106 protein-coding genes and 8 pseudogenes (1 of these 114 cut by a window edge) are annotated in these 113,551 nt (G+C 60.5%); 46 read left to right on the top strand and 68 right to left on the bottom strand.

Annotated elements, in window-relative coordinates; translation table 11 throughout:
- Positions 1-205: 205 nt before the first annotated feature.
- On the top strand, positions 206-1,219 hold the full coding sequence (locus AABM54_RS05170; RefSeq protein WP_347904238.1) for a sel1 repeat family protein: 1,014 nt from the start codon (positions 206-208) through the stop codon (positions 1,217-1,219).
- Positions 1,220-1,873: 654 nt separating this feature from the next.
- Positions 1,874-2,248 (top strand): DUF6124 family protein, encoded by a 375-nt coding sequence (locus tag AABM54_RS05165; protein ID WP_347904237.1) that lies wholly within the window; start codon positions 1,874-1,876, stop codon positions 2,246-2,248.
- 284 nt (positions 2,249-2,532) lie between these two features.
- Here the strand turns inward: AABM54_RS05165 and AABM54_RS05160 are convergent, their stop codons facing one another.
- From AABM54_RS05160 to AABM54_RS05140, 5 genes are all read right to left on the bottom strand, one after another.
- Positions 2,533-3,279, bottom strand: coding sequence for a hypothetical protein (locus tag AABM54_RS05160; protein ID WP_347904236.1), 747 nt, complete (start codon positions 3,277-3,279; stop codon positions 2,533-2,535).
- A 196-nt stretch (positions 3,280-3,475) separates the two neighbouring features.
- Positions 3,476-4,330: an HlyD family secretion protein gene (locus AABM54_RS05155; RefSeq protein WP_347904235.1), complete on the bottom strand. Its 855-nt coding sequence runs from the start codon at positions 4,328-4,330 to the stop codon at positions 3,476-3,478.
- 10 nt (positions 4,331-4,340) lie between these two features.
- Complete coding sequence (locus AABM54_RS05150; protein ID WP_347904234.1) at positions 4,341-4,541, bottom strand: DUF1656 domain-containing protein; 201 nt, start codon at positions 4,539-4,541, stop codon at positions 4,341-4,343.
- Complete coding sequence (locus AABM54_RS05145; RefSeq protein WP_347904233.1) at positions 4,531-6,717, bottom strand: FUSC family protein; 2,187 nt, start codon at positions 6,715-6,717, stop codon at positions 4,531-4,533. The genes AABM54_RS05150 and AABM54_RS05145 overlap by 11 nt, the downstream gene beginning before the upstream one ends.
- A 183-nt stretch (positions 6,718-6,900) precedes the next feature.
- Positions 6,901-8,400, bottom strand: a complete 1,500-nt coding sequence (locus AABM54_RS05140; protein ID WP_347904232.1) for an efflux transporter outer membrane subunit — start codon at positions 8,398-8,400, stop codon at positions 6,901-6,903.
- Positions 8,401-8,724: 324 nt separating this feature from the next.
- On the opposite strand from AABM54_RS05140, the gene AABM54_RS05135 reads away from it, so the two are divergent.
- A complete protein-coding gene (locus tag AABM54_RS05135) occupies positions 8,725-9,693 on the top strand; it encodes a LysR family transcriptional regulator (RefSeq protein WP_347904231.1) in 969 nt (322 codons plus the stop codon).
- Between the two features lie 98 nt (positions 9,694-9,791).
- Positions 9,792-10,766: a D-glycerate dehydrogenase gene (locus AABM54_RS05130; protein ID WP_347904230.1), complete on the top strand. Its 975-nt coding sequence runs from the start codon at positions 9,792-9,794 to the stop codon at positions 10,764-10,766.
- Between the two features lie 46 nt (positions 10,767-10,812).
- On the opposite strand, the gene AABM54_RS05125 is transcribed toward AABM54_RS05130, so the two are convergent.
- Positions 10,813-11,217 (bottom strand): hypothetical protein, encoded by a 405-nt coding sequence (locus AABM54_RS05125; RefSeq protein WP_347904229.1) that lies wholly within the window; start codon positions 11,215-11,217, stop codon positions 10,813-10,815.
- Between AABM54_RS05125 and AABM54_RS05120 the strand changes: the two genes are divergently transcribed.
- A complete protein-coding gene (locus tag AABM54_RS05120) occupies positions 11,144-11,965 on the top strand; it encodes a DUF2165 domain-containing protein (RefSeq protein WP_347904228.1) in 822 nt (273 codons plus the stop codon). The two genes, AABM54_RS05125 and AABM54_RS05120, sit on opposite strands and share 74 nt — an antisense overlap.
- A 14-nt stretch (positions 11,966-11,979) precedes the next feature.
- Here AABM54_RS05120 and AABM54_RS05115 read toward each other — a convergent pair.
- Positions 11,980-12,883, bottom strand: a pseudogene (locus tag AABM54_RS05115) (DMT family transporter).
- 137 nt (positions 12,884-13,020) lie between these two features.
- Here AABM54_RS05115 and AABM54_RS05110 point away from each other — a divergent pair.
- Positions 13,021-13,896, top strand: a complete 876-nt coding sequence (locus tag AABM54_RS05110; RefSeq protein WP_347904227.1) for an AraC family transcriptional regulator — start codon at positions 13,021-13,023, stop codon at positions 13,894-13,896.
- Positions 13,897-13,899: 3 nt separating this feature from the next.
- Here the strand turns inward: AABM54_RS05110 and AABM54_RS05105 are convergent, their stop codons facing one another.
- The 11 genes from AABM54_RS05105 to AABM54_RS05055 all read right to left on the bottom strand — a co-directional run bounded on the left by AABM54_RS05105 (position 13,900) and on the right by AABM54_RS05055 (position 26,426).
- Positions 13,900-16,341, bottom strand: a complete 2,442-nt coding sequence (locus AABM54_RS05105; RefSeq protein WP_347904226.1) for a TonB-dependent receptor — start codon at positions 16,339-16,341, stop codon at positions 13,900-13,902.
- A 184-nt stretch (positions 16,342-16,525) separates the two neighbouring features.
- Positions 16,526-18,229 (bottom strand): bifunctional metallophosphatase/5'-nucleotidase, encoded by a 1,704-nt coding sequence (locus tag AABM54_RS05100; RefSeq protein WP_347904224.1) that lies wholly within the window; start codon positions 18,227-18,229, stop codon positions 16,526-16,528.
- 122 nt (positions 18,230-18,351) lie between these two features.
- Positions 18,352-18,996 carry a MotA/TolQ/ExbB proton channel family protein gene (locus AABM54_RS05095; RefSeq protein WP_347904223.1) on the bottom strand — a complete coding sequence of 215 codons (645 nt, stop codon included), beginning with the start codon at positions 18,994-18,996 and terminating at the stop codon, positions 18,352-18,354.
- A gap of 36 nt (positions 18,997-19,032) precedes the next feature.
- Positions 19,033-21,276 (bottom strand): TonB-dependent receptor, encoded by a 2,244-nt coding sequence (locus AABM54_RS05090; protein WP_347904221.1) that lies wholly within the window; start codon positions 21,274-21,276, stop codon positions 19,033-19,035.
- 57 nt (positions 21,277-21,333) lie between these two features.
- Positions 21,334-22,059 (bottom strand): TonB family protein, encoded by a 726-nt coding sequence (locus tag AABM54_RS05085; protein WP_347904219.1) that lies wholly within the window; start codon positions 22,057-22,059, stop codon positions 21,334-21,336.
- A 4-nt stretch (positions 22,060-22,063) separates the two neighbouring features.
- A complete protein-coding gene (locus tag AABM54_RS05080; protein WP_347904217.1) occupies positions 22,064-22,471 on the bottom strand; it encodes a biopolymer transporter ExbD in 408 nt (135 codons plus the stop codon).
- Between the two features lie 165 nt (positions 22,472-22,636).
- On the bottom strand, positions 22,637-23,626 hold the full coding sequence (locus AABM54_RS05075) for a FecR family protein (RefSeq protein ID WP_347904215.1): 990 nt from the start codon (positions 23,624-23,626) through the stop codon (positions 22,637-22,639).
- Positions 23,623-24,195, bottom strand: a complete 573-nt coding sequence (locus AABM54_RS05070) for an RNA polymerase sigma factor (RefSeq protein ID WP_347904214.1) — start codon at positions 24,193-24,195, stop codon at positions 23,623-23,625. The genes AABM54_RS05075 and AABM54_RS05070 overlap by 4 nt, the downstream gene beginning before the upstream one ends.
- A gap of 15 nt (positions 24,196-24,210) precedes the next feature.
- Complete coding sequence (locus tag AABM54_RS05065) at positions 24,211-24,537, bottom strand: DUF3325 domain-containing protein (RefSeq protein ID WP_347904212.1); 327 nt, start codon at positions 24,535-24,537, stop codon at positions 24,211-24,213.
- Positions 24,538-26,124: a PepSY-associated TM helix domain-containing protein gene (locus AABM54_RS05060; protein WP_347904210.1), complete on the bottom strand. Its 1,587-nt coding sequence runs from the start codon at positions 26,122-26,124 to the stop codon at positions 24,538-24,540. It abuts the gene before it with no gap.
- Positions 26,121-26,426 carry a DUF3649 domain-containing protein gene (locus tag AABM54_RS05055; RefSeq protein WP_347904209.1) on the bottom strand — a complete coding sequence of 102 codons (306 nt, stop codon included), beginning with the start codon at positions 26,424-26,426 and terminating at the stop codon, positions 26,121-26,123. The genes AABM54_RS05060 and AABM54_RS05055 overlap by 4 nt, the downstream gene beginning before the upstream one ends.
- A gap of 166 nt (positions 26,427-26,592) precedes the next feature.
- Between AABM54_RS05055 and AABM54_RS05050 the strand changes: the two genes are divergently transcribed.
- The 3 genes from AABM54_RS05050 to fecA all read left to right on the top strand — a co-directional run bounded on the left by AABM54_RS05050 (position 26,593) and on the right by fecA (position 30,596).
- Positions 26,593-27,129: a sigma-70 family RNA polymerase sigma factor gene (locus tag AABM54_RS05050; RefSeq protein WP_347904207.1), complete on the top strand. Its 537-nt coding sequence runs from the start codon at positions 26,593-26,595 to the stop codon at positions 27,127-27,129.
- On the top strand, positions 27,126-28,088 hold the full coding sequence (locus tag AABM54_RS05045; protein ID WP_347904205.1) for a FecR family protein: 963 nt from the start codon (positions 27,126-27,128) through the stop codon (positions 28,086-28,088). The genes AABM54_RS05050 and AABM54_RS05045 overlap by 4 nt, the downstream gene beginning before the upstream one ends.
- A 165-nt stretch (positions 28,089-28,253) precedes the next feature.
- On the top strand, positions 28,254-30,596 hold the full coding sequence (fecA, locus tag AABM54_RS05040) for a TonB-dependent Fe(3+) dicitrate receptor FecA (RefSeq protein WP_347904203.1): 2,343 nt from the start codon (positions 28,254-28,256) through the stop codon (positions 30,594-30,596).
- Between the two features lie 248 nt (positions 30,597-30,844).
- Here fecA and AABM54_RS05035 read toward each other — a convergent pair whose 3' ends face one another.
- The 3 genes from AABM54_RS05035 to AABM54_RS05025 form a co-directional block, all read right to left on the bottom strand.
- A complete protein-coding gene (locus AABM54_RS05035; protein ID WP_347904201.1) occupies positions 30,845-32,482 on the bottom strand; it encodes an amidase in 1,638 nt (545 codons plus the stop codon).
- 212 nt (positions 32,483-32,694) lie between these two features.
- Positions 32,695-33,102 carry an HPF/RaiA family ribosome-associated protein gene (locus AABM54_RS05030; RefSeq protein ID WP_347904199.1) on the bottom strand — a complete coding sequence of 136 codons (408 nt, stop codon included), beginning with the start codon at positions 33,100-33,102 and terminating at the stop codon, positions 32,695-32,697.
- Positions 33,103-33,314: 212 nt separating this feature from the next.
- Positions 33,315-34,262 carry a LysR substrate-binding domain-containing protein gene (locus AABM54_RS05025; RefSeq protein WP_347904197.1) on the bottom strand — a complete coding sequence of 316 codons (948 nt, stop codon included), beginning with the start codon at positions 34,260-34,262 and terminating at the stop codon, positions 33,315-33,317.
- Positions 34,263-34,397: 135 nt separating this feature from the next.
- Here AABM54_RS05025 and AABM54_RS05020 point away from each other — a divergent pair, with 135 nt between their 5' ends.
- The 3 genes from AABM54_RS05020 (at position 34,398) to AABM54_RS05010 (ending at position 37,813) form a co-directional block, all read left to right on the top strand.
- Positions 34,398-35,774, top strand: a complete 1,377-nt coding sequence (locus tag AABM54_RS05020) for an L-serine ammonia-lyase (RefSeq protein ID WP_347904195.1) — start codon at positions 34,398-34,400, stop codon at positions 35,772-35,774.
- 207 nt (positions 35,775-35,981) lie between these two features.
- Entirely contained in the window at positions 35,982-37,274 is a 1,293-nt protein-coding gene (locus AABM54_RS05015; RefSeq protein ID WP_347904194.1) for a serine/threonine transporter, read from the top strand.
- A 221-nt stretch (positions 37,275-37,495) separates the two neighbouring features.
- Positions 37,496-37,813 carry a DUF3509 domain-containing protein gene (locus AABM54_RS05010; RefSeq protein ID WP_347904193.1) on the top strand — a complete coding sequence of 106 codons (318 nt, stop codon included), beginning with the start codon at positions 37,496-37,498 and terminating at the stop codon, positions 37,811-37,813.
- On the opposite strand, the gene AABM54_RS05005 is transcribed toward AABM54_RS05010, so the two are convergent.
- Complete coding sequence (locus tag AABM54_RS05005; RefSeq protein ID WP_347904191.1) at positions 37,810-38,310, bottom strand: phosphate-starvation-inducible PsiE family protein; 501 nt, start codon at positions 38,308-38,310, stop codon at positions 37,810-37,812. The two genes, AABM54_RS05010 and AABM54_RS05005, sit on opposite strands and share 4 nt — an antisense overlap.
- 286 nt (positions 38,311-38,596) lie before the next feature.
- Here AABM54_RS05005 and AABM54_RS05000 point away from each other — a divergent pair.
- Positions 38,597-38,836 (top strand): annotated as a pseudogene (locus AABM54_RS05000) (YebG family protein); the annotation flags it as partial.
- Between the two features lie 154 nt (positions 38,837-38,990).
- On the opposite strand, the gene AABM54_RS04995 reads toward AABM54_RS05000, so the two are convergent.
- From AABM54_RS04995 to AABM54_RS04980, 4 genes are all read right to left on the bottom strand, one after another.
- Positions 38,991-40,100: a dihydrolipoamide acetyltransferase family protein gene (locus AABM54_RS04995; RefSeq protein ID WP_347904189.1), complete on the bottom strand. Its 1,110-nt coding sequence runs from the start codon at positions 40,098-40,100 to the stop codon at positions 38,991-38,993.
- 28 nt (positions 40,101-40,128) lie between these two features.
- Positions 40,129-41,118 (bottom strand): alpha-ketoacid dehydrogenase subunit beta, encoded by a 990-nt coding sequence (locus AABM54_RS04990; RefSeq protein WP_347904188.1) that lies wholly within the window; start codon positions 41,116-41,118, stop codon positions 40,129-40,131.
- Positions 41,111-42,208, bottom strand: a complete 1,098-nt coding sequence (gene pdhA / locus AABM54_RS04985) for a pyruvate dehydrogenase (acetyl-transferring) E1 component subunit alpha (protein WP_347904187.1) — start codon at positions 42,206-42,208, stop codon at positions 41,111-41,113. Before pdhA ends, AABM54_RS04990 begins: the two co-directional genes overlap by 8 nt.
- Positions 42,209-42,308: 100 nt before the next feature.
- On the bottom strand, positions 42,309-43,328 hold the full coding sequence (locus AABM54_RS04980) for a Glu/Leu/Phe/Val dehydrogenase dimerization domain-containing protein (protein ID WP_347904186.1): 1,020 nt from the start codon (positions 43,326-43,328) through the stop codon (positions 42,309-42,311).
- Between the two features lie 183 nt (positions 43,329-43,511).
- Here AABM54_RS04980 and AABM54_RS04975 point away from each other — a divergent pair, with 183 nt between their 5' ends.
- Both AABM54_RS04975 and AABM54_RS04970 read left to right on the top strand, forming a co-directional pair.
- On the top strand, positions 43,512-44,315 hold the full coding sequence (locus AABM54_RS04975; protein WP_347904185.1) for a transglutaminase family protein: 804 nt from the start codon (positions 43,512-43,514) through the stop codon (positions 44,313-44,315).
- A gap of 56 nt (positions 44,316-44,371) precedes the next feature.
- Positions 44,372-45,196, top strand: a complete 825-nt coding sequence (locus AABM54_RS04970) for a class I SAM-dependent methyltransferase (protein WP_347904183.1) — start codon at positions 44,372-44,374, stop codon at positions 45,194-45,196.
- A gap of 21 nt (positions 45,197-45,217) precedes the next feature.
- Here AABM54_RS04970 and AABM54_RS04965 read toward each other — a convergent pair whose 3' ends face one another.
- The 4 genes from AABM54_RS04965 to hmgA form a co-directional block, all read right to left on the bottom strand.
- Positions 45,218-46,588, bottom strand: coding sequence for an aromatic acid/H+ symport family MFS transporter (locus AABM54_RS04965; RefSeq protein WP_347904181.1), 1,371 nt, complete (start codon positions 46,586-46,588; stop codon positions 45,218-45,220).
- A gap of 193 nt (positions 46,589-46,781) precedes the next feature.
- Positions 46,782-47,417 carry a maleylacetoacetate isomerase gene (gene maiA, locus AABM54_RS04960; protein WP_347904179.1) on the bottom strand — a complete coding sequence of 212 codons (636 nt, stop codon included), beginning with the start codon at positions 47,415-47,417 and terminating at the stop codon, positions 46,782-46,784.
- Between the two features lie 12 nt (positions 47,418-47,429).
- Entirely contained in the window at positions 47,430-48,734 is a 1,305-nt protein-coding gene (fahA, locus tag AABM54_RS04955; RefSeq protein ID WP_347904177.1) for a fumarylacetoacetase, read from the bottom strand.
- 3 nt (positions 48,735-48,737) lie between these two features.
- Complete coding sequence (hmgA, locus tag AABM54_RS04950; protein WP_347904176.1) at positions 48,738-50,042, bottom strand: homogentisate 1,2-dioxygenase; 1,305 nt, start codon at positions 50,040-50,042, stop codon at positions 48,738-48,740.
- Between the two features lie 163 nt (positions 50,043-50,205).
- Between hmgA and AABM54_RS04945 the strand changes: the two genes are divergently transcribed.
- The gene (locus tag AABM54_RS04945) at positions 50,206-51,000 is read left to right on the top strand and encodes an IclR family transcriptional regulator (protein WP_347904175.1); all 795 of its coding nucleotides are present in this window, start codon (positions 50,206-50,208) and stop codon (positions 50,998-51,000) included.
- Positions 51,001-51,496: 496 nt separating this feature from the next.
- Here AABM54_RS04945 and AABM54_RS04940 read toward each other — a convergent pair whose 3' ends face one another.
- The 5 genes from AABM54_RS04940 to AABM54_RS04920 all read right to left on the bottom strand — a co-directional run bounded on the left by AABM54_RS04940 (position 51,497) and on the right by AABM54_RS04920 (position 55,418).
- The gene (locus tag AABM54_RS04940; RefSeq protein ID WP_347904173.1) at positions 51,497-52,408 is read right to left on the bottom strand and encodes an SDR family oxidoreductase; all 912 of its coding nucleotides are present in this window, start codon (positions 52,406-52,408) and stop codon (positions 51,497-51,499) included.
- A gap of 132 nt (positions 52,409-52,540) precedes the next feature.
- Positions 52,541-53,443, bottom strand: a complete 903-nt coding sequence (locus tag AABM54_RS04935; RefSeq protein ID WP_347904171.1) for an alpha/beta fold hydrolase — start codon at positions 53,441-53,443, stop codon at positions 52,541-52,543.
- Positions 53,443-54,225, bottom strand: coding sequence for a class II aldolase/adducin family protein (locus tag AABM54_RS04930; protein WP_347904169.1), 783 nt, complete (start codon positions 54,223-54,225; stop codon positions 53,443-53,445). Before AABM54_RS04930 ends, AABM54_RS04935 begins: the two co-directional genes overlap by 1 nt.
- Positions 54,226-54,355: 130 nt before the next feature.
- Positions 54,356-55,042, bottom strand: a complete 687-nt coding sequence (locus AABM54_RS04925; protein ID WP_347904167.1) for an LrgB family protein — start codon at positions 55,040-55,042, stop codon at positions 54,356-54,358.
- The gene (locus tag AABM54_RS04920) at positions 55,032-55,418 is read right to left on the bottom strand and encodes a CidA/LrgA family protein (protein ID WP_347904165.1); all 387 of its coding nucleotides are present in this window, start codon (positions 55,416-55,418) and stop codon (positions 55,032-55,034) included. Before AABM54_RS04920 ends, AABM54_RS04925 begins: the two co-directional genes overlap by 11 nt.
- Positions 55,419-55,514: 96 nt before the next feature.
- Between AABM54_RS04920 and AABM54_RS04915 the strand changes: the two genes are divergently transcribed.
- Positions 55,515-56,411: a LysR family transcriptional regulator gene (locus AABM54_RS04915; protein ID WP_347904164.1), complete on the top strand. Its 897-nt coding sequence runs from the start codon at positions 55,515-55,517 to the stop codon at positions 56,409-56,411.
- On the opposite strand, the pseudogene AABM54_RS04910 reads toward AABM54_RS04915, so the two are convergent.
- A pseudogene (locus AABM54_RS04910) lies at positions 56,392-56,848 on the bottom strand (flavodoxin). The gene AABM54_RS04915 and the pseudogene AABM54_RS04910 overlap by 20 nt on opposite strands.
- Before the next feature lie 169 nt (positions 56,849-57,017).
- On the opposite strand from AABM54_RS04910, the gene AABM54_RS04905 reads away from it, so the two are divergent.
- Entirely contained in the window at positions 57,018-57,491 is a 474-nt protein-coding gene (locus AABM54_RS04905) for a PAS domain-containing protein (RefSeq protein ID WP_347904162.1), read from the top strand.
- Positions 57,492-57,545: 54 nt separating this feature from the next.
- Positions 57,546-58,151: a hypothetical protein gene (locus tag AABM54_RS04900; protein ID WP_347904160.1), complete on the top strand. Its 606-nt coding sequence runs from the start codon at positions 57,546-57,548 to the stop codon at positions 58,149-58,151.
- Between the two features lie 3 nt (positions 58,152-58,154).
- Here AABM54_RS04900 and AABM54_RS04895 read toward each other — a convergent pair whose 3' ends face one another.
- On the bottom strand, positions 58,155-59,114 hold the full coding sequence (locus AABM54_RS04895) for a MerR family transcriptional regulator (RefSeq protein ID WP_347904159.1): 960 nt from the start codon (positions 59,112-59,114) through the stop codon (positions 58,155-58,157).
- 211 nt (positions 59,115-59,325) lie between these two features.
- Here AABM54_RS04895 and AABM54_RS04890 point away from each other — a divergent pair, with 211 nt between their 5' ends.
- From AABM54_RS04890 to AABM54_RS04865, 6 genes are all read left to right on the top strand, one after another.
- Positions 59,326-59,895 (top strand): antibiotic biosynthesis monooxygenase, encoded by a 570-nt coding sequence (locus AABM54_RS04890; RefSeq protein ID WP_347904157.1) that lies wholly within the window; start codon positions 59,326-59,328, stop codon positions 59,893-59,895.
- 80 nt (positions 59,896-59,975) lie between these two features.
- Positions 59,976-60,686, top strand: a complete 711-nt coding sequence (gene folM / locus AABM54_RS04885; RefSeq protein ID WP_347904156.1) for a dihydromonapterin reductase — start codon at positions 59,976-59,978, stop codon at positions 60,684-60,686.
- Between the two features lie 21 nt (positions 60,687-60,707).
- Complete coding sequence (gene folE / locus AABM54_RS04880) at positions 60,708-61,280, top strand: GTP cyclohydrolase I FolE (RefSeq protein ID WP_347904155.1); 573 nt, start codon at positions 60,708-60,710, stop codon at positions 61,278-61,280.
- Positions 61,281-61,282: 2 nt separating this feature from the next.
- Positions 61,283-61,654 carry a dihydroneopterin triphosphate 2'-epimerase gene (folX, locus tag AABM54_RS04875; RefSeq protein ID WP_347904153.1) on the top strand — a complete coding sequence of 124 codons (372 nt, stop codon included), beginning with the start codon at positions 61,283-61,285 and terminating at the stop codon, positions 61,652-61,654.
- 68 nt (positions 61,655-61,722) lie between these two features.
- Positions 61,723-62,019, top strand: coding sequence for a DUF1244 domain-containing protein (locus AABM54_RS04870; RefSeq protein ID WP_347904152.1), 297 nt, complete (start codon positions 61,723-61,725; stop codon positions 62,017-62,019).
- Positions 62,012-62,350 carry a HopJ type III effector protein gene (locus AABM54_RS04865; protein WP_347904151.1) on the top strand — a complete coding sequence of 113 codons (339 nt, stop codon included), beginning with the start codon at positions 62,012-62,014 and terminating at the stop codon, positions 62,348-62,350. Before AABM54_RS04870 ends, AABM54_RS04865 begins: the two co-directional genes overlap by 8 nt.
- Before the next feature lie 173 nt (positions 62,351-62,523).
- Here the strand turns inward: AABM54_RS04865 and trxB are convergent, their stop codons facing one another.
- Positions 62,524-63,480: a thioredoxin-disulfide reductase gene (gene trxB / locus AABM54_RS04860; RefSeq protein ID WP_347904150.1), complete on the bottom strand. Its 957-nt coding sequence runs from the start codon at positions 63,478-63,480 to the stop codon at positions 62,524-62,526.
- Between the two features lie 314 nt (positions 63,481-63,794).
- Here trxB and cysZ point away from each other — a divergent pair, with 314 nt between their 5' ends.
- Positions 63,795-64,550, top strand: a complete 756-nt coding sequence (gene cysZ, locus AABM54_RS04855) for a sulfate transporter CysZ (protein ID WP_347904148.1) — start codon at positions 63,795-63,797, stop codon at positions 64,548-64,550.
- A 41-nt stretch (positions 64,551-64,591) separates the two neighbouring features.
- Positions 64,592-65,791 carry a glycosyltransferase family 1 protein gene (locus AABM54_RS04850; protein ID WP_347904147.1) on the top strand — a complete coding sequence of 400 codons (1,200 nt, stop codon included), beginning with the start codon at positions 64,592-64,594 and terminating at the stop codon, positions 65,789-65,791.
- Positions 65,792-65,916: 125 nt separating this feature from the next.
- On the opposite strand, the gene AABM54_RS04845 is transcribed toward AABM54_RS04850, so the two are convergent.
- The 3 genes from AABM54_RS04845 to AABM54_RS04835 all read right to left on the bottom strand — a co-directional run bounded on the left by AABM54_RS04845 (position 65,917) and on the right by AABM54_RS04835 (position 68,283).
- Positions 65,917-67,020, bottom strand: coding sequence for an NADH:flavin oxidoreductase (locus AABM54_RS04845; protein WP_347904146.1), 1,104 nt, complete (start codon positions 67,018-67,020; stop codon positions 65,917-65,919).
- 159 nt (positions 67,021-67,179) lie between these two features.
- A complete protein-coding gene (locus tag AABM54_RS04840) occupies positions 67,180-67,662 on the bottom strand; it encodes a glutathione peroxidase (protein WP_347904145.1) in 483 nt (160 codons plus the stop codon).
- Positions 67,663-67,797: 135 nt separating this feature from the next.
- Positions 67,798-68,283 (bottom strand): peptidylprolyl isomerase, encoded by a 486-nt coding sequence (locus tag AABM54_RS04835; RefSeq protein ID WP_095169371.1) that lies wholly within the window; start codon positions 68,281-68,283, stop codon positions 67,798-67,800.
- On the opposite strand from AABM54_RS04835, the gene AABM54_RS04830 reads away from it, so the two are divergent.
- The 3 genes and pseudogenes from AABM54_RS04830 (at position 68,252) to AABM54_RS04820 (ending at position 71,657) form a co-directional block, all read left to right on the top strand.
- Positions 68,252-68,590 carry a DUF3565 domain-containing protein gene (locus AABM54_RS04830; protein ID WP_347904144.1) on the top strand — a complete coding sequence of 113 codons (339 nt, stop codon included), beginning with the start codon at positions 68,252-68,254 and terminating at the stop codon, positions 68,588-68,590. The two genes, AABM54_RS04835 and AABM54_RS04830, sit on opposite strands and share 32 nt — an antisense overlap.
- Before the next feature lie 60 nt (positions 68,591-68,650).
- Positions 68,651-70,751: pseudogene (gene pta, locus AABM54_RS04825) on the top strand (phosphate acetyltransferase).
- Positions 70,752-71,657, top strand: coding sequence for an acyltransferase (locus tag AABM54_RS04820; protein ID WP_347904142.1), 906 nt, complete (start codon positions 70,752-70,754; stop codon positions 71,655-71,657).
- A 182-nt stretch (positions 71,658-71,839) separates the two neighbouring features.
- On the opposite strand, the gene cysN is transcribed toward AABM54_RS04820, so the two are convergent.
- The 3 genes from cysN to AABM54_RS04805 all read right to left on the bottom strand — a co-directional run bounded on the left by cysN (position 71,840) and on the right by AABM54_RS04805 (position 75,671).
- Entirely contained in the window at positions 71,840-73,738 is a 1,899-nt protein-coding gene (cysN, locus tag AABM54_RS04815) for a sulfate adenylyltransferase subunit CysN (RefSeq protein ID WP_347904140.1), read from the bottom strand.
- 9 nt (positions 73,739-73,747) lie between these two features.
- On the bottom strand, positions 73,748-74,665 hold the full coding sequence (gene cysD, locus AABM54_RS04810; RefSeq protein ID WP_347904139.1) for a sulfate adenylyltransferase subunit CysD: 918 nt from the start codon (positions 74,663-74,665) through the stop codon (positions 73,748-73,750).
- Between the two features lie 247 nt (positions 74,666-74,912).
- Positions 74,913-75,671, bottom strand: coding sequence for a Nif3-like dinuclear metal center hexameric protein (locus tag AABM54_RS04805; protein WP_347904138.1), 759 nt, complete (start codon positions 75,669-75,671; stop codon positions 74,913-74,915).
- A 102-nt stretch (positions 75,672-75,773) separates the two neighbouring features.
- Here AABM54_RS04805 and algW point away from each other — a divergent pair, with 102 nt between their 5' ends.
- The 3 genes and pseudogenes from algW (at position 75,774) to AABM54_RS04790 (ending at position 79,862) form a co-directional block, all read left to right on the top strand.
- Positions 75,774-76,928, top strand: a complete 1,155-nt coding sequence (algW, locus tag AABM54_RS04800) for a Do family serine endopeptidase AlgW (RefSeq protein WP_347904137.1) — start codon at positions 75,774-75,776, stop codon at positions 76,926-76,928.
- Positions 76,929-77,014: 86 nt separating this feature from the next.
- Positions 77,015-79,121, top strand: a pseudogene (locus tag AABM54_RS04795) (TonB-dependent siderophore receptor).
- Positions 79,122-79,133: 12 nt separating this feature from the next.
- Complete coding sequence (locus AABM54_RS04790; RefSeq protein WP_347904136.1) at positions 79,134-79,862, top strand: DUF4198 domain-containing protein; 729 nt, start codon at positions 79,134-79,136, stop codon at positions 79,860-79,862.
- 122 nt (positions 79,863-79,984) lie between these two features.
- Here AABM54_RS04790 and hisC read toward each other — a convergent pair whose 3' ends face one another.
- From hisC to AABM54_RS04740, 10 genes are all read right to left on the bottom strand, one after another.
- Positions 79,985-81,037 carry a histidinol-phosphate transaminase gene (gene hisC / locus AABM54_RS04785; protein ID WP_347904134.1) on the bottom strand — a complete coding sequence of 351 codons (1,053 nt, stop codon included), beginning with the start codon at positions 81,035-81,037 and terminating at the stop codon, positions 79,985-79,987.
- Between the two features lie 2 nt (positions 81,038-81,039).
- The gene (gene hisD / locus AABM54_RS04780; protein WP_347904133.1) at positions 81,040-82,377 is read right to left on the bottom strand and encodes a histidinol dehydrogenase; all 1,338 of its coding nucleotides are present in this window, start codon (positions 82,375-82,377) and stop codon (positions 81,040-81,042) included.
- A 123-nt stretch (positions 82,378-82,500) separates the two neighbouring features.
- On the bottom strand, positions 82,501-83,136 hold the full coding sequence (hisG, locus tag AABM54_RS04775) for an ATP phosphoribosyltransferase (RefSeq protein ID WP_095144983.1): 636 nt from the start codon (positions 83,134-83,136) through the stop codon (positions 82,501-82,503).
- Between the two features lie 168 nt (positions 83,137-83,304).
- The gene (gene murA / locus AABM54_RS04770; RefSeq protein ID WP_347904132.1) at positions 83,305-84,570 is read right to left on the bottom strand and encodes a UDP-N-acetylglucosamine 1-carboxyvinyltransferase; all 1,266 of its coding nucleotides are present in this window, start codon (positions 84,568-84,570) and stop codon (positions 83,305-83,307) included.
- Positions 84,571-84,592: 22 nt separating this feature from the next.
- Positions 84,593-84,844: a BolA family protein gene (locus AABM54_RS04765; protein WP_347904131.1), complete on the bottom strand. Its 252-nt coding sequence runs from the start codon at positions 84,842-84,844 to the stop codon at positions 84,593-84,595.
- 114 nt (positions 84,845-84,958) lie between these two features.
- A complete protein-coding gene (locus tag AABM54_RS04760) occupies positions 84,959-85,264 on the bottom strand; it encodes an STAS domain-containing protein (protein WP_347904130.1) in 306 nt (101 codons plus the stop codon).
- The gene (locus AABM54_RS04755) at positions 85,261-85,914 is read right to left on the bottom strand and encodes an ABC transporter substrate-binding protein (RefSeq protein ID WP_347904128.1); all 654 of its coding nucleotides are present in this window, start codon (positions 85,912-85,914) and stop codon (positions 85,261-85,263) included. The genes AABM54_RS04760 and AABM54_RS04755 overlap by 4 nt, the downstream gene beginning before the upstream one ends.
- An 11-nt stretch (positions 85,915-85,925) precedes the next feature.
- Positions 85,926-86,393, bottom strand: a complete 468-nt coding sequence (mlaD, locus tag AABM54_RS04750) for an outer membrane lipid asymmetry maintenance protein MlaD (RefSeq protein WP_347904126.1) — start codon at positions 86,391-86,393, stop codon at positions 85,926-85,928.
- Entirely contained in the window at positions 86,393-87,190 is a 798-nt protein-coding gene (gene mlaE, locus AABM54_RS04745) for a lipid asymmetry maintenance ABC transporter permease subunit MlaE (protein ID WP_347904125.1), read from the bottom strand. The genes mlaD and mlaE overlap by 1 nt, the downstream gene beginning before the upstream one ends.
- Complete coding sequence (locus AABM54_RS04740) at positions 87,190-87,999, bottom strand: ATP-binding cassette domain-containing protein (protein ID WP_347904124.1); 810 nt, start codon at positions 87,997-87,999, stop codon at positions 87,190-87,192. The genes mlaE and AABM54_RS04740 overlap by 1 nt, the downstream gene beginning before the upstream one ends.
- Before the next feature lie 275 nt (positions 88,000-88,274).
- On the opposite strand from AABM54_RS04740, the gene AABM54_RS04735 reads away from it, so the two are divergent.
- The 10 genes from AABM54_RS04735 to AABM54_RS04690 all read left to right on the top strand — a co-directional run bounded on the left by AABM54_RS04735 (position 88,275) and on the right by AABM54_RS04690 (position 95,430).
- Positions 88,275-89,249, top strand: coding sequence for a KpsF/GutQ family sugar-phosphate isomerase (locus AABM54_RS04735; protein ID WP_347904122.1), 975 nt, complete (start codon positions 88,275-88,277; stop codon positions 89,247-89,249).
- Positions 89,249-89,773, top strand: a complete 525-nt coding sequence (locus AABM54_RS04730) for an HAD family hydrolase (RefSeq protein ID WP_347904121.1) — start codon at positions 89,249-89,251, stop codon at positions 89,771-89,773. Before AABM54_RS04735 ends, AABM54_RS04730 begins: the two co-directional genes overlap by 1 nt.
- Before the next feature lie 7 nt (positions 89,774-89,780).
- Entirely contained in the window at positions 89,781-90,353 is a 573-nt protein-coding gene (gene lptC / locus AABM54_RS04725; protein ID WP_347904120.1) for an LPS export ABC transporter periplasmic protein LptC, read from the top strand.
- Positions 90,340-90,885, top strand: coding sequence for a lipopolysaccharide transport periplasmic protein LptA (lptA, locus tag AABM54_RS04720; protein WP_347904119.1), 546 nt, complete (start codon positions 90,340-90,342; stop codon positions 90,883-90,885). Before lptC ends, lptA begins: the two co-directional genes overlap by 14 nt.
- Positions 90,885-91,610 carry an LPS export ABC transporter ATP-binding protein gene (gene lptB / locus AABM54_RS04715; RefSeq protein ID WP_347904117.1) on the top strand — a complete coding sequence of 242 codons (726 nt, stop codon included), beginning with the start codon at positions 90,885-90,887 and terminating at the stop codon, positions 91,608-91,610. The genes lptA and lptB overlap by 1 nt, the downstream gene beginning before the upstream one ends.
- 273 nt (positions 91,611-91,883) lie before the next feature.
- Positions 91,884-93,377, top strand: coding sequence for an RNA polymerase factor sigma-54 (locus AABM54_RS04710; RefSeq protein WP_347904116.1), 1,494 nt, complete (start codon positions 91,884-91,886; stop codon positions 93,375-93,377).
- A 122-nt stretch (positions 93,378-93,499) separates the two neighbouring features.
- Positions 93,500-93,805, top strand: a complete 306-nt coding sequence (gene raiA / locus AABM54_RS04705; RefSeq protein WP_347904115.1) for a ribosome-associated translation inhibitor RaiA — start codon at positions 93,500-93,502, stop codon at positions 93,803-93,805.
- A 12-nt stretch (positions 93,806-93,817) separates the two neighbouring features.
- Positions 93,818-94,282 carry a PTS IIA-like nitrogen regulatory protein PtsN gene (gene ptsN, locus AABM54_RS04700; protein ID WP_347904113.1) on the top strand — a complete coding sequence of 155 codons (465 nt, stop codon included), beginning with the start codon at positions 93,818-93,820 and terminating at the stop codon, positions 94,280-94,282.
- Between the two features lie 2 nt (positions 94,283-94,284).
- A complete protein-coding gene (gene rapZ, locus AABM54_RS04695; protein WP_347904111.1) occupies positions 94,285-95,142 on the top strand; it encodes an RNase adapter RapZ in 858 nt (285 codons plus the stop codon).
- A 15-nt stretch (positions 95,143-95,157) separates the two neighbouring features.
- Entirely contained in the window at positions 95,158-95,430 is a 273-nt protein-coding gene (locus tag AABM54_RS04690; protein ID WP_347904110.1) for an HPr family phosphocarrier protein, read from the top strand.
- 167 nt (positions 95,431-95,597) lie between these two features.
- Here AABM54_RS04690 and AABM54_RS04685 read toward each other — a convergent pair whose 3' ends face one another.
- The 6 genes and pseudogenes from AABM54_RS04685 to pmbA all read right to left on the bottom strand — a co-directional run bounded on the left by AABM54_RS04685 (position 95,598) and on the right by pmbA (position 100,899).
- Entirely contained in the window at positions 95,598-96,491 is an 894-nt protein-coding gene (locus AABM54_RS04685; protein ID WP_347904109.1) for a ZIP family metal transporter, read from the bottom strand.
- A gap of 30 nt (positions 96,492-96,521) precedes the next feature.
- On the bottom strand, positions 96,522-97,133 hold the full coding sequence (locus AABM54_RS04680) for a superoxide dismutase (protein WP_347904107.1): 612 nt from the start codon (positions 97,131-97,133) through the stop codon (positions 96,522-96,524).
- Between the two features lies 1 nt (position 97,134).
- A complete protein-coding gene (locus tag AABM54_RS04675; RefSeq protein ID WP_347904105.1) occupies positions 97,135-97,596 on the bottom strand; it encodes a hypothetical protein in 462 nt (153 codons plus the stop codon).
- A gap of 27 nt (positions 97,597-97,623) precedes the next feature.
- Positions 97,624-99,006, bottom strand: coding sequence for a class II fumarate hydratase (locus AABM54_RS04670; RefSeq protein ID WP_347904104.1), 1,383 nt, complete (start codon positions 99,004-99,006; stop codon positions 97,624-97,626).
- Positions 98,993-99,394 carry a FagA protein gene (locus AABM54_RS04665; RefSeq protein WP_347904103.1) on the bottom strand — a complete coding sequence of 134 codons (402 nt, stop codon included), beginning with the start codon at positions 99,392-99,394 and terminating at the stop codon, positions 98,993-98,995. The genes AABM54_RS04670 and AABM54_RS04665 overlap by 14 nt, the downstream gene beginning before the upstream one ends.
- 157 nt (positions 99,395-99,551) lie before the next feature.
- Positions 99,552-100,899, bottom strand: a pseudogene (gene pmbA, locus AABM54_RS04660) (metalloprotease PmbA).
- 108 nt (positions 100,900-101,007) lie between these two features.
- On the opposite strand from pmbA, the gene yjgA reads away from it, so the two are divergent.
- Positions 101,008-101,532, top strand: coding sequence for a ribosome biogenesis factor YjgA (gene yjgA, locus AABM54_RS04655; protein ID WP_347904102.1), 525 nt, complete (start codon positions 101,008-101,010; stop codon positions 101,530-101,532).
- A 63-nt stretch (positions 101,533-101,595) separates the two neighbouring features.
- Here the strand turns inward: yjgA and tldD are convergent, their stop codons facing one another.
- The 8 genes and pseudogenes from tldD to mreB form a co-directional block, all read right to left on the bottom strand.
- The gene (gene tldD, locus AABM54_RS04650) at positions 101,596-103,038 is read right to left on the bottom strand and encodes a metalloprotease TldD (RefSeq protein WP_347904101.1); all 1,443 of its coding nucleotides are present in this window, start codon (positions 103,036-103,038) and stop codon (positions 101,596-101,598) included.
- 17 nt (positions 103,039-103,055) lie between these two features.
- On the bottom strand, positions 103,056-103,904 hold the full coding sequence (locus AABM54_RS04645) for a carbon-nitrogen hydrolase family protein (RefSeq protein ID WP_347904100.1): 849 nt from the start codon (positions 103,902-103,904) through the stop codon (positions 103,056-103,058).
- Between the two features lie 70 nt (positions 103,905-103,974).
- Positions 103,975-107,779 (bottom strand): annotated as a pseudogene (locus AABM54_RS04640) (YhdP family protein).
- A 75-nt stretch (positions 107,780-107,854) separates the two neighbouring features.
- Complete coding sequence (gene rng / locus AABM54_RS04635; protein WP_347904099.1) at positions 107,855-109,312, bottom strand: ribonuclease G; 1,458 nt, start codon at positions 109,310-109,312, stop codon at positions 107,855-107,857.
- A gap of 45 nt (positions 109,313-109,357) precedes the next feature.
- Positions 109,358-109,975, bottom strand: coding sequence for a Maf family protein (locus AABM54_RS04630; RefSeq protein WP_347904098.1), 618 nt, complete (start codon positions 109,973-109,975; stop codon positions 109,358-109,360).
- Positions 109,976-110,018: 43 nt separating this feature from the next.
- Positions 110,019-110,501 (bottom strand): rod shape-determining protein MreD, encoded by a 483-nt coding sequence (mreD, locus tag AABM54_RS04625; protein ID WP_347904097.1) that lies wholly within the window; start codon positions 110,499-110,501, stop codon positions 110,019-110,021.
- Positions 110,501-111,640, bottom strand: a complete 1,140-nt coding sequence (gene mreC, locus AABM54_RS04620; RefSeq protein WP_347906133.1) for a rod shape-determining protein MreC — start codon at positions 111,638-111,640, stop codon at positions 110,501-110,503. Before mreC ends, mreD begins: the two co-directional genes overlap by 1 nt.
- 143 nt (positions 111,641-111,783) lie before the next feature.
- Positions 111,784-112,822 (bottom strand): annotated as a pseudogene (mreB, locus tag AABM54_RS04615) (rod shape-determining protein MreB).
- Between the two features lie 210 nt (positions 112,823-113,032).
- Between mreB and gatC the strand changes: the two are divergent.
- Both gatC and gatA read left to right on the top strand, forming a co-directional pair.
- Positions 113,033-113,320, top strand: a complete 288-nt coding sequence (gene gatC / locus AABM54_RS04610) for an Asp-tRNA(Asn)/Glu-tRNA(Gln) amidotransferase subunit GatC (RefSeq protein ID WP_007901429.1) — start codon at positions 113,033-113,035, stop codon at positions 113,318-113,320.
- Between the two features lie 16 nt (positions 113,321-113,336).
- Positions 113,337-113,551 carry the 5' end (the start) of an Asp-tRNA(Asn)/Glu-tRNA(Gln) amidotransferase subunit GatA gene (gatA, locus tag AABM54_RS04605; RefSeq protein WP_347904095.1) on the top strand. It continues 1,237 nt past the right edge of the window, so the window shows 215 of its 1,452 coding nt (coding positions 1-215); the start codon lies at positions 113,337-113,339; its stop codon lies off the right edge, out of view.

Raw genomic sequence — 113,551 nt, 5'->3', positions numbered from 1 at the left:
CGCCAGCGATAAACGCCAGGTAAGGGACTGCCAGCGACTCACAGAACCGGTATTGCCCTGCCTGCCCCTGATAAAGCGACGATCCGTTCGCCTGTCACGCGTTTTTCGCCTTCAACCATTACCCGCCCCATCCGAACACCTGGCCTTGAGCGCCTCACTCGGGCCTTTTGTCGCACCGTTTTTAATACAGATCAGGGAATATCCGTTGAAACTCTCCAACCTTCTACCTTTGGCCGTCGCAACGTTGCTCATCGGTTGCGCGACCCCACCGGCAGATAAAGACCAAAGCCTGAACGACACACTGCCCACACTCACCTTGCAAGACGTACTGCCTGCACCGGTCGCCAATGAGTACTGCAACGCGAGCATGGACAGCGACATCTTGTATGGCATTGGCAGCCGACTGTTTAACAACGATGAACTTCAGGAAGCCAAGAGTTGCTTCATCATGGCGGCGCCCAAGCACGACCGTGCTTTCTGCTTTTTGGCGACCATCACCGAACAGGACGAGTCCAAGACCGAAGCCCAACGCAATACTGAAGCGTTCAACTACATCGCTTATTCGGCCGCCAAAAATGACTGGTGCGCCGCGTTCGGCATGTACCAAAGCTACTCGTACCCAAGCCGCGGCGCCAAACAGGACAAAGCCCTCGCCCTGCGTTGGCTGGAGCGCTCCGCACGCCACGGCAGCCCGGACTCGCAGCACATGCTCATGAGCCTGTATGAAAACGAAGGCAAGTTAGTCGACAGTTACGCCTGGTCGAGAATCAAGAGCACCGCGGATGACACGTCAGACACGGACGACCTGAAAAAAGAAATGACGCCTGAGCAAATCGCGCAAGGCGACAAACTCTATGACGAACTCCGCAAAACCGTGACCACTCAAAAAGCCATGTATGACGAGGCACGGGAAGAAGACATCGGGCTGTACTCGGCGAACATCCATCTGGACTTCCCGGACACGTTCAAAGGCATGCCGTCGGCTGAGCGCTATAACTTCGTCAAACAATCCATCGCCACCGTACTGGCTTATCCAGGCATGGAAACACGCGGCCAAGTGCTGAGTTACATCATCATCGCCCGGCAGGCACAGCTGAAAAACCCGGCCATCGACATTCTGCAGAACAAACAGATTGTGGCCATTTTGAAAGACGACAACCTGACCATGGGCCAAACCATCGATCAGGCCACCAGCATCCTGAACACAGCGTACAAATAACCGCTTGGCCTAATGCCGGTCAGTTAAGAAAACTCAGCGTCTGAATGCTTTGTTCTGATCCGAAATCCACCCCTCACTGTAGAGACCGGTACATCCTTTACACACCCCAACCCTCTCCCCAAAGGGGCGAGGGGAAAGGGAGCAGATCTCCATGCCTTTCAAAACCTGAGTTCGACTCGGACTTTCAGGTCGATGTCACTCGAATGAACACCGCCGTCAGTTCCCTCGCCCCTTTGGGGAGAGGGTTAGGGTGGTTCTCGAGTCTGGCAAACAACCTGAAGCACTCCTCGTAAAAGTGACGCTAACTGATCGGCATTAACCACTTGGCCTGTATGTTGTGAAGGGCTAGGGCCCGCATCAACACCGCATGTTTCCCTGCCCAAACAACACAAAACCCGCCACCTCTCACAAGACTGGCGGGTTTTGTCCATTGAGGCATTCCATTGCCGGGCATGGGAACCATCAAAAGGAACGTTTATGTCGAGTCGCTTTTTGAAGGACAATGCCAGCGCTTCCGAGGAAGGTTCCGACATATTTTGACGGTTGCGCTGGGTGATGAGGGACGGATAACCTTTTCGGGTCGCTGCCAATCAGCGATCGGGTGTGGTAGCCCGGATATTTCATAGGAGTGACTCAACCCACTGGAACATCACTATGTCTAAAGCTACCCCCAATCCCACTGAAACCGACAGCACCTCCCCCTACGCCTCTCTCGACTCAAAAGAACTCCACGCCGCCGCCCACCGCGCGCTCGATCACTACCTGGTGCTGCCCGAAACCAAAGCACTGTTAGCCGACCGACGTCCCGGCTGCATTTTCGTTATTGCCCTCGACGTCGACAGCGAAACCCTGCTGGCTCACGCCTGCGAAACCCTGGCGTCGGCCAATGTCATGGCCAGTGATCTGGCGTTTGAGCTTGAAGGCCCCAAACGCAATACCGCCCTGGCAATTCAGCAGCTGATTTCCCTGGCCGAGTTGGCGGTGAATCGCGCGCTGGATCACCTCGATCCACCGGATTCACCAGCGTAACAACTGCTACGCGCTTTTGTGGCGAGGGAGCTTGCTCCCGCTCGGCGGCGAAGCCGTCGTAGAACCTGAGAATGCGGTGTACCTGACAGAATGGAGTTGCGACCATTTGGGGCCGCTTCGCGCCCCAGCGGGAGCAAGCTCCCTAGCCACAGAAAGCGCCCCTCGCCACAGGGTTACTCCACGCCCTCTTGGTTCACCACCGTGCACGTAATCCCCGCCGCCAGCAGCACCCCGTCCGACACTTCATCAATGTGGGCAATTTGGTTGTATCAAACCCTTCCCTGTCAGAGCGGGTAGGCAACCAGATTAGGAACGTTCTGGAATGACGGGTCCTGACCCGACGCGACCGGGTAAAGCAGTTGAACGGAAACAGGCAGGTCTGTGTCCGGCTCCAATAGGTACTTGTCCCCCTTGGGCGTGCGCAACTCGATAATCCCCTCTGTACCGTCATGCGTCACGTCGAGCCAGGGATTGGCGTAAATTTTCGTGCCCTGTGGCAATCCTGCGCTCGAAACTTTCCACTGCGCAATCGAGTGCCGGGTGGATCTTAGAATGAGGTCATAACTGTATATCCAGCCTTTAGTGGCCTGATCCTGCCACGCACCATTAAACGTCTGACGCACCTGGATTTCTTGCTCTTCAATACCCGTTGCCAAAACAGCACAATAGAGATCCACCATATGGGTCGGCTGGTAATAAATAATTGCGCACAACTCGGCAACTGATGAAGACCTTAAATCTTTTTCGGAAATTAAAGTCACTGTGCGTTTAGGGTTCCACCCCTGAGTTTGCACATCAGTAATCGTTATCATGCTGGAGTCATAGAAACCCGGTCTAAAAACCATCTGCGCACCCTTGACTGGCATCGAAGCGTGCAGCAGGGTCACGCCCTCGTATGCCCGGAACTCCAGACGTGATCCGACAGGAGGTGGTGCGCCATCCGTTTCAAGGGTAAATCCGAGCGTCACCGGCACGCCCTTTTTAATACCATTGATAAAATTATCCATCTTGACATTTATCAGCTTTGTCATTTTCAAAATCCTTTTTAAAAATACTATTACACCAAAAAAATATAGCCGGATAAGTACCAACCCTTAAATACAAACCAATATAAGCCACCTATAAAAGTGACGACCTGCAAACTAACACATAACAAAACAACCAAACCCCCTAACTAACACCCCATTACAATTGGCACACAAAAAGAACAACACACCTGCTGCAAAGTTACTCTTCACCAACCACCACCGTACAAGTAATCCCCGCCGCCAGCAGCACGCCATCCGGCACTTCGTCGATGTGTATCCGCACCGGCACCCGTTGCGCCAAGCGTACCCAGTTGAACGTCGGGTTGACGTCGGCGATCAACTCGCGGCTCTCGGGGTTGTCACGGTCGTAGATACCGCGCGAAATACTCTCGACATGGCCCTTGAGCACTTCGCCGCTCATCAGTTGCATATCGGCCTTGTCGCCGACCTTCACACGCGGCAGTTTGGTCTCTTCGAAGAAGCCGTAGACCCAGAACGAGTGCATGTCGACCACGGCCATTTTCGCTTCGCCGATGCGCGCGTAATCACCGCGATGAACGTTGAGGTTGGTGACGTAACCGTCCACCGCCGCCAGCACTTGAGTGCGCTTGAGGTTCAGTTCCGCTGCTTCCAGTTGCGCCTGGGCGTGCTGATAGTCGGCCAGGGCCGAGTCGGCGATGTTGCTGGCGTCGTCGCGGTTTTCCTTGGAGATCACCAGGTTGTCGAGGTCGGCGCGGCGGTGCGCGTTGACCTTGCGCATTTCCCAGGTGGCCTTGCGTGAGGCCACCAGCGACTGCGCTTGCTTCACCGCGATCTGGTAATGCTCAGGGTCGATCTGCATCAGCAGGTCACCCTTTTTCACCAATTGGTTGTCACGTACCGGCACGTCGACCACCTCGCCCGTGACGTCGGCAGCCACGTTGATGATGTCGGCGCGCACCCGGCCGTCACGGGTCCACGGGGTGTTCATGTAATGCACCCACAACGTGCGGCCGATCCACATCGCGAGGGCCAGCACCAACAAGGTCGCAAGCAGGCTGAAGAGCTTTTTCATCGAATCGGTCTCACTGATAAACAGTCAGCGCCAGGGCGCCGAACAAACAAGTAAAGAGGCTCAGGCGCAGCAACGCCGGGTGCCAGAAGAAGCGGTACAGATCAAAGCCCGAGAGGAACCGGTCCAGTGCCCAGGCCAGCGCCGCAGCGATGAAAAACATCAGGGTCATGGTCGGCATGTACACGCCGTGGAAGGCGATTTCACGAGGCATGGTCAGGTCCTTGAGCGGCGGCGAGTGCCGCCAGCGGCGATTGCGGATCGAGCAACGAGGTGCGGATGAAATGCAGGTAACTCTTCACCCGGCGCAGCGCCGAGGTGTCAAAGTGCGGGGCGAAGGGCTCGTCGGTGGCCTGGACGCGGCTGATGGCGTGGTCGACCGCAATCAAGCTGCGCTCCAGGTTGCTTTGGCTCGGTTGCAGGAACAGCCGCACCAGCGAGCGCCCCATGACCCGGATCGCCTGCCGCCACGATTGGGTTTCGGCATAGGCTGGATGCACGGGGAGAATCGCCTGTTCCTTGCGCAACTCGATGATCGCGTGGCCGACTTCCAGCACCACGAACATCCAGCGCAGCAGGTCGCGTTGCACCTGCGGTTGCCCCGCCGCCAGCCCATAGGCCTGATGCACGAGGTCGCGGGTGCTGCTTTCGAAACTTGAGGCCAGCCCCTTGAGTTTGCCGCTGATGGCGTACACCACTTGCCCGCGCAGGTCCTGCTCCAGACGACGCCACAACCAGCGACTGTTGGGCGGCAAAATAATCGCCCCGGCCGCCGCGCACACCAGCATGCCCAGCACCATGGCGATGTAGTCGTTGATGAAGGTGTAAGGGTTGTAGACCGTCAGGTTATCCGGCACCGAACCGGTACTGAAAAAGATCAGCAAGCCCAGGCCCACGCCTGCGTACTGCGGCCGTGAGGTGAGGAACGAACCGAGGACGATCACCGGCGCGAGCATCACGCACAACAGGGGAAAACCGTCGATCCAGGGGAAGATGAAAAACATCTCGACGAAGCCGATCAGCGCCCCGAGCAACGTCCCGCAAGCCATTTGAAACGCCATGCGCTTGGGGTTCGGCGTCGCGGCTGACAGGCCAACGGTGGCCGCCGCAATCAAGGTCATGGTGGCGCCGCTCGGCCACGCCGTGGCGACCCAGTAACTGCCCAGCACGATCAGGATGAACGCGGCGCGAATCCCCGAAGCGGCGGACGCCAGCCCGTTGGTTTTCGGGGTGTAGGGCTCGTCCCATTGTTCGCGTTCGTGGCTGTGCTCGGCCAGCGAAGCGTGGGTCTGTGCATAACTGTGCAACTCATCGACGAAGCGATACAGCAGCTCGTACGCGGTGTGGAAATCCAGTTGCTCGGCGTCGCTCGGCCCGGTCTCCTGAAAGATCGCCCGCAAGCTGCGAACCCGCGCCGGCAACCCTTCTTTATAAGCTGCCAGTTGCGCGGCCAACCGCGCGGCGTCGGCATGGGTCAGGGCGCGGCCGGAGAACCCGTCGAGCAGTTCGGCCAGGTCCTGCAAACCGGGTTTGATTGCCGCCACCACGTGATCGGTGCCACTGCTGCGCAGGCGTTCGAGCAACTGGTGCAAGGCGTTGAAACGGGTGGTGATGCCCATGAACTCGCTGTTCAAGCGGCTGAGCCGACCGTTGCGCCGACGCATGTGCGGGTCCTCGAACACAGTGACGCTGCGCAAGCCTTCCAGGCCCACGGCTTCGGCAATGAAACCCACGTTGCGCCGTTCAAAGGTGTCGCGCTGACTGCGCCCGCGCAAGCCATCGGTGACGAACAGCGCGAACACGCCGAAGCGTTGGTACAACGCGTTGCGCATCGCCGCACTGGCGGTTTGCGGCAGGATCGCGGCGCTGACCAGGGTCGCACAGAGAATCCCCAACGAGATTTCCAGCACCCGCCAGACCGCCGCCATGAACGCGCCGTCCGGGTGCGCCAATGCGGGCAAACCGACCATCGCGGCGGTGTAACCGGCCAGCACAAAACCGTAGGCGCGAAAGTTGCGATTACGCGCCGCGCCCGCCGAGCAGACCCCGACCCAGATCGCCAGCGAGCCGAGAAACAGTTCGGTGTTCTGCGCGAACAACGCGATCAGCGCGACCATCACCGCCGAGCCGGCCAGGGTGCCCAGGAAGCGATAGAAACTCTTGGCGAACACTTGGCCGCTCTGCGGCTGCATGACGATGAATACAGTGATCATCGCCGTGCGCGGTTGCGGCAATTCCAGGCGCATGGCCAGCCACAGGGTCAGGAACGCGGCAATCAACACTTTGAAAATGTAGACCCAGGTCACGCCGTCACTGCGTGCCCAGTCGAAAAAACCGCGGCGCCATTCAAGGGAGTACAGCCAGCGCAGCGGTGCAGGCAAGGGAGTCATGAAATCCTGCTCATTGAGAAAAGACTTGGGACAGGCGAGATCCTGTGGCGAGCGCGCTTGCTCGCGCTGGGCTGCGTAGCGGCCCCAAAATTCTGGCAACCCATGTCGGTTTTGTGAGTGCTACGCACTCAAGCGCGAGCAAGCTCCCTCGCCACAAATGTGGGCGTGCCTGAAACATTGGGTTCACCTCAAAATACTCGGGGTTTTCGGGGCCTGGACTTTGCTGTCGGCCGGCACATCGTTACCCGCGCCGAGCCCGCCGCCGAGGGCGGTGACCAGCTCGGCATGGGCGCTCAACCGAGCGGCCTGAACCTGCTGCTGCACTTGCTGCTGTTTGAACAACAGGCTCTGGGCATTCAGCACGTTGAGGTAATCGGTAAGGCCGCGCTGGTAGGCGATCATCGCGATGTCGTAGGTCTTCTGCGCCGCGGCCACCGACTCGGCGGCGAAGGTTTGCTGCTTGTCCATGGACTCGCGGCGAATCAACTGATCAGAGATACTTTTCAGCGCATCGACCAGCGTCTGGTTGTACCTGGCCACGGCGATGTCATACCCGGCCGCGGCTTCGCCCAGTTCCGAGCGCAAGCGCCCGCCATCGAAGATCGGCAGGGAGATTGCCGGGCCGACGCTGTAGTTGAGCTTTTTGCCAGTCAGAAACTCCAGCGCGCCGCCGCCCGTGGCCATGTAGCCCAGGCTGCCAACCAGATCGACGTTGGGATAGAAACCGGCGTGCGCCACGTCGATACCGCGTGCCTGCGCCGCCACTTGCCAACGGCTGGCGACCACGTCCGGACGCTGGCCGAGCAACTGCGCCGGCAGCGCCGAAGGCAGTTTCAGCGCGGCACCCAACGACAATGTCGGCCGCTGCAAGCGTGCGCCCTCCCCCGGGCCCTTGCCGGACAGTGCGGCGAGCTGGTTGCGGCTCAAGGCGATTTCTTCGTCCAGTGCGTCCAGTTGCCGATGGGTTTCCGGCAGCGGGGTTTGGGCCTGGCTCACTTCAAAATGGGTGCCGATACCGCCGTCCAGACGCTTTTGCGCCAGGTCGAGAATCTGCTGTTGCTGAGTGAGGGTCGCCGCCACGATGTCCCGCTGCGCGTAATGCAGCGACAACTGGATGTAGGCGCGCACCACGTTGTTCTGCAATTCGAGCTGCGCCATGCGCGCTTCGGCGGCGCTCATGTGAGCCATGTCCACGGCGCGCTCGGTGGCATTGCGTTCGCGGCCCCACAGGTCGAGGGCATAGCTGAAACCCAGCGCGGCGTTGTTGTCCCAAGTGGTGGTGTTGGCCAGCTCGCCCGGCCCGTAGAACTGATCGGTGGGCCAGTTGTGGCGCTTGAGGGTGGATTGGCCGTTGACCTGCAACGACTCGACCGACTCGGCGACACCGGCCATGGACTTGGCCTGACGCACGCGAGCCGCGGCCATGGCCATGCTTGGGCTACCCTCTACGGCACGTTCGACCCAGGCATTGAGTTGAGAGTCGCCATAGGCCTGCCACCAGTGGGCAGTGGGCCACTGCGCGTCCTTCGCGGCGCTTTGGATAGCGTCGTCTGTGGCCAAGGTATTGGCGGCGAGTGTCTTGCCTTGTGGGGCAATTCCTCCGGTTCCGATGCAGCCGCTGATTGCTAACGATAAAGCCCAGACACTGAGAGTCTTCAGCTCTCTGATGATGCGACGCGGCACTGCTGCAAATTCCTGGAATAGGGGGAGGTACGAAATATTGGGGAACGGACACCGCCCCCTGTGGGAGCGAGCTTGCTCGCGATAGCGGTGGGTCAGGCAACATCAATGCAGGCTGTGATGGCCCCATCGCGAGCAAGCTCGCTCCCACAGGTTTGATGTTCCGGCGGTGGCGCAATTCTAGGGGTGGGTCTGGACGGCGATAAGCCGGGATTCCTGTGAATCTTTGTTACCGTTAACGCGATAATCCCTTGGTCGCCTCTTTAGTCGCCTGTAAAGACGCAGCAACTTCGTGTCACAATTTGTTATCGCCCCCGAGAGCACCCCATGGACACTTTGCAAAACATGCGCGCCTTCAGCTGTGTCGCCGAGGCCGGCAGCTTCACTGCCGCCGCTGTGCAGCTTGATACAACGACAGCCAACGTCTCGCGCGCGGTCTCCAACCTGGAAGCCCACCTGCAAACCCGCTTGCTCAACCGCACCACCCGGCGCATCGCCCTGACCGAGGCCGGCAAACGCTATTTGCTGCGCTGCGAACAGATCCTGGCTTATGTCGAAGAAGCCGAAGCCGAGGCCAGCGACGCCCATGCGCGGCCGGCCGGTCAGCTCAAGGTGCATACGATGACCGGGATCGGTCAGCACTTCGTGATCGACGCCATCGCCCGTTATCGCAAGACCCACCCGGACGTCACCTTCGACCTGACCATGGCCAACCGCGTACCGGACTTGCTGGACGAGGGTTACGACGTGTCGATCGTGCTCGCCAGCGAACTGCCGGATTCGGGGTTCGTCTCGCAACGGCTGGGCATCACCTACAGCATCGTTTGCGCGTCCCCGGCCTACGTCAAAGCCAATGGCTGCGCGCACAAACCCAGCGACCTGCTGAACCACGCCTGCCTGCGCCTGGTGAGCCCGGTGATTCCGCTGGAGAAATGGCTGTTCGACGGCCCGGAAGGCCAGGAAATGGTCACCATCAACAGTTCACCGTTCCTGGTGAACTCGGCCGATGCGATGAAAACCGCGATCATCAGCGGCATGGGCGTCGGCGTGCTGCCGGTGTACGCCGCCATCGAAGGCCTGCGCAACGGCACGCTGGTGCGGGTGATGCCCAACTACCGTTCGCAAGAGCTGAACCTGTACGCCATCTACCCCTCGCGCCAGTACCTGGACGCGAAGATCAAGACCTGGGTCGAGTACCTGCGTGGTTCCTTGCCGGAAATTCTGGCGGCTCATCAGGCTGAACTGACAGCCTATGAACTGAGCGGCAGCTTGAGCGGGGCACGCTTGGCCAACTGATCGTAAGGATTGGTGCGATCCAGTGTGGCCCTCGCAAAAACCCGACAGGGAATGTTAGCGTGCCAACCATTCCCCTCCGCCTGACGAGCCTTCCTGCGATGAAAAAGACCGTACTTGCCTTCAGCCGCGTCACGCCCGACATGGTCGAGCGCCTGCAACAGGATTTCGACGTGATCGTGCCCAGCCCCAAGCACGGCGACATCCACGCGCAGTTCAATGAAGCCCTGCCTCACGCTCACGGTTTGATCGGTGTCGGTCGCAAGCTTGGACGCGCCCAGCTGGAAAACGCCAGCAACCTGGAGGTGGTTTCCAGCGTGTCGGTGGGCTATGACAACTACGACCTGAACTACTTCAACGAGCGCGGGATCATGCTCACCAACACCCCGGACGTGTTGACCGAGAGCACCGCCGACCTGGCCTTCGCCTTGCTGATGAGCAGCGCCCGACGCGTGGCCGAGCTGGACGCCTGGACCAAGGCCGGGCAGTGGCAGGCCAGTGTCGGTGCGCCACTGTTTGGCTGCGACGTGCATGGCAAGACGCTGGGCATCGTCGGCATGGGCAACATCGGCGCGGCCATCGCACGGCGCGGGCGGCTGGGCTTCAACATGCCGATTCTCTACAGCGGCAACAGCCGCAAGAGCGCGCTGGAACAGGAGCTTGGTGCGCAGTTCCGCAGCCTCGACCAGTTGTTGGCCGAAGCCGATTTCGTGTGCCTGGTGGTGCCGCTCAGCGACAAAACCCGGCACCTGATCAGCCACCGCGAGCTGGCCTTGATGAAGCCCGGTGCCATCCTGGTGAACATTTCCCGAGGGCCGGTGGTGGATGAGCCGGCGTTGATCGAAGCCTTGCAGACCCAGCGGATTCGCGGGGCGGGGCTGGATGTCTACGAACAGGAACCGCTGGCGGATTCGCCGTTGTTCCAGCTGAAAAACGCCGTCACCTTGCCGCACATCGGCTCGGCCACCGTTGAGACCCGCGACGCCATGGCCAACCGCGCAGTGACAAACCTGCGCAGCGCGCTGCTGGGCGAGCGACCGCAGAACCTGGTGAACCCGCAGGTCTGGAAGGGCTGACTCACTCAGGCACGTCTTACCCGGACGTGCCTTCCCCCGCTCCCGGTTACTCGATCACATCAAAGTAGGTGAAGTTCGACGGCTGCGTACCGTTGACAAAATAGACGGCAAAGGCTTGATGTTTGATCAGTCTCTTGAGGTATTCCTTTGGCACATCGACCTCAACCCTGCGCCCATCCATCAGCGTGAGGCTGCATTCAAAGTCGGAAATGCCAGGCGTGGCACCGCCACAATAAAACAGAATCCGGTCACCCTCTTTCATCCCTTCATACGACAACACGACCGCCAGTGTCTCACCGACAATCAGCCGGTATGCCAGCATCGAGGTGCCGTTAAGTAATGGAATGAAAGGCGCCGCCGGATAAGCCGAATTGAGGATGCCGCGCTCACGCCCTCCGGAACTGATGAGCCTGCGAATCTCCTCGATTTTCTCACGTTGTTCGTTGTTCATCTCATGCCCTCGTCCATTACCGATATTGAAACCTGTTACTCACGGTAAGTCCGAACCCGCAACTCGTCTACTGTCATATATGACAGTAGACAAACTTGAAACACTGCACAAACCCTCCACAAAAACAGCAGAAGACATAACTTGCAATTCAGTCCCCGCTCACCATCAGCACCTGCACTATAAACTCCAGACCCTGTTATTCGCCCCTCGCGAACCTTACTTCTGGAGAAGTCATGACATGCACATTTTGACCACGGCCCACCTGATAAGGTGGTGCAAAGTAACTATTGTTTTAATGGTGGGAGTTTTTGGAGTACTGGTGGTATTCAGTAACTTGACCGACTACCCCTCCAACTATGAGTTCGTCGGGCACATCCTCAGCATGGACACCACCCAGGGGAATGGCTCATTGATGTATCGGGCCATTACTTCCGAGATGATGCATCATCGGTTCTACTGGATGATCATGACCCTGGAAAGCATCTTCACCGCGTGTTGCCTATTGGGAACTTATCAGCTCTACCGAAAGATCAATGCCCCCCGCAAAGAATTCCACGAGGCCAAAAAGTACGCCATCGCGGGTTTCATGATCGCGATTTTTATTTACTACTTCATCTTGCAGGTTATCGGTAACGAATGGTTCGACATGGACACTTCCCCGCAATGGAATGCCATGGGGTGGGCGCGCGGCATCGTTGAATTCCTGATGCCCGCGCTGTTCTTTCTGGTCATGAAGAACGATCACTGAGACGCGTTGTTCGATCAGGCCATTTTGCTGTTTACCGGTATCACGGCCGGTTTCGGCTTGCGGAACACCAGCACGTTCCCCAGCATCACCAGTACCAGCCCGGCGAGTGCGGGTGCAGTCCACTGATAACCCTCGGCGAACGCCGACACGTTCAACGCCACCACCGGGAACAACACCGTGCAATACGCGGCGCGCTCGGGGGCCCATGCGCCCGACCAGCGTCAGGTAGGCGGTAAACCCGATGACCGAGCCGGGAATCACCAGGTACAGCAACGAACCGATGTAACGGGTGTTCCATTCCATGTCGAAGGGAATGCCCTTGACCAGGCAATACACCGACAGCATCGCCGCGCCATACGCCATGCCCCAGGCATTGGTGGTCAACGGTTTCAGGCCGGCTTTCTGTTGCAGGCTGGACAGCATGTTGCCCGCCGAGAAACACAAGGTGCCCAACAATGCCAAGCCAAGGCCCAGCAGGGTTTGCGGGCTCGCGGTATGCCCCGCCAGCTCCGGCCAGAACAGCAGGCCCAGCCCGAATAACCCCAGCGCCCCGCCCATCAGCACATTGCGGGCGATTTTCTGGCCGAAGAACACCCGCGCGTTCAAGGCGTTCCACAACGTCGCGGTGGAAAACACCACCGCCACCAAGCCACTGGGAATCCACTGGCTGGCGGTGAGAAAACACATGAAGTTGATACAGAACAGACACAGCCCCTGGGCCAGACAGATCAGGTGCCCGCGCCAGTTCATCACTTGCAGGCGCCGGCTGAGCAGCAACATCACGAACAGCACCAGCGCCGCGAGGCCGAAGCGATAGACGATCGACACCGGTATCGCCACCCCCCCCAGTTGCAGTTTCAAGGCAATCCAGGTGGTGCCCCAGATCAGCACGGTGAGCAGGTATAACGAGAGGTTCATGACGGCAACTCCTGAGTAATGCCCGCAGTCTCCCCGCCCACAGTGCCACGCGCTTGCATAAACTTGCGCTTTTGCAGACGCATGGGCTGGCAGCGCGAAGGTGACAGAGTAGGATGCAAGGCGTTGGAGAAACGATCATGCCCGCACTGCAAACCCTGCAAGTTTTTCAAGCCCTCAACCGCTCGCCCAATGCTCGCCTGGAGCACAGCGCCGAGCTCGGTGACGGCATGGCCGCAGCCTTGTGGAGCAACCATCACGACGCCCAAGAGTATGAAGCGCCGGGCCATCACACCCTGTCCTGCTACATCGCCGGGGGCACCGGGACCTTTCGCCGCGAATCACCCGGCACCAAGGGCGGCCCGGACAAACTCTGCATCCTGCCCGCCGAACACCAGTCCGCGTGGGTGATCAACGGCGAAATCCGCCTGGCGCACCTTTACTTCAGCCCCGAGCACTTTGCCCTCGGCTGCGTGACCTTGCTCGACCGCGAACCCCGCGAACTGCAACTGCGCGAAAGCACGTTCCTTGAGGACGCACAGCAAGCCTGGCGCTTTCGCCAGTTGATTCAGCTGAACTGGAACGAACCCGGCGAACGCCTGCTGACCAGCAGCCTGGCCCATGAAATGCTCAGCCATACCTTGCTCAGTCAGGTTGGCCTGCGCCAGGGTTTACGTTTGAAGGGTGGCCTGGCCGCCTACCAGCGTCGGCATTTGATCGAATACATCGACAACCATTTGGCCGACCCCATCAGCCTGGGTCAGTTGGCGGGCCTGTGCGCGCTGTCGGAGTATCACTTTGCGCGGATGTTTCGCCAGAGCTTTGGCCTGCCGCCCCATCAATACCTGTTGGCCCGACGCCTGGCCCACGCCCGGCAGTTACTGCGCAGCACTTCCCAGCCGTTGGGCGACATCGCACTGGCCTGCGGCTTTGCCAGCGCCAGCCATTTCACTAACCGCTTTCGGCAAGCCATGAAAGGAACGCCCGGCGAATACCGTCAGGCGTTTTTGCGCTAACCGTCAGAACTCCAGTGTGCTGGACAACGACACCTGCCGCGAATCGCCCATCGACACAAAGAACCGGCTCGCCGCCGAGGTGTAATAGGTGCGATCAAACAGGTTCTTCACGTTGAGCTGGAACTTGACCTTCTGCCCGTCGAGCTGGGTGTCGTAGGTGGCGAACGCGTCCGCCACGGTGTAACTCGGCAACTGGAAATCGTCCACCGCGTTGCCGGCCCGCTCACCGACATACCGCGCCCCCGCGCCCACTCGCAATTGATCACCGCCGATGAGGCTGCCGAAGTCGTAGACCGCCGACAGCGAGCCGGTGTTCTTCGCCACGTTTTGCAAAGGCTTGCCTTTGAGGACCGGGTCCTGGGTGACTTCGGCATCGGTGTAGGCGTAGCTGCCGATCAGGCTCCAGCGCTCGCTCAACTGGCCCGTCAGGTCCACTTCCAGGCCTCGGGAACGGACTTCACCGGCCGCGCTGTAGACGATGTTGTTCGGGTCGGCCGAGTTGGAAACCATCACGTTGCGCTTCTTGATATCGAACAGCGCGATGTTGCCGGTCACGTAGCCCGGCATGTCGAGCTTGGCCCCCAACTCCCAGGACTTGGATTCTTCCGGTGCCACGCTGCCATCCAGCACCTGGGTGCTGCCGCTCAACGGGGCAATGGTCGAGTTGGGTTTGAAGGACTCGGTGTAGCTGCCGTAGAACGACAACTCATCGGTGTAGCGATACACCAACCCGGCGCGTGGCACCCACGTCTGGCCGTTGCTGTCGGTGTTGGCCTTGAACGGTCGCCCCTTGCCCGCGTACTGGTCGTACGCCTGGAAGCGGGCGCCCGCCACCAGGATCCATTGGTCGTTCAGGTGAACCGAGTCCTGCAGGAACAGCGAGTCACTGCGCAGCAGGTCGGTCTGGGCGCTGTCGGCCGGGCTGACCGTGCTGCCCGCGACTTCCCGGTCGTAGACCGGGTTCTGGTAGTTGAAGGTCGGGTACTGGCTCTTCTGCCGGATCAAATCAGCGCGGTAATACTTGCGGTACTCATCATCGAGGCCAAACACCAGATCGTGCTGCATGCCGGCGACATCGACCTTGCCTTCCAGGCTGACGGTGGCAAACCGGTCGGTGCTGATGGCGCCTTGAGTGCCGTCCATGCTGCGGGTCAGTGTGCCCTTGGCCGGGTTGATCGACACGAGCCGGACCTGGCTGGCGTCGTAGGTTTCACGGTTCCAGCTGTAGCCGAAACGAGCTTTCCAATTGTCATTGAGTTCGTGCTCGGCCTGGAAGTGGTACAGGTCCGAACGGCCTTCCAGATTATTGAACGGCTCATCGAGCCGACGCCCGCTCGGGATGTTCAGCGGGTGATTGGTGCGCGGGTCAATCGCGGTTCCACGGTCGAACGGCGTGAGGAATTCACGGTGTTCATAAGCGAACAACAGTTGGGTGTTTTCGCCAAACCAGGCCAGGGACGGTGCGATCAGCGTCTGGCGGTTGGTGCCAAAGTTGCGCCAGTAATCCTCGTCCTCGTGGTCGAGCACCATGCGGTAGGCCAGGCCGGAGTCCCCGAGCGCGCCGGTGCTGTCGAGCCCGCCGCCGCTGCCATTCTTGCCGTTACCGTAAGTCGAACCTCGCAGGGTCACGGCGTTGTAGGCCTGCAATTGCGGCTGCTTGCTGACCAGGTTCACCACGCCGCCCGGGTCCTGGATGCCGTAGAGCAAGGACGCCGGGCCCTTGAGCACCTCGACCCGGTCCACGGTGGCGTCCAGGCTGCGGCCCTGCACCAGCGGCATGCCGTCGCGCATGATCGAGCCGTTTCGGTTATCGCCAAAGCCGCGAATCATCACCGCATCCAGGCTATTGCCCAAGGTATTGCCCTGGGTGATACCGCTGACATTGGCCAACGCATCGTCCAGGTTGCGCGGCACCTGGTCACGCAAGACCTGGGCCGGCACCACGTTGATGGTCTGCGGGATTTCCTGAAGCGAGGCCGATGAGCGCGCCACCGAGGTGGTGGACGGCGGTTGATACGTCATCGGTTGCTGCGCCACCGAAGTGATGGTGGTCGCGCCAAGGTTCAGGGTGCCCGCCGTGGGCATCGGCTCCAGGGCCAGGGTTCGGGCGTCGGTGCGGCGGAAGGTGAAGCCGGACGCGCTCAGCAGCCGTTGCAGGGCCTGTTCGGCGCTCATCTGGCCGTTGACGGCCACAGCGTTGAGGCCATACGGCGCCTCATCGGTGTAGACCACGCTGATGCCGGTGACCCGGCTGAAGTCGCTCAAGGCTTGAGGCAACGGCTTGGCCGCGATGCTGAAGGTGAACAGCGCGCTGTGCTGTTCGGCGGTCTGCGCCGCCAACGCCACGCTCAGCGGCAACAAGGCCAGCGCCGAAATGGCCACTGCTGATGCACCGAACCATTGTTTGACCGAACCGCCTGCCACCGAGTTTGCCCTGGACTTCATTGCTCACGACCTGTGTGTAGAACCGCTACGGATGCGAATCACTCGCACTTTCAAGCACTACACGGATGTCGTCCGGGTTTACCTCAGCGATTTTTTGAAATTATTTCCCGTTAGCCCATCGGTGACGCTTGGTGTCACCGGGTGCCTTCCCACGCCGGAGCGTGGGAACAGTCGATCGACCCGGTTAGTTGACCTTCACAATCCGCCCGGCACTGAGCGCCGAACCCACCGGTTTTCCTTGCTGATCCATGCGTTGCAGGTAATCGATCAGGCCATCGAGGTCAGTCACGCCCAAGTCGCTGCGGTTTACGCCTTGCTTGAATATCGTGAAACGGTCGCCGCCGTCCGCGAGAAACCCGTTCACCACCACGCGATAAGCGCGCCGGGGCTGCAAGGCCTTGCCGTCGAGGCGAATACTGCCTGGCACGACACGGCTGGCCAGCGGACGCGTGGCGTCCCAGCGGTAGCTGAAACCCTTGGACACTTGCAGCACATTGACGTCGTCTTCGGCCTTCCATTGCTGGTTGAGCAGTTGCTCGATCTGCTGGCCGCTGAGGTCGAACGCGATCAGGTTGTTGTTGAACGGCTGCACGGTCGCCACTTGCCCGTAGTTGAGGCGTTGCTGACCGGGCAGCAGGGCGAAATCGCCGCGAATGCCGCCGTTGTTCATGAACGCAACATGCGCCCCGTGTGCAGCGCCCGTGGCCAGTTGCGCGTCGGCAATCAGGTCGCCCAGTGGCGTCCCGCCGCCCGCATCCGCCGCACGGGTGATGGGTGACGCGGCAATCGCGCCCACCGGTTTGAGCAGCACCGTGTTGCTGCGGGCTTGCACTTCCTGCTCCAGAGCGGCCATCTGCGGATCGGCCGGGTACTGCGCCGGATCGGCCAACAGGTTAGTCGCCTGAACCCGCGTGACCTGATGCTTTCCGGGGGTGACGTCGAGGGTCAGGTGAGTCATCAGGTGCCCGTACGAATTGCCCTGGGTCACCAGCAACGGACCAACCTTGCACAAGTAGCCTTGGTGGGAATGCCCGGTAATCAGCACATCCACCGCCGGGTCCAGGCGTTTGGCCACGTCCACGATGTCGCCACTCAGTTGCGAGCAATCCTGTTTGTCGAACGGCTCGGGCGTCGCGCCGCCCTGGTGCACCACCGCGACAATCGCGTTGACGCCCTGCCGGTTGAGTTCGGGAATCAGCCGGTTGATCGACTCGGCTTCGTCCTCGACACTCAAGCCCTGCATGCCCTTGGCGCTGACCACCGAGGCCACGTCGCGCAGCACCGCGCCGACAAACGCGATTTTCTGTCCCTTGACCTCTTCGATACGGTACGCCGGCAACAGCGGTTGGCCGGTGTCGGTGTCCATCAGGTTCGCCGCCAGGTACGGGAAGCCGCTGCCCGAATAGGTGGGCCGAAACTGGCAAGCCTTGGTCGGACGCGAGGACTCGCAGCCGCCCTTGAGCTGGCGCAGGAATTCGGCCTTGCCGTTGTCCAGTTCATGGTTGCCGATGGCGCTGAGTTTCATGTCCAGGTGCCGCAGCGCTTCGAGCGTCGGTTCGTCGGCCCACATCGCCGACAGCGGCGGACTGCCGCCCACCAGGTCGCCAGCGCCGATGAACACCAACTGCGGGTCGTCCTTGCGCAACTGCGTCAGCATGCCGCCCAGCGTTGCCACGCCACCAGCCTGCATCCGGCGCACGCCGCCTTCGGCATTGGCATCGCGGAAAGCGTAGGGGTTGGCCTGTAAATAACCGTGCAGGTCATTGATCGCCACGATGTTCACGGCAACCGGTTGCGCGGGAGGTTGAATGTGGGCGCAACCGCCCAGCACAGCGACAGCCAATGCAACAGCACCGGCCAGCCGTGGGAATGAGGCGAAACGGGACATCCGAAAATCCTTTTCTCTGTAAGCGAAAGACCTGCACATCGATCGCGATGAAATTCGCCCATCGCACGCGCAAAAAGAACGGCCCCGGGCAAAACCCGAGGCCCCTGCCCAACCCGGCTGGGTCAGGCCGGTTGCAACTGCCCGTTTATGGCACGAGGCGTCTCGACCACCTTGAGCGCCGTGCCCATGCCGGCGCGCAGCAACAGGATTTTCAGGTGGTCGGTAATACGCTCCACCCGGTCCTGAAAGTGGTTATGGAAAATCATGCTGCCCAGGGCAATCGCGATCCCCAATGCCGTGGCGTACAACGCGGTGCCGATGCCTTTGGAGACCTCGCCCGGATCGGACACACCAGTCTCGGCCAAGGCCTTGAAGGTGTCGATGATCCCCAGAATGGTCCCCAGCAAGCCCAGCAACGGCGCGGCGGTGACCACGGTTTCGAGCAGCCACAAACCATGCATCAGCTTGCTGCGGGTTGCAATGTAGATCGACTCGCTGAGGTCTTCCAGGTCCTTGTGGCTGGCCAGCCCTTGCTTATGCGCAAACAGGCTGTCGAGCATTTCCAACGGCAGGCTGTTGCGCTGACGCAACGCAGCGGGCAAGTCCTCGACTGCGTGCATGGAGGGGTTGAGCACTGCTTCGAGTTTTTTCGCCTGACGCAGGCTGAAACTGAAGTAAATGCCGCGTTCCACGGCGATGAAAGCGGCAATCGCGGCCGCGCCGTACATGGTGTAGAAAGTGATGTCGTGCAGCAGATTCATGTCCATCGGTAAACCCTCGTGTAGGGACGAATTCAGCAGAAATCAGAACGCCGCTTCCAGCGAAACCACGGCCGTACGCTCTTCGCCGACGTTGTAGTACGCAGTGCTCGGCGCCAGGCCATTGGTCTTTTGCGAGTTGAACGACACGGTGCGCGTGGAGGACAGGTATTCCTTGTCGAACACGTTGAGCATCGAGAGCCGCAGGGTCGCGGACTTCAGCAGTTTCTTGTCCACCGGCAGGCGCACGCCGGTATTGAGGTCGACCACGGTACGCCCGGCGATCTTCTCGTCGTTGGTCAAATCACCGTAGTAACTGCCCACGTACTTGCCCGCGACGTTGCCGTAGTAGCGGCCATCGTCATAACCCAGGCTCAGGTTGAACATGTTCTGCGGCACGTTGGCCAGTTGCTTGCCGGAGGTGGGCAGCAACACGCCCTTGTTGCGCAAATCGTCCTGCTGCTCGGACTCGGTGTAGGTGTACGAGGCGTAGTAGTTGAAGTTGTGCGGTAGCAGGCCGCTCCATTCCAGCTCCAGGCCTTTGTTGGTCACGTCGCCGACGTTGGTCACCACGTAGTCGCCGTTAAGGTCGGTGGTCGACAGCTGCCGCTCCTTGAAGGTGATGTAGAACAGGCTCGCGCTCAACGCCATGGCGTCTTCGCTGTAGCGCCAGCCCAGTTCCTGGTTCCAGCTCAACTCAGGCTTGAGGCTGAACGAGTCACCCTTGTTGTACAGCACGTAGTTGGGCGGGGTGCGCATGTTGCGGGTCACGTTGTAGAACGCCTGGTTGGCCGCATCAACCTGATACTTGGCGCTGAAGCTGGGCAGGAACTGATGGTACCGGGCGTCTTTCTTCTCCGGTTTGTCGGTAAGGCTGCCCAGGTTGTTGCCATCGCGCTCGACGTACTGATACGCCAGGGCACCGGTCAGGGTCAGGTCCGGGGTCGCCAGCCAGGTGTCCTGCACCCAGAGTTTCTGCGCCGGTGTCACGGTGTACTGATGACGGCCCTGAACGGTCTTGCCGTTGCGGTCCACCAGTTGATTGGAAGCACCATAGTCACCCCAGATGTCCACCGGGCTGCCGCCCGGATTGATCGCAATGAACGGCTGGGTCTGGCGCTGGCGTGCGCGCTCGTACCAGTAGCCGACGTCCAGGCTGTGCTCTTCGTTGATGTCCCACTTCAATTTGCTGGTGATGCCGGGGCGCCAGGTCTCGGTCCATGACGGCCGGTAATAGGTATTGGCGCCCAGCCCCTTGAGGTCGTAGTTGCCGGCCTTGCTTGAGGTGCTGGTGACGGTGCTCGCGGTCTGGCCGCTGAAACTGCCGCCGCTGGACCAGACGTAATAGGGGTTGAACGTCAGCGTCAGGTCATCGCGCAATTGAAAGCGCTGGGTCACGGACGCGGTCACGCTTTCGAACGGGTTGCGGTTGAGTTTGTAGGATTGCAGTACCTGACCGGCCTTGTTGTAGACGGTCTTTTCGGCGTAGTCCAAACCCCGGCCCTGGTTCTCGAACTGGGCCTTGCTGAGGGTGTTGTAGTTGTAGTTTTCCTGGCGGTTGTATTTGACGATGGCGTTGGTCGAGTTGCCGTTATCGTCTTCGAACAGGGTGTTCCACTCCACCTTGTCGGCCAGCAACGAACCTTTGCCGCGCCACTTGTCGCCTTCGGTATGGGACGCCGACACCCAGGTCTTGAAGCCGCCCAGATTGCCGGTGTTAACCCGTGCGAAGGTCTTTTGCAGGTTGTTCGAACCCAGGGATTGCTTGGCAAAGATGCCGAAATCCTGCTCCGGGCGAATCGTCACCATGCCAATGTTGCCGCCACTGGAACCGATGTGCGGGCCATCGGCTTCGGAGGAACCTTGGGTCACGAACACTTCGGCAAGGTTTTCCGGGTCGCCCAGCAAGTTGGGGTAAATGCTGTAGTCACCCGAATCGTTGATCGGGAAACCGTCGGAAGAAAGTCCGACCTGATCGGAGTTCATCCCGCGCATGGTGAAACTGGTGCCACTCAAACCGGTGGCGTCAGTGCTGGAAACGTTGATCCCGGGGGTGTACTTGAGTTTGTCGATACCATTGGAGGTGGGCGCCATTTCATCCATGGCTTCCTTGGTCACGGTGGAACGCGACTTGGCACTTTCTTCCTTGATCATATGGCCGTTGCCCAAGGTTTGTTTGCCGGCCACATTCACCGCGCCCACATCCACCGAGTCGTCAGCCAGTACAAACGGCGCAAAGCCGCCCAGGCCCGATGCTAATAGCAGGGCATAGAGTTTATTGATCTTCACGGGTAGTCCCTTACTTACATCTATTGAGAGTTGAGGGCGGGTTATTCCACGCTAGTGTTATTCCACGTTGTAACTGAAGGTCGCGGTAAAACGCTGTTTGTCTTTGCCGGAGAATGCCTCGGAGGGAAACGGCGAGACTTTCTCCACGCGGCGCAAACTGGTTTGAGCGGCCCGGTTGAGCAACATGTTCGGTGCCTTGCTTTCGATGCCGCTGTTCAACACGTTGCCGGAGCGGTCAACTTCCAGCCAGATCACCACATCGCCGTGGGGGCGCTGCAATGACGCTTCGCGGCCGCTGGGGTATTGCTTGTGTTTTTCCAGCTCCCTGCGCAATGCCACGGTGTAAGCACTTTCCTGGGTGGCGTTGCTCGGCGCCGGGTTGGAGACCGCCGGTTTTGGCGGGGCGCTCGCCACCACCGCAGCGGGTGACGCCGTGGGCGCAACCGGGGCCGGGGCAGCGGGTGCAGGGGGCGCAATCGTTTGCTTCACCACCACTGGTTTGGGCGCAGGAGGGCGTGGCTTGACCACCGGTTTGGGTTTGGGCGGCTCGATGACCACCGGTTCGATCACCGGGGGCTCAGGCTCAGGCGGCGGTGGCTCGGGGGTGGGTTCGACGGCGGCCAACAGGTCGGCGGCATCGATCAGCGCGATTTCGACCGTGCTGTTGTCATACACCGGTTTGATCTGCAAACTCTGCAACCGGCTGGCGTAGACAACCAGAACCACCAGGCACGCCGGCAGCAGGCACGCGATCAACTTGCGAGCGTTATAAAGTCTGAACATGGCGTCAGGTCTTGCGCGTGGCGATAGAAACGGAAGAGAAGCCATTGCCCTTGAGCAAGTCCATCACCGACACCAGCCGTTTGACTTCAACACCCTGGTCGCTGTTGATAATGATCACCAACTTCTCAGCGCTGTTGTTGAGCACTTTAAGTTGGCTCAGCAAGGCACTTTCATTGATGTCCAGACCGTCCAGTTGCAAACGTTCTTCAAGGCCCAGGGTAATGATGGCTTTGTTTTGCGGTTTTAATTGCTGCGCCTGACTGGCGACGGGCAGTTGGGTCTTGATGCCCACTGCGGGAATGACGTTGAGGCTGATTAATACGAAGAACACCAGCAGAAACATCATCACATCAATCATCGGGATGATTTCGATATGAGCTTTCTTCTTGTGGGTGACATCCCAACTGCGCATTGCACACCTCCCTTTTATTCAATCATCTGAATGACGAAAGAGCCCTCCGGCTGTTCCTGACCATTTGTTCAGGAATGCGCAGATCATCCTCGGGAGTTGTAACGGTTTAGTGACAGAACAGTGGAATTGAGATGAAGGTTGGATGACGAGCCCGCAAGGCTCGGCTCAACGCAGGATAATCAACCGTCCCAGCACGCGGTGTTGTTCGAAGCCGAGCACACCTTGCAGGGAGTTGAGCACCGCTTGCGGGTCCTGATGAGGAAAACTGCCGCTGACGCGGCGGGTGGCCAACGTGTCGTTGAGCAGCAGGATGCGGCCGGGGTAATACCGGCGCAGGTCGTTGACCACCTCGGCCAACGGTGCCCTGGCGTAATTCAGCCAACCCTGGCGCCAGGCCAGTTGGGCCTCGCTGTCGACCGCGTGCAACGGTTCGGCGGCGCCCGTGCCATAGGCCACTTGCTGACCCTCCGTAAGAATCTGCTGCGCGGAGCCCTGCCTGGCCGTCACGCCAACGCGACCTGACAACACGGTCACCTGCGCCCCGGCCGGTTGCAAACGAACCTCGAACTGCGTGCCCAACACCCGCGCTTCGCCTTGTTCGGCCTGCACCACAAACGGCTCGCCGGTGTGGGTCACGCTGAAAAAACCGGCGCCGCGCCGCAACTGGATGTGCCGCTCACCGTGAGTGAAGTCCACGGCAATCGCGCTGTCGGCATCAAGGGTCACGCGGGATTGATCGGCCAGGGTCACGGTGCGGATTTCGCCTGGCGCCGAGACGTAGTCGGCGCCCAGGTCATCGACCCAACGCGAGGGCTGCCAACCGGCGCCCATCGACACCATCAGCAGCAAACACGCCGCCATGGCCAACGCCCCTGACCAGCGCCGCATACGGGAGCGCCGGGTACGGTTCATCGCAGCGAGGTAACCCTGCAAGGCCAAGGCGTCTTCGTCGGCGAGGGTGCGGGCCGGCACCTCGCTCAATTCCCACACGACCTGCGCCTGGGCATACGCCTCGACATGGGCCGGGTCGGCCTGCAACCAACGGCTGAACGTGAGCTGATCGCCGCTGCTCGGCTGGTCATGCAACAGGCTCAGCCACGCCAGCGCGGCGTGCTCCTGATCGGGCGTCGGGATGACGCGGGCGCTATGATTCACGGTGCTTTCCCTGGCGTGCGCGGCGGTGGTTCTCGCAGGCTGGCCTTGCAGGCTTCGAGGGCGCGCATCATATGTTTTTCCACGGCGCTTTGCGAAAGGCCCATGGCCTTGGCGATTTCGGCGTACTTGCGACCGTGAATGCGATTGAGCAAAAAGATCTGCCGCGTGCGCTCGGGAAGGCTGCGCAACGCGGTTTCGACATGGCGCAAATCGTTGCCCGCTTCCAGCGCCGCTTGCGGTTCACTGCCCTGATTGTCCTGCTGCTCCGGTAACCAGCCTTCATTGACCCGCACCCGCGCACCTTCGCTGCGCAAGTGGTCGATGGCGATGTTGCCGGCGCAACGAAGCAGGTAAGTGCTGAGTTCTTCGACCTGCACCAGCGGTCGACGCCAGAACCGCAGGAACAAGTCCTGCACCAGGTCCGCCGCCGTCGCCCGACACCCTACGCGCCGACTGACCAGCGCTTCCATCTGCGAGCGCTGGGACAAGAACACTTGCAGAAAATATGCACGACCGCCCCGCGTTTCGGCGTTATCCAGGTCGGGGGATTCAGGCGGTGTGCTGATCATCAAACCCGGCCTGAGCTACAGCGACGCAAACGCGGCGACCGGGCTGGCAAGCAGACCCAAAGCAGCCATCGCCAACGCCCAACGCGGTCGATACGCCAGCAACCAGACCAGCAGCAAAGCGCTGATCATCAGCACCGCGCACCACTCCACCAGCCCTCGACTCCAACCGAACGTCGCCACCGCTGCCCACAACGACAGCGCCAGCAGCGACCCGCCGCCAAGGCGCAAACCCAGCCGTCGCCGGGCCGACGTTTTTTTCCCGAGCACCTCGGCGTGGTGCCGATCCAAAGACAGGCACAGCGCGGTGAAGCCGGTGTAACAGAGCAACAGTGCCAGCAGCATTCAACTCACCTTCTGTTCGAGCGTCAGCGGCCGAGGCCTTTCAGCGCGGGGCTTTGCCGCGGTTTGAGGCGTGGCCGAGCGCTGCATTTTCCACGCCGCCCAGGCCAGGAACACACCGCTGCCCAGGCACGTCAGGTCGAACCCGGCCATGGCCCAGTCACCCTGAGGGAGGGAGGCACCGAGGTGTTGCGCGGTGGTCAGCGCGTTGAGCAGCGGCACGCCGGCAAACAGCAACGCCGCCAGGGTCAGTTGTTCGACCCACGCCACGCGACCACGCCGAAACATGGCGTGCAACACGCTCAGGCCCCAGGCGATGAAGAAACTGTTCACTTCCCATTGCGCACGTTCGGCCAGCGCCAGCGGTAACAGGCGATTGGCCCAGAAGAACGTCGCCACCGCCAGCAACAGCCCCGACATGCTGGCCACGTTCAGCACCTGCACCAGCCGCAACTCGAACGGCATCACGCCACTTTTGGCGTGTTTCAACTGACGTTTGCCGAGCCACAGCACCAGCCCGGTGCCGATCATCGCGGTGCCCGCCAGGCCAAAGATGAAGTACAGCCAACGCAGCACCGGGCCGGCGAAATGCCCCATGTGCAGCCCGTAGAAGCTGCCGGAAATCGCCATCGGCAGCGATTGTCCGCCCGACACTTTGAGCAACTGACCACTGACGCCGTTGAATGACACCAGGCTGCCGGACTCATGCACCACACGGTCGGCGCCGTCGCGATACACATTCACCGACGCATTGAGATCCCCGGGGTTGTTCACCTCCACGTGCGCCGCTTGGCCGCTGGACCATTGCTCGCGCGCCTGCTCCACCAACGATCCCAAGGGCATCAACGTTCCTGGCTTGCCAGCCGCAGGCACGGTTTCAGAGTCCGGGAAAATGTCGTTGAAAAAACCTCGGGTATTGCCGTCATAGGCAACGAGGATGCTCGCCGGCATCACCATCGTCATGAAAATCACCAGGCTGCTGTAGGTGATCATCAGGTGAAACGGCAGCACCAGCACACCCAGTGCGTTATGCCCGTCGAGCCAGGAACGCTGGCCCTTGCGCGGACGGAAGGTGAAGAAGTCCTTGAAGATTTTCTTGTGGGTGATGATCCCGCTGATCAACGCGACGAACATCAACATTGCAGCGGCGGTCGACAACCAGCGGCCCCACGGGTGCGGCATTTGCAGCTGGAAATGGAAGCGGTAGAAGAATTCGCCGCCACGGGTATCGCGGGCGTGAAGCTCGGCACCGGTTTGCGGGTCGAAGAGTTTCTCGGTGAAGTTGCCGCGCTCGCCTTCGGCTGCATGGTCCTGCCACATCACCGAGAGCCCGGGTTCGCGGGCGTTGGGCAACGTGATGAACCACTGCGAGGCGCCACTGGCGTGTTGATGCAAGTAGTCTTGCGCCAGCAGCAGGCTGGCGTCGGCGCTCACCGTGCGTGCGGGCACTTCGGGTTGCATCCAGTGGCTAATCTCGTCCTTGAAATACGACAGGGTGCCGGTCAGGAAAATCGCGAACAGCAGCCAGCCGAAAATCAACCCGGTCCAGGTGTGCAACCAGGCCATGGCCTGACGAAAACCCTCTTTCATCGGTGCCCCATCCCGTAGGCAAGCCCGGCCAGCGCCGCCAGCACCAAGCTCGGCACCATCAGCCCGAACCAGGCCTGCCACGCGGTGCGGCAGGCAAAGCACCAGAGCACCGCCACCAGGTACACCAGAAACGACGTCATCATCGCGCTGACCACCGCTTCGGCGCGCGGGATCGGCAGCCACACGCTCAGGCTGACACTGGCCAGCGCCGCAACGGCATAGCCGCCGAACAGCGCGGCGCAGATCCGCGATGTGACAGCCAGGCGATAGGAGACGGGAAGCGCACCGGGTTTGCTTTTCATGTTTCGACCTTGAAACGAGGGGAGTCCAGCACGGTGCGACACCTGCACCGGGGCAACGAGGCGCCAATAGTAATGATAAATATTCTCATACGCAAAACAGACTGATGAGGCGCACGTCCTTCCATCGGTCGCAGACGATTGCCCAAAACCAGCACTCACCCCTACAATGCGAACAATTCTTGTTCTCTTAAGCATCCCCAGGTTGCCCGGAGTGTTCGCGGTGAGCAGTACCGTCGAAGTCCTTTATCACGCCCATCACAACTGGCTCACCGGCTGGCTGCGGCACAAACTCGGCTGCCCTCACAGCGCCGCCGACCTGGCCCAGGACACCTTCATGCGGGTGCTGACCGCCCGCGAAACGCCGCAGATCATCGAACCGCGCGCGTTTCTCACCACGATTGCCAAGCGCGTGCTGTTCAACCATTACCGCCGCCAGGACCTCGAACGCGCCTACCTGCAAGCGCTGGCACAGTTGCCGGAAATCGTCGCCCCGTCGGAGGAAGACAAGGCAATCATCCTGCAAACCCTGGCAGAGCTCGATCAACTGCTCGACGGCTTGCCGCGACCGGTCAAGCGCGCCTTCCTGCTCGCGCAGCTCGATGGCCTCGGTTACGCCGAGATCGCCCAGACGCTGGGGATTTCCATCGCCACGGTCAAACGCCATCTGAACAAGGCAGCCCTGCGCTGCTACTTCGCCCTGTGAACGCCTCGATCAACGGCACTCAGCCGGGCTTTTCTTCGCAGGTCGCCGAGCAAGCGGTGCACTGGCTGATCGAAATGCAGGACGCGCCCCTCAGCCCGCGCCAACAAATGGCCTGGCAACAATGGCTGGACGCCCACAGCGAACATCAACGGGCGTGGGAACATATTCAGCGGGTCAACCAGCGTTTTCGCGGTGTGCCCTCGTCACTGGCCCACGCGACGCTCAACGCACCGGCCTCCAGCAGCCGTCGTCGGGCATTGAAACTGATGCTGATTCTCGGGGCCGGTTCCGCCGCGACCTGGGGCCTGCGCGAGCACAACCCGCTGACGCCGATGCTCGCGGATTACCGCAGCCCGATCGGTCAACGCCGCACCTGGCAGCTCAGCGATGGCAGCCAGTTGCAGCTCAACACCAACAGTTCGGTGGACGTGCGTTTCGATGGACAACAGCGACTGATCCGCCTGCTCGAAGGCGAAATCCTCCTGACCGGTGCCGCCGACAGCCGCCCCCTTCAGGTACAGACCGCCCAAGGCCTGTTGCAGGCTCACAGCGCGCGACTGAATGTTCGGCAGTTCAGCGCCCGCACGCAATTGGCGGTGTTCGACGGCAGTGTCGAGCTGCTGCCGAAGCACGGCGCGCCGCTGCGAATCGAAAAATCCCGGCAGCTAAGCTTCAGCGCCCAGGGAGCAGATCCTTCACGAGCCCTGGACGCCAACAGCGGCGCGTGGGCCGACGGCATGCTGGTGGCGGCGCACATGCGCTTGGCGGACTTCCTCGACGAACTCGGTCGCTATCGCCGTGGCCAACTCCATTGCGACCCCAAGGTGGCCGACCTGCTGATCTCCGGCAGTTATCCACTGGATGACAGCGAACGCATTCTCGAGCTGCTGGAAATCAGTCTGCCGGTGAACGTGAAGCGCTTTACCCGCTATTGGGTGACCGTTGAGGCGAGGGTCTGAACGGCGACGTCAGGTTTGGGGCTGCTTCGCGACCCAGCGGGAGCAAGCTCCCTCGCCACAGAAAGCGATCATCGAAAATAATTCGTACTACGTGAGCCGTTTTTCAGATCTGGCGTGACAGAGAAGGAAAGCCACCTTGATTCCCTCCTTCTCAGGATTGTCCGCATGCCCGCCCAGCCTTCCCGCCTCACCCCGCTTGCCCGCTCACTGCGCCACCTTCTGCTGGGTGCCAGCCTGAGCCTTGCCGTACTGCCGCAAGCCTTTGCCGCCGAGGCCAAGCCGTATCACATCGCGCCGGCCTCGCTGGAAAATGCCCTGAACCAGTTCGGGCGTGAAGCGGGCGTGCTGATTTCCTTTGGCTCGCAGGTCACCAGCGGCGTGCAAAGCAATGGCCTGAACGGCAATTTCAGCGCCGAGGAAGGCCTGGAAAAACTCCTCGAAGGCACCGGCCTGCAAGCCCGCGCCGAAGGCAACAATGCGTTCAGCCTGCAACCCGCCAGCGCGGGGACTGCCGTCGAGTTGGGCGCCTCCAACGTGGTCGGCGACTGGCTGGGCGATGCGGCGCAAACCAATGTGTTCGAACACCCGGGTGCCCGTGACGTGATCCGTCGCGAGGCGTTCGAGCGTCAGGGCGCGACCCAGGCTCGTGATGTCCTGAACCGGATCCCCGGGGTCAACGCGCCGGACAACAACGGCACCGGCAGCCACGACATGGCGCTGAATTTCGGGATTCGCGGCCTCAATCCACGCCTGGCCTCGCGCTCTACCGTGCTGATGGATGGCATTCCCGTGCCGTTCGCGCCCTACGGTCAACCACAGTTGTCGTTCGCGCCGATCAGCATGGGCAACATGGACGCAGTCGACGTGGTACGCGGCGGTGGCGCGGTGCGTTACGGCCCGCAAAACGTCGGCGGGATCGTCAACTTCGTGACCCGGGCAATCCCGGATGCGCCCACCGTCAAAGGTGGTTTCCAGACTGAAACCAGCCCGTCTTCCAGCCATGACGGCTTCAAGACAACCGGCAATCTGCTGGCCGGTGGCACCGCCGACAATGGCCTGGGCGGCGCGCTGTTGTATTCCGGCACACGCGGTGGCGACTGGCGTGAACACAGCGACACCGAAATCGACGACCTGATCCTCAAGGGCAAGTACCAGCTCGACGAGGCCAACAGCTTCAACGCCAGCGCCCAGTATTACGAAGGCAAGGCTGACATGCCGGGTGGCCTGAACGTCGCCGACTACAAGGCCGACCCGTACCAGTCGACCCGCCCGAACGATCAGTTCTGGGGTCGCCGCACGATGTTCAATGTCGGGTATCGCTACCAGGAAGATCGCCGTGAATTCACGGTCAACAGTTTCTTCACCAAGACCCTGCGCAACGGTTACCTGGACCAGACCAAGTTCATCTCGCTGTCACCTCGCGAATACTGGGTGCGTGGCCTGGAAAGCCGTTTCGCTCAGGGCTTCGATTTGGGCGAAACCGTGCACGAAGTGGGCCTCGGTTACCGTTACATCAACGAGGCCGGCCACGAACAGCGCTTCACCACGCCCATCGCCGCCCACGAATTACCAACCACCGGCAGCAACCGTGATCGCAATACCCGTGGCAGCACCGAAGCCCACGCGATTTTCCTCGATGACCGCATCGATATCGGCAAGTGGACCATCACGCCCGGTATCCGCTACGAAATGATCGACTCGCAGCAAACCGACAACCTCGCCAACGCCAAGTACCAGGGCAGCTACAACACCGCCCTGCCGGCCTTGAACGTTTTGTACCACCTCAACGACAGCTGGAACCTCTACGCCAACACCGAAGGTTCGTTCGGCAGCGTGCAGTACAGCCAGATGCGCAAACGTGTCGACAAGGGTGAAGTCAAACCGGAAAAGGCTCGCACGTGGGAACTCGGGACCCGTTACGACAACGGCAACCTGCGGGCCGAAATCGGTGCGTTCCTGATCAATTTCGACAACCAGTACGAAAGCAATCAAACCACCGATACGGTGATCGCCCGTGGTGAAACCCGCCACCAGGGCATCGAGTCCAGCATCAACTATGCACTCGACGGTTTGAACCCGGCGCTGGCCGGCTTCGATGTCTACGCCACCTACGCGTTCGTCGACGCGACCATCCGCGAGGACGGGCCGAACAAGGGCAACCGCGTGCCGTTCTCTTCCCGACACAAAGGAACGCTGGGCATCGGTTACACCGAAGGCCAATGGAAACTGAACCTGGACAGCAGCTACCAGAGCGACCAGTTCGCCGACAACGCCAACACCGTCAAGGAAAGCAAGGCCGGCAACGCTGGCAAGATCCCTGGCTATATGCTGTTCAGCAGCCGGGCGGCTTATGATTTTGGCCCGCGACTGTCGGACCTGAACGTCGCCGTGGGGGTGAAAAACATCTTCAACCATCAGTACTTCACCCGCTCGTTCGATGACAACAACATGGGCAAATATGTGGGCGAACCACGGACCTTGTATGTGCAGACGTCGGTGGCATTCTGAGTGGCGTTAATGCCCGGCACACACTAGGGCCTGTACGAAAAGTCGCCGAGTGGCGATCAGGCAAGGCAAAAACAGGCGAGGAAGCGGAGTTTACGGATTGTAAATGAGCATTCCGAGCCTGTTTTTAACGCAGCATGATCGACACGCAGGCAGTTTTCGTACAGAGCCTAGAAAACGAAAGCTGACACTCCCCGCCTCTATGACCGATCAAAACCCAGCCCCACTCTCTCGGGGCTGGGCCAGTTGACTTACATCGGCTTCGGTCCAGGCGTTGTTTCCAACGGTGCAGGAACAAGTCGTCCCTTCACGGTCTGTTCGTAGTCAAATGCATAGGCCAGTAACTGGCCCTCGCTCCACAAGCGCCCGACAAAGATCAACGAGAATGGCTGGCCTCCCGGATAGGCTCCACTGGGCACAACAACACCCGGGACACCTGAGATATTGATAGGTGAGGACGTTGTAGAGTCTATGAAACTTTCATACACATCGCCCAAGGGCTCGACCATTTGCGGGAAGACCAGTGCGTCCAGGTTGTTTTCATCCATTACATGATTGAAAACCCGCAAGTAGTCTTCCCGAAGGTGAGCAAAGTCGGAAAGATCAGGTGCGATGGCGGGGGTTTTGTAGGACTGGCCCAGTACAGGCAGTTGCTCGGTGTAGTAATCGAGTGGCCCTCCCTTTTCGAAGAGGTTCATCCCCATCTTTACGTGCAACTCATCAAGCGAATGAACGGCTGCACTGTTCCCCAGGTTTTTAAGGTAAAGGTCAAGATCATAGGCATGAGCATCAGACCCACGGGGGTCATAGCTACCATCAGCCGGGGCCAGATCAACAAAACAGGAGCCGGCGAAAGGATCTGCAACCACGCTGGCCCCCAGCGACTCAATCTGCGCGATGGCTTTCTGATACTCCACCTTTGTCACGGGTGGCAAATGTCCGAAGGTGGTGCTCCAGCCTGGCCCCAACAGCCCAATACGCTTACCCTTCAGAGCCCCGGTTTTTAAACCCGCCGTGTACCCTCCTGGCGGGATATTGCCAAAAGCAGCCGTGGTTTTAGGGTCCTCCAGGGTGTACCCCGCCAACACATCAAGGGTAATCGCAGCATCACGCACGTTGCGGGCGATCGGGCCAATGACATCCCGTGTGGAACCTGCCTGTGGAATCACCCCGGAGTTCGGAACGAGACCAAAGGTAGGTTTGATGCCAACCACGCTCTGCGCACCGGCCGGGTTTTGAATGGAGCCACCTGTCTCTTCTGCCAACCCGACCACGGCAAAGTTTGCCGCGACTGCCGTCCCCGTGCCGGCAGACGAACCACCGGGAGACCATGAGCGGTTAAGCGCGTTGTAAGTCACTCCGGCCCAACTGTCATTGGCGTTAGCAGGGCTTCCGGAAAAAACAGGGACATTGGTTTTTGCCAGAATGATCGCACCGGCAGCCCTCAAGCGCTGCACGACCGCCGAATCCCTTTCAGGAATAAGATCGAAGCCTCCCGCTCTCGATGAGAGAGGCGCATAACCCGCTGTGGAGGGAAGTCCAGCCATATCCATGGTGTCCTTTACCACAACCGGAACGCCGGCTAGCGGCCCGAGCTTCTCTCCGGCTTTTCGCCGGCGATCTACATCACGGGCTTCATCAAGCGCCTTTGAATTCATCGCAGTAAAAGCGTTGTAGTGCGGATTAAATCTTTCAATACGAGCGAGAAATATCGTTGTCAATTGCTCTGACGTATACGCCCCGGACTCAAAAGCTTTTTCGATCTCAGCTACCGTGATTTCCTGAATATCGATCTCGGCACTATTAACAGAGGTGCTGCTCATTCCAAAAAACAATGCAGCCATCACCGACAACGTTAACCGTTGCGGATTACTGATGTAACTTTTCAATCTAACGCTCCCTGTTTTATACCGCTTCTGGTCTCAAACGACACCAGCCTGCTTCCTGCCAAATTCAATGTGTGCGGCAACACTCAAAAGTCTAAAGCATTAGGGTCAAGGGTGGCCTTTGGCGTTAACGCAAAAATCACCTGTGCCACAAAACAAAACGGGCCTGCAATTGCAGGCCCGTTTTCATTGGGGTGGTAAAGGTGAGTCAGACGTCAGCTATTGAGCGCGGCCTGTTCGTTCTCGAGAAATTCTTCTTCAAGCAGCGCGTCGGCATGAGCGCCTGTCGGCAGTGGCGTCACCGCAGCGCGTTTACCGCGCAGTTTGCCAAACAGGTGTTCCAGCGCGTGTTCGAGCTTGGTGGCTGCCCCTTCGATGGCCTGTTCCAGGGTGTCGGCTTTATGAGTCACGGAAACCGGTTGGTGGCCTTTTGGCCGCGCTTCAAGCTGGCAGCGCATGTCGTGTGGTCCGGGTTTATCGCCGTTCTCGTCCCGCAGGTGGACTTCGACCCGTGTCAGGTCCTCTTCATAACGTTCGAGCGTGCTCTCAATGGTAGTACGTACCCACTCCTCCAGTCGGATGCTGCTTTGAATATGGTTATCGCTATTGACTTGGATTTGCATAGTTCTTCCCTTATTTCAGCTAGCTCGCGAGAGGCCCGGTGCAGTGTTTGGAACCTGGTGTCCGTGACCTCTTGACTACAGAGTTGGGCAGACGGAGAAACAATTCAACCCCTAAAAAAAGATAATTTTTCAGACGCAAATAAAGCCGGACAACCGGTAAAAGCGCTGTTAATGTCGGGAGTTGGGTCGCCCTGCTCTACTGCAACAATTCCTCACAACTGCCCCTCGCCCAGCGGGTGCAAACCGCGAAATATTTCCGCTTCTTCCACCAGCCAGTCATGCACCGCGCGTACGCCCGGATGGCTCAGCGCGCCCGGCGAATACAGCAGCACATAACGTTTGAAATTGGGTACCGCAACGCCAAACGGCACGATCAGTGTCCCGCGTTCCAGTTCATCGTTGAGCAGCGTACGCCGGGCAATGGCTACGCCCATGCCGGCAATCGCCGCCTCGATGGTCAGGTGATTGCGATTGAAGGTATGCCCGCGCCGCACCCCTGCCCCATCGAAACCGATGGCATTGAGGTAGAACTCCCATTCCGCATATTCATAGCTGCCACGCCAGGCCGTGATGTCGTGCAACAACGGAAAATGCACCAGGTCCGCCGGCCCGTGCAGCGGCGGACGACCGCGCAACAAACTCGGCGCGCATACCGGGAAAATCTGCTCATCGAGCAAGGTTGTGGATAACAGCCCCGGATAGCTGCCGTCGTTCAGGTCGATGGCCAAGTCGAAGTCACCTTCGTGCAGCGCCACGCTGCTGTCCTCGGCCACCAACCGCAACTGGATATCCGGAAACCGTTGCTGCAAACGCGGCAGGCGCGGGGTCAGCCACTTGCCCAGAAACGAAGGGATCGAACGCAAACGCAACGTGCCGCTGATCATCCCGGCGTCCAGCCGACTCAGTTCGGCGTCGATGCTGCCGTAGGCTTCGTTGACGGTAATCGCCAGGCGCTGGCCTTCGGCGCTCAACTCGACACCTCGGGCGCGTCGATGGAACAGCCGAAAACCCAAGCGTTCTTCCAACTGGCGGATCTGCTGGCTCACTGCGCCAGGGGTGATGTGCAATTCTTCGGCACACCGCGTGAACGACAAGTGCCGCGCCGCACAAGAAAACACATGCAGCCAGACATAGGTCTGGGCATGAAATTGACGACTCATCGTTTAGTCCTGCTAAAGCCTGTCTTAGGAAATTTCGTTGGTCACTGCTGACCGACGTAGGCAGTATCGCCGACATTGCGCTTGTCCTACAAAAAATGGCAGCGATTCCTACTCCATTGCTTGTAAGGCTTTAGCATGGCTATCAGTGTTTTTGATCTCTTCAAGGTCGGTATCGGTCCGTCCAGCTCCCACACCGTCGGCCCGATGCGCGCCGCCGCGACCTTCGCCCAATCGCTGTTCGACCAAGGTTTGCTGGGCGATGTCAGGCGCGTGGAAGTCCGTCTCTATGGTTCGCTGTCCGCCACCGGCGTCGGCCACGCCACCGACCGCGCCTGCGTCATGGGCCTGATGGGCGAATGGCCCGACAGCGTCGACCCCACCAGCATCGGCCCGCGCATCCAGCAGTTGCGTGAAAGCGGTGAACTCCTGCTGGCCGGTCGCATGAGCATTGCCTTCGACTGGCAGCGCGATTTGCTGCTGCTCGACGAAAGCCTGCCGTATCACCCTAACGCCATGGCCCTGATCGCGTTTGGCGAACAAGGCAAGTTGTGGGAACAAACCTACTACTCGGTGGGCGGTGGTTTCATCGTCGAAGCGGCCGAAGCGGAATCCGGCGTAGCGCCTGCCGGTGACGTCGAATTGCCTTACGACTTCTCCAGCGCGGCAGAACTCCTGTCGCTGTGCAATCAGCATGGCTTGCGGGTTGCCGAGTTGATGATGGCCAACGAACGCGCCTGGCGCAGCGACGCGGAAATCCGCCAGGGGTTGCTGCACATCTGGTCGGTAATGCGCGAATGCGTGGAGCAAGGCCTGCGCCATGAAGGTGTGCTGCCCGGCGGCCTCGATGTGCCACGGCGTGCCGCGAAACTGCACCGCAGCCTGTTGGAAATCGGCAAGCCGAACGTCATCAGTTCGACCCTCTCGGCAATGGAATGGGTGAACCTGTTTGCCCTGGCCGTGAACGAAGAAAACGCCGCCGGCGGACGCATGGTCACCGCACCGACCAACGGCGCGGCGGGGATCATTCCCGCAGTCCTGCACTACTACATGAAGTTCAACCCCGAGGCCACGGACGACGACGTGGTGAATTTCTTCCTCGCCGCCGCGTCGGTGGGCATCCTGTGCAAGAAAAACGCCTCGATCTCCGGCGCCGAAGTCGGCTGCCAGGGTGAGGTCGGCTCGGCCTGCGCCATGGCGGCGGCCGGTTTGGCCGAGGTCCTGGGCGCGACGCCCGAACAACTGGAAAACGCCGCCGAAATCGGCCTGGAACACAACCTCGGCCTGACCTGCGACCCAGTCGGCGGGTTGGTTCAAGTGCCGTGCATCGAGCGCAACGCAATTGCCGCTGTAAAGGCAATCAACGCCACCCAAATGGCCCTGCGCGGCGACGGCAAACACTTCATTTCCCTGGACCGGGTAATCCGCACCATGCGCGATACCGGCGCCGACATGCACGACAAATACAAAGAAACTTCACGGGGCGGCCTGGCTGTCAGCTGGGTGGAATGCTGACGAGCATTCCTTGACGACTGCCCCTGACAGGCCGTTTGAAACGTAGCGAGCGAAGGCAAGACAAGGCAAAAACAGGCGAGGAAGCGGAGTTTACTGGCTGTAAATGAGCATTCCGAGCCTGTTTTTAACGCAGTATTGCCGAGTGCAGTAGTTTCAAACGGTCTGTCCAACGTGAGCCCGAGCAAGAACAATAACGAGGCAATACCGATGACCGATGTACGTACACCTGCTGCTGAAAATCCTGCTGTAGACCTGACCCGCGACACCGCAACACGCTGGAGTAAACACGACACCACCTGGATGCTCGGCCTCTACGGCACCGCGATTGGTGCAGGCACGCTGTTCCTGCCGATCAACGCCGGTGTCGGCGGTTTCTGGCCATTGCTGGTGCTGGCGCTGCTGGCCTTTCCGATGACCTTCTTCGCTCACCGTGGCCTGACCCGCTTCGTGCTGTCCGGGCGCTCCGGGGATATCACCGAAGTGGTCGAAGAACACTTCGGCATTGGCGCGGGCAAGCTGATCACCCTGCTGTACTTCTTTGCGATCTTCCCGATCCTGCTGGTGTACAGCGTGGCGCTGACCAATACCCTGACCAGCTTCATGGAACACCAGTTGCACATCGCCACGCCGCCACGCGCGGTGCTGTCGCTGGCGCTGATCCTCGGCCTGATGGCCATCGTGCGTTGTGGCCAGGGCGTGATCGTCAAGGCCATGAGCGTGCTGGTGTATCCGTTTGTCGCCGCGTTGCTGTTGCTGGGCGTGAGCCTGATTCCGAACTGGAACGGCGCGTTCTTCGCCTCGGCCAGTGAAGGCATGCCGCTGCCGCTGTTCTTCAAGACCCTGTGGCTGGCGATCCCGGTGATGGTGTTCTCGTTCAACCACTCGCCGATCATTTCGGCGTTCGCGGTTGACCAGAAGCAGCGTTACGGCGCTCAGGCCGAATCAAAAAGCAGCGGGATCCTCGCGGTTGCCCACACCATGATGGTGCTGACGGTGATGTTCTTCTGCTTCAGTTGCGTACTGGCCCTGTCGCCGGCCGACCTGGCCGCCGCCAAGGCGCAGAACATCTCGATCCTGTCGTACCTGGCCAACCACTTCCAGACCCCGGTCATTGCCTATGCCGCGCCGTTGATTGCGTTGGTGGCCATCACCAAATCCTTCCTCGGCCATTACATCGGTGCCAGCGAAGGTTTTCAGGGCCTGATCGTGAAAAGCCTGCGCGGCCGTGGCCGGGTGATGTCGGCGAGCTGGCTGAACCGCGCCACCGCGCTGTTCATGATCCTCAGTTGCTGGGCCGTGGCGACCTTCAACCCGAGCATCCTGGGCATGATCGAAACCCTCGGTGGGCCGGTCATCGCCTGCCTGCTGTTCCTGATGCCGATGTACGCGATCCGTCGCGTGCCGTCGTTGCGCCAGTATTCGGGGCAAGCCTCAAACGTGTTCGTGGTGCTGATCGGCCTGATCGCACTGTCAGCGATCATCTACTCCGTCATGCCCTGAAAAGGACCATGAATGAAAAAGGCGGGCCACTCGGTGCCCGCCTTTTTATTGCCTGTTTATTGACCCAAAGCAGGACCGGCATGCCCCTTGCTTCGTCAGACTTGAGGAATACGGACGTTAGTGAAACCTCAGCGAACGGCCTGCCGACGGTCTGGAAAACCGAACCAATCCCGATCACGGCCGGTCAATGACTGCACGATCCAATCAGGCGGTGACGCATTATGGACAACCCTTTCCAACTGATTACCGACACGTTTGCGCCGGACTATCAGATCAACCTGAGCATTCAGGGCCTCGACGGCAGCATCATGCTGACCCTCTCCAACGCCGGGCGAATCGTCGCCAAACGGATGATCAGCCCCGAGCAACGCAATGACCCGCAACGCCTGAAACGGCTGGTGCAAAGTGTTCAATTTGGCATTGCCATCGAACAGGGTCACAGCGCCGTGGCAATCCTCGAAGCCATGACCGACGGCGACAGCCTCAAGCTGCCACCACCGTCACTCAAGGGGCGACAGCCCTTGCCTGCCAGGCTTTAAATTTCACCCTTCTCGACTTCCGGGTGCTCGCTGGAACCCGCGCCGACCTTGCGTTGCGGGTGTTCGATCTTCACCGACGGAAATTGCGAAGAGGCGTAGCGCACCACCAGAATCGCAAACGCCAACAGCAGAATCCCGCCGCACAGGTAAATAATCCCGATGTCCGGCGGGTTGTGGTGCGAAACGTTGGAGATCAGCAGACGGGTCAGCGCGGTGATCGCCACGTAGATCAGAAAACGCACGGGCATGTGGTTGGTCTTGAAGTAAATCCCGACCATCGCCCCCAGCTCCAGATAGATGAACAACAGTAAAATGTCATCGATTTTGATGTGTCCGGCTTCGATCATCTGCAAAAATTCCATCACCGCCGCCCACGCGGTGACCGCACCAATGGCAAACAACGCCAGGTAGTGGAAGGTCTCGACGAAGAGATTGCCCAGTGACTCGGCCAACTGATGGACGTTCTGGCGAAGGTTCTCGGCCCAATTGATTTTCACAGTGGTACTTCCTTAGGTCGATGTGACCGAATCATGCGGTTTTGACGTGACGGTTGTTCTGCATGCAGAAAAAAGGCCAGCGGCTGTTGGGTGAGATGGTTGTGGAGTGTTACTGGACACTTCTGTGGTGCTTTGGCGGCCCCATCGCGATCATGCTGACAAACCCTGAATTCGGTCTACATTAAAAAGCCACTACCCAAAGCGCCGGGATTCGCTTATCCTTTTAGCTGTATATAAATACAGTAGTCGCAAACGACAACCAATGTGAAGGCATGTGAGGTGGTGAATGGCCGTCGAAGTGGTATACCGCAGCAGCCGAGATCTGGAGCGCTTGTTCATGGATAAAGCCGAAGCTGACCGTCATGACAAAATGCTCGAGCTGGCCGAATTGCTGGCTGAAGTGTTGCAAAAAGCCGTTCCGTCCCTGACTGAACAGCAAGTGGAAGAAGCCGGGATCTACATGGCGAAAAACCGCGATGTGTTCGCCAAGGCGTTCAAGAGCCAGCCAGACGCCCTTTCAGAATTGCTCAATGTGCCGACTGAAGCCGTTGAAGCCACTGAATCGGATGAGCCTGCCGAGCCGACCAAGCCTGCGAAGGCAGCGAAGCAAGCCAAGTAAGCAACGCGCGAATTGAATAGGCCCTGAGTCCCGGACTCAGGGCCTTTTTCATGCCTGGGTTTCAAAGCTCGGGCTGCTCCAGCGCCTCGACCAACGCCTTGAAGAACCGTGCCGCCTCCCCGCCCGTCACCACCCGGTGATCGAAGGTCAGGGACAGCGGCAGCATTGGATGCACCAGCACCTTGCCGTCCACCGCCACCGGCTCTTCGCGAATCACCCCGGCGGCCAGGATCGCCACTTGCGGCGGCACTACCACCGGGTTCGCGTAACGCCCGAACAGGGTGCCGAAATTCGACAAGGTCAGGGTCGCGCCCATCATCTCCTTGGCCGGGATCGAACGCGCCTGCACGTCGGCGCGTAAACGGGTCACGCCTTCTTTCAGGTCCGCGGATGAACGATTGCCAACATCGCGCAGCACCGGCACAAACAAGCCGTCGGGTGTGTCCACGGCAATGCCCAGGTCCAGCGTGTCATGGTGTTTGATCGACAGCGACGAGCCATCAAAACCGCTGTTGAGCACCGGTTCCACGGCACACGCCGATGCCAACGCTTTGGCCAGGCGAATCAGCGGTTCACGCGCACGGCCCCAGCGATGCAAATCGGCATCGGCGAAGATCGTCACCGGCACCACTTCGGCGTGGGACCTGGCCATGTTCAGCGCCATGCTGCGGCGCACTCCGCGCAGCTTCTCCCCACCGAACGTGTCACGAGCGGTTTGCGATGCCCGTTCGACGTCGCTGCGGGTAATCGGCCCGTCATGACCGACGTCTGCGAGTGCACTCAAGTCGACGCCCAATTGCCGCGCCAGTTGCCGCACGGCGGGCGTTGCACGGGGGCTCAGGTGTTCGCGGGTCGACGGTGCCGCGCCGATAAAAAACCGGTCGTCCTGGGTGCCGCCACCGCCCTCGAGCCGGCCCACCACCGTGCCGGCGTCCGCTTCGCCTTCGTAACCGAGCAACGGCTCACCGACATGCAGAATGTCACCGGCGTCGCCGTAGGTCCTGGCCACCACACCGTCGTAAGGTGCCGGAATGTCCACCAGCGCCTTGGCGGTTTCCACCGAGACCAGCAACTGATCGGCCTTCACCGTGTCGCCAACCTTGACGTGCCACTCGACGATTTCCGCTTCTTGCAGGCCTTCACCCAAGTCTGGCAGTTTGAAATATTTCATCGCAGCCTCCCACGCTTCAGGCGCCTCTTTAGAAGTGGTGCAGCAACACGCTGTCGCAAGCATCCAGAATGTCTTCGACGCTCGGCATGTACAGCGACTCCAGCCGATACAGCGGTGGCGGAATGTCCGGCGCGGTGACCCGCAGAATCGGTGCCTGCAGATCGAGCAGTGCCCGTTCATAGAGACTGGCGGCGATTTCCGCGCCGACCCCGCAGGTGCGCGGCGCTTCGTGGACGATCACGCAGCGGCCGGTCTTGCGCACTGACGCTTCAAGGGTGTCGAGGTCCAGAGGCTTGATACAGGCCACATCGATGACCTCCGCCGATACGCCGCGCTCGGCCAGTACGTCGGCCGCCTGCAAGGTTTCCAGGACACTCGCGCCCCAACTGATCAGGGTGATATCGCTGCCTTCGCGCAAGGTGAAGCAGGTATCGAGCGGCAGGCGTTTGCCGTCGTCGCTCAACGGCTGTGGATTCATTCGGTAGAGCCGCGTCGGCTCAAGGAAAACCACCGGGTCCGGGTCGTCGATGGCTGCCAGTAACAGGCCATAAGCCCGTGCCGGTGAAGAAGGGATCAGCACACGCAATCCGGGAATGTGCGCAAACAATGCCTCGGTGCTTTCGCTGTGATGTTCCGGTGCGCGAATCCCTGCGCCCATCGGCGTGCGCAACACCATCGGGCAGGTGATGCGTCCGCGTGTGCGGTTGCGCATGCGGCTGGCGTGGGACACCAGGTGTTCCATGGCGGCGTAGATGAAGCCCATGAACTGGATTTCCAGCACCGGTTTCAAACCCTGCGCCGCCATGCCCACCACCAGCCCGCCGAGCATGGTTTCGGCCAGCGGCGTGTCAATCACCCGTTTGAAGCCGAAACTGTCGCGCAGCCCCAGGGTGGCGCGAAAGACACCGCCGTTCACGCCCACGTCTTCACCCAGCACAATGACGTTTTCGTCCTCGCGCATGGCCCGGTGCAACGCCAGGTTGACCGCCTCCAGCAACGTCGCCTTGCCGTTACTCATGCTCGGCCCCTCCCGCGTGCCGCACCGCACGTTCAAGCAGCCACTCGCGCTGCTCGGCCAGGGCGTGCGGCCATTGGGCATACACGTGATCCATCACCGACCCGGGAGGCTGAAGGCCGGCGGCCTCAAAGTGATCCACCGCCACTTGCACCTGCCCTTGGCACTCGGCGATCAGCGCCTGTTCGCGCCCCTCGTCCCACACGCCCTGTCCCACCAGAAACCGTTGCAGGCGTTTGATCGGCTCTTCGAGCCAGGCCTGCTTCACCTCATCGGCCGGCCGGTAGCGTGTCGCATCGTCCGCCGTGGTGTGATCGCCGAGACGATAGCTCAAGCATTCGAGCAACACCGGGCCTTTGCCGTGACGCGCACGTTCAAGGGCGCAGTGCATCCGGTCATAGACCGCGAGCATGTCGTTGCCGTCGACCTGTTCGCCATGGAACCCGGCGCCGACGGCTTTCTGTGCCAGGGTCGGCGCGCCGCACTGAATCCGCCGTGGCACCGAGATCGCCCACTGGTTGTTGTTGACCACGAACACCACTGGCAACTGCCATGCCCCGGCGACGTTCAGCGCTTCAAGGAAATCGCCCTTGCTGGTGGCGCCATCGCCGCAGGTGGTCACGGCCACCCGGTGTTCGCCGCGAATCTTGAACGCACTGGCCACCCCGCAGGCATGCAGCGCCTGGGTGGCAATCGGTACACAGATCGGGAAGTCCTCGGCCGCCGCCGGGTCGGCAAAGTCGCTGCCGCGCTCGTCACCGCCCCAATACAACAGAATCTCCTCCATGCGCACCCCGCGCATCAATTGCACGGCGGTGTCGCGGTAGTACGGCACCAGCACGTCTTCACGGTGCATCAGGCTGCCGAGCGCCACGCCAATCGCTTCCTGGCCGAGGGTGGGCGCGTAGGTGCCGATGCGCCCGGTGCGTTGCAGGGCCACGGCTTTCTGGTCGAACAGACGGGTCAGCACCATCTGCCGATAGAGGCGGGTCAAGGTATTGAAGTCATCGGCCCAGGACGGCAAATCGCCGAGCAACTGGCCATCGGGGGATAAAAAACGGGTATAGGACAGCTCCACCTTGTGGGGCATCACAGGGCTCCTGGCACGCCGGATACGCGTGCAGTGGTTGAGCCCCGCGCTTGTGGCGCAAGGCTCCGGGGGAGCACGCTTGCCGGGTCGGGCCGGCGCTCCTTCAGCGATACAGCACGCGTTCCGCCAGGTCGTCCGCGACGCGGGCCGGTGAACGCTTTTCAGCCTGGGCGTGGGCGAATACTTCGGTCAGCCGCGAGCTGATCTTCGAAAGGTGTGCGGTGATGGTCGGCAAGTCCTCGCCACGGTGTTTGAGCGAGACATAAATCAGCCCGCCGGAATTGATCACGTAGTCCGGCGCATACAGAATCCCGCGATTCTCCAGTTGATCGGCAACATGCAGGTTGGTCAGTTGATTGTTGGCCGAACCGGCCACCGCCGAGCAACGCAACTGCGTGACGCTGTGGCTGTTGAGCACGCCGCCCAAGCCGCACGGCGCGAGGATGTCACACGGAGTACTGAGCAGCGCTTCGTTGGCAATCGGGTGCGCGCCCAGTTGTTCCATGGCCAACTGGACTTTGCCGTGGTCGATGTCACTGACCAGCAACTCGGCGCCCGCCGCGTGCAGCTGTTCGGCGAGGGCGAAACCGACATTGCCCAGGCCCTGGATCGCCACGCGCAACCCTTCCAGGTTGTCGCTGCCCAGACGCGCCATGGCCGTGGCACGGATACCGGCAAACACGCCCATGGCCGAATGCGGCGACGGATCGCCCGACGCCGTGGTGCTGGTGACATGCTGGGTTTGTTGGGCGATGCAGTCCATGTCGGCAACCGACGTGCCGCTGTCGATGGCCGTGATGTAGCGACCGTCGAGCTGTTCGACACAGCGGCCAAACGCTTCGAACAGGGCCCCGCGGTTTTCGACGTGAGGCGGGCGAATAATCACCGCCACGCCGCCGCCCTGAGGCAGGCCGGCCAGTGCGGCCTTGTAGCTCATGCCCTGGGCCAGGCGCATAGCGTCCATGACGGCGCTTTCGTCGTCTGGATAGGCAAGGTAACGGCAACCTCCCAGGGCGGGCCCCAGACGGCTGCAATGAATGGCAATCACCGCCTTCAACCCCGTGACCGGATCAACGCTCAGGTGCAGCGATTCAAGGCGAGTGCTTTGCATGAGAGCGAACATCGTAAGGCCCTCGAAACACTTCTTGTAGTCGCCAGTATAGGCGTGCGCCAAAATATTGCTGGAGCGCGCGGGCATAAGCCGCCCACCGGTTCAGGCTTTAAGACATAACCTGCAACACGCTATGTCCGGCACTGGACGAATGCCGGCCACGGGGCTAAAACGAGGCATTCGCCGGAGATTTTGATGAAACCCCGCCAAGCATTTTTCGACTGCCTGCAACGCTCTCCCCCCGCGCTTTTCGAGGCTGCGCTGTGGATCGCTGCCGAACACGATCCCGAGGTCAAGCCCGAGGCGTTGCTGGCGAACTTCAAGGACTTGCAGCAACGGGTTAGCGTCGGATTGCCGATGCTGCCAGTCAGCGAGTTGGGCCAGCCCTTGCTGCGGCGCATGAATGACCTGGGCTTCCAGCAGGACGAGTACACGCCGTTGCGTCCTCAGGCCGCGCTCCTCGACAAAGTGCTGGAACGTCGGCGCGGCCAACCCCTGGCGCTCGGGTTGATCGCGCTGGAACTGGCCCGACGGCTGGAGATCCCGCTGGTCGGAGTGAACTTTCCGGGGCACTTTCTATTACGGGTGCCGGGCGCCGACCATTTGCTTGACCCGTGCGGCGGCCGACGCCTGTACCCCGGCGATTGCCGTGAACTGCTGCAACGCCAGTACGGTCCGAACATGCTGCTCCATGCCGATCATCTGCTCACGGCCGAACCGGCGCAGATGCTGCAACGGTTGTCGCGCAACCTGCGCCAGTTGTACCTGGCCAACGAGGACAACATCGGCGCACTGATCGACGCCGAACGGGTGCTGGAACTGGGCAACGCCAGCGCCAGCGACTACCTGGCCCGCGCCAGCCTGTACCAGCGGCTCGACTGCCCCAATGCCGAGCGTTACGACCTCGAACATGCCCTGCTGCTCAGCGAAGACCCGATTCAGCGCATTCGCCTGACCGAACGGCTCGGGCACCTACCTCCCAATTCGATTGTGCATTGACGCCTCAAGTGCTCCACTCACGCTCAACCTTTTGCGCCACCATGGATGAGGCTGTCATGAACGCCCTATCACCTGCTGAACGTTTCCTCGAAGATTTCCATCAACGCCAGCCAGGCACTACCAGCGCGGCGTTCGCCCATTTGCGCAGCGACCGCCATGAGTCGTCCTATGCCGCGCTGGCAGCCACCCTCGCCACCCAGGCCGCACCCTTGACCGTACTGGACCTGGCCTGCGGCAACGGTTACCTGCTCAAGCTGCTTGGCGAACGCTATCCCGACAGGCTCAACCTGATCGGCGTGGACATGAGCCAGGCCGAACTGGACGTGGCGCGCTCCATCCTGCCGGCCGATGTTCGCCTGCTCAAGGAACGCGCCCAGGCCTTGTCGATTGCCACCGCCAGTGTCGACGTGGTGGTGTCGCATCTGGCGCTGATGTTGATGGATGACATCGAACAGGTGCTCGGTGAAGTCCACCGCGTGCTGCGCAAGGACGGCAAGGTCGCGGCCATCGTCGGTCGTGGTTTTTTAATGGGGCCGTTGGGCGAAGCGTATCTGCAGGTGTTTCGCCAAGTCGCCACGCAGGATGCACTGGCGCATTTGCCGATGGGCGATCCACGCATGCGCACCGAAACCGGTTGGCAGGAACTGTTCAGCAAGAACTTCGACGACGTGACGTTTGAAGACATCGACGTGGCGTGGCACCCGGACTTCGCCGAGCTCTGGGGTTCACTCAGCGAAACCTACGACATCGACCGGTTGACCCCGGCCGCCAGAGTGCAATTGGAAGGGCGCTTCAAGGCGTCGATCACCCGCCTGGAACAACCGGATGGCTGCTATGCGACCGGCTGGGGGTTGCGCCTGATCCAGGCCCGCGCCCGCTGACGGGGCCAGGATCGAGGTGCGTCAGGATTTGGCCGTTGCGCCCAGGTCCTTGCGGGCATCGGGTGTAACGCCTGCAACGTCCACCGGCGAACGCACCTGAATGATCAGCAACGCGGCGATCACGGCCGGGATCGCGCAGAAGAAGAAAATCTGCTGCACCGGGATGTGCATCGCCAGCAGCATGCCGCCAAACAACGGCCCGAGGATCGAACCGAACCGGCCAACCCCCAACGCCCATCCGGTGCCTGTGGCGCGGACGTGGGCCGGATAGAAGTTGCTGGCAAACGCATTGAGGGTCAGTTGACCGCCGATGATGCAGAACCCTGCGGCAAACACGAACGCCACCAGGTAACGCGGATTGTCGTGGTTCAAGCCCAGCAGAATCGTGCACAGCGCCGCCGCCGTGAGTACTGCCGACAACAGGCACACCTTGCGCTTGAGACGGTCGGCAAACCAGGCCATGCCAATCGCGCCGAGGGTGCCGGCAAACAGGAACATCGAGGTCACGAGGTTGGCTTCGTTGAGCGTCAGGCCGCTTTCGAGCAACAACGTGGGCAACCAGCTGATCATGAAGTACAGCAGGATCAGGCTGACGAAAAAGGTCGACCAGATCAGCAGAGTCGGGCGTGCATAACCGTGGCGAAACAGTTCGATCACCGTCAGTTTGCTGCCCTGCTCCTGCGCATTCTGTTGCGCCGAGGCCAGGGGTGGCTGCCAGTCCGGCAGCATGCGCGCCGTGACGTTGCGCAAGCGTGCGTAAGGCGCCGGGTCACGCAGCAAACGCGGCAGGGATTCAGGCAGGAACCAGACCAGAAACGGGAACAGCAGCAACGGCGTGACGCCGCCCGCGAGGAACACCGCTTGCCAGCCAAAGCTGTCGATAAACCCTGCGGCGACAAAGCCCCCGGCCGCGCCGCCAAACGAGAAGCCGCAGGCCGCGAGCGTGACCATCAGCGTGCGCAGACGCGGCGGCGAGTACTCGGACATCAACGCCATGGCGCTGGGCATCGCCCCGCCCATGCCAATGCCACAGATAAACCGCGCAGCCATCAGCGTGTTCAGGGAATCGGCGAACACCATCAGCACCGTCAGGCTGGCGTAGATCAGCACGCAGCCCAGCAGAATGCGCCGCACGCCAAAGCGGTCAGCCAACGGCGTGACGGCCAATGATCCAAGGGTCAGACCGAGCAGATTGGCACTGAACACCGGGCCGAACGCAGATTTCTCAAGCCCCCAATCCTGCGCCAGCGCGGGTACCACATAACCCAACACCTGCGCGTCGTAGCCGTCAGTCACCAGCAACAACGCCAGGAGTAAAAGGAGCAACCACTGATAACGCGACACCGGACGGGCGTCGAGTGCCGCCCGAAAGCTGGCAATCTGATTGTGCATCGCAAGGTACCTTTTTTGTTTTTATGGTCGGTTGAACGCTGTGATGCCCATGATTCAAAATGATCACTTGTGGCGAGGGAGCTTGCTCCCGCTGGGCCGCAAAGCGGCCCCACTCTCTAACTAAAAGAATGGGACTGCTGCACAGTCCAGCGGGAGCAAGCTCCCTCGCCACACAAGCAGTCAGTATTCTTCTTCAGGGAGTGTCGGGCTGGTTCCCCGGGTGGGCCTTGATGAACGCCGGGTGCTGCGTCGCCAACGCGGTCACGCGGCGAATGCGAGGGTACGCGTCAAGGGAAATATTGAAGCGCTCGGCCGCATACAGCTGCGGGATCAGATACACATCCGCCAACCCCGGCGCGCTGCCAAAGCAGTAACCCTCATCGCCAATCAACTGCTCCACCGTCGCCAGTCCCTGAGTGACCCAGTGACCGATCCACTGCACCACCTGCGGCTCGTCGTGACCGAGTTGGCGTAGCTGATTGAGCACGCTGACGTTGTGCAGCGGATGGATGTCGCAACCGATCAACGCCGCCACCGCGCGCTCGTGCGCACGTTTGGCGAGGTCCTTGGACAACAGCGGCACCTGTGGATAACGTTCTTCCAGGTACTCGATGATCGCCGGGGACTGGATCAACAGATCACCGTCATCGGTGCGCAAGGCCGGCACCCGGCCTTGCGGGTTGATCTGCAAATAGGCCGGTTGCTTGTGCTCGCCACCTTGCGCCGCGATCAGGTTGATCGGCAGCGCCTGGTAGTCCAGCCCTTTGAGTGCCAGGGCAATGCGCACCCGAAAGGACGAGGTCGAACGGTAATAGGTAAAGAGTTCCATGGCCTGAACCTCTCAGCGTGCGGGCAGGATCTTGCCGCGGCATTCGCCAAAACCGATGGAGGTAAAACCTTCACGGTTGCAGCGGGCCCGCAGGATGATTTCGTCGCCGTCTTCAAGGAACTTGCGCACCTCGCCCGACGCCAGCTCGATCGGCTTCTTACCGCCTTCGGTGATTTCCAGCAGGCTGCCGAACTGACCGTTTTCAGGGCCGGACAAAGTGCCCGAACCGAACAGGTCACCGGCCTGCAACTGGCAACCGTTGACGCTGTGGTGCGCGACCATTTGCGCCACGGTCCAGTACATGTGGCGGGTGTTGCTCAAGGTAAGGCGATGCGCCGGCAGGTTTTGCTCGCGCATGGTTTCGGTGAGCAGCAGCACTTCCAGTTCGATGTCGAACGCGCCAGCAGCCTGATCGCGTTTGTCGAACAGGTATGGCAGCGGCTGCGGATCACCTTCCGGGCGCGCCGGCTGGGCACGGCGGAACGGCTCCAGAGCTTCAGCGGTGACGACCCACGGCGAGATGCTGGTGATGAAGCTTTTCGACAGGAACGGACCCAGTGGCTGGTATTCCCAGGCCTGGATGTCGCGCGCCGACCAGTCGTTGAGCAGGCAGAAACCGGCGATGTGCTCGGCGGCGTCGCCGATGGCAATCGAATCGCCCATGTCATTGCCCTGGCCGATCCAGATCCCCAGTTCCAGTTCGTAGTCCAGACGGGCACAAGGACCAAAGGTCGGTTCGGTCTGGCCGGCTGGCAGGGTCTGGCCTTTCGGACGACGCACGTCGGTGCCGGATGGGCGGATGGTCGACGCGCGACCGTGGTAGCCAATCGGCACGTGCTTGTAGTTCGGCAGCAGCGGGTTATCCGGGCGGAACAGTTTGCCGACGTTCTGTGCGTGCTCGATGCCGACGTAGAAGTCGGTGTAATCGTTGATTTTCGCTGGCAGGTGCATCACGCAATCCGCCGCCAGCGGCAGCAGTCTCGCGCCTTGGGCTTCGATCTTGCCGTGCAGGGTGCTGCCTTCGGCGAGCAGTTCCAGCAGACGTTCGCGCAGCGCCACGCGGGCACCACGGCCGAGGTCGAAAAAGGCGTTCAACTGACCGCCACGGGTGGCTTCGACGGCGGCGCGTGCGGCACCGTCAAACAAGCCGACATCCAGCGCCGCTTCCAGATCGAAAATGTGCTCGCCGATGGCGACACCGCTGCGTGGTACCGAACCCTTGGTGCTGAACACGCCCAGCGGCAGGTTTTGCAGCGGGAAATCAGCGTGGCCGTTGGCGGAGGTCACCCAACTGCGAGTGGGGGTGGTCTGAGTCATGGGTTATCTCCGGTTCGGGTTGAAAGTGGCGGGCAGCGAGGCCCAGCAAGCATCGTAATTGTTTTGCAATTGCGGGCAATCCAGGGCGAAACGGCTCGGGCGCAGGACCTGGCTGGTTTCGAACATGAACGCCATGGTGTTGTCGATCTTCGCCGGGGCGAGTTCGACGTTGATGGCCTTGGTGCAGGTCTCGCCGTCCGGCCCGTGGGCGCTCATGCAGCTGTGCAGCGACGCGCCGCCCGGCAGGAAACCTTCGGCCTTGGCGTCGTAGGCGCCCTGGATCAGGCCCATGAATTCGTTCATCAGGTTGCGGTGGAACCACGGTGGACGGAAGGTGTTTTCGGCGACCATCCAGCGTGGCGGGAAGATCACGAAATCGAGGTTGGCCAGGCCATGAACGCTGGTCGGCGACGTCAACACGGTGAAGATCGACGGGTCCGGGTGATCGTAGCTGACGGTGCCGATGGTGTTGAAACGACGCAGGTCATATTTGTACGGCACATTGTTGCCGTGCCAGGCGACCACGTTCAGCGGCGAATGATCGAGCTCGCAGCCCCACAACTCACCGAGGAATTTCTGCACCAGGGTGGTCGGTTGTGCAAGGTTTTCGTAATGGGCGACCGGGGTCAGGAAGTCCCGAGGATTGGCCAGGCCATTGCTGCCGATCGGCCCGAGGTCCGGCAGGCGCAGCGGCGCGCCATGGTTCTCGGCGATGTAGCCGCGAGCCTGCGGGTCGAGCAGCTCGACGCGAAACTTCAAACCACGCGGCAACACTGCGATTTCCAGCGGCTCAAGGTCCAGCACGCCCAACTCGGTGGCGATGCGCAAACGCCCCAGTTCCGGCACCAGCAACAGTTCGCCGTCGGCGTTGAAGAACACCCGCTCCATCGAGCGATTGGCGCGGTAGTGATAAATGCTGATTCCGGCCGGTTTTTCCGAGCCCGAGTTGGCGGCCATGCTCACCAGACCGTCGATGAAATCGGTCGGCTCGGCAGGAATGTCCAGCGGGTTCCAGCGCAGGCGGTTGGGCGTTACGTCACCCAGCGGGCCGCCGGCCAGTTGTCGCTCAAGCTTGACGAACGCCGGGTGGTTGGCCGATGGCTGGATGCGGTACATCCAGGTGCGCCGCGCTTCACTGCGGACCATGGTGAACGCAGTGCCGGAGAACAGTTCAGTGTAGAGACCGTAAGGGGCTTTTTGCGGGGAGTTCTGGCCGACGGGCAGTGCGCCGGGCAACGCTTCACTGCTGAATTCGTTGCCAAAGCCTGACTGATAAGCCAGCTCGGGCGCCGTTGAATCGAGGTTCATGGAGCCTCCTGAACAGGGAGTAGGCCGTGGCCACGGCTCCCTTTCGAAAGTCTCGGCACGCCCGGGTTATTTTTATCGTAATTCGATTACGCATAACGTAATTTGATTGGTATTGACCGTCAAGCTATAAAGGCGCCCATTCATCTCCCGATATGACTGAACCATGGCAACCAGCGACAGCAACGGTAAACAGAAAGTCCGCTCGGCCGAGGTCGGCACGGACATCCTCAAGGCGCTGGCCGAGTTATCGCCGTCGACGTCCTTGTCACGGTTGGCCGAACACGTGCAGATGCCGGCGAGCAAGGTTCACCGCTATTTGCAGGCGCTGATCGCCAGCGGTTTTGCCGAACAGAACACCGCCACCAACCATTACGGCCTGGGCCGCGAAGCTCTGCGCGTGGGGCTCGCTGCGCTCAACAGTATGGACGTGCTGAAAGTCGCCGCCCTGCCCTTGGCGGAGTTGCGCGACGAGTTGAATGAAACCTGCTTCCTGGCGGTGTGGGGCAATCAGGGCGCGACCGTGGTGCATATCGAACCCGCCGTGCGGGCCGTGACGGTGGTGACACAACTGGGGTCGGTGTTGCCGCTGCTCAGTTCATCGACCGGGCTGGTGTTCAGCGCATTTTTGCCAAGCCGCGAAACCATCGAACTACGCGAAAGGGAGATCCAGGCGAGCGCGTCCCATGCGCTGGCCGATGACCAGGCGTATGCCGCAATGTGCGAACAAATCCGCACACGTGGCCTGCACCACGTGCATGGCTTGTTGATGCCGGGTGTGGACGCGCTGTCAGCGCCGGTGTTCAACGCCGTCGGTAATGTCGCCGCAGTGCTGACCATCGTCGGGCCGACCTCGCTGTTCCACGCCGACGAGAACGGCCCTGCGGCCCAGCGATTGCTGGCGGCGACACGGGCCGTGAGTTGGCGGATGGGGTTTGATACAGGCGCTCCCTGCGCGTGATCTGATCACCAACGCCGCCCTTTCGACGCGCCACTGACGCGCTCCCGTCATCGCGGCCTCGCAGCCGACAGCGCTCAAGTCATGCCGCCCGAGCCCGCGTCTGCGCGAAACAACAAGCGCAAACGCGCTGGCTGGATGGCGGTTGATACGCGAGATGGATAACCCGAAAACACCTGCTACCGTTACTGGGCACGCCGACCGGCACACTGTTGCTCAGGCTGTAAAAGTCATTGTCTTGATTGGCTATTTTTCCTGTGGGAACAAGACCTTATTCTTGCCGGGCTTTCACGGCAAACGCCCTGCAAGTGCCAGCGCAGACCGTGCGCTGCGCAATGGAATCCAGACTGATTGGCCACCCCGTTTCAATCCGTCGCCCCGTGTTCACTGACGTTGATTGGTAGCTCCTTGATCTAACGTCTTACCTTGGCCGCTGCGTTTGCAGCGGCCTTTTTTATGCCGCTTGATGAAGCAAAGGGTCAACACCCAAGCGCGACGCTCAAAGCGAATACTTCTGCAGATTCCCCATCATTTCCTTCAGCGCTTCAATGTTGTCCCTGGGGTGCGCTGCGCCTTCAAAGTCGCAGATCTGCTGCCAATGCGCCGCGACATCTTCCGGGGAAAATCCGGTTCGTGGATCGAATCCGGCACCGAGGCTGCGCTCCCAGCGCACTTTGCCCATCCAGCCGCCGCCGACTTCGAACAGGCCTGCGGTTTCCTGGCACTGTTCGCTGGCCAGGTAAACCACCAGCGGGCTGACCAGTTCCGGCTTCAGTTGTTCGAACACCTGCGGCGGAATCAGGCCTTCGGTCATGCGCGTGCCGCCGGTGGGGGCAATCGCGTTGACCAGGATGTTGTGCTTGCGGCCTTCGATGGCCAAGGTGCGGGTCAGGCCGTACAGACCGAGTTTGGCCATGCCGTAGTTGGACTGGCCGAAGTTGCCATAAATGCCGGAGGTCGATGCGGTGAAGATCACCCGGCCATAGTTTTGCTCACGCAGGTACGGCCAGGCGGCGCGGGTGACTTTGTAGGCACCTTCAACATGGATCCGATAAACCAGGTCCCAGTCGCTGTCGTCCATTTTGTGGAAGGTCTTGTCCCGCAGAATGCCCGCGTTATTGACCACCACATCGACGCGGCCAAACGCATCAAGGGCATGCTGCACCAGTTTGTCACCGTCGGTGACCGAGTCGTAGTTGGCCTGCGCCGTGCCGCCCGCCTCGCGGATTTCCGTCACCACCCGGTCTGCCGCAAAGGCATTGGCGCCTTCGCCTTGCGCCGAACCGCCGAGGTCGTTGACCAACACCTTGGCGCCCTGCCTGGCAAACAACAGTGCATGGGCCCGCCCCAGGCCACCGCCCGCTCCCGTGACGATCACGACTTTATCTTCGAAGCGCACAGACTCATTCATAGGGAACTCCAGCGGGCCAAGGGGCAAGGAACCCGAGTGTCAGGCACCGCGCGGCGGCTCACAATGAACTGCGGCGAAGCTGAATGCCGTGCAATAAGGTGACGGGATGATGAGGGCGTTTACTTGGGAGAGTCAGGAGCAGGCAGCCTTGCGCGGGGGAGACACCAGGTCGTCGCGAAACGTCAGGTAATGCGTGAGCACCTGCATCGGCGCTTCAATCTGTGGGTAGTGACCGATGCCCGGCAGCAGCACGGTGTCGGGGGAAGGAATCAACTGCCGATACCGCTCGACCATGTGCCCGCCGGAAATCGGGTCGACCTCGCCATCGATCACCCTCAGCGCAATATCGCCACGCTGCATGGCACTCACCCAACGCTCCCGCTGTACGCGACGCTCGGGAATGTAGCCGATCAACTTGTGCATGATCCGGGGGCCGTGGTGACTGTCGATCAGGCTCCAGAAATCATCCAGTTCACTCTCGCTCGGCCGGGTGTGCGGGCCGAAGATTTGCCGGAAGCTTTTCACCAGCCCCTCACGGCTGAACGCCCGGCCGATCATCCAGCCCAATGGGCTGAGCAGCAGTTTCTGGGTCAATACCGGGCGATGGGTTTCGGGGAACAAGCCACCGTTGAGGAACACACAACTGGCAATCTCGACACCCGCTTCGTAGTGCCGGGCCAGTAATTCCTGGGCCACACTGTCGCCGTAATCGTGAGCCAACAGATGCAACGGTTGATCGACGCCCAGATGAGCCAGCAATGCCTGTTGCAGATCCGCCTGTTCCAGCAGGCTGTAGGCATGGTTCAGCGGTTTGGCCGAATCGCCGAAACCGAGCATGTCGCAGGCGATCACCCGATACCGTTGCGCCAAGGGTTGCCACAGGTAATGCCAATCCCAACTGGCGGTGGGAAAGCCATGGATCAACAGCAACGGCTCACCCTGCCCCGCCACCCAATAACGGATGGCCTGGCCCTGAAACACAAAGTCTTGTCCGCGTTTGCGCCAAACGCACAGCGGGATCTCGGCGAGAGGCATTAGAGTTTGAAACCCGGGTCTTGTTGATCGAGTTTACGCAGCAGCGCCGGCCAGGCCAGTGCACCGCCCATGCCCTGAGCACTCTTGGTCACGCCGGCAATCATCGCTTTGGCACCCGCCAGAATCTGCGGTGCGATGGCGATCAATTCGGCACCACCGTTCTGCGCCAGGACCTGGATATCGCAGGCGCGCTGGAAGGTGAACATCATCAGAAAGGTGTCGGCGATGCTGCTGCCACAGGTCAGCAGACCGTGGTTGTGCAGCATCAGGAAATTGTTTTCGCCGAGGTCGGCTTGCAACCGGGCCTTTTCCTCGTGGTTCAGCGCGACGCCCTCGTACGCGTGATAGGCCAGGCTGGACAGCACAAACAGTGATTGCTGGCTGATCGGCAACACGCCCTGCTTTTGCGCCGAAACCGCGACACCCGCTGCGGTGTGGGTGTGCAACACGCACGCCACGTCGTGCCGCACCTCATGCACCGCACTGTGAATGGTGTAACCGGCCGGGTTGATTTCGTAAGGGCTGTCCATCAGTTTTCGGCCGCTTTGATCGACCTTGACCAGGCTCGATGCGCTGATCTCGTGAAACATCAGCCCGAACGGGTTAATCAGGAAGTCCTCAGTGCCCGGCACCTTGGCGGAGATATGCGTGAAGACCAGGTCGTCCCAACCATGCATCGCTACCAGCCGATAGCAGGCGGCAAGGTCAACGCGGGTCTGCCACTCGGCGGCGCTGACCTGGTCTTTCACACTCGGTGTCGGTTGGACGGGGGCTACGCTCACGGCAATGACCTCTGTTCTTATAGTTTTAGGCAGGTCCTGGCAGTTTAGTCAGCCGTTGCCCTATGCGGAGTTGCATTGACAGCCAGCTTACTGGCCAAGCGAGTCAGCCCGTCGCCTGCACGACTGACTGTCAAAGCACAGACGCCAATAAAGGAGCGGCGAACAGGTTCAACAACCCGGTCAACACCATCACCAACCCCGCCACCGAGCCTTCTTCACCGCCCACTTCACGGGCACGGCTGACGCCCGCGCCATGGGCACCCACCCCGAACAACGCGCCACGGGCCAAGGCACTGCGCAGCGGCAACCACTTGAGCAACACGCCGCCGAGCAGAGCCCCGAACACGCCGGTGAACATCACGAACACGGCGGTCAACTCCGGCACTGCGCCCAAGTCGTGGGCCAGCGGCATGGCAAACGGTGTGGTGATGGAGCGCGGCACCAGCGACATCGTCACCGAGGTGTCCAGTGCCAGCAGTTTGGCCAGACCGAATGAACTGCCAATCGACGCCGCGCTACCCGCCACCATCCCGAGCAACAGCGCCGACCAGTGGCGCACCAGCAATTGCCGCTGCTGCCAGATCGGCACGGCGAAGGCGACCGTCACCGGCCCCAGCACCAACATCAGCCAATGGGTGTTGCTGGAGTACTCGGCATACGCGGTGTGCAGCGGCACCGCCAGCGCCAGCAGCAATGCCGGCACCAGAATCAGCGGCGACAACAGGTACCGGCCGGTGCGCCGGTAGAGCCAGCGGCTGAACACATAGGCGCACAGGGTGAACACCAGCCAGAACATCGGCATCAGCTCAAGCTTCATGGCGCAGCCTCCAGCGGCAGACCAGCTCGACGGTGAACGCAGTGACCAGCATGACCGTCAGCGTGCTGACGCCGATCACCAGCAAAATCCGCCAGCCGTCCTCACGCAGCAGGCTGCCGTAATCGAGCAGGCTCATCAGTGCCGGGATAAAAAACAGCAGCATCTCGGCCATCAGCAACCCGGCGCCCCGTTGCAGCGCTGCGGGTTTGACCCAGCCAAACGCGAAAGCCAGCAACAACAGCGCCAACCCGACCACGCCACCCGGAATCGGCCAGGGCAACCACAGCGCCAACTGGCAACCGCACTCATAAATCGCCAACAGCACCGCCAGTTCAGCCAACAAGCGACCCAGGTATTTCATCGTTGAAGCGTTCATTTTTTCGGTCCTCACAGGCGCTCATTTTAAGGAGCCCGCTGCCATCCCCGAAGCGAATTGTTAGACTTGCAGCCATTCCAAAACGGAATCAGGCACATGGAATTCAAACAGCTGCGCAGCTTCGTCGAAGTAATTCACCAAGGCGGTTTCACTCAGGCCGCCAAAACGCTGCACATCAGCCAGTCGGCAGTGAGCAAGCAAGTCGCCCAACTCGAACAGAGCCTGGGCACACTGTTGCTGGAGCGCCTGGGCTCACAGATTCGCCTGACCGCCGCCGGCAACGTGGTGCTGCAACGTGCCGAAGGCATGCTGCGCCTGCGCAATGAACTGCTCAGCGAACTGGATGACTTGAGCCAATTGGCCCGAGGAGAGTTGCGCCTGGGCCTGCCGTTGCTGGGCAGCGATGCGCTGTTTGCCGGCCTGTTCGCCGAGTATCGGCGGCGCTATCCGAACATCAGCATTCAGTTACTCGAAGGCGGGAGCCTGAACATCGAACAGGCCGTATTGAGCGGTGAACTGGAACTGGGTGGCAGCCTGTTGCCCAAGGATCCGCAGTTCGCATTCCAACCATTTTGCGATGAGCCTCTGGACGCGTTGCTGCCCGCCGACCATCCCTTGGCGATGCACAGCGAAGTTCGGCTGGAGGCGTTGGCGGACACACCGTTTCTGCTGTATCAGCGCAGTTTCGTGCTCAACGACCGGTTGCTTCAGGCCTGCCAGCAACTGGGTTTCACGCCCAAGGAAGGCGGGCGCAGCGGTCAGGCGGATTTTCTGGCGGCGCTGGTGGCCGCCGGTCAAGGCGTGGTGTTGCTGCCCAGCGTGGTCGCGCGGGGCCTGGTCAGGCCCGGCGTGGTGCGCCTGACCTTGCAAGCGCCCGATTACTTGCGCTGGGATATCGCGTTCATCTGGCGCCAGGACGCCTACCTGTCCAAAGCCGCGCAAGCCTGGCTGGCGCTGCTTCGCGAACGGCCCGTCAACCGCGCAGTGCAGTGATCAACTCTGCCAGCCAAGGCTCGGCATCGGCCTCCGGGGTGACGCTTTCGCTGGCGTCCAGACGCAGCATGGGCAGCACTTCACGCACGCCCAGCTCGGCGAACAGCTCACGCATCTGCTCCCCGCCACCGCAGAATGTATCGCCATAACTGGCGTCACCCAGGGCCGATCACCGCACCTGGCAAACCACGCCAGGCGGCGGGCAGTTGATCGCGGATCATCGAATACAGCGGTAGCAGGTTGTCCGGCAGCTCGCCCATGCCGGTGGTCGACGTCACGGCCAGAAAGGCCTGCGGGCCGAACGCCTGGACATCGGCGAGGGTGGCGCGGGCGTTGTGCCACGCCTCGAAACCTGCGGCGTTGAGGAGTTTGGCCGCGTGCCGGGCGACTTCTTCAGCCGTGCCGTACACCGAGCCGGAAAGGATGGCGACTTTCATCAATCTGATCCTGAAGCTGACTAAAAGCCTGGGATATTAACAGCTGAGACTGTAAAACTGCGATTGCCTCTCAATTACCGCTAGCCACACAGGCCACTAATGGCCAGTGGACAGCCCACCACCATGTCTTAGAATGCAGCGCACCTGAGGACATGGAAAGGATTCTGCGATGATCAATGCTCAACTGATGCAAATGGTGATCAACGCGTCAAACGACGGAATCGTCATCGCTGAAAAAGAAGGCGAAGACAACATCCTGATTTACGTCAACCCGGCGTTTGAAAAACTGACCGGCTACACCACCGAAGAGATCCTGTACCAGGACTGTCGCTTTTTGCAGTCTGGCGATCGTGACCAGGCGGCCTTGAAACCGATTCGTGACGCGTTGAACAGCGGCAAGTCTTGCCGCGAGATCCTGCGTAACTACCGCAAGGATGGCACGCATTTCTGGAATGAACTGTCACTCTCGACGATGTACAACGAGAGCGACAAACAGACCTACTTCGTCGGCGTGCAAAAAGACGTCACCGTTCAGGTCAAGGCACAGCAACGTGTCGAGCAACTGGAAGCCCAGGTCGCCGAACTACAGGCTGAACTCCAGGCGCTCAAAGCGACAAACGGTTTAAACATCCCAGCGAATTAAGTGTCATTAACTACAATCACCATTAACTTTGTAATTATATCTTTCGAGCTGATCATGCACCGCGATGCCCTTCTGACCCAGGATGAGCTGGACTTCATCCAGACGATGCAGCACAACCCGCAACTCAATGTGCGGGATGCCACATCGAGCCTGCTGGTCAATGGCGGCTCGCAGATCCGCGACTTGCTCACGCGCCTGGCTGCGCATGAGCAAGTCACCATCCAGGCCCACTTCGAAAATCAGCAAATCACCTTTCCACTGCACCTGGTGGAAGACGAATTTCATGCCCTGCATTTGCGCCTCGGCGTACCGAGCATCTACGAAGACGGGCCGATGATTCGCCCCTGGCGGCTGACGCTTGAAGAACCCGTCGCACTGGAAAACGCCAAGGGCCAGCCCGGGACGTTCTGGGTTCACGAAGTGTCGTTCAAAGGGGTGCTGCTGGAAGTGCGCAACCGCACCAAACCGCCAAAACACTTTGCCCAGTGGTTCAGCCCGTCAGGGTATGAGCGAATTGCGTTGCGCGGCACGCTCGAACGAGAAACCCAGCCAGGTTTCTACGCCTATCGGCTGAACCAGAGCGACAAGGACGAAACCGAACGCCTGCGCCAGTTCATCCTGCAACAACACCGCCTGACGCACCCCGCCCTGCACGCCTGAGTCTCAAGTATCGAGGGTTCCTGCCAGAAACTGCCGCAGACGTTGTTGCATCAACACGCCATCGTTGCCCAGGCAACCAATCGACGAACCCGCCAGGCTTTCCTGTGCCATATCCGCCGTATCGCCTGCCAGCATCAGCGGGCAATTCAGGCTCATGGCCAGGCGACTCAAGCGGCGCGGCAACTCGGACGACGGCGCATGGTTGGAATACAGCACCAACGCTTGTGGCCTGATCTTCTCGCAGACCAGCGTCATCTCATCAAGGGGCAGGCCGATGGTCAGCATTCTGACCCCCACCTCCGCACTGCCCATGAACAGCGCAGCCAGCAGCACCTCAAGCTCGCGGCACTGATCGGCCAGGGGGGCGACGATCACAAGCTGCGGCTGGGCGCCGCGCATGAGAAGCAGGCGCTGCGCGACCCTGGAGCGCAAAAAACCATCGTAAAACAGCCACTCACTGGTCAGCCCGAACACATGCTGCTGTTGCAGCAACTGCCGCCATAAGGGCATGAGGATGTTCTGGAACACGACCGCGAGCGAGTAACTGGAAAAGACCTGGCCGTAGATTCGCTCCAGTTGAACATCGTTGTAATTGCTGACTGCAACTTTCAGTTGGGCCTGCCACTGAGCGTAATCAGCCTGGACGAATTCATCGGGAATGATCCGCGCCAGCACCTCAGTCGTGTCGGACCGGGCCAGAATTTTCCCGACCTTGCTCACCGCGACACCGCGCTCGATCCAGCCGAGGATGCTGCGAACACGCTCAACATCGGTCATGGAATACAGCCGATGCCCACTTTCGGTGCGTATTGGCTGAATCAACCCGTAGCGACGCTCCCAGGCACGCAAAGTGACCGGGTTGATGCCCGTGAGCCGAGCCACTTCGCGGATCGGAAACAACTGCTCCTGCTCTAGAGTGCGAACAGGTTTAAAATCGCTGGTAAGTTCAGTCATAACTGGCATCTTGGGCTTCAACGTCCATGTACGATTTTTCGGCATTCTACTCCTCATGAACTGCTTTCATCCAAGTAGATCTCAGGCGACAAACGTCTCTGGCGCATTTTGCAGAATCAGGAATAATCCTTGCTTGTTTTTGAACGCAGCCCCCCACCCCGGGCTACGTTTTTGCATGCCTCCTATCCGGACCGGCGTGCCTGTCTTACGGAGATACACAATGTCTACCTCCCCGGTCACCCTCATGGTGGCGCGCCGTGTTGCCGATGGGCGCTATCAGGACTTGATCGCCTGGCTGCGTGAAGGCGAACAACTGGCCACTGACTTTCCCGGCTACCTGGGCTCAGGCGTGCTCGCACCGCCGCCCGGAGATAACGAATTTCAGATTATCTTTCGCTTTGCCGACGAACCGACCCTCCATGCCTGGGAGCATTCGGCTTCGCGCACGGCCTGGCTGGGGCGTGGCAGCGATCTGTTCGCCCACCCTTGCGAACATCGGGTCAGCGGCATCGACGGCTGGTTTGGTGCTGTCGGGCAACGTCCGCCACGCTGGAAACAAGCGGTCGCGATCTGGCTGGCGTTCTTCCCGGTTTCCTTGCTGTTCAACTTTGTGCTGGGCCCGTTGCTCGGCGACATGGGAATGCTGAGCCGAGTGTTCATCAGCACCCTGTGTCTGACGCCGCTGATGGTCTACTTCTTCATTCCGCTGTCGACCCGTTTGCTGGCCGGCTGGTTGAACAACACACCAGTGCGCCCGTTGGCCGCCGAGCCCTCCACACAAAATCGCTGACCCACGGCAGGAACGCTTGGTAGAGGTGTACACCTACGGTCGCTGGTATAGTTTTGTCATACCCGCGACCCGAGCCCTTCATGACCGCTTCCTCTGCTCCGATACTCATCACGGGCGCCGCCCAACGCGTCGGCCTGCATTGCGCACTGCGGTTACTGGAAGACGGCCATCGCGTGATCTTCAGTTACCGCAGCGAACGCCCCGGCGTTCAGCAACTCAGAGACCTGGGCGCCCTCGCACTGTTTGCCGACTTTGCCACTGAAGCCGGCATTCTCTCGTTCATCGACGAACTGAAAAGCCACACCGACAGCCTGCGCGCGATTGTCCACAACGCGTCCGCGTGGCTGGCGGAGGAGCCCGACACAGAGGTTGCAGCCTTTACTCAGATGTTCAGCGTGCACATGCTGGCGCCCTACCTGATCAACCTGCATTGCGCCGAATTGCTTGAACGCTCGAGCCCGGCCGACATCGTGCACATCAGCGACGATGTCACGCGCAAGGGCAGCAGCAAGCACATTGCCTACTGCGCCAGCAAAGCCGGGCTCGACAGCCTGACCCTGTCCTTCGCCGCGAAGTACGCGCCGAAGATCAAGGTCAACGGCATCGCCCCCGCCCTGCTACTGTTCAACCCTGACGACGACGCGCAGTACCGCGCCAAGGCCCTGGCCAAATCCGCATTGGGCATCGAGCCCGGCAGCGACGTGATCTACCAGAGCCTGCGTTATTTGCTCGACAACCCTTATGTCACCGGCACGACCCTGACCGTCAACGGCGGACGGCACGTCAAGTAAGCCGTCCCGCGAGGATGTTCCATGACGTTATCGCCCCAGAACGACTTATCCCAGAGCTATCGCGAGATCCTCATCGGCCTCGGTGAGGATCCCGACCGCGAGGGCCTGCTCGATACCCCGGTACGCGCCGCCAAGGCCATGCAGTACCTGTGTCATGGCTACGAACAAAGCGTCGATGAAATCGTCAACGGTGCGCTGTTCGCGTCTGACAACGACGAGATGGTCATCGTGGCCGACATCGAGCTCTACTCGTTGTGCGAACATCACCTGCTGCCCTTCATCGGCAAGGCGCATGTGGCTTATATTCCTACCGGCAAGGTGCTGGGGCTGTCGAAGATCGCGCGAATCGTCGACATGTTCGCCCGACGCCTGCAAATCCAGGAAAACCTCACCCGGGAAATCGCCGACGCCGTACAACGGGTCACCGATGCCGCTGGCGTCGCGGTGGTCATCGAAGCCCGACACATGTGCATGATGATGCGCGGCGTCGAGAAACAGAATTCGACCATGAACACCTCGGTGATGCTCGGCGCCTTTCGCGAGTCGAGCAATACCCGCCAGGAGTTCCTGCAATTGATTGGACGGAGCAAGTAGCAATGCCACAACTTCAGCCAGGAATGGCACGCATCCGGGTCAAGGACCTGTGCCTGCGGACCTTCATCGGAATCAACGAGGACGAGATCCTCAACAAGCAGGATGTGCTGATCAACCTGACCATCCTGTACGCCGCGCAGGACGCCGTGCGCGACAATGACATCGACCACGCATTGAACTATCGCACCATCACCAAGGCGATCATCGCCCATGTGGAGGGTAATCGCTTCGCGCTGCTCGAACGCCTGACCCAGGAATTGCTGGACCTGGTCATGGCCAATGGATCGGTGCTGTACGCCGAAGTCGAAGTCGACAAACCCCACGCCCTGCGTTTCGCCGAGTCGGTGTCGATTACCCTCGCCGCGAGCCGCTGACCGTGTCTGGCGCATCGTCCGCCAGGCTTTTATTATCCGCGCCACGATTTGATTGCACCGAGCCCATCATGACCGAACAACAACGCCTGGAACTTGAAGCCGCCGCTTTCCGTCGACTGGTTGCACACCTGGACAGCCGCAAGGACGTGCAGAACATCGACCTGATGAACCTCGCCGGCTTCTGCCGCAACTGCCTGTCCAAGTGGTACAAGGCCGAGGCTGACGAACGCCAGATCGACGTCAGCCTCGATGACGCCCGCGAAGTGGTGTACGGCATGCCGTACGCGCAGTGGAAAGCCCACTACCAGCAAGAAGCCAGCGCCGAACAACAAGCGGCGTTCGCCAAAGGAAAAACCCATGACTGACCTGAACACCCTGCGCGCCAGCCTCAAGAGTGGCGAACACGCCTTCGCCGAAACCCTGGCCTTCATCGCCGCGGGCTACGATTACCAGCCACAGGCCTTCAACAACGGTGGCGTGGAAAACGCCGCCGGGCAGAACGAAGGCTCATGCAAAACCCTCGGTCTGGCGTTGCTCGAAGGCTTGAGCGATGAAGAAGCACTGCTGGCCTTCGGCGAGCATTACCGCTCGGTGGTCGCCACACCTGAAGGCACCGATCACGGCAACATCCGGGCGTTGATTGCCCAGGGTTTAGCGGGTGTGACGTTCACAACTCAGCCACTGACCCGCCGCTGATTTCTGCTTTGAATGCTATCCCCTGTGGGAGCGAGCTTGCTCGCGATGACTGCGTCACATTCAAAACTGATGTCGACTGATACATCGCTATCGCGAGCAAGCTCGCTCCCACAAAAGCAGCGGGTACAAAAAAACCGGCCTAGGCCGGTTTTTTGTGTTCAACGATCTCGCAATCAAGCGTTCTGCAAACCGTCCAGGTAACGCTCGGTGTCCAGTGCCGCCATGCAGCCGGCGCCGGCCGAGGTGATCGCCTGACGGTACACGTGGTCAGCCACGTCACCGGCCGCGAAGATACCTTCGAGGCTGGTCGCCGTCGCATTGCCGTCACGACCGCCCTGCACCACCAGATAACCGTCCTTGAGGGTCAGTTGGCCTTCAAACAGCGAGGTGTTCGGCGTGTGGCCGATGGCGATGAACACGCCGTCGACTTTCAACTCGTCGAAGCTGCCGTCGTTGTTCTTCAGACGTGCGCCAGTCACGCCCATGTTGTCGCCCAACACTTCGTCCAGCGTCGAGTTCAGCTTCAGGACGATTTTGCCTTCGGCAACCCGTGCGTGCAGCTTGTCGATCAGGATTTTCTCGGCACGGAAAGTTTCGCGACGGTGAATCAGGGTGACTTTGCTGGCGATGTTGGCCAGGTACAGCGCCTCTTCGACAGCCGTGTTACCGCCACCGACCACCGCCACTTCGCGGTTACGGTAGAAGAAACCGTCGCAGGTCGCGCAGGCCGAAACGCCTTTGCCCATGAACGTTTCTTCCGACGGCAGACCCAGGTAACGGGCGCTGGCGCCGGTGGCGATGATCAGCGCGTCGCACGTGTAGGTGGCGCTGTCGCCAGTCAAGGTGTACGGCTTGGCGGCGAAGTCGACTGCGTTGATGTGGTCGAAAACGATTTCGGTTTCAAAGCGCTCGGCGTGCTCTTTCATCCGTTCCATCAGTGCCGGGCCGGTCAGGCCGTGGACGTCGCCCGGCCAGTTGTCGACTTCGGTGGTGGTGGTCAGTTGACCGCCGGCCTGCATGCCGGTGATCAGCAGCGGCTTGAGGTTGGCGCGGGCGGCATAGACGGCGGCGCTGTAACCGGCAGGGCCGGAACCGAGAATAATCACTCGCGAATGACGTACATCAGACATGACTCACTCCTATCGACCGGCCCGTTCAAACTGGCGCGGAACGCCGGATGACCGGCTGGAATAAAAAAGGACTGCACAAGCACTTGGGGAAGTGCCGTCGTTGGGCAGTCCTGAAAAATAATGGGTGCAGCGTATCGAGGGGGCGAAGATTAAGGAAATACGGTTTAACAATCCAGCTCATAGGCGGTCTCTATTTTCGCAAGTCCAATTTAAGGACGCCTTTGTTACAGTTAATGTCGATGCCATTACCGTGCTTTCGCCCATCCGGCAAAGCCGATAAGGTCGGCGAGTTTTCTCACTGCAAGGAACCCGTTATGCCCGCCCCCGCTCTCTCTGGCCCGCAATACCTGCTCCAGGGCCTCAAACTGGTCTTGAGCCCCGGCCTGCGTTTGTTTGTGCTGTTGCCGCTGGCAATCAATCTGGTGCTGTTCGTCGGATTGATCTACCTGGCGGGGCATCAGTTCAGCCTGTGGGTCGACACACTGATGCCTTCACTGCCGAGCTGGCTGAGCTTTCTCAACTATTTGCTGTGGCCGTTGTTTGTGGTGCTGGTGGCGCTGATGGTGTTTTTCTCCTTCACCATGCTCGCCAACATCATCGCCGCGCCGTTCAACGGGTTCCTGGCAGAAAAAGTCGAAGTGGTGGTGCGCGGCACCGACGACTTCCCGTCCTTCAGCTGGGGTGAACTGGTCGCCATGGTCCCGCGCACCCTCGCCCGCGAAATGCGCAAGCTCGGCTACTTCCTGCCCCGAGCCCTGGCGCTGTTTGTGCTGTCGTTCATTCCCGTGGTCAACCTGATCGCCGCGCCGCTGTGGCTGGTTTTCGGTGTGTGGATGATGGCCATCCAATACATCGACTACCCGGCGGACAACCACAAGCTGGGCTGGAATGAAATGCTCGCCTGGCTGCGCGAGAAGCGCTGGCAGAGCATGAGCTTTGGCGGGATCGTTTATCTGGCGTTGCTGATTCCAGTGGTCAACATCCTGATGATGCCGGCGGCCGTGGCGGGTGCGACCTTGTTCTGGGTACGCGAGCGCGGGGCTGAGAAATTGATGGCCAACCAACGCTGAGCCTCGTCACAAATCCATCATCCCACCGTCACAATGACGACATGGCCTCAGCCGACACTGAGGTCATGACGACAGCTCTGCATATCACCCTGATCACCGAAACCTTCCCTCCGGAAATCAACGGCGTGGCCAATACCCTTGGCCGGTTGTGCGATGGCTTGCGCGCGCGCGGGCATCAGGTGGAACTGGTGCGCCCACGTCAGGGCGATGACCAGAGCCGCCGCAGCGACGACCAGTTGCTGCTCTGCCGCGGCTGGCCGCTGCCGGGGTATCCGGGGCTGCAATGGGGACAGTCGTCGATGCACAAGTTGCTGCGACGCTGGAAACGCCATCGCCCAGACGTGCTCTACATCGCCACCGAAGGCCCCTTGGGGTTGTCGGCGCTGCGCGCGGCACGTCGTCTGGGCATCTCGGTGGTCAGCGGCTTTCACACCAATTTCCAGCAGTACTCCAGCCAGTATGGATGGGGGCTGCTGACCCGGTTACTGACCCATTACCTGCGCTGGTTCCACAACCGCTCGACCTTGACCCTGGTGCCCAGCGCCAGCCAGCGACTGGAGCTGGAGCGGCGGCACTTTGAACGCCTGGCCTTGCTGTCGCGCGGTGTCGACAGCCAACTGTTTCATCCAGCCAAACGCCTCAACGCCCTGCGCGAAAGCTGGGGACTGAGCGACAGCGATGTCGCAGTGATCCATGTTGGTCGCCTGGCGCCGGAAAAGAACCTTGGATTGCTCAAGCACAGCTTCGAAGCCTTGCAGGCGAGTTATCCACAACGGCGGATGCAGTTGATCGTGGTCGGTGACGGCCCGCAACGGTTGCAGCTGGAAAAGGACTTGCCCGAAGCTGTCTTCTGCGGCTCGCAACGCGGCGAAGCGCTGGCCAGCCATTACGCCTCGGCGGATCTGTTTCTGTTCCCAAGCCTGACCGAGACCTTCGGCAATGTGGTGCTTGAGGCGTTGGCGTCGGGGTTGGGCGTGGTGGCCTACGATCAAGCCGCGGCGGCCCAGCACATTCGTCATGGTTACAACGGTGTGCTGGCGATGCCCGGCGATGAAGCGGCGTTTTGCGAAGCCGCCACCTGGTTGCTGGAAGAACCGGAAACCTTGCGCTGCATCAGGCTCAATGCGCGCCAGCATGCCAGCCGACAAGGTTGGGGAGCGATCATCGAACAGTTTGAAGGGCAGTTGCGCGGAGCGTGTGTCGGGGAGCAGGTGGTGCCGAATGCACCGACCTTGCCCTGAGTCTTTGCTGCTCTTGAGTCCGTCTTCGCGAGCAGGCTCGCTCCCACAGGTGACCGAGTACTATCAAACAACGCGATCGAATGTGGGAGCGAGCCTGCTCGCGATAGCGTCGCTACAGGCGCCGTTTAAACCAGCGTCATCAACGCCTCACGACTGAACGGCAGGATGTCTTCCTCACGGCCTTCGCGCACTTTCAACGCCCAGTCCGGGTCCACCAGCAGTGCGCGGCCGACCGCCACCAGGTCGAACTCTTCTTTGTTCAATCGCTCCAGCAATTTTTCCAGGCTCGCCGGCTGCGCAACCTTGTCGGTGTTGACCATGAACTGCAAGAACTCGCCGTCCAGGCCCACGCTGCCCACGGTGATAGTCGGTTTTCCGGTGAGCTTGCGGGTCCAGCCCGCCAGGTTCAGCTCGGAACCGTCAAACTCGGGCTCCCAGAAACGGCGCGTCGAGCAGTGGAAAATATCCACGCCCGCGTCCACCAAAGGTTTGAGAAACTCACCCAACGCCTCCGGTGTTTGCACCAGGCGCGCGGTGTAGTCCTGCTGCTTCCATTGCGAGAACCGGAAGATGATCGGGAAATCCGCTCCCACCGCCGCCCGCACGGCCTGAATCAACTCGACACTCAAGCGCGAACGGTTGGCCAGACTGCCGCCGTATTCGTCCGTGCGCTGGTTGCTGCCGTCCCACAAAAACTGGTCAAGCAGGTAACCGTGAGCGCCGTGGATTTCCACACCGTCCATGCCGATAGCCTGAGCATCCTTGGCAGCCTGAGCAAAAGCACCGATCACGTCCTGGATATCCTGGTGGGTCATGCCATGGACCACGACGTTGCCATCCTTGAGTTTTTCCATCGGCCCGTAACCCGGCACACTGGCCTCCGGTTCAGTGCCAATGCGCCGCACACTGCCGACGTGCCACAGTTGCGGAACGATCTTGCCGCCCTCGGCATGCACCGCATCGACGACTTTCTTCCAGCCGGCCAGCGCGGCTTCACCGTAGAAGTGCGGAACGTTCGGGTAACCATTGGACGCCTTGTGGCCAACGGTGGTGCCCTCGGTAACGATCAACCCGACGCCACCGGCAGCGCGGCGACGGTAGTACTCGATCACTTTCGAATTCGGTACGCCACCCGGGGAAAAAGAACGGGTCATCGGCGCCATCACCACACGGCTCGGCAGCTCGAGGGACCCGAGATAAAACGGTTTGAACAGGGCTTTGACAGGCATACGGAACTCCACGGCACGCAAGGTTTATGACGACGATAATATGGAGTGCGCAAGACCGTGCACAGCACTATTGATTGCAGTGATTAAGCGCTAAAAGTGTGTGAAGGCAGGAAAAAAATCGCCACCCTTGCAGTTGCAAGGGCGGCGATGATTCAAACGTCAGGCCAGGGCTTTTTCGATCGCCTGAACCACTGTCGGATCATCCGGAGCGGTGCGTGGCGAGAAACGCGCCAGGACGCGACCGTCCTTGCCGAGCAGGAACTTCTCGAAGTTCCAGGTGATGTCACCCGGGAACTCCGCGCCCTCACCCGCCAGCAGACGGTACAGCTGATGGCGATCATGACCGTTGACTTCCAGCTTGCTGGACAACGGAAAGGTCACGCCATAGTTGAGGCTGCAGAACGCTTTGATTTCTTCTTCAGTGCCCGGCTCTTGCCCGGCAAACTGATTGCACGGCAAGCCCAGCACGCTGAAGCCTTTGCCTTTGAATTGCTGGTAAAGGTTTTCCAGCGCCGCATATTGCGGGGTCAGACCACACTTGGAGGCGACGTTGACCACCAGCACGACGAGCCCTTTGAAAGGCGCGAGAGGCAGGTCCTGGCCATCCAAAGTTTTCAGATTAAGGTCGTGAAAAGCACTCATGACGAACTCCAAATTTCCCGTGTTCTACTCGAAACAGCCGTTGGACGGTGCGACACAACGACCGTCCACGACAGCCGAAGACTAAAAAGGCGCCCTCGGGCGCCTCTCCAGTTCTCGAAAGCTTAGCGCAGAAAATCAGTGGTGATGACCACCTTCGCCATGGACGTGACCATGAGCGACTTCTTCTTCGCTGGCGTCACGGATGTCGATGATCTTGACCTGGAAATTCAGGCGCTGACCGGCCAACGGGTGGTTGCCATCAACGGTGACGTCGTCGCCGTCCAGATCACGGATGGTCACGATCTGCATTTGGCCGTCCGGCGCGGAAGCGTGAAACTGCATGCCCACTTCCAGTTCGTCGACGCCTTCGAACATGCTGCGGCTCAGGGTGCTGACCAGTTCGGCAGCGTATTCGCCGTAGGCATCTTCAGGTTCAACGGCGACAGTCAGTTCATCACCAACGGCTTTGCCTTCCAGAGCCTTCTCCAGGCCCGGAATGATGTTACCTGCGCCTTGCAGGTAGACCAGCGGCGCGCCGCCGGCGGAGCTGTCGATGACCTCACCAGCGTCGTTGGTCAGGGTATAGTCGATGGAGACAGCCTTGTTGGCGGCGATCAGCATGGGGCGAGACCTTTTGCATAAGAATGAAGAATGGGCAAGTTTAGCGAAGCAATCGCCCGAAAGCGAACGGAACCCGGACAAACGGCCCGCTTCGTCAGGCACCACGATCACCGGGTTCCATCAGGACGAGGAAGGACACTGGGTGGCCGAGCTGTCCTGTGGCCATACCCAGCACCTGCGCCACCAGCCGCCATGGCAATCGCGGGCCTGGGTGCTGGACCCTGCCAAGCGTATTGAAAAAATAGGCCAGCCCTTTGACTGTGGTTGGTGCGCTCAAGGCTCGGTTAGCGATAACCTTGGTGCCTGATATCCGGTTGAAGGCCAGCCATAGGCCAAAACCGTTGCCATGCACCTCCAGAGAATCCGCATGCAAACTTTCTTTATTGCACCCACCGATTTTGGTGTGGGTCTGACCTCCATCAGCCTCGGGCTGGTGCGCACGCTGGAACGGGCCGGGCTGAAAGTCGGCTTCTTCAAACCGATTGCCCAGCCGCACCCTGGCGACACCGGACCTGAGCGCTCCACCGAACTGGTGGCCCGCACCCACGGCCTCAAGCCGCCTCAGCCGCTGGGCCTGGCCCACGTCGAGCGGATGCTTGGCGACGGTCAGCTGGACGAGTTACTGGAAGAAATCATCACCCTCTATCAGCAAGCCGCCATCGGCAAAGACGTGCTGGTGGTCGAAGGCATGGTGCCGACCCGCAGCGCGAGCTACGCCGCGCGGGTCAACCTGCATTTGGCCAAGAGCCTGGATGCCGAGGTAATCCTGGTTTCGGCGCCGGAAAACGAAGTGCTCACCGAGCTGTCCGGCCGGGTCGAGTTGCAGGCGCAATTATTCGGCGGCCCGAAGGACCCGAAAGTCCTCGGCGTGATCCTCAACAAGGTCAAAACCGACGAAAGCATGGAGGCCTTCGCCGCACGCCTGAAAGAGCACTCGCCGTTGCTGCGCAGTGGCGATTTCCGGCTGCTGGGCTGCATTCCGTTCCAGCCCGAACTGAACGCCCCGCGCACCCGCGACGTCGCCGACCTGATGGGCGCGCAGGTGCTCAATGCCGGTGACTACGAAACCCGGCGCATGACCAAAATCATCATTTGCGCCCGCACCATGCGCAACACCGTGGAGTTGCTCAAACCCGGCGTGCTGGTGGTGACCCCCGGTGATCGCGACGACATCATCCTCGCCGTCAGCCTGGCCGCCATCAATGGCGTACCGCTGGCCGGGTTGCTGCTGACCAGTGACACCCTGCCCGACCCGCGCATCATGGACCTGTGCCGTGGCGCCTTTCAGGCCGGCCTGCCGGTGTTGTCGGTGAGTACCGGCTCCTACGACACCGCCAACCAGTTGAACGGGTTGAACAAGGAAATCCCGATCGACGACCGCGAGCGTGCGGAGATCATCACCGACTTCGTCGCCAGCCACCTCGACGCTCGCTGGCTGCATCAGCGCTGCGGTACGCCACGGGAAATGCGCCTGACGCCTGCGGTCTTCCGTTATCAATTGATTCAGCGCGCCCAACTGGCCAACAAGCGCATCGTCCTGCCCGAAGGCAGCGAACCGTTGACCGTGCAGGCCGCCGCCATCTGCCAGGGCCCGGGGCATCGCCCGTTGCGTGTTGCTGGCCAAGCCTGAAGAGGTGCAAGCCGTGGCGCGCGCCCAAGGCATCGAGTTGCCCGAAGGCCTGGAGATTCTTGACCCGGACCTGATCCGTGAGCGTTACGTCGAGCCGATGGTGGCGCTGCGCAAAAGCAAAAGCCTCAACGCGCCGATGGCCGAGCAGCAGCTGGAAGACACCGTGGTAATCGGCACGATGATGCTGGCCCTGGACGAAGTCGACGGGTTGGTGTCCGGCGTCATCAATACCACCGCCACCACCATCCGCCCGGCCCTGCAACTGATCAAGACGGCCCCTGGCTGCACGCTGGTGTCGTCAGTGTTCTTCATGCTGTTCCCGGATCAGGTGCTGATCTACGGCGACTGTGTGATGAACCCTCACCCAAGCGCCGCCGAACTGGCGGAAATCGCCCTGCAAAGCGCGGACTCGGCGCAAGCCTTCGGCATCACCCCGCGTGTGGCGATGATCAGCTACTCCAGCGGTGAATCGGACAGTGGCGAAGAAGTCGAAAAAGTTCGCGAGGCCACGTTGCTGGCCCACGAAGCGCAAAACTCACTGCTGATCGACGGCCCGTTGCAATACGACGCCGCCGCCAACGAAAGCGTTGCCCGGCAACTGGCGCCCAACAGCCTGGTCGCCGGCAAGGCCACGGTGTTTGTGTTCCCGGACCTGAACACCGGCAACACCACCCACAAAGCCGTGCAACGCAGCGCCGACTGCGTGAGCCTTGGGCCGATGCTGCAAGGCCTGCGCAAACCGGTGAACGACCTGCCACGCGGCGCTCAGGTCGACGACATCGTCTACACCATCGCCCTGACCGCGATTCAAGCCGCCAACCGACCTATGGATGTCTAAATGCTGGATTTTCTACCTGCCCCCCTGCGAGGCGTGATCGCCTCGTTGTTGTTGGCGCTGAACACTATTTTGCTGTGCTCGTTTCTGTTCTGCGTGGCGATCTTCAAGGTCTTGCCGTTCGCCCTCACCCAGCGCTTCACCCATTGGCTGATGAACCACACCCACGAGGCCTGGATCAGCAACAACAACGCCTGGATGAAACTGGTATGCCGCACCCGCTGGCACCTCACAGGCCTTGAGGGCCTGGACTATCAACACTCCTACCTGGTCACCAGCAACCACCAAAGCTGGGTCGACATCATGGTGTTGCAGTACGTGCTCAACCGCCGGATTCGCCCGCTGAAATTTTTCCTCAAGCAGGAGCTGATCTGGGTGCCGGTGATCGGTCTGGCCTGGTGGGCGCTGGGCTTCCCGTTCATGAAGCGCTATTCCAAGGCGTATCTGGAAAAGCACCCGGAGAAAAAAGGCAAAGACCTGGAAACCACCCGCAAGACCTGCGAGAAGTTTCGCAGCAACCCGGTGGGTATTTTCAACTTCGCCGAGGGCACGCGTTTTACCGAAGCCAAGCACGCGCAACAGCAATCGCCGTTCCGCTACTTGCTCAAGCCCAAGGCCGGTGGCATTGCGTTTGTGCTGGATGCCATGGGCGAGCAACTGGAAGCCCTCGTCAATGTGACCATCCACTACCCTGGCGGCCGTCCGGGTTATTGGGACCTGCTGTGCGGCAACGTACGGGACGTGGTGGTGCATTTCGAAGCGCTGGGTATTCCGCCGCAATTCATCGGCAAGAACTACGACCAGGACGGCGAATACCGCCTCCAGTTCCAGGGCTGGATCAACCAGTTGTGGGAAGACAAGGATGCGCTGCTGGAGCAGATGCACCGTGAGTATCCCGCAAAATCTTGAGGTGCCTGTACAGACCTCATCGCGAGCAAGCCCGCTCCCACAGTTGATTTTTAGTGGACACAAAATTTGTATCCCACAGAGATCCCATGTGGGAGCGAGCTTGCTCGCGATGGCGATCTCAAGGACACAAAAAACCCGCAGATGAATCACTCATCTGCGGGTTTTTTATGCTTCGCTAACGCTTAGATCGCGCCGCGTTTACGCAGCAGATCCAGCACTTGCTTGACGCTTTCTTCCAGCGACAACGACTGGGTGTCGACCACAAGGTCGGCGTCCAGCGGCACGTCGTACGGGAAGGAGTCGCCGGGGATGTTATCGCCAGCAGCGGCGTACAGCCCTTGCGGATCACGCTCGGCGCACACGGCCGGCGAAGCCTGCACGTAGACCGTCAGCAAACGCTCGTCACCAATCAAGGCCTTGGCCTGCTCGCGACCTTCAGCGTCCGGTGCAACGAACGCTGCGAGGGTCAGCAAACCGGCTTCGTTGAACTGACGCGCCACATGAGCCGCACGGCGCCAGTTCTCGGTACGCCCGGCGCGATCCTGCGGCAGACCTTTGTTCAGGTCATGACGCAGGTTCTGGCCATCGAGCACAAATACCGCACGGCCCATGTCGAACAGCTTGCGCTCGACCGCATAGGCCAACGTGCTTTTGCCCGCACCCGACAAGCCGCTGAACAGCACGGTGGCCGGTTGCTGGCCGAAGCGTTGGGCGCGCTCCTCGGTCGCTACATGGGCCAACTTGCCATGGTGCGTGGCGCTGCCATGAACCAATGGTTGCGCGACGATCATGCCGGCGCCGACGGTGCCGTTGGTCAAGCGGTCGATGATGATGAAGGCGCCCGTGGTGCGGTTGCTTTCATAACCGTCGAGGGCAATCGGCGCATCGAGGCTGATCTTGACCTTGCCGATCTCGTTCAGGTGCAAGGCGCTGGCCGGGCCTTCTTCCAGGGTGTTCACATCGACCTTGTTGACGATGCTGGCGATGGAACCCGGCACGTAACTGGTGGCACGCTTGATGTCGTACTTCTTGCCCGGCAGCATCGGCTCTTCAGCCATCCACACCAGCATCGCCTCAAAGCTGTCGGTGACGGGTGGCACGCTGTCGGCGTGTACCAGCAGGTCGCCGCGGGAGATGTCGATTTCGTCTTCCATGGTCAGCGTGACAGCCTGACCCGGACCTGCGTGCTCCAGTTCACCTTCGAAGGTGACGATGGATTTCACGCGGCTGCTCTTGCCCGACGGCAGTACCACGACCTCGTCGCCCTTCTTGACGATGCCGCTGGCCAGGGTGCCGGCGAAACCGCGGAAGTTCAGGTTCGGCCGGTTCACGTACTGCACCGGGAAGCGCAGGTCGGTGAAGTTACGGTCGCCCGCCACTTCCACGGTCTCGAGAATTTCCATCAGCGACTGGCCGGTGTACCACGGCGAGCGCTCGGACTTGTTCACCACGTTGTCGCCCTTGAGCGCCGACATCGGCACGAAGTGCATGCTCGTGGCCTTCATCTTCAGGCCTTCGGCGAACTTCAGGTAATCGGCCTTGATCGACTCGAACACACCCTGATCGAAGTCCTTGAGGTCCATCTTGTTGATGGCGACGACGATGTGCTTGATGCCCAGCAACGAGGCAATGAAGCTGTGGCGACGGGTCTGAGTCTGCACGCCGTAACGGGCATCGACCAGGATGATCGCCAGGTCACAGGTGGACGCACCGGTGGCCATGTTGCGGGTGTACTGCTCATGGCCGGGCGTGTCGGCGATGATGAATTTGCGCTTGGCGGTGGAGAAATAGCGGTACGCGACATCGATGGTGATGCCTTGTTCACGCTCGGCTTGCAAACCGTCGACCAGCAACGCCAGGTCGATGTCGTCACCGGTGGTGCCGACTTTTTTCGAGTCGCGGGTAATGGCTTCCAGATGGTCTTCGTAGATCATCTTGGAGTCGTGCAGCAGGCGCCCGATCAGGGTGCTCTTGCCGTCGTCGACGTTACCGCAGGTCAAAAAGCGCAGCAGCTCTTTGCGCTCGTGCTGGCCCAGGTAGGCGAGGATGTCCTCGCTGATCAAATCAGATTGATGCGACATGACAACCCCTTAGAAATAACCCTGACGTTTTTTGTCTTCCATGGAGCCGGCGCCATCATGATCGATGACTCGGCCCTGGCGCTCGGAAGTTCGCGTCAGGAGCATTTCCTGAATGATGTCCGTAAGGCTTTCGGCCTCGGACTCCACCGCGCCCGTCAACGGGTAGCAACCAAGGGTACGGAAACGCACTTTCTTTTTGACGATGCGGGCTTTGTCTTCATCGCTCAGGTGTTCGAGGATGCGCTCGTCGTCGATCATGATCAGCGTGCCGTTCTTCTCGATGACGTCGCGCTCGGCGGCGAAGTACAACGGAACGATCGGGATGCCTTCCAGGTAGATGTACTGCCAGATGTCCAGTTCGGTCCAGTTCGACAGCGGGAATACGCGGATCGACTCGCCCTTGTTGACCTTGCCGTTGTAGACGTTCCACAGCTCCGGACGCTGGTTTTTCGGGTCCCAGCGGTGCTTGCTGTCGCGGAACGAGTACACGCGCTCTTTGGCGCGGGATTTCTCTTCGTCGCGGCGCGCACCACCGAAGGCTGCATCGAAACCGTACTTGTCCAATGCCTGTTTCAGGCCTTCGGTCTTCATGATGTCGGTGTGCTTGGCACTGCCGTGGGTGAAGGGGTTGATCCCTTGCGCCACGCCGTCCGGGTTGACATGGGTAATCAGGTCAAGGCCCAGCTCGGCGACCATCTTGTCGCGGAAGCTGTACATCTCCTGGAATTTCCACTGAGTGTCGACGTGCATCACCGGAAACGGCAGCTTGCCGGGGAAGAATGCCTTGCGTGCCAGGTGCAGCATCACGGCGGAATCTTTACCGATGGAGTACAGCATCACCGGGTTGTCGAACTCGGCGGCCACCTCGCGGATGATGTGGATGCTTTCCGCCTCCAGCTGTTTCAGATGCGTCAGTTTGTCGACCATGGCTACTCACGAAAGCTTTCTTATGAACGGCCAGCGGGCCGTGTTCGAGCGAGGAATCCTAGCACAGCGACCTCTTCTAATCAGGCCGCCAACTAGATCGAAAGGGTATATGAATATACCTGCTCGTTCGGGCGCCGCGGTCCTTGTGGGAGCGGGCTTGCTCGTGAAAACGGTGTTTCAGTCGACATCCATGGTGAATGTCAGTCCGTAATCGCGAGCAAGCTCGCTCCCACATTGAATGCCTGCGTCAGATCGGATTCGGGCAGTCGATAAAGATGTGCTCAAGGGCAAACCGTCGCGCCAGGTATTCGCCCAATGCCTGCACGCCGTAGCGTTCGGTGGCGTGATGGCCGGCGGCAATGAAACTGATGTCGTTTTCCCGGGCGCTGTGGAAGGTTTGCTCGGAGGCTTCGCCGCTCAGGTACAGATCGACCCCGGCCAACACCGCCTGATCGATGTAACCCTGGCCGCCGCCCGTGCACCAGCCGACACGGCGGATCATTTCGCTGCCCTCGATCAGCAAGGGCTCGCGACCCATGACTTCCTGCACATGGCGGGCGAAGTCGCGGGGTGTCATCGGCTCGGCGAGTGAACCGACCATGCCCACCACTTTGGGGTTGTCCGGGTCCAGCGGGCCTTCGACGGTGATGTCCAACTGGCGGGCCAACTGTACGTTGTTGCCCACGTCCGGGTGCAAATCCAGCGGCAAGTGGTAGGCCAGCAGGCTGATGTCGTGCTTGAGCAGGGTTTTGAGCCTACGCTGCTTCATACCGGTGACGCAGGGGTTCTCGCCTTTCCAGAAGTAGCCGTGGTGCACCAGCACCAGATCGGCCTTGGCTTCGACCGCGGCATCCAGCAGCGCCTGGCTGGCGGTCACGCCGCTGACGATACGCAGCACCTGCGGCCGGCCTTCGACCTGCAGGCCGTTGGGGCAATAGTCGGCGATCCGCGAACTGCCAAGGTAACGATCCGCTTCTTCAACCAGCGTACTCAAGGCAACGGCCATGAAAGACTCCTAAATATCCCGTTCAGAGGCGCGCGCGGCCTCGTATAATGCGCCACATTATGGGCCGTCTTCGGCCCTCCGTAACCTCCCAGGATTTGCTCAATGCTCAAGGGTCTGCGTTTTTTTGGCTGGCCGCTGCTGGCCGGCGTGCTTATCGCGTTGTTGATCATCCAGCGCTACCCGCAATGGGTCGGGCTGCCAAGCCTTGATGTGAACCTGCAACAAGCCCCGCAAACCACCTTGACCCAGCAGGGGCCAGTGTCCTATGCCGATGCCGTGGTCATTGCCGCGCCAGCGGTGGTCAACCTCTACACCACCAAAGTGGTCAACAAAACCACGCATCCCCTGTTCGAAGACCCGCAATTCCGGCGTTTTTTCGGGGACAACCTGCCCAAGCAAAAGCGCATGGAGTCCAGCCTCGGCTCGGGCGTGATCATGAGCCCGGAAGGCTACCTGCTGACCAACAACCATGTGACCACCGGCGCGGACCAGATCGTAGTCGCCCTCAAGGATGGCCGGGAAACCCTGGCCCGGGTGATTGGCAGCGACCCGGAAACCGATCTGGCGGTGCTAAAAATCGACCTGAGAAACCTGCCGTCGATCACCGTCGGGCGCTCCGAGAGCATCCGCGTCGGCGACGTCGCGCTGGCCATCGGCAACCCGTTCGGCGTCGGCCAGACCGTGACCATGGGCATTATCAGCGCCACCGGCCGCAACCAACTGGGCCTGAACAACTACGAAGACTTCATTCAAACCGACGCAGCGATCAACCCCGGCAACTCCGGTGGCGCGCTGGTGGACGCCAACGGCAACCTGACCGGCATCAACACGGCGATTTTCTCCAAGTCCGGCGGCTCCCAAGGCATCGGTTTTGCGATCCCGATCAAACTGGCGATGGAAGTCATGAAGTCGATCATCGAACACGGCCAGGTGATTCGCGGCTGGCTCGGCATCGAAGTGCAGCCGCTGACCCAGGAACTGGCCGAGTCGTTTGGCCTGTCCGGGCGTCCGGGGATCGTGGTCGCCGGGATTTTCCGCGATGGCCCGGCGCAAAAGGCCGGCCTGCAACTGGGTGACGTGATTCTCAGCATTGATGGCGAACCGGCCGGTGACGGGCGTCGTTCGATGAACCAGGTGGCACGGATCAAGCCCACTGACAAGGTCAGCATTCAGGTCATGCGTAACGGCAAAGAGCTGAAACTGACCGCTGAAATCGGGCTGCGTCCACCGCCCGCGCCGGTCAAAGAAGAAGAGTAAGCCCTGGCCCGGGTGATACCGGGCTAAAGGCATACATTCTCATTAGGCATGTTATATTGTTTCAATATCGCTATTGGAACGATCTCATGCCGTCTCGCAAAATGGTATCTCTGGCAGGCCTGGCCCTGGGCCTGCTCGCAGATCCAATCTTCGCCGAAGAATCCAAAACCCTTGAACTGGACGCTATCAGCGTCACCTCCGACTACGAATCCGCCAGCGATCCGGTGAAAGGCTATCGGGCCACGCGATCTGCCAGCGCGACCAAAACCGACACCGCCATCCGCGACATCCCGCAATCCGTCAGCGTGATCCCCGCCAGCGTGCTCAAGGACCTGGGCAGCAGCAACGTCGAGCGCGCCCTGGAGTTTGCCGGCGGCGTGTCGAAGCAAAACAATTTCGGCGGCCTGACGTTGTATGAATACAGCGTGCGCGGCTTCACCACCTCGGAGTTCTACAAGGACGGTTTCAGCGCCAACCGTGGTTACCCGAGCACCCCGGACGCCGCCAACATCGAGCGCATCGAAGTGCTCAAAGGCCCGGCCGCCAGCCTCTACGGTCGCGGCGATCCGGGCGGCACGGTGAACATCGTCACCAAAAAGCCTCAGCCCGAGGCGTTCACCACCCTGCAAACCAGCGCTGGCAGTTGGGACCGCTACCGCACCGCGCTGGACGTCAACACCCCGCTCGACGCGCAAGGCGATGTGCTGTCACGGGTCAACCTGGCGGTTGAAGACAACCACAGCTTTCGCGATCACGTCGACAGCCAGCGTGTGTTCGTCGCACCGTCGCTCAGTTGGCAGCTCAATCCCGACACCCGTCTGTTGGTGGAAAGCGAAATCGTGCGCCACAGTTCCACGTTCGATCGTGGCATCGTCGCGCCGAATAACACCTGGAGCGGCGTCTCGCGCTCGACCTTCCTCGGCGAGCCCAACGACGGCAACATCGACAACCACAACAATTTGCTTCAGGCCACGCTCGAACATCACCTCAACGATGCCTGGAAACTTCGCCTGGCCAGCCACTACAAGGAAGGCAAACTCTGGGGCAACGCTTCGGAAAACCGCCCGCTGAACGCAGATCAACACACGGTCAACCGCCGCTACCGCGAGCGCGATACCCGTTGGCACGACAGCATCACGCAACTTGAACTGCACGGCCTGTTCGACCTTGGTAGTTGGCAACATGAGCTGCTGATCGGCGGCGAGTACGAGAATTTCCGCAAGAATGAGCGGGTCACCACCATTGCCGGTGGCCCTTATGCCATCGACATTTACCACCCGATCTACGGCCAACCAAAACCTGACGGTAAACGCTCGGGACCGGACTTTTTCGAGCAGGTGCAAAGCCAGGCCCTGAACCTTCAGGACCAGATCGTATTTACCGACAAGCTGCGCGGCATGCTGGGTGTGCGTTTCGAACACTTCGAACAAACCATCGACGATCACAACCTCAATGCCCGCACCCGACAGAACCACGACGCGCTGACCCAACGCGCCGGCCTGCTCTACCAACTGACGCCGCAACACGGGCTGTTCGCCAACGCCTCGACCTCGTTCAAACCGAACAACGGCCTGGACGCTGCCGGTAAGTCCTTCGATCCGGAAGAAGGCGTGGGCTACGAGGTCGGCCTCAAAAGCGAATGGTTCGATGATCGCCTGAGCAGCACCCTCGCCGCCTTCCACATCGAAAAAGAAAACGTCCTCGCCCTCGACCCCGCCACCGATACCCAGCGCGCCATGGGCAAGGCCCGCAGCCAGGGCTTCGACCTGCAACTGAGCGGGCAACTGACTGACGCGGTGCGCGTCATTGGCGCGTTCGCCTACCTCGACGCCGAGGTCACGCAAGGTGACAAAACCATCCCCAGCGGCAGCAGGATTCTTGGCGTGGCCAAGCGCAGCGGCAGCCTGCTGGGTGTTTATGAGTTTCAGGATGGCCACCTGCGGGGCTCAGATGTCGGCGCGGCGTACACCTATGTCGGAGATCGCTCGGGCGAAGCCGGCAGTGATTTCGAGCTGCCGGCCCTACCACACCGTCGACCTGCTGGCCCATTACAAGGCCAGTGACAACGTCACCGTGGGGCTGAACCTGAACAACCTTTTCGACGAGAAATACTACGAACGCTCTTACAGCAACTACTGGGTCAACCCCGGCGAACCGCGCAATTTCACCGTCAGCCTGACACTCAACCTGTAAAAGGACGTCACCATGCATCACGCAAAATCACTGGCCCTGCTGGGGCTGTTCAGTGCGCTGTTCGCCGCTCAAGTCAGTGCCCATGGCCTGTGGACCGAGCAACGTCGCGGCAACATTGAAGTCATTTACGGCCATGGCGCCGAAGACAATGCCTACAAAGCCCGAAAGATCAGCGGTGCCTGGGCGTATGACGTCAGCGGCAAGATGATTCCGGTCACCGTGCAACGTTTAGTGGATCACGCTCGCCTGCAACCGCTCAAACCACCGGCAATTCTGGCGGTTGCGCTGGATAACGGCATGTGGTCGCAAACCGCCGACAAAAAGTGGATCAATCAGGGCCGCAGCAAAGTACCGGGCGCTATCGAGTCGACCCAGACCTTCAAGTACAGCCTGGCGATTTATCAACCGGGGGCGAAACTGCCTGCACTTGATCAGATCAAATTGCTGATCTTGCCGGAGGTGGACCCACTGACCGTCGGCCCGGGCAAATCATTGCCGGTGCGGGTGCTGCTCGATGGCAAACCGGCGGCGGGTGTGAAGTTGATCGGCGACTATCGCAACGCGCCGAACACCCTGAGCACGGAAACCGATGCTGAAGGTCGGGCACAGGTGTTGGTGCGTAATGAAGGGTTGAATGTGATTGCCGCGCAGGTCGAAGTGCCGGTGAAGGACAGCCCTGAGGTGAGCAGTCGCGGGCTGTTCAGTTCGCTGACGTTCCTGGGCGAGCCGCATCACGAGTAAGACTTGAAGTCGGTGGCGCCCCATTCGCGAGCAAGCCCGCTCCCACACCGGATCTTCGGTGAACACATGATCTGTGAACACCAGAGATAAAATGTGGGAGCGGGCTTGCTCGCGAAGGCAATTCAGAGCTCGCCCAAACCGTCGATCAGTGCCTGATTCTGCTCTGGCGTGCCGATGGAGATACGCAGGAATTGGGCAATCCGCTCCTGTTTGAAGTGCCGCACGATCACGCCTTGCTCGCGCAACTTCGCCGCCAGGCCTGCCGCGTCATGCTGCGGGTGACGAGTGAAGATGAAGTTCGCCGCCGACGGCAGCACTTCAAAGCCCTTCTCCTGCAACTGCTCGACCACATGCTCACGACTGTCGATCACGCGTTGGCAGGTCTTTTCAAAGTACTCGCGATCATCAAACGCCGCCGCCGCGCCAACGATGGCCAGGCGATCCAGCGGATAAGAGTTGAAGCTGTTCTTGATCCGCTCCAGCGCCTCGATCAGGTCCGGATGACCGACCGCCAGCCCCACGCGCAAACCGGCCAGCGAGCGCGACTTGGACAAGGTCTGGGTCACCAGCAGGTTCGGGTAACGGTCCACCAGGCTGATCGCCGTCTCGCCGCCGAAGTCGATGTAGGCTTCATCGACCACCACCACCGAATCCGGGCTGGCCTTGAGGATCTGCTCCACGGCATCCAGCGCCAACAGGCAACCGGTGGGAGCATTCGGGTTAGGGAAAATAATCCCGCCGTTTGGCTTGGCATAGTCTGCGACGCGAATCTGGAACTGATCGTCCAGCGGCACCGCGTCGAAGGAAATGCCGTACAAGCCGCAATACACCGGATAAAAGCTGTAGCTGATGTCCGGGAACAACAGCGGCTTATCGTGTTGCAGCAAGCCGTGAAAAATGTGCGCCAGCACTTCATCGGAACCGTTGCCGAGGAACACCTGGTTGCCCTGCACCCCGTAATACCGGGCCACCGCCTGCTTGAGCAGGTCGCTGTTAGGGTCTGGGTACAGGCGCAGGTTGTCGTTGAGTTCGGTTTGCATCGCCGCCAGTGCCTTGGGCGATGGACCGTAAGGGTTTTCGTTGGTGTTGAGTTTGACCAGCTTCGCCAGTTTCGGCTGCTCGCCCGGCACGTACGGCACCAGATCCTTGACGAACGGGCTCCAGAATTTACTCATGTTCATTCCCCCTGCCCTCGAAGAAAGTCTTGGTCAACGATGCGGTATTCGGCGCTGCGAGCGTGGGCGGTCAGCGACTCGCCACGGGCCAGCACGGACGCGGTCTTGCCCAGTTCCGACGCCCCCTGCTCGGAGCAGAAGATAATCGACGAACGTTTCTGGAAGTCATAAACCCCCAGCGGCGAGGAGAAACGCGCCGTGCCGGAAGTCGGCAGCACGTGGTTCGGACCGGCGCAGTAATCGCCCAGCGCCTCGGACGTGTGGCGGCCCATGAAGATCGCACCCGCGTGGCGGATCTGCGGCAACCAGGCTTGCGGATCAGCGACAGACAACTCCAGGTGTTCCGGCGCAATGCGGTTGGCCACGTCAATGGCTTGTTGCATGTCGCGCACCTGAATCAGCGCGCCACGGCCGTTGATCGAAGTTTCGATGATCTCGGCGCGTTCCATGGTTGGCAGCAGTTTGGCGATGCTCGCCGCCACCTTGTCGAGGAACCCGGCATCGGGGCTGACCAGAATCGCCTGGGCGTCTTCGTCGTGTTCGGCCTGGGAGAACAGGTCCATGGCGATCCAGTCCGGATCGGTCTGGCCGTCGCACACCACGAGGATTTCCGAAGGGCCGGCGATCATGTCGATACCAACCTGGCCAAATACGTGGCGCTTGGCGGTGGCGACATAAATGTTGCCGGGGCCGACAACTTTATCGACCTTCGGCACGCTTTCGGTGCCGTAGGCCAGCGCCGCAACGGCCTGGGCGCCACCGATGGTGAACACCCGGTCGACGCCGGCAATGCACGCGGCCGCCAGCACCAGTTCGTTGACTTCACCGCGAGGCGTCGGCACCACCATGACCACTTCGGTCACACCGGCAACCTTGGCCGGAATCGCATTCATCAGCACCGAGGACGGGTACGACGCCTTGCCACCCGGCACGTACAGGCCTGCGCGGTCCAGCGGCGTGACTTTCTGGCCCAGCACCGTGCCATCGGCTTCGGTGTAGCTCCAGGAGTCCTGTTTCTGCTTTTCGTGGTAGCTGCGCACGCGAGCAGCGGCTTTTTCCAGGGCCTCGCGCTGAGGCGCGGTGATCCGGGTCAAGGCCAGTTCGAGGCGTTCACGGGGCAGGATGAGGTCGGCCATCGAGGCCACTTGCAGGCCGTCGAACTTCTGGGTGAACTCGACCACCGCCGCGTCGCCGCGCTCGCGCACTGCCTTGATGATGTCCAGGACCCGCTGATTGACCGAGTCGTCAGACACACTTTCCCAGCTCAGCAGATGATCCAGATGATGCGCAAAATCCGGGTCAGCAGCGTTGAGTCGGCGAATGGAAGTGGGAGCGGTCATAGCGGGCCTCATTAGATTGGCAAATGCTCAGGCGCCCTAAGCTACCAGTCCATTCGCGCGGGCACCTGAGAAAATTGGCTATGACACGGATAGACGGGCGCGGCTCAAGGCCGCGCGAGTGAATCAACCGCGGTGTCGCGACTCCACTGCTTTGCGCAGGGTGTCGATCAGTGCCTGGATACGGGCGTGCTGCATTTTCATCGAAGCCTTGTTGACGATCAGTCGGGAACTGATGGCAGCAATGAAATCCTGTGGCTCCAGGCCGTTGGCCCGCAGCGTGTTACCGGTGTCGACCACGTCGATGATCTTGTCTGCCAGACCGATCAACGGCGCCAGCTCCATCGAGCCGTACAGCTTGATGATGTCGACCTGACGGCCCTGCTCGGCGTAGTAACGCTTGGCCACATTGACGAACTTGGTGGCGATGCGCAGACGGCCCTTGGGCTCGATTGCACCGACTTTACCGGCGGTCATCAGCTTGCACTGGGCAATCTGCAGATCCAGCGGCTCGTACAGACCCTGGCCACCGTATTCCATCAGCACATCTTTACCGGCGACGCCCAGGTCAGCGGCACCATGCTCGACATAGGTCGGCACATCGGTGGCGCGCACGATCAGCAAGCGCACATCGGCCTGGGTCGTGGGGATGATCAGCTTGCGGCTCTTGTCCGGATTCTCGGTCGGCACGATGCCCGCTTCAGCCAGAAGCGGCAGGGTGTCGTCAAGGATGCGGCCCTTGGACAGTGCGATGGTCAACATGGGAAACGTCAGTCCTTATCAAGGTACTTATGTCCGGTCGCAAACGGCGCCGGACACACATCGAGGGTGTATCCACCCTCGACTTTAAACAAATCCATCCCTGTGGCGTAACAGCGGCTGGGCTGTAACGCCACAGGGAGGGCGCTCCCTGCGCCCATGCAACAGAAACTAGCCCGGTACGCGGCGGATTTTAGCGCCGAGCATCTGCAGTTTCTCTTCGATGCACTCGTAACCACGGTCGATGTGGTAGATGCGATCGATCAGCGTGTCGCCTTCGGCGATCAGTGCCGAGATCACCAGGCTGGCCGAAGCTCGCAGGTCGGTGGCCATGACTGGCGCGCCTTTGAGTTTTTCGATGCCGGTCACGATGGCGGTGTTGCCTTCAACCTGGATGTGAGCGCCCATGCGGTGCAGCTCATAAACGTGCATGAAGCGGTTTTCGAAGATCGTCTCGATCACAGCACCAGTGCCTTCGGCAATGGCGTTGAGGGAGATGAACTGCGCTTGCATGTCGGTCGGGAACGCCGGGTACGGAGCGGTGCGCACGTTGACGGCTTTTGGCCGCTTGCCGTGCATGTTCAGCTCGATCCAGTCTTCACCGGTGGTGATTTCAGCCCCGGCTTCCTTGAGTTTTTCCAGTACGGCTTCAAGGATGGTCGGGTCGGTGTCCTTGACCTTGACGCGGCCGCCAGTCACGGCAGCTGCCACCAGGTAAGTACCGGTTTCGATACGGTCCGGCATCACTTTGTAAGTGGCCGGGTGCAGACGTGGCACGCCATCAATGGTGATGGTGTCGGTGCCGGCGCCCGAGATCTTCGCGCCCATGGCGATCAGGAAGTTCGCCAGGTCGATGACTTCAGGTTCACGGGCCGCGTTTTGCAGCACGCTGCGACCGTTGGCCAGTGCGGCAGCCATCATGATGTTCTCGGTACCAGTCACACTGACGGTATCGAAGAAGAAGTTCGCGCCGCGCAGGCCACCTTCAGGTGCCTTGGCCTTGATGTAGCCGCCTTCGACGTCGATGACCGCGCCCATGGCTTCAAGGCCACGGATGTGCAGGTCGACCGGACGCGAACCGATGGCGCAACCGCCAGGCAGTGCGACTTCGGCCTCACCGAAACGGGCAACCATCGGGCCCAGCACCAGGATCGAGGCACGCATGGTTTTCACCAGTTCGTACGGGGCGATCAGGGTCTTGATGGTGCGCGGGTCGATTTCGACGCTGAGCTTCTCGTCGATCACCGGCTCGATGCCCATGCGACCGAACAGCTCGATCATGGTGGTGATGTCGTGCAGGTGCGGCAGGTTGGCAACCGTGACCGGGCCATCGCACAGCAGGGTTGCAGCCAGAATCGGCAGGGCAGAGTTCTTTGCCCCGGAGATGCGGATTTCGCCATCAAGACGAACGCCGCCGGTAATAATCAATTTATCCATAAGAATCTCGACGCCCTTGGGCTCAGGTGCGCTCGGCCCAGGCCGCGCTGCTGAAAAATTTCATAGTGACCGCGTGGATGCTGCCATCGGCGATCCATGGGTTCAAATGGGCATAGATGCTTTGCTGACGCTTGACCGGGCTCAAAGCCACCAGTTCGTCACTAATCACGTTCAGCTGAAAGTTGCAGCCTTCGCCCTCAACTTCTACCTGCACCTGTGAAAGAGTCTCAGACAACTTTTCTTCAAGGAAACTCTTAACTTCGTTGGCCTGCATGCTCAACCTCAATCGGCGCCCTGTGCGCGCGGGTCGGACATCATACAAAAAAGCCCCGCGCCTGCGAACCCCGCATAGCAGGACTCTGACGGGGGGCTTCCCTGTCGATGACGGCTAGGAAGGCGTCAACAGCTCGGTCAACCCGGATACCTGAGCAATTTCACGCATGTCTTCGGGCATCCCGCGGATGCTCAACGTCTTGTTGGCCACCTGAGCGTCGCGCATGAAGGCCAGCAGCAGCGAAAGGCCGACACTGCTGGATTTCTGGACCGCCGAGCAATCCACCACCAGGGCTGGGGCTTTGCTTGACTTGATCAGAGCCTGGCCCTGCTTGCGCAGGTCAGGCCCGGTGCGGTAATCCAGCACGCCGCTGAGCAGCAACTCGCCGGGTTCGCCCAAGCGGACGGCCGACTCACTCATTGGGCTGGCTTCTCGGCAGCGTGTTCAGTGCTTTCCTTGGCCTTGGCGACTTCACCGGCCCAACCATTGATGGTCTTGTCCAGGTCGTTACCATTGCGCTGCATCGCGTCGGCGAACTGGTCACGGAACAGTTTGCCAATGTTGATGCCGTTGATGATCACGTTGCGCAGTTTCCACTCGCCATTGATCTTTTCGAGTGTGTAAGACACCGGATAGATCGCGCCATTGCTGCCTTTGACGGTCATGCCGACGCTGGTACGGTCACCCGATTCATCCTTGGCCGGATCAACGACGATGCCCTGGTTGTTGTACTCCAGCAAAGCGTTGCCATAGAACTGAAACAGACCGGTCTTGAAGTTCTCTTCAAAGGTCTTCATTTGCGCAGGCGTAGCTTTGCGCGAGTACTTGACCGTCATGATGCTCTTGGAGATGCCTTCGGCATCCACCACCGGCCCTACGATGTTGTTCAGCGCCGTATAAAAGTCTTTCGGGTCCTGCTTGTACTTCTCTTTGTTGGCGGCCAGGTCGGCCAGCAAACGGGTGGTCGTGTCCTGAACCAGTTCATGCGCGGAAGGCGCCGCCACGGCGTTAGCCATCAACGGCAGTGCCGCGAGTAATACCAACAGGCCACGTCGCAAGGTAGAGATCATTCAAAAGCTCCTCATTTGGCGTCTTTGCTAACGGTATTGAGCAGGAATTTACCGATCAGGTCCTCGAGCACCAGCGACGACTGCGTGTCATGGATGGTTCCACCATCCTTGAGCAGGGTTTCTTCCCCGCCCACGCTGAGGCCGATGTATTTCTCGCCCAACAGGCCAGCAGTGAGAATAGATGCAGTGGAGTCAGTCGGCAGATTATCTACGCGCTTTTCCAGCTGCAACGTCACTCTCCCCGTGAAACTGTCGCGGTCCAGATCGATAGCCGTGACCTTGCCGATCGTCACACCGGCCATGGTCACTTTTGATCTGACCGTCAAACCGGCGATATTGTCGAAATACGCATAAAGTTTATAGCTGTCGTTGCTCGAAACGGGGGACAGTCCACTGACCCGCAGGGCAAGCAACAGTAAAGCCAGGATGCCAGCCAGCAAGAAAAGGCCGACACCGATTTCCAGGGTGCGGTTTTGCATCAGAAATCTCCAAACATCAAGGCGGTCAGAATAAAGTCCAGGCCGAGGATGGCCAACGAGGCATACACCACTGTTTTGGTGGTGGCACGACTGATCCCTTCTGAGGTGGGCTCACAGTCATAGCCTTGGAATACGGCAATCCAGGTCACGACAAAGGCGAAGACAATGCTTTTAATGATGCCATTGAGCACATCGCCATTGAACGTCACGCTGTTTTGCATGTTCGACCAGTAGGAGCCTTCATACACACCCAACCAGTCGACCGCCACCCACGAACCACCCCAGATACCCACCACGCTGAAAATCATCGCCAGCAGCGGCAGGGAAATGAAGCCGGCCCACAGGCGCGGGGCAATGATGTACTTGAGCGGGTCCACGCCAATCATTTCAAGGCTGGACAACTGCTCGGTGGATTTCATGTTGCCGATTTCCGCCGTCAGTGCCGAACCCGCGCGCCCCGCGAACAGCAACGCTGTCACCACCGGCCCCAGCTCACGCAGCAGCGTCAGGGCAACCATCTGCCCTACTGCCTGCTCCGAACCGTAGCTGGAGAGGATGTTGAAGCCTTGCAGCGCCAGCACCATGCCGATGAATATCCCGGAGACCACAATGATCACCAGGGACATTACGCCAACCGAATGCAACTGCTTGATCAGCAGGCCAAAGCCGCCGCCAATGCCGCCACGGCCCAGCAAGGCATGAAACAGGAACAGCGATGAGCGGCCAAGCACCGCGACGCTGTCGATGGCCGCCTGGCCGAATCGACGAACACGTTCAATGAGTGAAGTCTTGCGCATCAGCGCTTCCCCAGAAGATCTGCGCGGTAATCCGTCGCTGGAAAGTGAAACGGCACCGGACCGTCCGGGTCACCGGTCATGAATTGACGAATGCGCGGATTGTCGGAGTCCATCAGTTCGGCCGGTGTGCCCTGCCCCAGCACTTGCCCGTCGCCCACCACATAGAGGTAATCGGCAATGCTCGCGGTTTCGGCCAGGTCATGGGACACCACGATACTGGTGATGCCCAACGCATCGTTCAGCAGACGGATCAGGCGCACCAACACGCCCATGGCGATAGGGTCCTGACCGACGAACGGTTCGTCGTACATGAGAATCTGCGGGTCGAGGGCAATCGCCCGCGCCAGTGCAACGCGGCGCTTCATGCCACCCGACAACTCGTCGGGCATCAAATCAAGGGCGCCACGCAACCCGACAGCCTGCAATTTCAGCAGAACGATGTCGCGGATCATTTCTTCGGGTAACTGGGTATGAACACGCAGCGGGAAAGCGACGTTCTCGAATACATCGAGGTCCGTGAACAGCGCGCCGCTCTGGAACAAAACGCCCATGTGCTTGCGTGCATCGAACAAATCGCTGCGCGACAGCGTCGGCAGGTTCTGGCCATTGACCCAGACCTCACCGCTGCTGGGCCGCAACTGCGCGCCCATCAGGCGCAACAGCGTCGTCTTGCCGCAACCGGAAGGCCCCATGATACCGGTGACCTTTCCGCGCGGAATGCGGATATCGACGTTATTGAAAATGCTCCGCGCACCGCGCTTGAAGGACAATCCCTTCAGCTCGACCGCGTAGGCGTTATCGGCACTCATCTAAACTCCTTGCGATGCAGCCTCTCACTCGGACGCCAAGCTCCCTGACGAGAGCACATGGATCCTGGGCAGGCCGAACTGGCGGCGAACTATAGCATTGCTCATATGAACCGCCCAAGGCCAAAGCCATGTCACATTCAGCAAGGTGACAGGCAAAAAGCCTTCATTTAAAGCCATTATGGAAGGGGTAAAGCCCTGCATGACGAACATGCGTGAGGGAATTGCTCATTACCGCTATAATCGCCGCCTTTTCATCAGGCTATACGATTTCTGACATGAGCCAATCCAGCGACCTGATTCAATCGGCACAACGCACCATCCGCCTCGAACTTGAAGCCGTAGAAGGCTTGTTGTCCCATATCGACGCAGATTTCGTACGCGCTTGCGAGATGATTCTGAACAGCAAAGGCCGCGTGGTTGTCGTCGGCATGGGCAAGTCCGGGCATATCGGCAACAAGATTGCCGCCACCCTGGCCAGCACCGGCACCACTGCGTTTTTCGTGCACCCGGCCGAAGCGAGCCACGGTGACATGGGCATGATCACCCGCGACGACATCATTCTTGCGCTGTCGAACTCCGGCTCGACCAATGAAATCGTCACATTGCTGCCGTTGATCAAGCGCCTGGGTATTCAAATGATCAGCCTGACCGGCAATCCCGAGTCGCCGCTGGCCAAGGCTGCGGAAGTGAACCTCAACGTTCACATCGAACACGAAGCCTGCCCGCTGAACCTGGCACCGACCTCCTCGACCACGGCCGCCCTGGTCATGGGCGACGCACTGGCCGTCGCACTGCTGGAAGCCCGCGGCTTCACCGCCGAAGACTTCGCTTTTTCCCACCCCGGCGGCGCTCTTGGCCGTCGGCTGCTGTTGAAAGTCGAAAACGTCATGCACGCCGGCGAAGAACTGCCACGCGTTCAGCGCGGCACCCCGCTCAAAGACGCGCTGATGGAAATGACCCGCAAGGGCCTCGGCATGACCGTCGTACTGGAAGCCGACGGAAAACTCGCCGGGATCTTCACCGACGGCGACTTGCGCCGCACCCTGGACCGGACCATCGACGTTCACAGCACCACCATTGATGACGTCATGACCGCTCATGGCAAGACCGCTCGCGCCGATATGCTCGCAGCCCAGGCCCTGAAAATCATGGAAGACAACAAAATCAGTGCGCTGGTAGTGGTCGACAGCGAAGATCGCCCGGTCGGCGCCCTGAACATGCACGACTTGCTGCGTGCGGGAGTAATGTAATGACTGCGGACCTTCTGCAACGCGGCAAACAGATCAAACTGGCCGTCTTCGACGTTGATGGCGTACTGACGGACGGACGCCTGTACTTCCTGGAAGACGGCAGCGAGTTCAAGACGTTCAACACCCTGGACGGCCAAGGCATCAAGATGCTGATGGCAACCGGCGTGACAACCGCCATCATCAGTGGCCGCAAGACCCCGGTGGTCGAGCGCCGGGCGAAAAACCTCGGCATTCCTCACCTGTATCAAGGCCGAGAGGACAAACTGGTGGTACTTGACGAGCTTCTGGCACAACTGGGCCTAAGCTATGAACAGGTTGCCTACCTCGGTGACGACCTGCCGGACCTGCCGGTGATTCGCCGTGTCGGCCTGGGCATGGCCGTTGCCAGCGCTGCCAGCTTCGTCCGCGAACACGCCCACGGAATCACCCAGGCTCGCGGTGGCGAAGGCGCGGCTCGCGAGTTCTGCGAGCTGATCCTGCGCGCCCAAGGCAACCTTGAAGCGGCCAACGCCGCCTACCTGTGAGCCACCTATGCTGAGTAAAAAGATTCGCAACTTTCTGATGTTCGCCGTCATCGCTGCGCTGTTCGCAGCGGTGGGGTACTGGAACATCAGCCCGGAGCGCTTCCTCGAGAAGCCTGTGGTCAAAGTCGATGAAAATGCGATCGACTATTACGCAATCAACGCCTACAGCCTGCAGTTCCTGCCCGACGGCGGCCTGCAGTATGAGATGACTTCCGACAAGGTCGAGCACGTCCAGGCCAGCGAGATCACCCTCCTGACCAACCCCGACCTGCAGATGTACCGCGGAACCGTGTACCCCTGGCATATCCAGAGCAAACGCGGCGAAGTCAACCCGGACGGTACCGAAGTCGAGCTGATCGACTCGGTGCGCATTGCGCGCACCGACGAAAAAAACCGTGAAACCATCATTACCAGCAGTCGCATGACCGTATTCCCGCAACAGCAATATGCGCAGACCCAGCAAGCCGTTAGAATCGACGGCGCTGGTGGTGTATCGACTGGTAACGGAATGAAAGCGTATTTGAAAGAAAGCAGGATACACCTGCTATCGAACGTAAGAGGACAGTATGAGGCTCGTTAAAACCCTCCCTATTTTGCTCAGTCTGGGCGCAGCACTGGGAAGCGTGAGCGCCTGGGCTCTGCCGAACGATAGCCAGCAACCTATCCGCATTCAGGCTGACGATGCTCAGCTTGATGACAAGCAAGGTATTGCCACCTACAAAGGTGACGTCATCATCACCCAGGGCTCGATGAAGGTCACCGGCAACACCGTGACCATCACCCGCACCCCGGCCGGTGACATCGACGTCGTGACCTCGGTAGGCAACCTGGCCTATTTCGAGCAGTTGCAGAAGCCGACGGATACAAAACCCGTCCAGGGCTATGCGGTGACCATCCAGTACCACGCAGCGCAAAACCGCGTTGTACTGATCGATCGGGCCAAAGTAATCAACGACGGCAACACCACCGAAGGCGAGAAAATCGTCTACGACACGGTCAAGCAGGTCGCCAACGCTGGCCGCGCCAATGGCAGCGCAGTGACCGCGCCACGTCCGCGGATCGACATGGTCATCCAGCCGAAAAAGAAAACCGACGAGCAGAAGGCCCAGTAATGGCAACTCTGAAAGCTCAGCATCTGGCCAAGAGCTACAAGAGCCGCCAGGTCGTGCGCGATGTCAGCCTGTCCATCGACAGCGGCCAGATCGTCGGCCTGCTTGGCCCTAACGGCGCCGGCAAGACCACCTGCTTCTACATGATCGTCGGCCTGGTTCAGGCCGATCAGGGCCGCGTGCTGATCGACGACCTGGACGTCAGCCACCAGCCGATGCACGGCCGTGCTCGCGCCGGTATCGGCTATCTGCCGCAAGAAGCGTCGATCTTCCGCAAACTCTCGGTCGCCGACAACATCATGGCCATCCTCGAGACCCGCAAGGAACTCGACAAGGCCGGTCGTCGCAAGGAGCTGGAAAGCCTGCTGCAGGAATTCCACATCAACCACATCCGCGACAACCTCGGCATGAGCCTGTCCGGTGGCGAACGCCGCCGCGTGGAAATCGCCCGCGCCCTGGCCACTGCCCCGAAATTCATCCTGCTCGACGAACCGTTCGCCGGCGTGGACCCGATTTCGGTAGGCGACATCAAGCAGATCATTCACCACCTCAAGGCCAAGGGCATCGGCGTCCTGATCACGGACCACAACGTCCGCGAAACCCTGGACATCTGCGAAACCGCCTACATCGTCAACGATGGCCAACTGATCGCCGAAGGCGACTCTGCGACCATCCTGGCCAACGAACTGGTCAAGGAAGTGTACCTGGGCCACGAGTTCCGCCTGTAAGCGCCGAGGTGCTTGACCCGTTACCGGAGCGCCCCCCCTCAATAAAACCAGCAGGTTTTTATTGATACGGCGCTTAGGGCATCCCCACGCCCTCAGTTCCTCAGCCTTGGGCGACGCGGCCTGGCGCAATGAAAATTTAAAATGCTTTAATTGTTACAGCGCTCTAGGCAAACACTTCAGTTTCGGGCATATAATTTGCTTAAGTTTGGCGCTCCGGCGCCCTTGTAGTGGATGGCGCATGTGCGCCGGCGAATAAGGTGTTAAGCCCCTGCCATGAAACCATCGCTAGTCTTGAGAATGGGCCAGCAGCTGACGATGACACCGCAGCTGCAACAGGCCATCCGCCTGCTCCAATTGTCGACCCTGGACCTGCAACAGGAAATCCAGGAGGCACTGGAGTCCAACCCTATGCTCGAACGCCAGGAAGAAGGCGAGGATTTCGATAACGCCGACCCCATGGCGGACAACATCGAGCAAAAACCCAATACCGACATTACAGAGCCCTCCTACCAGGAAACCGCCCCCACGGTGGACAACCTCGAGGAAGGCGAGTGGAACGAACGCATTCCCAACGAGCTCCCGGTCGACACAGCCTGGGAAGACGTCTACCAGACCAGCGCCAGCAGCCTGCCAAGCAACGATGACGACGAGTGGGACTTCACCACCCGCACATCGGCCGGCGAGAGCCTGCAAAGCCACCTGCTCTGGCAATTGAACCTGGCGCCGATGTCCGACACCGACCGCCTGATTGCCGTCACCCTGATCGACTGCATCAACAATCAGGGCTACCTGGACGAAACCCTCGAGGAAATCCTCGAAGCCTTCGACCCGGAGCTGGACATCGAACTGGACGAAATCGAAGCCGTCCTGCATCGCATCCAGCAATTCGAGCCGGCCGGCATCGGCGCGCGCAACCTGGGCGAGTGCCTGTTGCTGCAATTGCGCCAACTGCCCGCCAAGACCCTTTGGCTGGCCGAGGCCAAGCGCCTGGTCAGCGACTACATCGACCTGTTGGGCAGCCGCGATTACAGCCAACTGATGCGCCGCATGAAGCTCAAGGAAGATGAGCTGCGCCAGGTCATCGAACTGGTGCAGAGCCTCAACCCTCGACCGGGTTCGCAAATCGAGTCCAGTGAAGCCGAATACGTGGTTCCCGACGTGATCGTGCGCAAGGACAACGAGCGCTGGCTGGTGGAACTGAATCAGGAGTCGGTGCCGCGCCTGCGAGTCAATCCGCAATACGCAGGCTTTGTTCGTCGCGCCGACACCAGCGCCGACAACACCTTCATGCGCAATCAGCTGCAAGAAGCGCGCTGGTTCATCAAGAGCCTGCAAAGCCGCAACGAAACCCTGATGAAAGTCGCCACCCAGATCGTCGAGCACCAGCGCGGCTTTCTCGAATACGGCGATGAAGCCATGAAACCGCTGGTCCTGCACGACATCGCCGAGGCGGTCGGCATGCACGAATCGACGATTTCACGGGTAACCACGCAAAAGTTCATGCATACCCCACGAGGTATTTATGAGCTGAAATACTTTTTCTCCAGCCACGTCAGCACCTCCGAAGGCGGCGAATGCTCGTCCACGGCGATCCGCGCGATCATCAAAAAACTGGTTGCCGCGGAAAATCAGAAAAAGCCGTTGAGTGACAGCAAGATCGCTGGTTTACTGGAGGCACAAGGCATTCAGGTAGCCCGCCGCACCGTCGCCAAGTACCGCGAATCCCTTGGGATCGCGCCTTCAAGCGAACGCAAGCGGTTGATGTAAGGGCCACGCCACCGCGTTCCAGGGTGTGTTCGGAAATTCGCCATCAGGCAATTCCCGGACACAGCCTAGTGACAGGCTAACCAGCCTGCCGCCTTATGCACTGGCAACGAAGGAGAAGCTGTATGCAAGTCAACATCAGTGGACACCAACTGGAAGTGACCGAACCCCTGCGCGCCTACATCGGTGAGAAACTCGACCGACTGGAACGCCACTTTGACAAGATCACCAATGTGCAAGTGACGATGGCTGTCGAGAAACTGAAACAGAAAATCGAAGCCACGCTGCACATCCACGGTGGGGAAGTCGTCGCCAACGCAGAACATGACGACATGTATGCTGCGATCGACCTGCTCACGGACAAGCTGGACCGCCAACTGAAAAAGCATAAGGAAAAGCAACAGAGCCTGCTGCAAGGCACTGGTCGCTAACACTCCCCCCACATGATCCGACTTGAAAACATCCTGACCCCCGGCCGTTCACTCGTGAACGTGCCGGGCGGCAGCAAGAAACGCGCCCTCGAACAAATTGCCAACCTGATCGCCCGTGAAGTGCCGGATCTGGAGATGCAAGATGTCTTCGAGAGCCTGATTGCCCGTGAAAAACTCGGTTCAACCGGTTTTGGCAACGGCATCGCCATCCCGCACTGCCGCCTCAAAGGCTGCGAGTCGCCCATCAGTGCACTGATGCACCTGGACGCTCCTATCGATTTCGATGCCATCGACGGCGCCCCGGTCGACCTGCTGTTTGTATTGCTGGTCCCGGAAGCCGCCACCGATGCGCACCTGGAACTGCTTCGCCAGATCGCCAGCATGCTTGACCGCAAGGATGTGCGCGAAAAACTTCGCAGCGCCGCGACAAATGAAGCCCTGTACCAGGTTGTCCTGGAAGAGCAAAACGGTCGGTAACCATGCGCTTGATCATCGTCAGTGGCCGCTCCGGCTCAGGTAAAAGCACCGCCCTCGATGTACTCGAGGATAACGGCTACTACTGCATCGATAACTTGCCCGCCGGCCTGTTACCTGAACTTGCCGAACGCGCACTGATCCACACCGAACTGGCCCAGCCGCTGGTGGCGGTTTCAATCGACGCACGCAACTTGCCCAGCCACCTGTCGCGCTTTCCCGAGTTACTCGCGGAAGTGCGCAGCCGCCACATTCAGTGCGACGTGCTGTACCTGGATGCCGACGAAGAGACACTGCTCAAGCGCTTCTCGGAAACCCGCCGTCGCCACCCGCTGAGCAGCGCCAATCGCTCGCTCGCCGAAGCCATCAATGACGAAACCAATCTGCTGGGGCCGATTGCCGACCTCGCAGACCTCAAGGTCAATACCACCAACCTGAACCTGTACCAGCTACGCGATACCATCAAGTTGCGACTGCTGAACCAGCCTGAGCCCGGCACAGCATTTCTGGTTGAGTCCTTTGGTTTCAAGCGCGGAATGCCGGTCGATGCCGACCTGGTGTTCGACGTACGCTGCCTGCCCAACCCGTATTGGAAACCCGAGCTGCGCGACCAGTCGGGGCTGGACCTTCCCGTGGCCGAATACCTGGCCGCCCAACCGGATGTCGAGGAAATGTTCCAGGACATCTCCAGCTACCTGCTTAAATGGCTGCCACGGTTCGCCGCCAGCAACCGTGCTTACGTCACCATCGCCGTTGGCTGCACCGGCGGGCATCACCGATCCGTCTACCTGACCGAACGTCTGGGCCAGGCCCTGCAAAAAACCCTGAAGAACGTCCAGGTCCGCCACCGCGACCTTAGCTAAAGGATTCACACCGCGATGCCCGCTCTGGAAATTGAAATCATCAACAAACTGGGCCTGCATGCCCGCGCATCGGCAAAATTCGTCGGCGTCGCAGGTCAGTTTCCCTGCCAGATCAGAGCCGGACGCACGCCGGAATCCATGGTCGATGGCAAAAGCATCATGGCAATGATGATGCTGGCCGCCGGTAAAGGCACCCGAATCCACTTGAGCACCGAAGGTGAGCAAGAACAGGAAGCGCTGGATGCGCTGGTGGCATTGATCAATAACTTCTTCGACGAAGGCGAGTAACCCCCGCTATCTTTTGGCAAGGCGGACCTCTGTGGCGAGGGAGCTTGCTCCCGCTGGGCCGCGAAGCAGCCCTGCCACCGCGATGTATCAAATACACCGTATACGCTGATCTCACGACTGCTACGCAGCCGAGCGGGAGCAAGCTCCCTCGCCACAAAAGCAGGTCATCAGCCCAACGCCGTGTCCATCACCATCATCAGGCAAAACCCGGCCATCAGCCCGAGGCTGGCGAGTTTGTCGTGACCGTTGCGCCGCGACTCGGGAATGACTTCGTGAGTCACCACCAACAGCATCGCCCCGGCCGCCAAGGCCAACCCCAGCGGCAAGAGCATCTCGGCCAGGCTCACCAGCCACGCGCACAGCAACGCGAACACCGGTTCCACCAGGCCTGAGGCGGCACCGATCAGGAACGCCTTGACCCGCGACATCCCCGCCCCGGCCAACACCAACGCAATCACCAAGCCTTCCGGCACATCCTGCAAGGCAATGCCCATGGCCAGGCTGTCGGCGTCCGGCATACCGCCGCCCGCTGAAACACCCACCGCCATACCTTCCGGAATGTTGTGAGCAATGATCGCGAAGACGAACAGCCAGATGCGCGCCGGGATCACCCGGCGATCAGGGCTGCCAGCCAGCATGGGGGGCGTGGCTCCCGAGACTTTACGGTCCACGAGAAACAGACCGAACGCCCCGAGCAGTATCCCGAAACAGATCAGCCCACTGGACACCCAGGCAGACAGCCCAAGACTCTCGGCCGCGGCAATGCCCGGAACGATCAGCGAAAACGCGGTCGCCGCCAGCATCACCCCGGCACCGAAACCGAGCAACGTATCGCTGAGCGCCAACGGCATGCGCCGGATGACCAGCACTGGCACAGCGCCCAGGGCCGTGCCCAACGCACAAATCGCCCCGCCTTGCAGCGCACGCATCATCCTTGGTTCAAGGTCCAGCCAGGCCAGCCCTTGGGCCACGAACAAAGTGGTGCCCGCCAACAGCAACAGCGAACCCAACGCGTAACGAAACATTCGCCCACTGCTGATTGTCAGTGTTTCAGTGCCCATAGTTGGCCTTAGATCTTGTTTTGTGGGGACTTAAACCAGCGCTGCCTGATAGCGCTGAGCAACTTCCGGCCAATGGATCACGTTGTAGAACGCGTTGATGTATTCCGGGCGACGGTTCTGATAACGCAGGTAATAGGCGTGTTCCCAGACGTCAAGACCGAGAATCGGCGTGTTGCCATTCATCAGCGGGCTGTCCTGGTTACCGCTGCTTTCCACGACCAGCGTCTTTTGCGGCGTCACACTCAACCAGGCCCAGCCGCTGCCGAAACGGGTCAGCGCCGCTTTGGTGAAGGCGTCCTTGAAGGTGTCGAAACCACCCAACTGTTCATCAATGGCCTTGGCCAGCGCACCTTGTGGATGGCCGCCGCCCTTGGGGGCCATGACAGCCCAGAACAACGAGTGATTGGCATGCCCGCCGCCCTGGTTGATGACCGCCGCACGAAGCTTTTCCGGCAATTGCTGAATACTGGCCACCAGTTTTTCAACCGGCCATTCGGCCCACTCGGTGCCTTCAACCGCCGCATTGAGGTTATTGATATAAGTCTGGTGGTGCTTGGTGTAATGGATTTCCATGGTTTGCGCATCGATATGCGGTTCCAGGGCATCGTAGGCGTATGGCAAGGCAGGCAAGGTGTAAGCCATCTCAATGTGCTCCATGTAGAGAACGGGGGGCCATCGCAACGTCAGGGTTCAGGGGCGAGGCCGACGGCACAACGGTGTTGTCGAGCAAACGGTGAGTCCGGGGATACTCGCCGTGCTCACCGATGAAATTCAGTAATTCGACGTAGGTCTTGCTGCTCTGGCGCAGTGCAGCTTCGCGCAAGACCGGCGCCAGACGCGTGTTCTGCATGGTCTGCAACAGCCGCTGATGGATGGCGCACAAATACTCGGCGCTCTCCTCTGGCTGGTTCAGGCGCAAGTGCAAATCCGCGAGGTTGTGGTGAGAAATCACACAAGCCGCTACCGCTTCGTCGGCATCCGACCAGCGCTCGAACAACACCTGAGCCAGGGCCAATGCCTGCAAGTAATGCTCGCGAGCATCGACCAGTTCGCCTTGCATGAAGCAGCGATTGGCCCTTTCGATCGTACGTTTCCAGTGCTCCATGGTGAGCCTCCAAAGCGGTATCGGTGATTACACGCCGCCGGCCGTGAGTTTCTCTGGGTTGAGCAACTCTTCCAGCTGGCTGCGCGACAGGTCGGTGTGTTCCAGGGCGACATCGATCACCGGACGCCCCTGCTGATACGCCTTTTTGGCGATTTCAGCGGCTTTCTGGTAACCAATGATCGGGTTGAGCGCCGTGACCAGAATCGGGTTGCGCGACAGCGCTTCCTTGAGCTTGGCCTCGTTGACCTTGAAGGTCGCGATGGCTTTGTCACCCAACAGACGGCTTGAATTGGCCAGCAATTCGATGCTGCTCAGCAGGTTCTGGGCGATGATCGGCAGCATCACGTTGAGCTCGAAATTGCCCGACTGACCGGCCACGGTGATCACCGTGTCATTGCCGATCACCTGCGCGGCCACCATTGCCGTGGCTTCCGGGATAACCGGGTTGACCTTGCCCGGCATGATCGAGGAGCCAGGCTGTAAACCTTCAAGCTCGATCTCGCCAAGACCGGCCAGGGGGCCCGAGTTCATCCAGCGCAGGTCGTTGGCGATTTTCATCAGCGACACTGCGCAGGCTTTGAGCTGACCGGAGACCGCCACGGCGGTGTCCTGGGAACCGATCAATGCGAACAGGTCCTTGCCCGGCGTGAACGGCACCTGAGTCAATGTGCTCAACTGCTGACTGAACCGCGCCGCAAACTCGGGATGGGCATTGATGCCGGTACCCACTGCCGTGCCGCCCTGGGCCAGGGACTGCAACGCCGGCAGCAGGTCCTGCAAATGACCGATGTTGGCCTTGAGTTGCTGCCCCCAACCGTTGAGCACCTGGCTCATGCGTACCGGCATGGCGTCCATCAGGTGTGTGCGGCCGGTCTTGATGAACGGGTGAACCTGCTCGGCCTTGCGCTCGATCACCTGCACCAGGTGCAGCAACGCTGGCAGCAGTTGTTCATGCAGCGCCAGCGCAGCACTGACGTGGATGGTGGTCGGGATGATGTCGTTGCTGCTCTGGCCACAGTTGACGTGGTCGTTCGGGTTGACCGGCTCGCCCAGCAAACGGCTGGCGAGGGTCGCGATCACTTCGTTGGCGTTCATGTTGGAACTGGTGCCGGAGCCGGTCTGGAAGATATCCACCGGGAAATGCTGCATGAAGTCGCCTTCCAGCAGGCCTTGGGCGGCATCGACGATGGCTTTGCCCTGGGCTTCGCTCAATTGCTTGAGTTCAACGTTGGCCTTGGCGGCCGCCGCTTTGGCGAGGATCAACGCTCGAATGAACTGCGCCGGCATCCGCTGGCCACTGACCGGAAAGTTGTCCACCGCACGCTGGGTCTGTGCGCCGTACAAGGCGTCGACCGGGACTTGCAACTCGCCCATGCTGTCACGTTCGATACGCGTTTTAGAGGCTGTCATCTGAAAATCCTTGCACCAGTTCTATGAGAGGAATGGAGGGTTGCAACGAGCAGGTCGCCAGTTGCCAGGCGTAGCTTTGCCAGCGCTTGAGGTGGCAATTGCACAAAGAGAGGCGTTCGAGGTCGCGCAATGGGCGCCAGGCCTGGTCCAGGCACTGGCTGCGCCAATGCCAGGGCAGCGCGGTGTCGGCGGCGGTATCGAGTAGAAGACGAAACGAGGTTTCAGCGATCGTCCACCGGGAAGTGGCAGTGCAACACCCCAGATAACGGCCTTCGGCCAGGTAGTGGTCGATCAGGCGCGGCTCGTCAGGATTCATCGCGCAACGGATCTGGCGACTCATCCAACGCCAGCTTTCAAGGTAAGGCTGCTCGTGCAAGGCAGAACTCATGACCTGGGCTCATTCGATAATGAGATTTATTATTAGATGATAATGAGAACCAAAACAAGTATGGCAAAACACTCCACTCCCACAAAGGGCCAGTGCAAGGCGCAAAAAAGGCGCGCCACCTCAATGGTGGCGCGCCTTTGTGTGAAGCCGCGAGGGTTTAACTGCCGGCCACGGTCATGCGCTCGATCAGCACCGAGCCGGTGCGGATGTTGCTGCGCAGCTCCAGATCATTACCGACCGCGACGATCTGCTTGAACATGTCACGCATGTTGCCGGCGATGGTGACTTCCTGGACCGCAAACTGAATTTCGCCGTTCTCGACCCAAAAACCCGCCGCACCGCGTGAATAGTCACCCGTGACCATGTTCAAGCCATGGCCCATCAACTCGGTCACCAGCAAGCCACGCCCCATCCGGCGCAGCAACGCCGCCTGGTCTTCGTCGCCGTGGGTGACGAACAGGTTATGCACGCCGCCCGCGTTGGCGGTGCTTGGCATGCCGAGTTTGCGACCCGAGTACGTACCCAACACATAGGACACCAACTCACCCTTTTCGACGAACGGTTTGGCGTACGTCGCCAGACCGTCGCCATCGAACGCCGAGCTGCCCATGGCACGCATCAGGTGCGGACGCTCATCCAGCGTCAGCCATTCAGGGAACAGCTTCTGACCCAGTGCGCCTTCGAGGAACGACGACTTGCGGTACAGGTTGCCCCCCGAAATCGCGCCGAGAAAACTGCCAAACAGGCCACCCGCCAATTCAGCGGAAAACAGCACCGGCACTTCACAGGTCGGCACCGGACGGGCGCCCAAACGGCTGGCCGCACGTTGTGCAGCGCGTTGGCCGATGCTGGCCGGGTCCGCCAGCAACGTGCCCTGGCGATTCACGTCGTACCAGTAATCACGCTGCATCTGGCCGTCGGCCCTCGGCGATCATCACGCAGCTCAAGCTATGGCGCGTAGAGGCATAACCACCGATAAAACCGTGGCTGTTGCCGTACACGCGGCAACCTTGATGGGTGCTGAGCGTGGTGCCGTCGGCGTTCTTGATCCGGCTGTCGGCGGCAAATGCCGCCGCTTCACAGGCCAGCGCCTGTTCGATGGCTTGTTCGGGGGTGATGTCCCAGGCGTGAAACAGGTCGAAATCCTGCAAGTCCCTGGCCATCAGCGCAGCATCGGCCAGACCCGAACTTTCATCTTCGGAGGTGTGCTTGGCAATCGCCAACGCTGCCGCGACGGTTTCGCGGATCGCGTCCGGGCCACTGGCCGAGGTGCTCGCCGAGCCTTTGCGCTGCCCAACGTACAAGGTGATGCCAAAGCCCTGGTCGCGGTTGAACTCGACGGTTTCAACTTCGCGCTGGCGCACCGAGGTCGACAGGCCCTGCTCCAGAGAAACCGCGACTTCGCAGGCACTGGCGCCCTGGCGCTTGGCTTCGGCGATGATCTGCTCGACCTGCTCTTGCAGTGCCGGCAACGCTTGTGGGCCGACGCTTTCAACTGCACTCATGCTGTTCTCCACTCAAATTCTGCTTTCGGCAAGGGCCTTCGAGCGACCGGGCCGGACAAGCGGCCCCCGACTGGTTATCATGGCGGCGTTTCTTTGCGGACTGCCACCATGGTTGATTCTTACGACGACTCCCTCGATGGGGGAGAAAAAAGCAAATCCCAGGTCAAACGCGAGCTTCATGCTCTGGTTGACCTCGGCGAGCGCCTTACAACACTCAAGCCTGACTTGCTGGCAAAACTGCCATTGACCGACGCTTTGCGCCGGGCGCTGGGCGATGCCTCCAAGCACACCGCGAATATCGCGCGTAAACGGCACCTCATGTTCATCGGCAAGCTGATGCGCGATCAGGACACTGACGCCATTCTTACCTTGCTCGATCAACTCGACGCCTCCACCAAGCAGTACAACGAACGCTTCCACGGCCTGGAACGCTGGCGTGATCGCTTGATCGCGGGCGACGATGCCGTACTGGAAAAGTTCGTCGTCGATTACCCGGACGCGGATCGCCAGCAACTGCGCTCCCTGATCCGTCAGGCCCAGCACGAGCTCGCACAAAGCAAGCCTCCTGCCTCCAGCCGAAAAATCTTCAAGTACATCCGTGAGCTGGACGAGACTCAACGCGGTCTGCGCTGATCCTCTCCCCGGGTGAGTTGCCAAACAACTCACCCGAAGCTTCCCTTTTTGCAAAAGCAGAAATCAGGATCCCGTGCCGCCGACGGTGATCGCATCGATTTTCAAGGTTGGCTGGCCGACACCCACCGGCACCGACTGCCCATCCTTGCCACACGTCCCTACCCCGCTGTCCAGCGACAGGTCGTTACCGACCATCGACACCTTGCTCATGGCTTCCGGTCCGTTACCGATCAACGTGGCGCCTTTGACCGGCGCGGTGATCTTGCCGTCTTCGATCAGGTACGCCTCGCTGGTGGAGAACACGAACTTGCCACTGGTGATGTCCACCTGGCCGCCGCCGAGGTTGGCGCAGTAGATGCCGCGTTTCACCGAGGCAATGATTTCGGACGGATCGCTTTCGCCGCCCAGCATGTAAGTGTTGGTCATACGCGGCATCGGCAGGTGCGCATAAGACTCGCGACGACCGTTACCGGTACGCGCCACGCCCATCAGGCGAGCGTTGAGTTTGTCCTGCATGTAGCCTTTGAGCACGCCGTTCTCGATCAGCGTGGTGCATTCGGTCGGGGTGCCTTCGTCGTCGATGCTCAGCGACCCACGGCGACCGGCCAGGGTGCCGTCATCGACGATGGTGCACAGCTTGGACGCAACCATCTCGCCCATGCGCCCGCTGTAGGCCGAACTGCCCTTGCGGTTGAAGTCGCCTTCCAGACCATGCCCGACCGCTTCGTGCAGCAACACGCCGGACCAGCCCGAGCCCAACACCACCGGCAGCGTGCCGGCCGGCGCCGGAATGGCTTCCAGGTTGACCAGCGCCTGACGCAACGCTTCACGGGCGTAGCCCATGGCGCGATCTTCCGTGAGGAAGTAGCGGTAATCGGTACGCCCGCCACCGCCGTGGCCGCCGCGCTCGCGGCGACCGTTCTGCTCGACGATTACGCTGACATTGAAGCGCACCAGTGGTCGCACATCTGCCGCCAGACCACCGTCGGTGGACGCCACCAGAATGCGCTCCCACACACCGGCCATGCTCACCGTGACTTGCTGAATCCGTGGATCGAGGGCGCGGGTCGCGACATCAATGCGCTTGAGCAGCTCGACCTTTTCAGCACGGCTGATGACTTCCAGCGGATTATCCGGCGCATACAACTGGGCAACGTCCTGAGTGGTGAACGCCTGCACCGTACCGTTCTGCCCGGCGCGGGAAATCGAACGCGCGGCCCGAGCCGCTGCGCCCAGCGCTTCAAGGGTGATGGCATTGCTGTAGGCAAAACCGGTTTTCTCACCCGATTGCGCCCGCACGCCGACACCCTGGTCGAGGTTGAAGCTACCTTCCTTGACGATGCCGTCTTCCAGCGCCCAGGACTCGGAAATCTGCCCCTGGAAATACAGGTCGGCGGCATCGATGCCTGGGCCGGCCAGGTCACCGAGCACTGCTTGCAGGCTCTCGATGGTGACGCCGCCAGGTGCCAGGAGGTGTTCACTGACTGAGGACAACAACTCGCTCATAGGTTTTACGCCTTAATTCAACGTTCTGAGGCAGGTCGCTGCGCGCCCTGCGAGAAAAAGCGCCGGTGACTGGCCACCGGCATCCGCGCCCGAATGGACGCCTGTTCGCTGCTATCGCGTTCGGCCAGCAGCACGGCCTCGCCTTGATCCTGTTCCGCCAGCACGCGCCCCCAAGGGTCGACAATGGCGGCATGGCCAAATGTTTCTCGCGGCCCCGGATGCGTTCCGCCCTGAGCCGCCGCCAGCACATAGCACTGGGTTTCAATGGCCCGGGCGCGTATCAGCACTTCCCAATGGGCCGCGCCGGTCACGGCGGTAAACGCCGAAGGCGCGGTGATCAACTCGGCACCCGCCGCTCGTAACTCGCTGTAGAGTTCCGGAAAACGCAGGTCATAGCAGACGCTCAGGCCTACCCGGCCGACCGGCGTGTCAGCCACCACCACGGCACTTCCATGAGCATAGTCATCAGATTCGCGGTAGCGCCCGCGATTGTCCGCCACGTCCACGTCGAACAAGTGCAGTTTGTCGTAACGGGCCACCGTCTCGCCGTGCTCATCGACCAGCAACGAGCAGGCATTGGATTTAGCCCGGGGTTGATCCACCGGCGGCAGCGGCAACGTGCCGGCCACAATCCATAACTTGAGGTCACGAGCGGTCTGTTTCAACCACGGCAGGATCGGCCCTTCGCCCAGCGCTTCGGCGCGGCCGATGTCAGCGATATCGCGACGGCCCATGGCAGCGAAGTTTTCCGGCAAAACCGCCAACCGCGCACCACCGGCGGCCGCCTGCTCAAGCAACTGCCGAGCGTGGGCCAGGTTGGTCGGCACGTCGCTCTGGCTGACCATTTGAATCACCGCTAGAGACATGGCGCACTCCGAATCAGGTATGCGGCCATGCTACTCCATAGGGCTGGACCGTGGCTTTTCAAAAGAGGTTTCAAAAAGGTTTGTCGAAGGTGATTTTCGGCTCTTTCCACGGGCCTTTGATGGTGTATTTGACACTGGCAAAACGAGCCACGCGATCACCGATCAGCTTGTCGATCAAAAACAGCGCGCCGCCAATGGCCGGTGCACCGACGATCAACGCGGCAATCGGCAGGTTGTTGGTCACCGGCAGGGTCACCAGCAACTTGGCGTCGACGCGGTCGGCGACCATGTCCAGGGTTCCGTTGAGTTCAAGGTTGCTCGACGGGCCGGTCAGCGTGATCGGTTCACGTGTCACGTAAACCCCATCACTGGACACCAGCAACCCTTTGACCCGGTCGTAGCTCAGGCCTTTGCCGAACAGGTCGGAGAAGTCCAGGCGCAGGCGGCGGCCGATCGAGTTGAAGTTGAGCAAGCCGAACACCCGCAGCGCCTGGGCACCACCCTCGACTTCGACGAACTGACCTTTGCGCAACGTGGCGTCCAGGCTACCGGAAAAACGCTTGAGCCCGACCCAGGCCGGCGAGCCCGGCCAGCGACCGTCGACGTCCAGATGGAAATCCTCGCTGGTCACCGTCGGTGCGAACCCCCAACCCTTGAGCACATCACCGAGGTTCTTGCCGCCCAAGCGACCCTTGTACCAACTGCTGGTGGCGCCGGGCGTTCCTTCCCAACTGCCCGCGCCCTGCAACAGCATGCCCTTGAGGCCCAGGTCCAGGTTGTTGAAGGCAATGCCCTTGGCGGTCGGACGGACTTTCAACGACCAGGCGCCCACCAGGTCTTTGCCCTGATACAGCTGCTTGATCAAGATATCCAGCGCCGGAATCTTCGTCGGGTCGACATCGGCCAGCGGGTCCGGGGCGTTTTCATCGGCCTGGACCGTTGGGTCGGGGGCAGGCAGCTTCACGTATTGAAGATTGATCGCAATCGGTGCGCCCTTGGTGTCGGGAATGCCGACAGTGCCTTTGGCCTGCTGGCTGTCGAGCTGCAACGCCCAGGCATCCGGTTTACGGTTAAACAGCACCGAGGCTTGATCGAGGGTCGTGCCCATGGCCGTCAGCTTGCCGACCTTGAAATCGGCGCTGCTGAGCAATTGCTTGGCGCTGCCGCCCGGGTCTTGCCCGGCATATCGATTGACCAGCGCCTGCCAGGGCGCCACATCGAGTTCCGACAACACGCCACGAATACGCAACCCCTTGGCGGCGGGCAACAAAGCATCACCGTTGCCGAGAAACAGTTCGCCCCGGCCGTCGGCGAAGTTTGTGCCGGGTGCCGCGAACGTGAAATTGGCCAGGTCACCGTAGTCGACCCAGTAGCGCCGCTCCGGCCCTTGCAGGGTCATGCGAAACACCGTGTCGCGCCCGACGTTGGCAGGCAGGCCGAACGGCGCCGGCAGGTCGACCGTCACGCCCTTGAGGTTGGAGCTGACCATCAACTGGCTGTCGGCACCGTCCAGGTTGAGCTGAAGCTGATAGGGAACATCCCCGGAAATCGGCAGCGGCTGCGTGAATTTCAACCAGTCGGTGAGTTTCTTCACCGCGACCTGGCCCTTGGCGACCACACGGGTGCCGAGACTGCCCGGCCGCCCGTCAGCGAAGATCTGCGCGGTCACCGGCCGGTCGAACGCCTGGGCGCTGATGCCTTGGCCACTCAGGCCCTTGGCACTGTCAAAACGAAAATCGCCCTTGAGCTGAGTCAGTTCAAGTTCGGGTTCACTCAATTTGAGGCGGGCCTTGGCGGTGCTGAAATCCACCACGATTTTCGGTAGATCACCCTTGGCCAGCGGGATGTCGAGTTTCAGTTTGCCTTGCAGATCACCCTCACCCTGCCAACCGGCGAAGGTTGCGCCGGTGCCGATCGGCGCGTCCTGAAGAATTTTCAGGCCGTCGCCCAGCCCACCGGCGAACTCGCCATCAAGGAACATATGGACGTTCTGCCCCGCCGGCACATGGGGAATGTTGACGTAGACGTCACGCACCTGAGTGTCGAGCAACTGCCCCTTGCTGGCGAAAATCCGTACGCCACTGTCTTCGATGAACACATCACCGGTGACCTTGCTGACAGGGGGCCAGCCAGGCTGAAAGGCCAGTTCGGCATCATGCACCTTGAAAAACAGGCTGATGCTGCGGGCCGTTTCGGCGGCACCGTGGTTCAGCGAACCCTGGTACTGGAAGAAACCTTCATCCACGGCGCCTTTGAGAATCGCGGTGCGCAGCCACTCGTCCAGCGCCGGGCTCAGGACGCTCGGCAAATACTTGGCGGTGTAGCGACCATCTCCTTCGAGCAGACCGACCCGCAGGTCCATGTAGTCTTCCTGCGTGTGATCCAGGTGCAGGCGGATCAGGAAGTCACCGGCAATCTTGCCCTCTTCGCCGAGGACCTTGAGGTACGGGGCGACCAGCGTGAAAGCTTGTTTATCCAGTGTCCAGGTCAGGCGCGCATTGGCCTGGAGGTACTGCCATGGCTTGGCGAAAATCGGGTCCAGGTGCAGGGAAAAGTCCTTGCTGTCCATGCGCAGCTCACCGTGACCAAGGTCACCGCTCAGGCTGCCGCTGACATTACGGGCCGCCGGGGCGCCATGATAGGCATCAAAACCGACCCGATCCAGGTTGGTGGCAAAGCTGAGGCGCTGATCGCCAGTGTTCTGTGGCCGGTAATCGAGCAGCACATTGCGCAGGGCCGCCAGTGACCTTGAGCCGCTCAAGGGTGGTGGCGACGCCTTCGGGCAACGGCGCCAGTGCATTGAGCAACGGGGTAATCGGGGTCAGGTCGAGGCGGTCGGCCTGAACATGCCAAAGCTCTTCGGCCTTGTCGGTGGCCGCAGTCTGCAGCAGTTGCAGGTGCGATTCCCAACGGGTTTCCCCCAGGTTCATCGACAACGAATCAAGGACGACGCTGAACCCTTGCGCGCTGCGCTGGAACCACGCACTGAGCGCCAGGTTGGTGATGCTGACCGGTTTGCGTTCGGCATAGGCACCGCTGAACTGTGGTGCGTGCAGGCGCAGGGCTGCGCTTTGCACTGTGCCCTCGCCCCACGTCAGCCAGAGTTCGCCGCCCGCCTTGATTTCCGACAGTTTCCATTGCTGGGTGAGACGCGTCGGCAACCAGCGCGACCAGTCACTTTGCGGCAGGCTCAAGTAAGCCTCGGCCTCGGCGTCCTTCCACTGACTCGCCCGGATCCGCGTGCGCAGGCTCAAAGCCACGGGCTGGCCGTCGGGCAGGGTCAGGCGAGCGTCGAGGCGCTGGCGCGCCGGCCCGGTTCTGAGGTTCAGGCCGACGTAAGTCAGGGTCAGCGGCGCCTGGTCCAGCGGCTGCAAGGTGACCTGACTGTCAAGCAACGACAACTGCGCTACCCTTTGCATACGGTTGAGCAACTGCTCCGGGGCCAGCGGCTGATCCTGCCGGACCGGGAAACCTTCGAAGGCCCACTGTCCGTCCGCCCCCTCCTTGAGGCTCAGTTTCAGGCCGCCCAGTTCAAGACTGGCAATGCGCACCTCGCGCGCCAACAGGCTGGCCCACACATCCGGCACCACTCGCACCTGATCCAGGTGCAAGGCATTGGCGCCCTCACCGACCATCACATCACGCACCAACAGGGTGGGGGCCAGCCCTCCCCAGGTGCCTTCCAGTTCACCGATATGCAAGGGCATGCCCAAGGCTTCGCGGGCCTTGTCCTCGACATCCACGCGATACTCGGCCACCAGCGGCGTCAGTTCACGCCCCAGGCTGACGTAGAGCGCGGTCAGTACCAGCAGCAATGCACACAGGCCCAGCCCCCAACGGGTCAGCGTAGCCAGAAGACGTATCAGACGATCCATGTCAGTTGGCTCCCATGGCAAACAGTGCGTAACAAGCTGAAGCCAGCTGTCTGGATTGAATTAAATCCCGGCGATTCAGAGCAGCACCACGTCGTATTGTTCCTGGGAATACATGGTTTCCACCTGGAAACGAATAGTCCGTCCGATAAACCCTTCAAGTTCCGCGACGTTGCCGGACTCTTCGTCGAGCAGGCGATCCACCACTTTCTGGTTCGCCAGCACCCGGTAGCCTTCGGCCTGATAGGCACGGGCTTCGCGCAGGATTTCACGGAAGATCTCGTAGCACACGGTTTCAGGCGTCTTGAGCTTGCCTCGGCCCTGGCAACTGCTGCACGGCTCGCACAACACCTGCTCAAGACTTTCGCGAGTGCGCTTGCGGGTCATCTGCACCAGGCCCAACTCGGTGATACCGATGATGTTGGTCTTGGCGTGATCGCGTTCCAGTTGTTTCTCAAGCGTGCGCAATACCTGGCGCTGATGCTCTTCGTCTTCCATGTCGATGAAGTCGATGATGATGATCCCGCCCAGATTGCGCAGGCGCAATTGACGAGCAATGGCGGTCGCGGCTTCCAGGTTGGTCTTGAAGATCGTTTCTTCGAGATTGCGATGACCGACGAACGCACCGGTGTTGACGTCGATGGTGCTCATGGCTTCTGCCGGGTCGACCACCAGGTAGCCACCGGACTTGAGCGGCACTTTGCGCTCCAGGGCCTTTTGAATTTCGTCTTCGACGCCATAGAGGTCGAAAATCGGCCGCTCGCCCGGATAGTGTTCCAGACGATCAGCGATTTCCGGCATCAGTTCAGCGACGAACTGTGTGGTTTTCTGGAAAGTTTCCCGGGAGTCGATGCGGATCTTCTCGATCTTCGGGCTGACCAGATCGCGCAGGGTGCGCAGGGCCAGACCGAGGTCTTCGTAGATCACGTTCGGAGCGCCGATGGTTTTGATCTGCGCGCCGATCTGATCCCAGAGGCGGCGCAGGTAACGGATGTCCATCAGGATTTCGTCTGCGCCGGCACCTTCGGCGGCGGTGCGCAAAATGAACCCGCCCGCTTCCTTGATACCTTCTTTGGCCACGCAATCGCTGACCACCTGCTTGAGCCGTTCACGCTCGGCTTCGTCTTCGATCTTCAACGAAATTCCGACATGGGCCGTACGCGGCATGTACACCAGGTAGCGTGAGGGAATCGACAACTGAGTGGTCAGGCGTGCACCTTTGGAGCCGATCGGGTCCTTGGTGACCTGCACCACCAGGCTCTGGCCTTCATGCACCAGGGCGCTGATGCTTTCCACGGCAGGGCCTTCGCGCAGGGAAATTTCCGAGGCGTGAATGAAGGCTGCGCGGTCCAGGCCGATGTCGACGAACGCCGCCTGCATGCCAGGCAGAACCCGCACCACCTTGCCTTTATAGATATTGCCGACGATCCCGCGCTTCTGGGTGCGCTCGACATGGACCTCTTGCAGCACACCGTTTTCAACCACCGCCACGCGCGATTCCATCGGCGTGATGTTGATCAGAATCTCTTCACTCATGGCAGTGTCTCGTTCAGGCATGTTCACGATTATGGCCGCATCAAGTCAGTACGGCGCTGTGCGCACGATAGGGGTTTGCCAACAGGGTATGCCGAAATGGCCGAGCAGCTCGAAGGTTTCGCACAATGGCAGGCCGACCACGGCAGAATAACTGCCTTCGAGCCCGGCAACGAACACCGCGCCCAACCCCTGGATGCCATAGCTGCCGGCCTTGTCCTGCGGTTCGCCACTGGCCCAGTAGGCCATTGCTTCGGCACGAGAGATCGAACGAAAACGCACCCGGCTGCTGACCATCCGCGACTCGCAACGCTGGCCGTCGAGTAGCGCAATGGCGGTCAGGACTTCATGCTCACGGCCCGACAGGCTCATCAACATGGCCAGCGCATCGGCCTCATCCCGGGGTTTGCCGAGTATCTGTCCATCGAGCACCACGGCGGTATCGGCGCCTAATACGCAAACGGCCACACCCGGATTGCCGGACACCAACTGCACACGACCGGCCTCGGCCTTGCCGCGCGCCAGGCGCTCGACATAGGTCGCGGGGGATTCGTCAGTCAACGGAGTTTCATCGATGTCCGCGCTGATGGCGGAAAACCCCACGCCGATTTGCGTGAGCAATTCACGGCGACGGGGTGAGCTTGAGGCGAGGTAAAGCGTGCTCATCCAGACATCTCCCTGTCGAGGTACGGGCCAATGCCTGACCGAATTAATTGATTTTGTAGCGTCGACGCAACCCACGCAAACCGAAACTGACCCAAGGCCAAAGCAGCGCACTGACCAGCGCCGGCAACAACACGGCGAGGCTCTGGCGATTGCCGGTCAGGGCGCTGAGCCACAACTGGATCAATTGCGCGAGGCCGAAGATCACCAGGATGACCAGGCTCTGCTGCCACATCGGAAACATCCGCAAGCGCTGTTGCAAGGTCAGGATCAAAAAGGTGATCAGGGTCAGGACCAGGGCGTTATGCCCCAGCAGCGTTCCGTACAGCACGTCGGCCGCCAGGCCCAGGCACCAGGCGGTGACCATGCCGACTTTGTCGGGCAACTCCAGCGCCCAGTAGGCCAGCGGCAACGCCAGGAACAACGGGCGCAGGATCTCGACGTGGGGGAACGGCACGACACTGAGCAGCAGGCCGATGAGGAAGGTCAACCAGATCATCCAACCGTTCCTGGATTGAGTACCGGCCATTATTCTCTCTCCCGAGCCGGCGCTGCCGGAGCGGCCGCTGGCGGTTTGGCGGCTGGTTTTACCGCGGCAGGCTGGGCTGCTGGCGGTTTGCTAGCGACCGGTTTGGCCGCCGCCGGATGAGCGCCGGGCTTGACCACCGGCGCAGTTGCGGGCGCAACAGCGGCAGCGGCAGCGGCAGCAGGAGCCACGGCAGCCGGTACTGGAACGATCGATGGAACAGGTTTTGGCACGGTGGCCGGAATCACTGGCGCACCGTCACCATGCTGGTCTTGCGCTTCCTGGGCCTGAGCGGCGTCGTTGGCGCGCTCTTCGGCGGTGCGGCTGTCGCTGAAGACCAGCAGCAGGTAACGGCTGCGGTTCAGGGCGGCGGTCGGCACGGCACGTACGATCGCGAATGGCTGACCGGAGTCGTGAATCACTTCCTTGACCGTCGCCACCGGGTAACCCGCCGGGAAGCGTTGACCCAGGCCGGAACTGACCAACAGGTCGCCTTCCTTGATGTCCGCGGTGTCTGCGACATGGCGCAGTTCCAGGCGTTCCGGGTTACCGGTGCCGCTGGCAATGGCCCGCAGACCGTTGCGGTTGACCTGGACAGGAATGCTGTGGGTGCTGTCTGTCAGCAACAACACCCGAGAGGTGTAAGGCATCAACTCGACCACCTGGCCCATCAGGCCGCGGGCATCGAGCACCGGCTGACCGAGGACCACACCGTCGCGCTCACCCTTGTTGATGATGATGCGATGGGTGAACGGGTTGGGGTCCATGCCGATCAACTCGGCCACTTCGACCTTTTCGTTGACCAGCGCAGACGAATTGAGCAACTCGCGCAGCCGAACGTTCTGCTCGGTCAGGGCGGCAAGCTTTTGCATGCGACCCTGCAACAGCAGGTTTTCGGTCTTGAGTTTTTCGTTTTCGGCGACCAGCTCTGTGCGACTGCCGAACTGGCTGGAAACACCTTGCCACAATCGCTCGGGCAGATCAGTGATCCAGTAGGCGTCCATCAGCACCAGCGCCATCTGGTTGCGTACCGGTTTGAGCACATTGAAGCGCGCATCGACCACCATCAGCGCGACCGAAAGCACGGCCAGCACCAACACGCGTACGCCCAGTGAGGGGCCCTTGGCAAAAAGCGGTTTAATAAGCCGCTCCTCCCAGGCAATTGTTCTCTTTATTCATACGGCATCAAACCGGCCTGGATGCAGACTGACAGAAGATAAACGTCAACAGGCAGCACTGCAAAGTGCTGCCTGTGAGCGCAACAGCATAGAAGCATCCGGCGAAGTTACTCGCTGGAGAGCAGGTCCATGGTGTGCTTATCCATCATTTCCAATGCACGGCCACCGCCGCGAGCCACACAGGTCAGCGGGTCTTCGGCAACGATCACCGGCAGGCCGGTTTCCTGAGCCAGCAACTTGTCGAGGTCGCGCAGCAAGGCGCCACCACCGGTCAGTACCAGACCACGTTCGGCGATGTCGGAAGCCAGCTCCGGAGGCGATTGCTCCAGCGCGCTTTTCACAGCCTGAACGATGGTGGCCAGGGACTCTTGCAGAGCTTCCAGCACTTCATTGGAGTTCAGGGTGAATGCACGTGGCACGCCTTCAGCCAGGTTACGGCCACGAACATCGACTTCGCGAACTTCGCCGCCCGGGTAGGCCGTACCGATTTCCTGCTTGATACGCTCGGCCGTGGATTCGCCGATCAGGCTGCCGTAGTTGCGACGCACATACGTGATGATCGCTTCGTCGAAACGGTCGCCGCCAACCCGTACGGATTCAGCGTAAACCACACCGTTGAGGGAGATCAGCGCGATTTCAGTGGTACCGCCACCGATATCGACAACCATCGAACCGCGAGCTTCTTCAACCGGCAGGGCCGGCACCGATCGCAGCCGCCATTGGCTCTTCGATCAGGAACACTTCACGAGCACCGGCACCGAGGGCCGATTCACGGATGGCACGACGCTCAACCTGGGTGGATTTGCACGGAACGCAGATCAGCACACGAGGGCTAGGCTGCAGAAAGCTGTTTTCGTGAACCTTGTTGATAAAGTACTGCAGCATTTTTTCGCAAACGCTGAAGTCGGCGATCACGCCGTCCTTCATCGGACGAATGGCAGCAATGTTGCCCGGTGTACGGCCGAGCATGCGCTTGGCCTCGGTGCCGACAGCCACGACACTTTTCTGATTACCGTGGGTCCGAATGGCCACAACCGATGGTTCATTCAGGACGATACCGCGCTCGCGCACGTAAATAAGGGTGTTGGCAGTGCCCAGGTCAATTGAGAGATCGCTGGAAAACATGCCACGCAGTTTCTTGAACATGGGAAAGGGACCCTAGGCAACGCGTGGGTAAAAAAGTGCGGCAAACTCTAACAACGACAGGGATTTTGGGCAAGGCGCCAATATGTTAAATTGGCCGCTTTTCTGTGCACCAACCCCCACAATCGCGGCCTTATGACCGTAGAAATGCGGTAGTGTTCCGACAATCTAACACACGGACGACGTCCGTTTTGTTTTCCACTGGAGAATCCCATGGCGCTTGAACGCTCCGACGTGGAAAAAATCGCTCATTTGGCCTGCCTTGGCCTCAATGATGCCGATCTTCCACACATCACTTCGGCCCTGAACAGTATTCTCGGGCTGGTCGACGAAATGCAGGCTGTGAATACCGACGGTATCGAGCCTCTGGCCCACCCACTGGAAGCCAGCCAGCGCCTGCGCGCAGACGTGGTGACCGAGACCAATCACCGCGAGGCCTATCAGTCCATCGCACCAGCGGTCGAAAACGGCCTGTACCTGGTTCCGAAAGTCATCGACTAAAGGGAAAGAGCCTGCAATGCATCAATTGACTCTGGCCGAGATCGCCCGCGGACTCGCCGATAAAAAGTTTTCTTCCGAAGAGCTGACCAAAGTCCTGCTGGCGCGTATCGCCCAGCTCGATCCGCAGCTCAACAGCTTCATCAGCCTCACCGAGGACCTGGCGCTCCAGCAGGCGAAAGCCGCTGACGCACGCCGTGCCAACGGTGAGAGCGGCGCCCTGCTCGGTGCGCC

Source organism: Pseudomonas purpurea (assembly GCF_039908635.1).
Taxonomy (GTDB): Bacteria; Pseudomonadota; Gammaproteobacteria; order Pseudomonadales; family Pseudomonadaceae; genus Aquipseudomonas; species Aquipseudomonas purpurea.
This window is presented reverse-complemented; position numbering and strand designations above follow the sequence as displayed.

Excerpts from the sequence above, each read along its gene's own strand:
- cysZ (WP_347904148.1), top strand. The coding sequence starts at position 63,795 with ATGCCCGCCCCCGCTCTCTCTGGCCCGCAATACCTGCTCCAGGGCCTC.
- AABM54_RS05145 (WP_347904233.1), bottom strand. The coding sequence starts at position 6,717 with ATGACTCCCTTGCCTGCACCGCTGCGCTGGCTGTACTCCCTTGAATGG.
- AABM54_RS04895 (WP_347904159.1), bottom strand. The coding sequence starts at position 59,114 with ATGCCAGTTATGACTGAACTTACCAGCGATTTTAAACCTGTTCGCACT.
- AABM54_RS05150 (WP_347904234.1), bottom strand. The coding sequence starts at position 4,541 with ATGCCTCGTGAAATCGCCTTCCACGGCGTGTACATGCCGACCATGACC.
- AABM54_RS05025 (WP_347904197.1), bottom strand. The coding sequence starts at position 34,262 with ATGAGTCGTCAATTTCATGCCCAGACCTATGTCTGGCTGCATGTGTTT.
- AABM54_RS04920 (WP_347904165.1), bottom strand. The coding sequence starts at position 55,418 with ATGAACGCTTCAACGATGAAATACCTGGGTCGCTTGTTGGCTGAACTG.
- AABM54_RS04935 (WP_347904171.1), bottom strand. The coding sequence starts at position 53,443 with ATGCCTCTCGCCGAGATCCCGCTGTGCGTTTGGCGCAAACGCGGACAA.
- AABM54_RS05080 (WP_347904217.1), bottom strand. The coding sequence starts at position 22,471 with ATGCGCAGTTGGGATGTCACCCACAAGAAGAAAGCTCATATCGAAATC.
- algW (WP_347904137.1), top strand. The coding sequence starts at position 75,774 with ATGCTCAAGGGTCTGCGTTTTTTTGGCTGGCCGCTGCTGGCCGGCGTG.
- AABM54_RS04740 (WP_347904124.1), bottom strand. The coding sequence starts at position 87,999 with ATGAGTGCCGATAACGCCTACGCGGTCGAGCTGAAGGGATTGTCCTTC.
- AABM54_RS04995 (WP_347904189.1), bottom strand. The coding sequence starts at position 40,100 with ATGAAATATTTCAAACTGCCAGACTTGGGTGAAGGCCTGCAAGAAGCG.
- AABM54_RS04980 (WP_347904186.1), bottom strand. The coding sequence starts at position 43,328 with ATGTTCGCTCTCATGCAAAGCACTCGCCTTGAATCGCTGCACCTGAGC.
- murA (WP_347904132.1), bottom strand. The coding sequence starts at position 84,570 with ATGGATAAATTGATTATTACCGGCGGCGTTCGTCTTGATGGCGAAATC.
- folE (WP_347904155.1), top strand. The coding sequence starts at position 60,708 with ATGACGTTATCGCCCCAGAACGACTTATCCCAGAGCTATCGCGAGATC.
- AABM54_RS04665 (WP_347904103.1), bottom strand. The coding sequence starts at position 99,394 with ATGAGTTCTGCCTTGCACGAGCAGCCTTACCTTGAAAGCTGGCGTTGG.
- mreD (WP_347904097.1), bottom strand. The coding sequence starts at position 110,501 with ATGGCCGGTACTCAATCCAGGAACGGTTGGATGATCTGGTTGACCTTC.
- AABM54_RS05085 (WP_347904219.1), bottom strand. The coding sequence starts at position 22,059 with ATGTTCAGACTTTATAACGCTCGCAAGTTGATCGCGTGCCTGCTGCCG.
- mlaD (WP_347904126.1), bottom strand. The coding sequence starts at position 86,393 with ATGCAAAACCGCACCCTGGAAATCGGTGTCGGCCTTTTCTTGCTGGCT.
- AABM54_RS04690 (WP_347904110.1), top strand. The coding sequence starts at position 95,158 with ATGCCCGCTCTGGAAATTGAAATCATCAACAAACTGGGCCTGCATGCC.
- AABM54_RS04835 (WP_095169371.1), bottom strand. The coding sequence starts at position 68,283 with ATGCTGATCGCCGCCAACAAGGCTGTCTCCATCGACTATACCCTGACC.
- AABM54_RS04990 (WP_347904188.1), bottom strand. The coding sequence starts at position 41,118 with ATGAGTAACGGCAAGGCGACGTTGCTGGAGGCGGTCAACCTGGCGTTG.
- AABM54_RS04925 (WP_347904167.1), bottom strand. The coding sequence starts at position 55,042 with ATGAAGCTTGAGCTGATGCCGATGTTCTGGCTGGTGTTCACCCTGTGC.
- maiA (WP_347904179.1), bottom strand. The coding sequence starts at position 47,417 with ATGGAACTCTTTACCTATTACCGTTCGACCTCGTCCTTTCGGGTGCGC.
- raiA (WP_347904115.1), top strand. The coding sequence starts at position 93,500 with ATGCAAGTCAACATCAGTGGACACCAACTGGAAGTGACCGAACCCCTG.
- AABM54_RS04630 (WP_347904098.1), bottom strand. The coding sequence starts at position 109,975 with ATGAGCACGCTTTACCTCGCCTCAAGCTCACCCCGTCGCCGTGAATTG.
- gatC (WP_007901429.1), top strand. The coding sequence starts at position 113,033 with ATGGCGCTTGAACGCTCCGACGTGGAAAAAATCGCTCATTTGGCCTGC.
- AABM54_RS04970 (WP_347904183.1), top strand. The coding sequence starts at position 44,372 with ATGAACGCCCTATCACCTGCTGAACGTTTCCTCGAAGATTTCCATCAA.
- AABM54_RS04820 (WP_347904142.1), top strand. The coding sequence starts at position 70,752 with ATGCTGGATTTTCTACCTGCCCCCCTGCGAGGCGTGATCGCCTCGTTG.
- AABM54_RS05120 (WP_347904228.1), top strand. The coding sequence starts at position 11,144 with ATGCCGCGCTCACGCCCTCCGGAACTGATGAGCCTGCGAATCTCCTCG.
- AABM54_RS04710 (WP_347904116.1), top strand. The coding sequence starts at position 91,884 with ATGAAACCATCGCTAGTCTTGAGAATGGGCCAGCAGCTGACGATGACA.
- AABM54_RS04735 (WP_347904122.1), top strand. The coding sequence starts at position 88,275 with ATGAGCCAATCCAGCGACCTGATTCAATCGGCACAACGCACCATCCGC.
- hmgA (WP_347904176.1), bottom strand. The coding sequence starts at position 50,042 with ATGAACCTCGATTCAACGGCGCCCGAGCTGGCTTATCAGTCAGGCTTT.
- AABM54_RS05065 (WP_347904212.1), bottom strand. The coding sequence starts at position 24,537 with ATGCTGCTGGCACTGTTGCTCTGTTACACCGGCTTCACCGCGCTGTGC.
- cysN (WP_347904140.1), bottom strand. The coding sequence starts at position 73,738 with ATGTCGCATCAATCTGATTTGATCAGCGAGGACATCCTCGCCTACCTG.
- AABM54_RS04905 (WP_347904162.1), top strand. The coding sequence starts at position 57,018 with ATGATCAATGCTCAACTGATGCAAATGGTGATCAACGCGTCAAACGAC.
- AABM54_RS05095 (WP_347904223.1), bottom strand. The coding sequence starts at position 18,996 with ATGGACATGAATCTGCTGCACGACATCACTTTCTACACCATGTACGGC.
- yjgA (WP_347904102.1), top strand. The coding sequence starts at position 101,008 with ATGGTTGATTCTTACGACGACTCCCTCGATGGGGGAGAAAAAAGCAAA.
- AABM54_RS04900 (WP_347904160.1), top strand. The coding sequence starts at position 57,546 with ATGCACCGCGATGCCCTTCTGACCCAGGATGAGCTGGACTTCATCCAG.
- AABM54_RS04870 (WP_347904152.1), top strand. The coding sequence starts at position 61,723 with ATGACCGAACAACAACGCCTGGAACTTGAAGCCGCCGCTTTCCGTCGA.
- AABM54_RS05055 (WP_347904209.1), bottom strand. The coding sequence starts at position 26,426 with ATGAAAAGCAAACCCGGTGCGCTTCCCGTCTCCTATCGCCTGGCTGTC.
- lptC (WP_347904120.1), top strand. The coding sequence starts at position 89,781 with ATGCTGAGTAAAAAGATTCGCAACTTTCTGATGTTCGCCGTCATCGCT.
- hisC (WP_347904134.1), bottom strand. The coding sequence starts at position 81,037 with ATGAGTAAATTCTGGAGCCCGTTCGTCAAGGATCTGGTGCCGTACGTG.
- AABM54_RS04755 (WP_347904128.1), bottom strand. The coding sequence starts at position 85,914 with ATGATCTCTACCTTGCGACGTGGCCTGTTGGTATTACTCGCGGCACTG.
- AABM54_RS05130 (WP_347904230.1), top strand. The coding sequence starts at position 9,792 with ATGAAAAAGACCGTACTTGCCTTCAGCCGCGTCACGCCCGACATGGTC.
- lptA (WP_347904119.1), top strand. The coding sequence starts at position 90,340 with ATGAGGCTCGTTAAAACCCTCCCTATTTTGCTCAGTCTGGGCGCAGCA.
- rapZ (WP_347904111.1), top strand. The coding sequence starts at position 94,285 with ATGCGCTTGATCATCGTCAGTGGCCGCTCCGGCTCAGGTAAAAGCACC.
- lptB (WP_347904117.1), top strand. The coding sequence starts at position 90,885 with ATGGCAACTCTGAAAGCTCAGCATCTGGCCAAGAGCTACAAGAGCCGC.
- mlaE (WP_347904125.1), bottom strand. The coding sequence starts at position 87,190 with ATGCGCAAGACTTCACTCATTGAACGTGTTCGTCGATTCGGCCAGGCG.
- AABM54_RS04645 (WP_347904100.1), bottom strand. The coding sequence starts at position 103,904 with ATGTCTCTAGCGGTGATTCAAATGGTCAGCCAGAGCGACGTGCCGACC.
- AABM54_RS04915 (WP_347904164.1), top strand. The coding sequence starts at position 55,515 with ATGGAATTCAAACAGCTGCGCAGCTTCGTCGAAGTAATTCACCAAGGC.
- AABM54_RS04975 (WP_347904185.1), top strand. The coding sequence starts at position 43,512 with ATGAAACCCCGCCAAGCATTTTTCGACTGCCTGCAACGCTCTCCCCCC.
- rng (WP_347904099.1), bottom strand. The coding sequence starts at position 109,312 with ATGAGTGAAGAGATTCTGATCAACATCACGCCGATGGAATCGCGCGTG.
- AABM54_RS05100 (WP_347904224.1), bottom strand. The coding sequence starts at position 18,229 with ATGTCCCGTTTCGCCTCATTCCCACGGCTGGCCGGTGCTGTTGCATTG.
- AABM54_RS05160 (WP_347904236.1), bottom strand. The coding sequence starts at position 3,279 with ATGACAAAGCTGATAAATGTCAAGATGGATAATTTTATCAATGGTATT.
- AABM54_RS05050 (WP_347904207.1), top strand. The coding sequence starts at position 26,593 with ATGCGAACAATTCTTGTTCTCTTAAGCATCCCCAGGTTGCCCGGAGTG.
- AABM54_RS04830 (WP_347904144.1), top strand. The coding sequence starts at position 68,252 with ATGGAGACAGCCTTGTTGGCGGCGATCAGCATGGGGCGAGACCTTTTG.
- AABM54_RS05125 (WP_347904229.1), bottom strand. The coding sequence starts at position 11,217 with ATGAACAACGAACAACGTGAGAAAATCGAGGAGATTCGCAGGCTCATC.
- AABM54_RS04865 (WP_347904151.1), top strand. The coding sequence starts at position 62,012 with ATGACTGACCTGAACACCCTGCGCGCCAGCCTCAAGAGTGGCGAACAC.
- AABM54_RS04940 (WP_347904173.1), bottom strand. The coding sequence starts at position 52,408 with ATGAATGAGTCTGTGCGCTTCGAAGATAAAGTCGTGATCGTCACGGGA.
- AABM54_RS04760 (WP_347904130.1), bottom strand. The coding sequence starts at position 85,264 with ATGAGTGAGTCGGCCGTCCGCTTGGGCGAACCCGGCGAGTTGCTGCTC.
- AABM54_RS05030 (WP_347904199.1), bottom strand. The coding sequence starts at position 33,102 with ATGCAAATCCAAGTCAATAGCGATAACCATATTCAAAGCAGCATCCGA.
- AABM54_RS04945 (WP_347904175.1), top strand. The coding sequence starts at position 50,206 with ATGGCAACCAGCGACAGCAACGGTAAACAGAAAGTCCGCTCGGCCGAG.
- AABM54_RS04675 (WP_347904105.1), bottom strand. The coding sequence starts at position 97,596 with ATGGAGCACTGGAAACGTACGATCGAAAGGGCCAATCGCTGCTTCATG.
- AABM54_RS04790 (WP_347904136.1), top strand. The coding sequence starts at position 79,134 with ATGCATCACGCAAAATCACTGGCCCTGCTGGGGCTGTTCAGTGCGCTG.
- AABM54_RS04850 (WP_347904147.1), top strand. The coding sequence starts at position 64,592 with ATGGCCTCAGCCGACACTGAGGTCATGACGACAGCTCTGCATATCACC.
- AABM54_RS05105 (WP_347904226.1), bottom strand. The coding sequence starts at position 16,341 with ATGAAGTCCAGGGCAAACTCGGTGGCAGGCGGTTCGGTCAAACAATGG.
- hisD (WP_347904133.1), bottom strand. The coding sequence starts at position 82,377 with ATGACCGCTCCCACTTCCATTCGCCGACTCAACGCTGCTGACCCGGAT.
- tldD (WP_347904101.1), bottom strand. The coding sequence starts at position 103,038 with ATGAGCGAGTTGTTGTCCTCAGTCAGTGAACACCTCCTGGCACCTGGC.
- AABM54_RS04840 (WP_347904145.1), bottom strand. The coding sequence starts at position 67,662 with ATGAGTGCTTTTCACGACCTTAATCTGAAAACTTTGGATGGCCAGGAC.
- folM (WP_347904156.1), top strand. The coding sequence starts at position 59,976 with ATGACCGCTTCCTCTGCTCCGATACTCATCACGGGCGCCGCCCAACGC.
- AABM54_RS05135 (WP_347904231.1), top strand. The coding sequence starts at position 8,725 with ATGGACACTTTGCAAAACATGCGCGCCTTCAGCTGTGTCGCCGAGGCC.
- cysD (WP_347904139.1), bottom strand. The coding sequence starts at position 74,665 with ATGGTCGACAAACTGACGCATCTGAAACAGCTGGAGGCGGAAAGCATC.
- AABM54_RS05070 (WP_347904214.1), bottom strand. The coding sequence starts at position 24,195 with ATGATCAGCACACCGCCTGAATCCCCCGACCTGGATAACGCCGAAACG.
- AABM54_RS05060 (WP_347904210.1), bottom strand. The coding sequence starts at position 26,124 with ATGAAAGAGGGTTTTCGTCAGGCCATGGCCTGGTTGCACACCTGGACC.
- AABM54_RS05155 (WP_347904235.1), bottom strand. The coding sequence starts at position 4,330 with ATGAAAAAGCTCTTCAGCCTGCTTGCGACCTTGTTGGTGCTGGCCCTC.
- AABM54_RS04890 (WP_347904157.1), top strand. The coding sequence starts at position 59,326 with ATGTCTACCTCCCCGGTCACCCTCATGGTGGCGCGCCGTGTTGCCGAT.
- folX (WP_347904153.1), top strand. The coding sequence starts at position 61,283 with ATGCCACAACTTCAGCCAGGAATGGCACGCATCCGGGTCAAGGACCTG.
- AABM54_RS04730 (WP_347904121.1), top strand. The coding sequence starts at position 89,249 with ATGACTGCGGACCTTCTGCAACGCGGCAAACAGATCAAACTGGCCGTC.
- AABM54_RS04805 (WP_347904138.1), bottom strand. The coding sequence starts at position 75,671 with ATGGCCGTTGCCTTGAGTACGCTGGTTGAAGAAGCGGATCGTTACCTT.
- fecA (WP_347904203.1), top strand. The coding sequence starts at position 28,254 with ATGCCCGCCCAGCCTTCCCGCCTCACCCCGCTTGCCCGCTCACTGCGC.
- ptsN (WP_347904113.1), top strand. The coding sequence starts at position 93,818 with ATGATCCGACTTGAAAACATCCTGACCCCCGGCCGTTCACTCGTGAAC.
- AABM54_RS05020 (WP_347904195.1), top strand. The coding sequence starts at position 34,398 with ATGGCTATCAGTGTTTTTGATCTCTTCAAGGTCGGTATCGGTCCGTCC.
- hisG (WP_095144983.1), bottom strand. The coding sequence starts at position 83,136 with ATGTTGACCATCGCACTGTCCAAGGGCCGCATCCTTGACGACACCCTG.
- trxB (WP_347904150.1), bottom strand. The coding sequence starts at position 63,480 with ATGTCTGATGTACGTCATTCGCGAGTGATTATTCTCGGTTCCGGCCCT.
- AABM54_RS05010 (WP_347904193.1), top strand. The coding sequence starts at position 37,496 with ATGGACAACCCTTTCCAACTGATTACCGACACGTTTGCGCCGGACTAT.
- AABM54_RS04845 (WP_347904146.1), bottom strand. The coding sequence starts at position 67,020 with ATGCCTGTCAAAGCCCTGTTCAAACCGTTTTATCTCGGGTCCCTCGAG.
- AABM54_RS04685 (WP_347904109.1), bottom strand. The coding sequence starts at position 96,491 with ATGGGCACTGAAACACTGACAATCAGCAGTGGGCGAATGTTTCGTTAC.
- AABM54_RS04965 (WP_347904181.1), bottom strand. The coding sequence starts at position 46,588 with ATGCACAATCAGATTGCCAGCTTTCGGGCGGCACTCGACGCCCGTCCG.
- AABM54_RS05165 (WP_347904237.1), top strand. The coding sequence starts at position 1,874 with ATGTCTAAAGCTACCCCCAATCCCACTGAAACCGACAGCACCTCCCCC.
- AABM54_RS05110 (WP_347904227.1), top strand. The coding sequence starts at position 13,021 with ATGCCCGCACTGCAAACCCTGCAAGTTTTTCAAGCCCTCAACCGCTCG.
- AABM54_RS05015 (WP_347904194.1), top strand. The coding sequence starts at position 35,982 with ATGACCGATGTACGTACACCTGCTGCTGAAAATCCTGCTGTAGACCTG.
- AABM54_RS04680 (WP_347904107.1), bottom strand. The coding sequence starts at position 97,133 with ATGGCTTACACCTTGCCTGCCTTGCCATACGCCTACGATGCCCTGGAA.
- AABM54_RS04765 (WP_347904131.1), bottom strand. The coding sequence starts at position 84,844 with ATGCAGGCCAACGAAGTTAAGAGTTTCCTTGAAGAAAAGTTGTCTGAG.
- AABM54_RS04670 (WP_347904104.1), bottom strand. The coding sequence starts at position 99,006 with ATGACAGCCTCTAAAACGCGTATCGAACGTGACAGCATGGGCGAGTTG.
- fahA (WP_347904177.1), bottom strand. The coding sequence starts at position 48,734 with ATGACTCAGACCACCCCCACTCGCAGTTGGGTGACCTCCGCCAACGGC.